Source organism: Novosphingobium sp. PC22D (assembly GCF_002556635.1).
In the GTDB taxonomy this organism is placed as follows: domain Bacteria; phylum Pseudomonadota; class Alphaproteobacteria; order Sphingomonadales; family Sphingomonadaceae; genus Novosphingobium.
In genome coordinates this window covers 1-114,529 of record NZ_MWMO01000006.1, presented here as the reverse complement: position 1 = coordinate 114,529, position 114,529 = coordinate 1, and the positions used below count along the sequence as shown (strand labels likewise).

The following is a 114,529-nucleotide window of genomic DNA, read 5'->3' as shown; positions in this document are numbered from 1 at the left end:
GCGCGCAACGCTTCCTGGCGTTTGGCACTCAGCGCATCGGCCGCCGTTCTCGCCTCATCGAGAAGCCGCCGACGCTCCGCCTTCACCTCTTCCATCGCTTCGTTCATGAGCGCCGCACGCTGCTCGTCGAACTGTTCGTTCTTGTGAAGGAACAGGTCGCGTTCCTCTTGCGCCTCGGACTTCTTCGCGTCAGCGTCAGCGAGCTCTGCGGCAATTCGCCTTTCCCGGGCATCGAGTGCGTCGAGGATCGGCTTGTAGAGGTAGCGCTTCAGCAACCACACCAGAATGAGAAAGTTGAGCGCTTGCGCGCCGACAGTGAACCAATCGATGAGCATCGATCACTTTCCCGCGGCTTGTGCGATGACGTGGTTCCAGAATGGGTTTGCGAAAACGAGGATCATCGAGAGCACGAAGCAATAGATCGCGACCGACTCGATCATCGCCAAGCCGACAAACAAGGTGCGCGTGATGGTGCTTGCGGCATCGGGCTGTTGTGCCAGCGAACTCAATGCTGTCGAGACCGCACGGCCCTCACCGAGCGCGGGTCCGATGCTCCCGAGCGCAATCGTCAGCCCGGCGGTGACTATTGAAGCGATGCCAATGAGCGTCATACTGTCCATAATGCCTCCTCTTGTTGCCGCGTTTCATGTTCTGGGTTCTGGGGTTGATACGGACCTGGCCGTGCGGCCGCGTGTGGCGGCCGCGATATAGACCGTAGCCAAAATGCTGAAGATATAGGCCTGCACCATGCCGGTGAGCAGACCAAGCGCGCTCATGACGACCGGGAAGATAAACGGCGTGACGGTCAGCAGGATCGCGAGTATCATCGTTCCACTCATCATGTTGCCGAACAGACGAACGGCCAGCGCCAATGTGCGCGACAGTTCGCTGATGATGTTGAACGGCAGCATGATGGCTGTCGGCTCGAGATATGACTTGAGGTAGCTACCCGGCCCCTGCTCCTTGATTCCGGAAAACGGCACCACCACCAGAACGCAGAGCGCGAGAGCGGCCGTGGTCGATAGCGATCCCGTGGGCGGTTCATAGCCGGGGAGGATGGTGAAAAGGCTGGCCAAAGCCAGGAACAGAAAGAGCGTGCCCAGAAAACCGATGTATTTTCTTGGGTGTCGGAGACCGACATCTTCGATTTGCTTTTCGATGCCCGTGACAATGATTTCCAGCAGATTCTGCCATCGGGATCGGTGCAGACCGGTCGAGAGCTTCCGAGTGATGAGCCTGGAGCCGACGGCAAGCACGAACATGAGGCCCCATGTGAACGCAATTGTGGCGTTGAACTTGATGAACCCGTATTGCCAGAAGATCATATCGTCGGGGCTAAGGCGCATAGCGGATCTCCGCTGGCAAATCGGGTGGGTTGGGTCTTGACGAACGGGTCAGCGAGTTCACGAAAAACCGTGCCAGGATGAAGCCCAGGAGGCACAGCAGCCACCGCGCCCAGGCATTGCCGCCGACAAGATAGAAGCCCGCCATGGCGATGCTCGTTCGCACCAGCAAACTGGCCGAAAACCAAAGTGCCGGGCGTTGCGACGGGATTGCCCTCTTCACCGTCCACCAAAGGCCGCCAAAGAAGAATACGCCGAGCAGAAAGCCGAGGAACACAGGCGCTGCCAGTATCATTGTTTCATTCATGATCGTCCTCCCGTTCGCTCTGCATCTCCTTTTGTTCCCTGGCCATCCAATGCCAGGCGTTGAGACAGCCGATGGCGAGGCCAGCCACCAGCAGCGCCAGGGTCCAGGGATGCCTACCCGGATAGCGTTGATCCAGCCAGAACCCGAGGGCAGCGCCCAGCAGCGTCGGAATCGCCACCGACCAGCCGATAAGGCCCATCATTCCCAAACCGAACCAGACGCCTTGTCCTGGATTGCGCCGTGCCTTGAGCTTTCGCGCCGCCTTCAAGCCGACCTGTCGGCTGAGCGACTGGCGCGGCTTCACGCGCCTCTTGCGGGACGGGTCAGTCATTGCGAATACTCGCCATGCGGTGGATGAGGTCACTTTCCATTTTCGCCAATATCGAGCGCAGGCTCTGTTCCTGGCGGTCAAGTGTCAGAAATTCCTGCTCGACTGCTTCACGCAACTGACCAAGGTCTGTTCCGCCCAGCGCGCGACGCACCGATACAAGAACGTCAGCACCAGCCTTGACGAGCACCCCTTCGTCCACAGCGAGAAATACTTCCCCCTCTGACGGAGTCTCGTAAGTCAGTATTCCGGCCGTCAGTGCCGCCACGCAATCAAGACGGCGAGGGAGAATACCAAACGAACCATGATGCGTCTCGGCGACAATCCGCGACACGCCGGTTTTCTCGGTGAAGATATCGAAGGGCAAGAGGATTTTGAGGTTCATGATCAGATGGCATGCTCAGATTGCGAACTTGTCTTTGCCTCGTCGATCGCCCCGATCATGTAGAGTGCGCTTTCGGGATAATCCTTGAATTCGTCGCGCAATATCCGCTCGCAGCCGTTCAGCGCGTCCTCGAGGCTGACCAGTTTACCCGTAAGTCCGGTGAACTGCTCTGTCGTGAAAAAGGGTTGCGTGAGAAACCGCTCCAGCCGGCGGGCGCGTGCGACGACGTTGCGGTCTTCCGGCGAAAGCTGCTCCAGCCCAAGCATGGCGATAATGTCCTTGAGCTCATCATATTGTGCGAGCGTGCGCCGGATTTCCCGCGCCAGGCGGTAATGCCGCTCGCCGACCACGCCTGGTGTGGCCATCTTGGAACTGGATTGCAGGGGGTCGACAGCCGGGAACAGGCCTTCGCTGGCCCGTTTGCGTGAGAGCACGATCGACGCGGAAAGGTGCGAGAAGGTGTGCACAGCCGCCGGATCGGTAAAATCGTCGGCCGGCACGTAGACCGCCTGGATCGAGGTGATGGCGCCAGTATCGGTATTGGCGATCCGCTCTTGCAGCCCCGACAGCTCGGTGCCCATGGTGGGTTGATAGCCGAGCCGCGACGGCATCTGGCCCATCAGGCCCGACACTTCCATTCCTGCCTGGATGAAGCGAAAGATGTTATCGACTAGCAGCAACACGTCGCGGTGCTCTTCATCTCGGAAATATTCGGCCATCGTCAGCGCGGCGTGCCCGACGCGAAATCGGGCGCCAGGCGGCTCGTTCATCTGGCCGAAGAGCATCACCATATTCGGCAACACCCCCGCTTGCTTCATGGCATCGTAAAGCTCTTCACCCTCCCGACAACGCTCACCAATGCCGCAGAAAATGCTTACGCCGGCATTTTGACCGACCATGTTGTTGATCATTTCGGTCAGCAGCACCGTCTTGCCGACGCCGGCTCCGCCAAAAAGGCCCGCCTTGCCGCCGCGCTCCAGCGGTGCGAGGATATCGATGACCTTGATGCCTGTCTCAAAGACTTCGGATCTTGTGGAACGTCGCATAAGCGGCGGCGGTGCATTATGCACCGAACGCCATTTGACGCCCGACACTGCAGGTTCGCGATCTATGGCATTGCCAAACACATCAAACATTCGCGAGAGCACTGCCTTGCCCACCGGTGCTTTCAAGGGTCCGCCCGTGTCCTCGACGATCATTCCGCGAGCGAGGCCCTGTGTGGGCGTCAAGGCAATTCCTCGCACATGATGTGCATCTTGCTGAGCCAGAACTTCAATCACGATCTGTTTGTCCGGACCAGCTCGCAGCACCGAATATATCTGCGGCAAACGGCTGGCGAAACGAACGTCAACGACACTGCCGCGCACTGAAACGACCACGCCACAATTTGAAGAACTGGCTTCAGTGTTCATAAATGCTCACCTCGATCCGCTCGAGTGGAACCAGTCGGCGTACTTCCGCCCCTGCTGTTCCGGTCAGCGATAGGAGGTTTGTGTTCGGCCTGGTGCTGGCACCACACGCAATCGCAATCGATGTGATCGCAACTCGGATCGCGAGAGGTTCCGAGATGGTGTAGCTGCGCTATCGGAAAAAGGATTCGGCTCGCTATCGAGGGCCTGTACATTCGCTGGAGCGCAATGCGCGCGTCGCCGTGCGTGAGCAGCTTCTCCACGGCTGGCCAGCCCCGCTCACCGATGAGATTGACGATGAAGCGGTTGACCATACCGGCACGAAGCAGCGGCCGTAGTTCTTCGCGCCATAGGCTGGAATAGTCTCTGGCTTCAAGGATGCTGCGTGCCGCGAGCAGGCCCGATCGAATGGCGTAGCGCATGCCGAATCCCGCCAGCGCATCCTGGAACCCGGCCTGTTCGCCAATCACGGGGTGACCGCCTTGGATGGCCGAGCGTGGAATCCGGAAATTGCCGAAGCCGCCAAACGGCTTTGCGGCGCGCATTGTCAGCCCCAGTTGACTGCGGAAGAAGGCAACGGTTCGCTCCAGATAGACCGCCTGCTGCTTGAAGCCCTTCAACATACAGCTGGCGAGCGTGCCGCGGCCAGCGTGGATCAGCAGATAAGCGTAACCGCGCGGGGCGAGGCGCTCATCCAGGACGAGCCAGCTCCCGTCTGCCATGTGGGTCTCAAACACATACCCGACGGCGATGATGTCTGCCCGTCTCGGGCCGATCGCGAGGACAGCATTTCCTTCGGCGTCACTCGCCCGGTCTTCGAACCTGACCTCTACCCCAGCCGCAATCGCGTGGCGCAACAACGCATGATCGAGGCAACCTTCGTCGCTTCCCCGTCGAACAAGATAGAATAGGGCGCGCGCACTCTGTACCTGATAATGACTGCCACGGGAATCATAGACCGTGCCCCGGGTCACACCATGATGGTCAAAGGTCGGCTCGATGCCGGCAGCGCGCAGGTCATCCAACACATCCGTTTCGCCGCTCCAGTTCTCGAGGCCCTGGAAGTCCCCGTGAAACCGCATGCCGACATTGCGATGCCACTCGCGCACGAGAACGCGACGCCCAGCACGCGCGAGAGCAATCGCGCAAACGAGGCCCGCCGGACCCGCGCCGATAACCGTCACCTGGTTGCTTACATCTTCACGGGCGAAAGCCGGGTGCGTGTGTGGTGCGCGGATAGGGGACTGGGGGGCTGGCCGATCGTTTCCGGTCCCGGTCCGCGTGAGGGATGGCTGAGCGTGGGACATGATCATTTCGCAAGCGGACAGCAGGCACGCTCGGGCTGCGGCGCGCAGTGAAGACTTGCCTCGAACGGGTGCAGCGCCGTCGGAGTTATTGGTCTGCGGTGGTGCATCAGCGCTGCCACAGCGAGCGAGGCCAGCCGTGCCGGCACCGGATCCGCGCGCGACGTCAGCGCCACCGGCACCGCCAAACCGACCGCGATCCCGGCCGCAGTGGCTCCCGCCAGATATTCAAGGTTTTTCGCGAGGATGTTTCCCGAGACTAGATCCGGCACGAGCAGAATGTCTGCGTCACCGGCCACGGCTGAAACAATCCCTTTGTCCGCGGCTGCCTGGCTCGAGATGGCATTGTCGAAGGCGAGCGGGCCGTCGACCAGCGCGCCGGTGATTTGTCCGCGCTGCGCCATGAGCGTCAGACATGCCGCATCGAGTGTCGAGACGATTTCGGGATTGACCGTCTCTATCGCCGAGAGGACGGCGGCCTTTGGCGTCTCGACCCCGAGGAGTTGGAACAGGTTGATCGCATTTTGCAGGATCTGGGCCTTGGCGCTGAGGTCGGGCGCGATGTTGATCGCCGCGTCGGTAATCCCCAGGAGTCTTGACCGGGTTGCGACGTCGACCAGGAAGACATGACTGACCCGCTCGCTTGGCACACGCAGCCCAAGTTCCTTGTCGAGCAAAGCGTGCATCAGGCTGTCGGTGTGGATATGTCCTTTCATCACTGCATCGGCCTTGCCCTCGCGGGCGAGTTCCACAGCTTTTGCTGCTGCGGCAATTCCCGAACCGGCGGGGACCATCCAATCAGGCGCCGGCGTCCATTCGATATCGCTGCAGATCGCGGCGATCGCCTCCGGATCGCCAACGAGACGCGGCTCGACCAAGCCGAGTCCCTGCGCTTCGCGCATAGTTTCCAGAACTTCCGATTGCGCGGCATCAGCTACAGCAACGCGTATGGGTCCAAGGCCGGTTGCCTGTTCGACGAGGCGCTGCAGATGTGGGGCAGGGGGGGTCAAGTTCACGCCACCTGCCTTGCGGGCTGCGCGGCCAGCAGCCGGCGCATGTGCTGCGCTATCATTTGTTCTTCGTCGGTTGCGAATGCTTCAACAACGACACGGCCCGCAGCCGACGAGATGACGCGTGCACCAGCTGTGTTGCGCGTGGGATCCAGGGCGACGCCCAGATAGCCGAGATCCGCGCAAATGTCGGCGCGAACCATGGGGGCATTGGCGCCGATTCCGCCGGTGAATACGAGGCGATCGAGGCCGCCCAAGACGGCGGTCAGTGCTGCCAGGTGTGAGCGCGCCTGGTAGCAGAAGTACGCTACGGCCTCGAGAGCGGAATGGTCTGTGGGCCGCGCCAGCAATTCCTGCATGTTGCGGCTGAAACCGGACAGTCCCAGCAGTCCCGATTCCTCGTAAAGGAGATGCCGGAGCCGATCTGCGGACAAGTCCATCTCTGTCAGCAAGTAAAGGATGATGCCCGGGTCGAGGTCGCCGCAGCGCGTCCCCATGGGCAGACCGCTCAATGTGCTGAAACCCATCGTCGTCTCGACGCTTCTGCCGCCCTTCAGCGCGCACATCGAAGCCCCGTTCCCGAGATGGGCAACGATGACGCGCTCGCCATCGACGTCGACCTCCTCGCTGCGCAGCCGTTCAATGACATATTCGTAGGAGAGGCCATGAAAGCCGTAACGGCGGATGCCTTGGTCACGCAACTCGCGCGGCAAACCCGTCAGGGTTGCGAGGTGCGGCATGCCATGATGAAAGGCGGTATCGAAGCAGGCGATTTGGGACAGGTCTGGGCGAGCGTTGCGGACTGCGGTGATTCCGGCCAGATTGTGCGGTTGATGCAGCGGAGCAAGCGGCACGAACTCGCGCAACCGCGCCTCCAGCGTCTCGGTTACGAATGTGGCGCAATCACATTCCGCGCCGCCATGGACAATGCGGTGCCCGACTGCCGCCAAACCGTCTCCGGCGGTGTGCCGGTCGATCGCATCCAAAAGCAGATGCAGAGCCATGTCGTGGTCAGCGACTTCTGCCGTTTCATCGAACGCCGTCGTCCCTGCTGCGTCAACGGCGTGAAAACGGCCATGTGCAAGGCCGATGCGGTCGATGGCCCCTGACCAGAGGCGCGCTGGGGGATCCTTGGTCGAAAAGAGCGCGAACTTCACGCTCGACGAGCCGCTGTTGATAACCAGAATGGCATCGCCTGCAGCTGCTCGCAGTTGGGGCTGCGGGGGGCGACCATTGCTAGGCATGGCTGCTGCCCGCAAAGCCGTACAGCCAGCCAAAGATCTGCTCGCCGGTTTTGTCCCTGGCTCGCCGCGCGTCCTCGAGCGCTTGGGTGATCGCGCCGATTACGTCTCTTTCCCGCTGAACCAACGACTGGTCAGGTGACAGCGGCTTGCGCCTTGGCGAGATCGCACCCGCCAACATTGCGGCACCGCGCATCCAGGGATTGAGTACCTCGGAAAGGAGATAGCGGCTCGTCCGCATCGGGTGGAGCCATTTGAGAATATCCGGAATGGGCCCGAAGCCGGATAGAATTCGTTTTCGCGCTTCGCCCAGTGATTGGGGAGGACGGTTTCCTGATTGCCGCGACGGCGCCGCCGAAGTTGGTAATGTTCCGCTGGTTTGAGTGGATGAAGAAGCCATTGTTTCGCCGTTTCGCAAGAGATCGAAGAGGTAGCCGAAAATCGGATCACATCGCGGTCGCCGGAACTGGCGAGTCCTGTGCTGCGCTCCCGGCCGGCATCCTGCCGCGGCCAACACCCGTCAGCCTGGTCCGCTTGAGCATCAGCGCGTTGATGGCAACAAGCGCGGAACTGCCCGACATGGCGAGCGCAGCAATCTCCGGGCTCAGCAGCACGGGATAGAGCACGCCGGCGGCGAGCGGGAAGGCGATGATGTTGTAACCCACCGCCCACCAGAGATTCTGGTGCATCTTGCGCAATGTCGCACGCGACAGGGTGATCGCACCGACAATGTCGAAGGGATCGCTCTTCATCAGGACGACGTCCGCGCTTTCCATGGCGACGTCGGTTCCCGCGCCGATGGCGAATCCGACATCGGCCTGCGTCAGGGCGGGCGCATCGTTGACGCCATCTCCGACCATGCCGACCCGCTGGCCTTGCGCCTGCAGTTCCTTGACCTTATCGGCCTTCTGCCCCGGCAGGACATCGGCGAGCACGATGTCGATGCCGAGTTCCGCGGCGATCCGTTTGGCCGTGCCCGCATTGTCGCCGGTGAGCATCGCGACCTTGACCTTGCGTTCGCGCAGTGCGGCGACGGTCGCCTTGGCGGTGGGGCGAGGTGCATCGGCAATCGCGATCAGGCCCAGTATCTCGCCGCCGCGGGCGACATGGACAACCGTGCGGCCGGCGCCCTTCAACCGCTCGGCGGGTTCCGCAAGCGCGCCCAATGGAACGTTTTCATCCTCCATTACCTGACGGTTCCCGACCACCACGGATGCACCTTCGACTTCGGCACCTGCGCCCTTGCCCTCGCGGTTGGCGAAATTGCGGGCTTCCGGCAAAGTGATGCCCGATGCGCGCTCCAGGATCGCGATGGCAAGCGGATGCTCCGAATTGCGTTCAACCGCTCCGGCCATGCGGAGCACCTCGTCCTGCGTATATTCCGCAGCCGCGACCACATCGACGACCTTGGGCTGCCCCATGGTGAGCGTTCCGGTCTTGTCGAAGATGATCACATCAAGCTTGGTCGCGTCCTCGAGCGCGCCGGCATTCTTGAACAAGATGCCGTTCATCGCACCAAGACCGGTTCCGACCATCACCGCCATCGGGGTGGCAAGACCGAGTGCATCGGGACAGGCGATCACGAACACGGTGATCGTCAGTGTCAATGCGAACAGCAAGGTCGAACCCAGCGCCCAGTACCAGCCGGCAAATGTGGCAAGGCCGATAACGATCGCGGCGAGCACCAGCCATTGCGATGCGCGATCCGCGAGCAATTGCGCCGGTGCCTTGGAGTTTTGCGCTTCCTGGACGAGCTTGACGATCTGGGCGAGGGCGGTATCCGCTCCCACTTTGGTCGCGCGGTAGCGGAAACTGCCGCTGCGGTTGATCGTGGCGCCAATGACCGCATCGCCAGGGGCTTTGGAGACCGGCATGGATTCTCCTGTCAGCATCGATTCATCGACGTCCGACTTGCCATCGAGAATCTCGCCGTCGACGGGGATCTTGTTGCCGGGGCGGATCAGAACGACATCGCCGACCAGCACCTCGGCGGTCGGCACTTCGATCTCCTTCCCGTCGCGCAGGACTGTCGCCATCGGCGGCGCCAGGTCCATCAATGCGCGGATAGCCTGCGAAGCGCCGGCCCTTGCCCGCATTTCGAGCCAGTGGCCAAGAAGAATGAAAACGAGCAGAACCGCCGAGGCTTCGTAGAATTGCTGGCCCTCGAAAAAGAAGGTGGTGCCGACGCTGAACAGATAGCCGGTGCCGACGCTCAGCAACACGAGCACGGCCATGTTGAGAATACCATTGCGCAGCGCTCGGATCGCGGCGACCACGAAGGGCCAGACGGGATAAAGGATCGCCGCGCTTGCAAGCAGGAACAAGGCGATGTTGAGCTCCAGGCCGAAAGGTGGGGTAAGCAAGGGGCGGTCCATCCCCATCGGAGACAGGCCGAAGATCGGAAGACTAAAGATCAGGCTGATGAAGAACCGGTTGCGCATGTCGCGCGCCATCGCGGCCATGTCCATCCCCGCGCCGTGCCCCATTTCATGAGCCATGGCGTCGTGCGCCGGCCCCCCTTTGGCGGCAGCAGCGACGGGTCCCGGCCGGTGATGATGGACGTGACCGGACGCGGGGCCCGCGCGGTTCTGGCTGTCGCCGTCTGGGGTCACCACGGCATCGCGGGCGCAGACATGCCGGGGGACGAGACGGCCGCCGCAGTGAAAGCCGCAGTCATTGATGATGCCGCGCAACTCGGCGACATTTATCAGCGTCTCGTCAAAGACGACCGTTACGCTCTCGGAAGCGGGATTGGCTTCGGCGCTGAGCACTCCAGCGCATTTTGAAAGCTGCTTTTCGACGCCGAGATGATCAAGGCATTGGAACAGCCCGCGGGCTTCAAGTGTCACGGTTGGCAAGGCAAGGCTCCGTTGTTGGTCTGGCTCGCCGATGGTGTTCAGCATGGCCACAGGTGTTCGAGGGGCCAAAGGAGGGGGGGCGTGCGGCCCCTCGAACAGAGTGGTGCGGCGCCCAAAGGGCTGTGCCGCACGTGTTCAGCCTACAGCATCAGCCGGTCGATTTGCACCCTTGGGAGTGCTTCGTCGCCGCGTCTTTGGTGGCGCTCGGGTCTTGTCCGCCGGTCTCCGCGGGACTTGCGGCCCGCTTGTTGCCGCAACAGCATCCCGACGACTCCGTCTTCTTGTCAGGCGCCTCGTTCTGTTTGGCTCGGATCGTCATGAATACCTCCATTGGTGGCTCCCCCCTGAGGGGATATGGTTCAAGACGCACTGGCGGCATGAAACTTACAGTCCGGAACCGGAACCTGGGAAACCTGTCGAACCAGCCCTGACCGGCGGGGCCAGACTGGAGGATGCCGAAGAATTCCATCTTGATGGCATCGTATAGCGCCTGCGGCAGGGAATCCTCTCGGCGCGCTGATAATCGTTGCTCGGGATGGCCTCGACCAGCTTTCATTGTTGGCGCTGGCGAACGCGGCGCCGGCATTCACACGATTCTTCTCTTCCTTCGACTTCGTCAGTGGCGCACGGCCGCTTCTGCAAGCGCGGCACCGATCATCGCCTTTGCTTCGCTCTCGATCTGATCGAGATGGTCGAGGCTCCGGAAGCTTTCCGCGTAGATCTTGTAGATATCCTCCGTTCCCGAAGGCCGCGCCGCGAACCAGCCGTTCGCGCTTCGTACGCGCACGCCGCCCAAGGGAGCGCCGCTCGATGGCGCGGCGCTTTCGATGGCGATCACGGCTTCGCCAGCCAATTGTCCAGCCTCGAAACTGTGCGGCGTCAGCTGCCTGAGCTGCTCTTTCTCGCGTCTCGTCGCCGGAGCGTCGGTACGCCGGTAGAACGGCTTTCCAATCGTGGCGGTCACCTCGGCGTAGAGCGCAGTGGGATCGCGGCCCGTCTTCGCCATGATCTCCGCAGCAAGCAGGCCGAGCGCGATTCCATCCTTGTCGGTAGTCCATACCGAGCCGTTCTTGCGCAGCAGGGTCGCTCCGGCGCTTTCCTCACCCGCAAAGCCGAGCTTGCCTTCGAGCATGGCGTCGACGAACCATCTGAACCCGACCGGCGTTTCGACCAGGGGGCGATCGAGATGCGCGGCAAGCCGATCGATAAGCGCGCTCGTTACCATCGTTTTTCCGATCCCGGCGTCGCGCGGCCACTGAGGCCGGTTCATGAACAGATAGGCAACGCAAGCGGCGAGATAGTCGTTCGGAGGCATCAACCCTTGCGAGGCTGTAACAATACCGTGCCGATCGGCATCCGGATCGTTGCCCACGGATATGTCGAATCGGTCCTTGAGATCGAGTAGCTGCGCCATCGCATAGGGCGAAGAGCAATCCATTCTGATGCGGCCATCGCGATCGGCGGGCATGAACCCGAAGCTCGGATCGACGGTGTCGCTGACCAGGCAAGCGTCGAGCCGATAAAGCTCGATGATGGCAGGCCAGTAGTCGACCGAACTGCCGCCGAGGGGGTCGATGCCAATTCGCAGGCTCGAGGCGCTGATCGCCTCGAAGTCGAGGACGTTGGCAAGATCGTCGACATAGGCCGAACGGAAATCCTGCCGTGACAATGCGGATGAACGATAGGCCCGGTCGTAGGGCATGCGGCGCACGCCGCCTAGCTTGGCGTCGAGTAGCGCGTTAGCGAGGCGCTCGATACTGCCGGCCACTTCCGGCTCCGAGGGTCCGCCATGCGGCGGATTGTACTTGAAGCCGCCATCCTCCGGCGGATTGTGTGAAGGAGTGATCACGACGCCATCGGCAAGGCCGCTCGTGCGCCCGCGATTGTAAGAGAGAATCGCGTGAGAGATGACTGGCGTCGGCGTAAAGCCGTCGCGCGCGTCGGTCACGACGGCCACCTCATTCGCTGCGAATACCTCGATTGCTGTCCTTGCCGCCGGTCCCGACAAGGCGTGCGTGTCGACCCCCAGGAACAAAGGACCGTCTATGCCGGTCCTTGCACGGTGAAGGCAGACCGCTTGGGCAATCGCCAGAATATGCGCCTCGTTGAACCTGCATTCGAGCGCCGAGCCGCGGTGGCCGGAAGTGCCGAACGTGACACGCTGGCCGGCGTTGCCAGGATCAGGGGCTAAGTCATGATAAGCACGGATCAGTCCCTCGACATCGACGAGCTGCGATGGATCGAGCCGTTTGCCCGCGTCGGGATGCGCGTCAGTCATGCTCCATCATCCTCCGGAATCGATGCTTCGCCCGGATTTTGGTTCAACCGGCCGGATTTGGCTATCCAGTTGGCGAGGCCTGGCCTTGTCTGCATGCGCGCGTCGTTTCGGGATCAAGGGAATTGACATCCGCAAGGACGTGGTGTTGCACGAGTTCTTACTGCGAAGCCTCACGTTCTTTCGGCAAAAACCATGATGCGCCACCCTGCGGCTATATATTCGGCCATTAGCACTCATGGCGGACGTCAGCCAATCGTCAGAAAAAGGGCCCCCCCGGCTGTGATGAGCGCCACCGCGCTTCCTGCGCCCACGATGAGTCCATGCTTCGGCGAACCCGTCAGTGCGCCCAATAGGGATTTGGTCAATGTATTCGCCGTGACCGCCAAGCCGATGCCGATCGCGGCAATCTGCGGATCGAGCGCTCCTTTGGACAATTGGGACAAGGACAGACTGATCGCATCGACATCGGCCAATCCGGAAATCGCCGACAGCCCGAATACGCCGGCGGGACCGGAGAACTGCGCCGCAAGTTTCGAGACCAGCATGACCCCGGCAATGAGTCCGGCAAGCTTCAAGGCCGTGCCCAGTTCCAGCGGGCTGGTCATGGCGATTTGCGGTCGCTCCATGTTGCGCTTGCCGGCGCGCAAAATAAAGATGGCGCCCATGATTAGGATGACAGAGCCCGAAATCGCCAGCGGCAGCATGATGAGGCCGAGCAGCGACGGATTGGCGATTCCGACGACGACGATCACACGCGCCATCATGACGGCACAGCTCATCAGCGTAGCGCCCGAAAGGAGCCAGCAGGCGTCCGGATGGGCCCTTGCCATCTTCGCGAAAGTCAAAGCGGCAGCGGTCGATGACGCCAGGCCGCCGGCGAGCGCGGATACGATCAGGCCGGCTCGCTCGCCGAAGATGCGGATCGCGAAATAGCCAAGAAAGGAAACGGCGGCGAGGAGGATCGTGAAACGCCAAATCTCGGTCGGATTGATCGCGTTCCATGGATCGATCGCCTTGTCGGGCAAAATGGGCGCAATGAGAGCGGTCATCACGACGAGAATGACGAATGCACGAATCTCCGGCCAGGTGAGCATTTTCAGCCACGCATGAAGGGGCTGCTTGAATGCGAGCATGGCCGTCGCCGCCGCTGCCGATGCAATTGCCACCGACATCTCGCCCAGAACTGCATAGGCTCCGAGCAGGAACGCCAGGAGTCCGGCAACAGTGCCGGTAACACTGAAGCCTTGTTCGGTTCGCGCTTCTAGATATTGGAAAGCGGCCGTGATCAGTCCGAACGTCAGGAATGCAAAGCTGAGAAAAATCGCTCCTGCGGTAGACGCGACAAGAGCACTGATACCTCCGAGCAAGCCGGAAAGACCATAGGTTCTGAGACCGGCCGCGCGCTTTCCTTCAGGTACTTCGCGAAGGCTCCAGCCGCGTTCGAGACCAAAGAGCAGGCCGATTGCCAGCGCGATGGCAAGGCGTTCAAACTGGCTATCGATGGGCATACCGCGAACCCTTGTCTCAACAACATTGCCGTCAACCGATCAGCCTCCGCTGGTCAGACAAAGAGCAATCTCAAGTTGCAGGACGTAGGCGAAGCGGCGGCCTTACAGAAGGTTCGGCCACGTTCCGCACATCAGCGGTATCGGCGGAGCTGCGGGATCGAGGGCTCGCAGCGGGCGAAGACTTGTTTCTCGGAATGTCGGCGTGTTTGTGCTCCGGATCACCAACAGGCAAATCGATGTACGAAGTCGGTTGAACGAGCTTTTGATCGTTCGTGACTTTGTCGACTCGCTGGAGGTTAATTCGTTGGGGGACTGGGCACCGCACTGTTCAGCTGCTCCCGCCTGGTAGATGCCGCAGCGAACATTGCAGCGTCGAATCGCAAGGCTCCCATGCCGATTTCATCGATCCACGTGATCTGACGCCCCCTCGCGAACTGTAAGCCGCGTGCGACCCGCGCGTCATGATTATGTTCGCGAGGCGTGCTCGCTCAGCCTGGATGGGAGCAGACATTATGCCGAGACTGACTGATTCCGGAGTTTGCGTTGGGATTGCCCTGCTCATGGCAAGCCTTGCTCATGTCCCCGAGGCGCGGTCACATGCCATCGCAGATGCCGGTTGGAGCACGGCCATGGTAAGTAGTAATCTTGCTGATAGCTCCGCCGCACAGGCCCAGCCCGATCTCGAGATCGCCTATTCGGACTTCATCGATCGCATCGACAGGAACGATGTTCGCGAGGTCGTGATCTCCGACAGCATGGTCAAGGGTGTGCTGGCTGACGGAAAGCGTTTCCAAACGACCGCCCCGCAGGACGCCGGCCTCATACCGCGGCTGCTCGATCACCGCGTAAGAATAACTGCCGCGCAGAGCAAGACCGGACCGACCTCAGCGGGCTGGTTGTGGTTGTTCATTCTGCTTCTTCTTCCGCTCGTGGCGATTGCGGGTTTCGTGATCTGGTCCCAGAAGCGTCAGGCCAAGAGCGGAGGCGGGGCGTTCGGCATCCGACAATCCCAAGCGAAGCAGGTCGAAACCGATGCGCCGCCCGTAACTTTCAAGGACGTTGCCGGCATCGATGAGGCGGAGTTCGAGTTGAGCGAAGTCGTCGAGTTTCTGAAGCGACCGGAGAGATTCCAGCGGCTTGGTGGAAAGATACCCAAAGGTTGCTTGCTTAGCGGGCCACCTGGGACTGGAAAGACCCTGCTCGCACGGGCTATGGCCGGAGAGGCGGGCGTGCCCTTCTTCTCGATGTCCGGCTCTGCGTTCGTTGAAATGTTCGTGGGCGTTGGGGCGCGCCGCGTGCGGGATTTGTTCGCCCAGGCGAAAAAGAACGCACCTTGCGTCGTCTTTATCGACGAGATCGATGCTGTCGGACGACACCGAAGCGCAGGCGTGGGGGGCGGTAACGACGAGCGCGATCAGACGCTCAATCAGCTGCTTGTCGAAATGGACGGATTTGCCGGCGACCAGGGCGTCATTGTCGTCGCCGCCACAAACCGCCCGGACGTCCTGGATCCGGCATTGCTGCGGCCCGGGCGCTTCGATCGCCAGGTGGTGGTGCCCGCTCCTGACGTTGGGGGCCGCGAAAAAATTCTGCGTGTGCACTTGCGGCACGTTCCTCTGGCGCCGGATGTGGACGCGCGAGTCATGGCGCGGGCGACCCCGGGCTTTTCCGGAGCGGACCTTGCAAACCTGGTCAACGAAGCCGCGCTGCTCGCGGCCCGATCCGGCGCTGAACGCGTCTCTACAGCCGAACTGGAGGCGGCGCGGGACAAGGTCCTGCTTGGCGCCGAGCGACGCTCCCTGGCGATGACCGCCGATGAAATACTCACGACAGCCTATCACGAGGCAGGACACGCCTTGGTCGCTCTGCTTGTCCCCGGCCATGATCCGCTGTACAAGGTGACGATCATTCCGCGCGGTCGTGCCCTTGGCGTCACGATGTCGTTGCCGGAGCGCGACCGTTACGGCCTTGCTCGCGTGGAACTGGAGGCGAAGATTGCCATGATGTTCGGCGGGCGCGTCGCGGAAGAACTCACCTTTGGGAAGGACAGGATTACCACGGGCGCCAGTGACGACATCCGCCAGGCCACCGTCCTTGCGCGGCGCATGGTCACCGAGTTCGGTTTCAGCGACCGGCTCGGCCCGCTGCGCTACGGCGACGGCGACCAGGACACCTTCCTCGGCCACGGCGGCAGTGCTCGGCTCAATGTTTCGGAAACCACCGCCAATATCATCGATGAGGAAATTCGGCGCATCATCGAAGAGGGCGAATCGAGGGCGCGCAAACTGCTCACCGAACGCCAGGACGAGCTTCAATGCCTGGCAGAAGCTCTCATGGAGCATGAAACTCTGTCGGGCGAGGAAATCCGCGCGCTTCTGGCAATTCCGGTAGCCGGCGGCAGATCCGAAAACGTCGGAATTCTTGAAGCGCGCGAAAGCGCCGTTCCCGAGATGTCATCGGTGCACTAGCGTCAGGTCTGCGATTTCGATACCGCTCAAGTGGCCCGCCCAGGATTGCTTCAACCCGCCGTTCGATCTCGCACAGTCCTCGTTTCGAAATCCTTCGGTACTGGCTCGAGTTCACGCTGGCCAATGCGTCGAATATTGCACGCGTGAGCGTGAAATTGTGTGCTGATTTCAGCTCGAGGTCCGGGTGGAGGATGTGGCCTGGGGCCAGCTCGCGCGTATGTCCTCGGGCAGGCAGCTTCGTATGTCCTCGATCTCGCCACTTGAAACATGGCGCCCGACGACTGCGAGTGCAGCCTCGACGGCACGTCTCGGATGACGCAGCTTCGTCGGTGCGATGGCGGCCATTACCGCCTCCACAAACTCGATCATCGAGTGGAGACGCGTTGGATGAGACTGAAAGCTCCACCCTTCATAATAGATCCCGCGGATCAGGTTTGGCAGCTGCCCGCCGAATTGGATGGCCTCGGCAGGAGGCAGGCGGTCGCGTAAGACGTGAAGGACGGCGCGCAGCAACGCATAAGTATGTGCCTGATCCACGTCGCCAAGCTCCGCGTCCAGATCCCCTAGCCAGAGGCGAGCCTGGTGAACCGCATGATCAATATGCCGTGATCCTGTGGTCATTCCTCAAATCCTTCAAATGAGTAGTTCGCGGCAATCGAGCGGAAACTCGCGTGATTGCCGGATCAATTTTATCCATGACAACCCTTATGCCGTACAGCCGACGTGGCTCTATTCGATGGAGGCCGCCACCCAGCGCTTCGCCCTGAGCATCGGACACAGATCAACTCGCCGACACGGCATTGAGCGCGGGCTCAGTTTGCTGGCCTGCCATCGGGGTCACCATCAGCTCCTTCTTGAGATGTTCGAGTTCTGCGGACCCGAGCGTCTCATGGGCGAGCAGATCTTTCGCGCTCCTTTCCAGCAAGGCCTGGTTGTGCGCGAGGACGCCGCGGGCGGTTGTGAAGGCATCGTCGATCAGCTTTCTGACGGCCTCGTCGATGGCCTCCGCGGTGCCGTCGCCATAGGTTTTCGGCCGCCAGAGCGGCGTCTGGCCGACAAGGAAGCTTCCGGTCTCCGGCTCATAGGCGACCTGGCCCAGTTCAGGCGTCATACCGAAACGCACCACCATGCTGCGGGCGATGTCGGTCGCACGTTGCAAGTCATCGGCGGCCCCTGTGGACACGTCCTGATAGATGAGATCCTCTGCCGCTCTTCCGCCAAGTAAAGCCGCCATGCGGTTCATGAGTTCACTGCGGCTGGCGAGGAACCGATCCTCCATGGGCCGCTGCAGCGTATAGCCGAGCGCGGCGATACCGCGTGGAATGATCGAGACCTTCTGGACGGGGTCGGTGCCCGGCAGGCTCATTGCGACAAGCGCGTGCCCCATCTCATGATGTGCGACAGTCTCACGCTCGCGTGGACTGAGCACCCGGCTCTTCTTTTCAATGCCGGCGACCAAACGTTCAAAGGCTTGCGTGAAATCCTCAAGGGTCGTCGCTTCCGCGCCGCGTCTGGTGGCGATGACCGCCGCCTCGTTGACGAGATTGGCAAGATCGGCGCCAGTAAAGCCCGGTGTGAGGCCCGCAACGGTGTCGATGTCGAGATCGGATTCAACGCGAATCCGCATCATGTGCACGCGAAGAATTTCAACGCGTCCCTTGCGGTCCGGACGATCGACCAGCACCTGACGGTCGAACCGGCCCGCACGAAGCAGTGCCGGATCGAGAACTTCAGGGCGGTTGGTTGCCGCAAGAACAATGATTCCGGCGCTCGGGTCGAAGCCGTCCATCTCGGCGAGAAGCTGATTGAGTGTCTGTTCCTTCTCTTCATGCCCCCCACCAGGCAGGTCGATCCCCCGTGCCCGGCCAAGCGCGTCGAGCTCGTCGATGAACAGGATCGCCGGGGCCTGCTTGCGTGCTTGCTCGAAAAGGTCGCGCACGCGCGCCGCGCCCACGCCCACGAACATTTCAACGAATTCCGAGCCTGTGATCGAGAAGAAGGGGACATGCGCTTCGCCGGCGACGGCACGCGCGAGCAGGGTCTTGCCGGTGCCCGGCGGTCCGACGAGCAGAACGCCCTTGGGAATGCGGGCACCGAGGCGGCCATACTTCTCGGGATCGCGCAGGAATCCGATGATTTCGGACAACTCCTGCTTGGCTTCGTCGACGCCGGCCACATCGGCGAACGTGGCTTTGACATTCTCTTCCGAATAAACCTTGGCACGGCTGCGGCCAATTCCCATCAAGCCGCCATGGCCTCCCGACGCCATTGGACGCAGCAGGAACATCCACGCCAGGATCAACAGCGCCGTGGGCAGAATCCACGAAAGCAGGTTCGACAGAAATCCAGGCGGCTCTTCGCCTCGATAGGTGATACCGCGCTTCTGGAGCTCGTCGGCGATCGCAGGATCGACTCGGATCGTGGAGAAATGCTGTGTCTCGGCTGCGCCCTTGCCTTTGCCGTTGGCCTCTTGACCAGCGGCCTTGTACGCGCCGGTTATCGTCGTCGGGCCCACAACGACGTCGGTGATCGCGTTTTTCTCGACGAGCGCTTGGAATTCGCTGAACGGGATTGTCTTCAGGTGGCCAGAACTCGTCCAGTAATTCTGCAGGATCACGAGCAGCAAAAATGCTACGATGATGTACACGATATCGAGCTGCGACAAGCCTTTCCGTTTTCTGTCCCCCTGTTCCATGTTCCGGTCCTTTTCCAAGAGAAGTTACCTGCGCCAGGAGGCCAGAAAGTTGTACAGTGGTCCGAAAACAAGAGCGACATACCAGTCCCAGGCGAAGCTTTCGCCGAAACCCAGGAAGAAGGTGCGCCAGCTCAGGAGCTCGAATCCGGGCAAAAAGATCGCGAGCGCCGAATGATTGATCAAGCATCCGGGGAATAACAGATGGCCGATTACGCACAGGACGTAGGAGAAGACGAGGAACAGGCTGAGGGCGAAGCCGAAGGCGAAAACCGGGATCAAGGCCGGACCGGGCCGTCGAGCATCATGCGCCATGGTGATGCGCTCCTTGAACTGTCCTTGCGGGCGCTTCGCCAGCAAATTCCTGCGGTGCGGCTTCGAACTTGTCCCGGCAGTCCGCCGAGCAGAAATAATAGGCCTTGCCCCGATAAATGCTGCTCTTTGCTCCAGGCGTAGCGACCGTCATCCCGCACACCGGATCAATCGCCGTTCCCGGCTCCTGCAGTCTGTCGCCCGATCCTTCATGAGAGCCATGATGGCCATGACCTCCGTGCCCCATGATATGGGCGCCACACCCGAACCGCATCATCACGAAGAACAGGGCTGCCCAGAAGAGCAGATAGAGGGTTGTGGTCATCGCTATCTCCGCATTTTTTCGCTCATTGGCATCTGCTGCATGGACTCACCCATGGGCATCTGCTGCATCATGCCTTGCGGGCTAAGCAGGGTGTCGGCCTTTTGTTTCTGCTCAGTGGACAACCCCGCATAGAGTCTTTCGAGCGCGGGACGCAGCGTGCGAATGTTGTCGCGCATGGCTTCGAGCATATGCTCGTGACGGTCTAGCCGCGCGATCGGCGACATGGTTGCGTTCCCTTGATGTCCCGCCATCATTGAGGCGCGCATATTCTCCATATTGGCGGCGACACCGCGCAGCGCGCTGGCATAGGCGTCCCACGCTTGCGACTGGGCGGACGTGATGTTGAGCTCGCTCCGGATCGCACCCAGACGCTGCTCGAAATGGGCAGTCATGTTCATGCCTTCACCCATCATCCTGCACATTGGCATGCCATCCATCATTTCGCCCTTCATCGGCATTTCCTTGCCGCCCATGCCAGCCATGCCCTTCATGGTGTCTGGCTGGGCGGGCGGTTGAGTGGAAGGCTGTGGCGTGGCCGCCGGCGCGTCGGTCGGATGGTGCCCGGAATGTGTATCCTGCGCTTGCACCACGGCAGGCGACGCGGCCAACATAGCCAACGCCATGGCACCAATGCTCACTCGTCCGAATCCGTTCATAGATGATCTCCTTGCAATCGACTTGCGTCATTCATCCGACGTTTCATGGGGTCGGAGATTACAGTCGAACTTTCGATCGAACGCAAAATCAGGGCGCGTCCCTGAATCAGTTGTCCCGGCGCAGGGGCCAGTCGCCTATGCGCAGCCTTCCTGAGACAAGATCGGCACTTGCCGTCGAGAGACCGAACAGTTCATTCTCGACGATCGCCGCGATAGCGTCCCGATAGTCCTCGCAGTTGGCGCCATGCGTCGGTCGGAGGCGTACGGTTGCCATTTGAGGGTCGCTCAGGGCCCCTCCAATGCTGCTGACAAGCAGGCAATGCGCTTCGCCAACTCCGTCCAGTCTCGCGACCCGCTCGGCAATGATGCCGGCGGCGATATTGTACAGCTTGCCGACATGCGAGATGGCGTTCTTGCCGGGAACCGATTCCATTGTCATCGGCCGGAAGGGCGTGATCAGTCCATTCACGCGATTGCCGCGCCCGGCCTGTCCGTCGTCACCGCTTTCCGCCGATGTGCCGAGAACCGTGAGGTAAAGGCTCATGGCGTCCGGGTCGTCGGCGGTGTTGACCGCGACAACGGCGGGCAGCTGATGATCTTCGGCGATCTGGCCGACGGTGGCGGCGACCAACTTCTTTGCGCGCAAATAGGTGGGCAGGCCGTCAATGTAGCGATCGACGAAGGCGCAGGCGACGGTGAGGCGGACCTGTTCCCCGTGCCGCAATGCCATAATCTTGATGTCCCGGCCGATTTCCAGATGGCCTTGTGTGGCCATACGCCCGAGTTCATGCTCGGCGGCGAGCACGACCTTCTCGAGCCTGCTGAGTGGCGCATAGCCGACGCCGATCGATGTGTCGTTGGCAAGAGGCGAGGCATTGGTTGCACTGCGGTCGAAGAGCGCGCTCAAATCGCTCGAACCCAGACGGACGAGGCAGTGCGTCCGCAAGTGCGAAGCCGGTTCAAACAGTGGAATATGGTCACTAAACCATGCCTCCGCGACCTCACGAACGATATCCTCAAGCGGGAGACCTTTCTCACCGCACTGGCTGATCGCACGTCCCGCCAGAAATATTTCCATCGGCTGCGTGATCCGCCCGCCGCCGAATGCGGGTTCGGAGCAGCCGCCCCAGAGCAGTGCCTTGTCGACGTTGTAGTGCAGAATGCGACCGAATGTGTCGAGGTAGCGGTGCGTGAGCTCCCGGCTCAGCGCTTCGGTCAGATGGTCGCAGATCGAATCGGGATGACCGGCGCCTTTGCGTTCGACGATCTCGACGGGGAGCAAGTCACCGCTGGGTTCGGTCAATGGCGTGAGATCGATCCGCATGATGTCACCTCGATGCGAGCTTTGTGGCCTCGAAAAACGCGCTCCGGATCCTGGTTGATCTGCCCCAGCCACAGATCCTTACGGGCTTGAGCGAGCCTGGCGCAACATGTCCTGTGCATGTCCATGCCCAATTGCGTACCGCGCCAGCGGGATCGTGTACCAGCGACCTGTAATCGTTCGACGCCCCATGCGTCCATCTCAACAGCGAATGCCGCGACTGGGTCGCCTCCTTCCAGCAATGGCGATCACGATTGGGGGACACAATGACGCGCACCGGATGTTTCGGACGAGGCGACATTCTTTTCAGTGAAGGTGACGCCGTTGAAGGCGTTCTGCACGTCCGCAGCGGAAGCGTCGAAATTCTGCGTCGGCGGGACGGTGTGGAAATCGTTCTTGGAACTATCCATAGCGGCCAGGTCCTCGGCGAGATGAGCGTTGTTGAAAAACGAGCTCGGCGCAGCGCGACAGCGCGTGCCGTCACGGACGGCGAAGTCGAGTTCATCGGCTCGGTCGAATTCCTCGATCGTATCAGCCGCTCCCCCGAAAACGCGCGAACCTTGATTGAACGACTTTGCCATCGACTTCACGATCTGGAAGATTGCTTCGTCGAAGATGAGCAGAGGCTGCAGCTGCCAGCAGGCAGGAATAGGCTTGGCGAATCCCTTGTGGTGCAGAACGTCATGCTGGCGGCCGACTCCCGGGGTTTACGCCGGCAGTTGCCCGATCCGCTGCGTGTTGACGCGGTTCCTTTCCTGGTCGGGAGGGCGGCTTTGCCGGGAGAACAGGCGCCGCCACGGGCATTGAACCTCGAGCTTGAGGACGAGGTTCCGTTGAGATTGTCTCGCAACCATTTCGCGATCATCCACCATGACGGGCGCTACCACGTCCGCGACCTTCGCAGCACGTTGGGAACGCTGGTCAATGGCCGGCCTATCGGCGAGCATTTCGGCTCGGATTTGGCGCCGCTCGTCGCAGGCGAAAATGAGGTGGTCGCGGGCGGAAAGGGTTCGCCCTTTGTGTTTTTCATCACCATTGTCGATGAGGGAAACGCGCGCCGATAAAGATCAGCGTCCGCCGACCGCTTTTGAAGAATTAGAAAGTGGTTTGGACTTCGAACCGGGGATCGCCAGATATAGGAACCAAATATTGAAATGGCCTCCTGCGATCAGGCAGACGCCGCTCAAGTACTGCGGAGACGCCACCGCATTCGCGGGAACGAAGGCCCGGCGTTCAGCGGCTCTGGAGTTTTGCACCGCTGGACATGACGCCGAAGGAACGGAGTAGACGACCATGCCTGTATCAAGGCCGCTCGCCACGCCTGATGTGCATGAGGTGTTCAATCAGACACCTGCTCTGGATGTCGGCAACTGGTTTACCAGTGATCGGGCTTTGACTGAAGCGGTGAGAAGGGCGGGCGGAGCACAGCACGAAAGGCGGCTGTCGCGCCTGGGCCGCCGGGCGGCTTCGGCCGAGGTGGTTGAGTGGGGCATATTAGCCAATCGCCATGTCCCGACCCTCGAAAATTACGATTCCCAGGGCCGCCGCATCGACGAAGTCGCATTCCATCCGGCCTATCACCAGCTCATGGGCTTGGGACTTGGCAATGGCATCGCCGCGGCAGCTTGGGATGGCACGCCGCACGGCCATGTGCTTCACGCCGCCATGAGCTATCTTCTTGGTCAGGTGGATGCCGGCACGATCTGCCCGATGACGATGACCTACGCCGCAGTGCCGGTTCTGAGGAGGGAATCTGCAGTCTCCGAGGAATGGTTGCCGCGTATCTTCGCCGCCCGTTACGATCCGGCTTCACGGCCCGCCTCCGACAAGGCGAGCGTGACGATCGGCATGACGATGACCGAAAAACAGGGCGGTTCCGACCTGCGCGCCAATACCACTCGCGCCGAGCCGGTTGATCGCGCACGCCGGACGTTCTCGCTTACGGGACACAAATGGTTCTGCTCGGCACCGATGAGCGATGCCTTCCTGACCCTTGCCCAGACAGAACGGGGATTGAGCTGTTTCCTCGTCCCGCAGTGGCTACCCGATGGCCGGCGCAACGCAGGTTTCCGGATCGTGCGGCTGAAGGACAAGCTGGGCGACAGGTCCAATGCGACAGCGGAGATCGAATATGATAGGGCTTTCTCCTGGCGCATCGGAGAGGAAGGTCGCGGCATTCCCACGATACTCGAGGCGGTGCAGCACACGCGCCTCGACTGTGTCGTCGGATCGGCCTCTGGCATGCGAGGTGCGCTTGTGCAGGCACTCTGGCACACGCAGCATCGCCAATGTTTTGGGCGCCGTCTTGCCGATCATCCGGCCATGGCGGCGGTGCTCGCTGATCTCGCGGTAGAAAGCGAGGCCGCGACCGCGCTCGCCGTTCGGATCGCCGCGGCGCTCGACGCCGGTGATCCGCTGACACGGCTGCTCACGCCCGTCGCCAAATACTGGATCTGCAAGCGTCTGCCAGGCTTTGCCGCGGAGGCGATGGAGTGCCTGGGGGGCAATGGCTATGTCGAATCCAGCCCCATGCCTCGCCATTTTCGCCAATCCCCCGTCAATGCGATCTGGGAAGGCTCGGGCAACATTGTCGCGCTCGATGTGCTCCGAGTTCTGCAGCGTGAACCCGAGGCGGTAGAAGCGCTTCGAGCCTTTCTTGCAGAGCCCATCGGGCAAGAGGCGAATTATGACCAATGGCTGAGCTACATCGATCTCGACTGTTGCGAGGAAGCCCGCGCGAGAGAACTTGTGGAACGGCTTGCGCTCGCCGCGCAGGCGGCGATCCTTCTCCTGGCGCAAAGCCCCCTGGCACCGGTCTTCTGCAGGTCGAGGCTTGGTGCCATGGGATTCACCTACGGTGCTGCCCCTGGTTTGACCGACGCGCGGGCTGTCATAGAGCGTGCGATGCCCAAGGGCTCCGCACCGGGGCAGGGAGATGCATGAACGCCGCTCTCCACATCAGCGCCGGTCCCCCATGAAGCGAAGCAGGAACAGGAACAGGTTGATGAAATCGAGATAGAGCGTCAGCGCGCCCATGACGACAGCCTTGCCGCGAAATTCGCTGCCACCCACTTCGAAATAGAGGCTCTTGAGCTTCTGGGTGTCGTAAGCCGTGAGACCCGCGAACAGCAGGACGCCGATGGCGCTCACGATCAGGTCCATCATGGATGAACGCAGGAACATGTTGACGAGCATGGCTATCAACAGGCCTACCAACCCCATGATCAGGAAAGTGCCGAAGCCCGACAAATCCTTCTTCGTGGTATAGCCCCATAGGCTGAGACCAGCGAAAGCTGCCGCGGACACAAAGAACGTGCGCGCGACACTTACGCCCGTATAAGCGAAAAGCACCGTCGACAGAGATACACCCATAAGGGCGGCGTAGACCCAGAACAGCGACTTTGCGGTCGACTCCGAAAGCCGGTTGATGCCAAATCCGAGCACGAAGACGAGAATCAACGGAGCGAAAACCGCGATCCAACCAAGCAATGTGGGTGCTCCGCTGGCGGCGAAGAACACCGACCTCACGGCGACGTTGCTCGCGACCAGCAGCGCAACCACGCCGGAGAGCAGCACGCCACTGGTCATGTAATTGTAGATCGCCAGCATATAAGACCGCAGGCCGGCGTCGAAGACGGCTGTTGGCGCTCCCATTCCAGCACGAGCGGTCGGAGGTGGGGCTGGTCTGAACCGATCTGCCATTTCTCAATCTCCTTTATTCCTTGAGGACCCGCCGCCGGCATTGGCGAAACTAACCGAAAAGACGTTCGGATATGCCCCAAATTACAGTTCGGCGGCGTTTGGCCTGCCCGATGCGACGTCGCGTTGACAGCGTGTTCCCAAATCGATCAGCGTGGCTTCGAACAGGCGGCGAAGCCAGGCTTGGACCGCCTTGGCATCGCGCAATTGCTCGAAGTGCTCCAAGGCCTTGAGCGCGAATGCCTGCATTACGTCGTCGGCCACAATCTCGTCGCGCAATCGTTGCGTCGCCACTGTCCGGTAGCGTTGGTAGCAATAGGCCAGTTCGGTGCGCACGAGGCGGCGCTTCGTTTCACCTGCATCGTCCCCGCAGGAGGAGGGCCTATTCTCGGCGTCAATTGCGCTATCAGAACATGTGTCAGACATGGTTATCGCTTCCATCACGCATTTTGGGACAAGAGACGCGCTCCAGTAAGGGAAATGGTCAACCGGTAGCGTGGCTCAGGGCCACGGCCGCTTCGATCTCGTTGAGAAGGAATGGTCCGTCGAACGGCGTGTCCTTGGGGATGCGCTGGAGCAAGCGGCCCGGATCCGCGGTGATCATCAGGATGGGTATGCTGCGTTGCTTCGCAATGTGCCGGGCAGCGCTCAAGGCTGAACCCGTCTCAACCGAATCACCGACGACCACGAGGTCGGGCTCGCGTCGCGCCGCTGCCGCAACTGCCAGCTCTTCGGTCCATGTCTGATCGAATGAATGGAAGCCGAGAGACGAGAGTCGATCCTGGATCGCGCGGCTGACGATCATGTTGTCATCGATGATGAGCGCATGAGACATGAGTCTTTCTCTCGATTGCCAGAATGTTCTTTTGGCTGTGACCGGAGCGGCGGGCATTAGGGGCGGTTACGTAATTGTGTCCTTCACCAAGCCGTGGGCAATGCCCGGGTTCGCTGCCCATGCAGTGTGCCGGCGCTTCGAAGACCTTGGGCGGGCGCAACCTCCCAGCCCATGCGCAAAGTCGCGAGCCAAATAAACTTAGCCAAAGAGCTTCACCCCGATGTGGATTGCATAGCCAAGAGCGGCTATAAATAATATCGTTATCAGTATAGTCTTGATGTTATCTTTGAATCTCCCACTCATAATTTTTACCCTTTCCTATTGTCATGAATATTTTCAGAGCAAGAATTGCTTCGTGGGCTCCAGGTCCGTAAATCTTCTGCACGATCAGGGCGATGGAGCCCAAGGACGGCCACGCATTGGACATCTTCCTATGGCCCTCATCACTTCTGGGGTCGTTGAGAGTAGCCGTGTCGCAACTGTCTTCTCCTCCAGACTCAAGCCTCAACGGATGAAACTCATTAAAGCATCGCAGGACCATCCGCACGGTAAGCTCGAACTTCGATGGAACGCGCCTGCGTGCTTCAACTTCTTCAGAATGCGCGATACTCGCTCTTGCAACTTGGGAGCATGTTACGCACTCAGATTTTCGCGCTTCTCAGGCGCAGCGCGTTCGTGACGACCGAGATCGATGAAGCGCTCATGGCAAAGGCGGCGAATATCGGGCTGATCAGGATGCCGAAGAAGGGGTACAGCAAGCCCGCCGCCACCGGCACGCCGGCGGCGTTGTAGATCAGGGCGAAGAACAGGTTCTGGCGGATATTGCGCATGGTGGCGCGGGCCAGCCTACGCGCGCGGACAATCCCGTCGAGATTGCCCTTCACCAGCGTGATGCCTGCACTTTCGATGGCGACGTCCGCTCCCGTTCCCATGGCGATGCCGACATCGGCCTGGGCAAGGGCTGGTGCATCGTTCACGCCATCGCCGGCCATCGCGACCTTGCGCCCTTCGGCTTGAAGCTCCTGGATGATGCGCGCCTTGTCCTCGGGCAGCACGTCGGCGCGGATTTCGTCGATGCCGAGCCGAGCGGCCACCGCCCTGGCGGTGCGTTCGTTGTCGCCCGTCGCCATGATGATGCGAAAGCCCAGTTCATGGAGCGCCTTCAAGGCATCCGGCGTGGTTTCCTTTACCGGGTCGGCGACGCTGACGAGGCCGGCAACGGTGCCGTCCAGCATCACGAACATCACAGTTTCGCCCTGGTCGCGGTGGGCATTGGCCTTCTCTGTCAGTTCAGCCGCTTCGAGACCCAGATCGGTGACGAGCTTGAGGTTGCCGAGCGCGACATGCTTGCCGTCGACCACGCCTTTCACGCCCTTGCCTGTGACCGCCTCGAAGTCGCTTGCTTCGCCCAGTGCCACTCCGCGCTCCTCCGCGCCCGCGACGATCGCTTCGGCCAGAGGATGTTCGGAGCCCCTTTCAAGCGTTGCCGCCAGGCGCAGGACTTCGGCTTCGTCGTGACCCGGCTCGGGCAGGACGGAAACCAGCTTCGGCTTACCCAAGGTCAAGGTTCCGGTCTTGTCGACCATCAGCGTATCGATCTTCTCGAACCGTTCGAGTGCCTCGGCGTTCTTGATCAGAACGCCTGCCTGCGCGCCGCGTCCCGTCGCCGTCATGATCGACATCGGCGTGGCAAGCCCGAGCGCACAGGGGCAGGCGATGATGAGGACGGCAACGGCGGCGATTAGCGCGTAGGAGAGCGCCGGAGCAGGACCCCAAAAGGCCCAGCCGATGAAGGAGAGGATAGCGATGCCGATGACCACCGGCACGAACCATCCCGAAACCTTGTCGGCATATTTCTGGATCGGCGCACGCGAGCGCTGCGCGTTGGCGACCATCTCGACGATCTGGGAAAGCATCGTATCGGCACCCACACGGGTTGCTTCGATGACCAGACTGCCGGTGCCATTGATGGTGGCGCCGGTCACAGGGTCGCCCGCGACCTTCTCCACCGGAACGGGTTCGCCCGTGATCATGCTCTCATCGACCGACGAGCGCCCGTCCGTCACGACGCCATCGACTGGCACCTTGTCGCCCGGCCGCACGCGCACCCGGTCCCCGACCAACACGTCTTCAAGCGGGATTTCCTCTTCGCTGCCATCCTCGCGGATCACTCGGGCGGTCTTGGCCGCAAGATCGAGCAGGGCACGGATCGCCTTGCCGGTTCCCTCGCGTGCGCGAAGCTCCATAACCTGGCCCAGCAGCACCAGCGTGACGATGACCGCCGCCGCCTCGAAATAGACCCCGACATGGCCTTCGGCATCGCGGAAGCCGTCGGGGAATATGCCCGGCGCCAGGACCGCGACGACGCTGAAGGCCCAGGCGGCGAAGACGCCCATGCCGATCAGCGAGAACATGTTGAGGTTCATCGTGCGGAAGGAATTCCAGCCGCGCACGAGGAATGGCCAGCCGCACCACAGGACGACGGGTGTGCCGAGCACCAGTTCGATCCAGAGTGTGTTGCGTTCCCCGAAGATATCCCTGACGCCGCCAAGGCCGAGGTACGGCCCCATGGTGAAGACCAGCAGCGGAAGCGTCAGCGCCGTGCCGATCCAGAATCGGCGCGTGAAGTCGACCAGTTCGGGATTGGGTCCCTCTTCGGCCATCGTAGCAGATTGGAGCTCCAGCCCCATGCCGCAGATCGGGCAGGAACCGGGCTTCGTTTGCCGAACCTGCGGATGCATCGGGCAGGTGTAGACCGTTCCGGAATATCCGGCCGGCACCTTGTCGTACCGCTTGTCGTCGGCTCCATCCCCGGCATCTGCGGAATGGGCATGGTGGCCATGACAGCATGCGTGGCCGTCCTTCGCCTGCTCGCTGCCTTCAGGCACGAGATGCATCCCGCACTTTGGGCAATCTCCCGGCCCCTCCTGCCGCACTTCGGGGTGCATTGGGCAAGTGTAGATCGTGTGATCGCTTGCCTCGTGGTGCTCGTGATGGGTGTGGTCGTTCATGGCGTCACCGTGTCGTTCTTGCTGTGGCTCGACTGATCGATTGATTCCTGGGCTTGCAGGTCGCGGCATGCGTCGGCCAGCGCCTGCGCGAGCGAGATTGCATTGCTGACATGCGGTATGGAGTCCGTCGTCACGACCCGTGATGCGCCCGCCGCAAGAATATCGTCATGGGCATCGCCGGCAAACACCGCATGGATCACGACGCAGATCGGTGGCCTAGTTCCTGCTACGAGCAGTCGCTCGATTGCCTGGATCAGCGTCCGTCCCGATGAGGCAATGTCATCGACGATCACGGGCGTTCCGTCGAGAAGCGCTTCGCTATGCGGCACGCTGACTTCGACACTGCGATCGCCGCTACGGTGCTTTTCGAGCACTTCATAGGGCCGGTCCGCCAGTCGGGCGACTTCAGCGACCCATTGCCGGCTCTCGCTGTCGGGACCGAGTAGCACCGCATCGGGTGCGTTTGCGGCGATCCATTCGCCCAGCAGGGGTGCGGTTTCGATCCGGCGGACCGGAATGTCGAACAGGTCTTCGAGTGCATGGATCCGGTGCAGATGCGGATCTGCGGTCACCAACCAGTCGAAGCTCTCCTCCAGGAAGCGGGCAAACAAGGGAGCGCTGACCGCCTGGCCTTCGGCAAATCGCCTGTCCTGCCGCATGTAGGCGAGATAGGGCGCGATCAGTCCGACGCGGCGAGCACCCATTTCTCTGGCTGTCTCTGCTGCAAAGCGCAGGGACAACGCAAGCGGATCGGGCTCCCGCAGTGTAGCGAGAACGGCGACATCCTTACCTGCAAGGTCGGCAGGCAAGGTCACGAGGCTCTCGCCATCCGGGAAGCGGTGGACATCGACCTCGCTCGTCTGTGCCCCGGATTGTTTGGCGATGGCTTCGCCGAGGGGCATCATGCCGGGGAAGGCCAGGATATGGGTCATGGCGCCTCTCCGATCCGGAAGGGAGAGGCCCCCGACCGGGCAAAGTCATGCGCCCAGCCAAGCTCACCCGGCGTTTCCGCGTGAATCTCGTAGAGCGGCTGGCCTGCATCGATCACATCGCCCGGCCTTGCGAGTAAACGTACACCGGCGTGCTTGCGGCCCGGAGCCCCGGCCAGTTTCGCGATCTTGGCGATGCGGCGGTTGTCGATCTCCCGGACCGCGCCGCCAACATCAGCTGTTTCGATGGAGTGGTAAGGCGCGCTGCCCGGTTGGCGAAACCCGCCCTGCGCTTCGCAGATGGACAGGAATTTTGCTTCGGCAGCGCCGCTGTCGAGCAAGTTCCTCGCCGTCTCGCGGCCCTGTCCGCCGTTCGCTTCCGCCAGGTCAAGCAGGGCGCCCGCCAGGTCCAGCGCTCTTTCGCGAAGGTCCATCGGGGCATTGGGGGCACGCCTCAGAACCGCAAGCAGGTCGTGTGCCTCGAGCGCCGGGCCGATACCGCGTCCCACCGGGGCCGATCCGTCACTGACATGGATCCGCAGCGTTAGGCCGATCGCCTGGCCAACGGTATGCAGACGCTCGGACAGGGTTCGCGCAGCCGCCTCCGTTCGGACCTTGGCCGTGGGTCCGACCGGCATGTCGATAAGCACATGGGTTGAACCCGCTGCCGCTTTCTTGGAGAGCACGCTGGCGACGAGCTGGCCGTCGCTGTCGAAATCGAGCGGCCGCTCGATCCGGATCAGCAAATCGTCGGCGGGGCTGAGATCGAGGCCACCGCCCCAGACGACGCAACCACCCTCACTTTCGACCACGCGGCGCATGGCGGCGATGTCGAGCGCGACCGGCGCCAGAACTTCCATCGTGTCGGCGGTGCCCGCTGGCGAGGTAATCGCGCGGCTCGAGGTTTTGGGTATGCGAAATCCCGCGGCAGCAAGGATGGCCACGACAATGGGAGTGGTCCGGTTGCCCGGCAGTCCGCCTACGCAATGCTTGTCGAGGACCAGCCCCGCACCCCAGTCAAGCGTCTTGCCCGCGCCGTGCATCGCCCGCGTAAGGGCGATCGTTTCGGCAATATCGAGCCGATCACCGGCGCATGCCGTGATGAAGGCGGCAAGATCGAGATCGGACAGGCGGTGCGCCACCGTATCGTTGATGATGGCCTGACAACCAGCCGCATCGAGGCGCTGGCCGTAGACCTTGGAACGGATCGCGGAAGCCGAGGCCGGCGGCTCCGGATGCGAGAAGGTGACGAACTCGCCGTCGTCGGCCTTGAGCGCGGTCCAGGCGGCTTCACTGAGGGCAGCTGTATCGGGCGGCAGCCAGTCAGCATCAGTAACCACATTGAGCGCGGCAACGATTGACCGCTGATCGAGCGTTATCTCGACCTGCGTCAGAACCGAGAAGCCCTCCGCCCGGCACAGGTGGCAATCCTCGCGCATGTAGACGACCGGCTGACGATAGGTGTCGATACCGGCCCGGATCAGGGGAATCGTGTGCACATCCAGGGTCATCTCGGCTTCCGGATGCTGACCCGCTCGAGATGTTCAGGTACACGCACATTCCATCCGAGCTCGTGGTCAATGCGGAAGCGTAGGGCATCGGCGCTGTCGGGTTCGCCATGGGTGACATAGGTCATTTCCGGCGGCTTGGCCTGTCCCATCCAGCCCAGCAACTCGTTGGCGTCGGCATGACCCGAGATGCCTTCAAGTTGAATCACTTCGGCGCGGATTTCGATCTCGCGCCCGAAGAGCCGCAAATGCCGCTCGCCTCTGGCGAGCACAGCGCCCCTCGTACCACCAGCCTGGAACCCGCTCAGTACGATCGCGTTCTTCGGATCGGACCCGAAACTGACCAGATGGTGGAGGACCCGGCCGCCCGCGAGCATGCCGCTTGCGGAAATGATGATCATCGGCCCGTTGCGGCGGTTGAGTTCCTTCGATTCCTCGACCGTGCGCACGCGTTCGGCGAGATCGAACATGGCCTTGCAGTCGTCCCAGCTGACGTGATGCTCATCGTGGTGGTTGTGGTAGATTGCGGTCGCGTCCACGCCCATCGGGCTGTTGAGATAGACCGGCACGTAGGGAATGGCGCCCCGCTCCCGCAGTTGCGCGATCTGCAGCATTACGCCCTGGATACGGCCCACGGCGAAAGCGGGGATCACGATCGCCCCGCCGCGCCGTGCGACCCGATTGATAACCTCCGCCAGTTCGGCTTCGGGATCATTCTGCGGGTGAACGCGGTTGCCGTATGTGGATTCGGTCACGAGAATGTCGGCGCCTGGATATGGCCGCGGCCCGTGCATCAACGGGTCGGTTTCGCGTCCGACATCGCCGCTGAAGTGCACCGTGCGCCCGTCGACGGTCACCTGGATCTGCGCCGCGCCGAGCAGGTGCCCGGCGGGGATGAAGCGGGCCGAGATGCCGTCTCCGAGGTCAAGAACCTTGTCGAACGCGGTTTCCCGGAAATGGTCCAGCGCCGCGCGGGCATCCTCGAGTGTATAGAGTGGCTTCGGGTTCGCGTGCCTGGAATAGCCCTTGCGCTTTGCATAGCGGGCCTCTTCCTCCTGTAGGTGCCCGCTGTCGGGAAGCAGGAGGCCGCAGAGTTCGGCGGTGGCCGGCGTGCAATGGATATGGCCCTGGAAGCCGTTTCGGACCAGCGCGGGCAGATAGCCGGAATGGTCGAGATGGGCGTGTGTGAGAAGGACACTGTCTATTGACTTTGGCGGAACGGGGAACGGATTCCAGTTGCGCAGCCTTAATTGCTTGTATCCTTGGAAGAGCCCGCAATCTACAAGAACGCGCCGACCGTTGGCCTCGATCAGATAGCGTGAGCCGGTGACCGTGCCTGTCGCGCCAAGGAAACTGAGCGAGGGTTCTTGAGCGGTATTCATATCAATCCTCTAGGTCAATAATCGTTCAGTGCGCTCGGCCTGGTCTGAACTCCGGGGCAAAACCAGGTTAGACCAAGGAAGCCGACAGCAGTCCAGTGAGCCGCTGTCGACGGATCCAGTAGCGAAGCCTGGCAAGGTCATCCGGCCCAAGCTTGTCTGTCAGAGGCTCTTGGCAGCCCGCACGCGAAATCTCACCCGCGCAAAACGAGCAGATCCCCGTAAAGATCAATGAGGCGATAAATCGCAACACGCTGTGCGCTCAGCCTCAAGACCGAAGGCTACTGCCGTGAGCCGGCTTGATCATCCCACTCTCCACTTGTCATATACACATAGGGGGTATAGTATCAAGGCAGATGGTTTTCAACAACCAGCTTTTGCCGGAATCCTTGGCTCCTCACAAAAAAGTTGGCGCGAGAGCAACAATGACCAACAAGTTCGCCCGAGAAATTGCCCGGATGCGCCGGATCGAAGGTCAGGCGCGCGGTATCATCCGGATGATGCAAGATGAGAGGTACTGTATCGACATCCTCCAGCAGCTTGCAGCAATGGAAGCAGCCTTGCGAGCGGCCAGGATGAAAGTTCTCAACATCCATGCGAAGACCTGCGTGGAAGAGGTCATAACCTCGCAAGACAAGGCGGAACAGTCCGAGAAACTGTCTGAGTTAATCGCCTTGTTCGAGAAGATGGGGCGCTGAGGCCGGCAACCCCAATTTGGCGGAGCTGCCGGCACATAGTTCGTTCACTTGGGTTGATGGCCTTGATGTTGCTGCTGCCCGCCCTCTCCTTGGTTCATCATCGAATGATTCATCTGGGAGTGGTCCATTGGTCCGGCGCCCTGCTGTTGCCCATTCATCATTTGGCAAGTCATCTTACCGTCCTTGCCCTTCATCATCATCCCCTGCATCTTCTGACCGTTGTGCATCATTTCGCACATTTTCGGCGTCTCGGGCGCCTTGTCATGAGCAAGAGCCGGCGTGACCGCGAGGCCGAACAGACCGATTGCAGCAACTATTGTCTTCATCGTCATTCTCCTTGGTATTGGGACAATTGCGGGTCCCCTCAGGGATAGCTGGCAAAGACCCGCTTTCCGGAAGGGCCGAAGGCGATGACCTGGTAAGGCTGGGTGCGCCCGCCCATTTCCATGCCCGGCGATCCGAGCGGCATTCCGGCGACCGCCAGCCCCTCGACGCCTGCGGGGCGTTCACGTAGAAGGCGTGCAATATCGGCGGCTGGCACATGGCCTTCGATGACATAGCCATCGACGATCATCGTGTGGCACGAACGAAGCTCGTCGGGGACGCCTTCGCGGTCCTTGATCGCGCCCATGTCGGCGCTGTCCTGCACCGCCACGCCAGCATGCAATCCCTCGCGGATATGTGCGGCCCAGGCCTCGCAGCAACCGCAGCTCGGATCGCGGAACATGGTATAGCTCGCAGCCTGCGCCGCACCGCTGCATGCGGCAAGGAACATGGTTCCAAGCAACGCAATCAGATCCTTACGGGACGTTCCCGGACCAAATCCCTTCATTTGTGTTCCCTTCCTTCCATCGCGTGATTGGACATGGTCGACATATCGTGGCCTGCGTGCGGATCGACTGGCTGTGGCTCGTGCGGCGCAGGTGGCTGGGTTGCTTTTGGTACTGAGCCTGCATCGTCTTCCGGCGCACCGCTGTTTCGGCCAGGTCTGGCCTCGACCTGCGTTCGCAAAGGGACGTCAGTCGCCGCCTTCTCGGACAGTTCAGGTCCGCTGGGCTGCGCACTCTGTGCGACCGCCTCATTCTCGGGCGATGCAGATTCCGAGAGCGCTGGAGCGGGCATGTCCTGCGATGCTTCCTCCGGCTTCTTATCACATCCCGCGAGCGAAAGGGCCGCTGCCGGCATCAGCCCGAAGAAAGCCGCGCGGGTCACAGTGAATTTTCGCATCGAGTTTACTCCAGACCAAGATGGTTGGGGCCGAAGACCATCTCACCGCCGAGATAACCCTGGATGACGAGGGCGACTGCAAGGATCGCAAGCGTGACGCGAAGGCCCGATCGCCGGTCCGTGCGGAATGCGAACCAGGCAGCAAGGATTGCCACCCCCACGATCGCCGAGCCGTTCCAGCGATGTAGCTCAAGCGTTTGCGACTTGTCCGAAAGCCGCCAGCCCGCAGCAAACCAGCCAAGCAATGCGGCGACCAAGGCACCTATCGCGCCACCGGCAACAAGGAACCGCACGGTCGTCTCGAGACCAAGCGCAGGCCGCAGCGCCAGAAGGATCTCGGCAAGGGTGGCCATGAGCAGCAGAGCGACAGGGAAGTGCGCCGCGATTGGATGAAGCCGTCCAAGAAAGTCCCCTGCCGACGTCAGCCGGTTCTCCGCAATCGCCGCCTCCAGCGCCTGTTCTGGCGTCTGGCGTTCGACAACACCGCTTGCGGTTGGGTGCGCCTGCGCCATGCTCTCGGGATCGTGCATCGTGTCTGCCGCCTCTTCATGCATCGCATCTGCCTCGTGCATCTCCATCTGCACCATCTCGGCATCGCTCATATCGTCCTTGTGCCCTTCGTGCGCCTGAGCGGTCGTAACCGTCGCTAATGCGAGAAAGGTGGCCAACATCGTCAATATTGCTTTCATGCACGGTCTCGTTGACTGGCTTTGTTCATTGCCATTACGCCTGCCAGAGCATCATCCCTCAAAAATATTTCGAGGGCTGCAAGGCCGCGCTGCGTATAGGAAGCGAAAGCAAAGACAACGGAGAGCCAAAGATGGATGACAATGCACTTGACAGGCTGCTGCGAAGGCTTGCGACCGAAGCGCCCATGATGGATGCGGGGCCGGAATTCCATGACAGTCTCTGGCAACGCATCGGGCAAATGACCGAGGCGCGTGAGCATCGCCGCAGGACCATCTTGGGCCTTGCGATATTTGCGATCGGCCTTGGTGCCGGCATGGGAACGCAATATCCTGTTCCCGCGCAACCTGTCAGCTACACGCTGGCGGACGGGGCTGACCTCGCGCCCTCCACACTTCTTCACGTCGCGCCATGAAGATCACGCCCTTCTACGCGGTCCTGCTGCTGCTTCTGGCGGTTGCCGCCGGTAGCCTTGGCGCTATCGCAACCAACCGTTGGCTCGCCCAAGAGGATGCGTCCCGCGGCATGCACGACTTCGTGCACAAGGAGTTGCGCCTTACATCCGCGCAGGAAGTCCGCCTCGACGCGTTGGAACGGGATTTTGCCGTCGAGCGACGTAAACTCGATCTGGCACTGCGGTCCGCTAATGCGGGACTTGCCCAGGCGATGAGCGAAGAGCATCGTTACGGTCCCAAGGTGGGTGCGGCGATTGATCAGGTCCACACAAGGATGGGAGATCTCCAGAAGGCGACCATCCGCCACGTCTTCGATATGCGAGGACTGCTCGAAGCGAACCAGCAGGCAGCATTCGACCGCGAGGTAAACAAGGCGCTAACCAGCGATCCGAAGAGTTAGACGGTCGTGTCTCCGGACGGCGACAACGAGGCTGGGCAGCTGATCGTTGCGGCGCGGGCTGGCGATCGCGGCGCCTTCGACAAGCTTGTGGCGAACCACCTTCCAAGACTGCTCGGTGTCGCCCTGCAAATCCTTGGCGAAAAATCCGATGCCGAGGACGCCGTGCAGAACGCATTAGCGTCCGCATGGCTCGCGTTGTATCGCTTCGACCTCGACAAGCCTGCCGGTCCATGGCTTGCAACGATCACGATCAACAAATGTCGCGATGCGATGCGCCGTCGGCGTTTTTCCCGCTTGCTGAGGCTGGACACGGAGGATGGTGTCGATTCCATCGCCCATCCCGAGCCCGACCAGGAACACCAGCTTGCCGTCCGGCAAGAGCTTGAAATCTTACAGCAGGAAATTGCGCGTCTGCCACTGAAGCTCAAGGAGCCATTCATCCTGGCCGTGTTCGATGGCCGCAGTCAGGACGAAGTCGCGCAGATTCTCGGCATCAGCAGAAAGGCGGTGGAAACGCGCATCTACCGCGCCCGAAACTTTCTGCGCGAAAAAATCTGAAATTTGTTGAGGGATAGCGCGTCCTGTCTCGTAACAGCCAATGACATCCAACAGCAGGTCTCGATCATGCCAACACTCAATCGACGTAAGTTTCTGTCCCATGGCACCGCTGCCGCCGGTGCTCTGGGTCTTGCTCATACGATGCCCGCCTGGGCGCGCGGCGCCACTGGTGGTACGCTGGCCCGCCGCGGAAGCGATGTGCTTTCCGGCGAACACCTTACGATGACAGTGGCGGATGCCGCATTTCAGACCGGCAGGCGGCACGGGGCGGCGGTCACCGTCAACGGGACGCTTCCGGGGCCTCTGGTGCGGCTCAAGGAAGGCCAGGACCTCGTCGTTGATCTCGTCAACAACAGCTCCGAAGGCACCTCGATCCACTGGCACGGCATGCTGGTGCCCTTCCTGATGGACGGGGTGCCGGGCGTGACCATGGCGGCGGTAAAGCCCGGCGAGACCTTCCGCTATAAATTCCCGATTCGCCAGGCTGGCACCTATTGGTGGCATGCCCATACGCTCCAGGAACCGATGGGGCATTATGGCCCGATCGTGATCGATCCGCTCGAGCCCGATCCTTTTACCTGGGACCGGGAATATGTGCTGATGCTGTCCGACTGGTCGCCGATGCGGCCCATGACGATCATGAAGAAGCTGCGGACGCAGGCGGACTATTTCAACTATCATCAGACCACCGCCACCGACGACTATCCGCTGAGCGGGGCTGAGCGGCGGATGTGGGCGAAGATGCGCATGAGCCCGACTGACATCGCCGATGTCACCGGCTCGACCTATACCTACCTGATCAACGGCCATGGGCCACAGGACGGGCTGGAACTGCCGTTCACGCCGGGTGAGCGTATTCGCCTGCGCATCATCAACGGCAGCGCGATGACGTTCTTCAACATCCGAATGCCGGGACTGCCGATGACCGTTGTCCAGGCAGACGGGCAGAATGTGCAGCCGGTCGAGACCGACGAATTCCAGATCGGCGTTGCCGAGACCTATGATGTCCTGATCACGCCGCAGGATGCACAGGCCTTCGCCTTCGTCGCCGAGTCGATCGATCGTTCCGGGATGGGCGTGGCGATGCTGACCTCGCGCCCCGGTGCCCGCGCACCCGTGCCGGCGCTGCGCAAGCCGCCGGTCCTGACCATGGCCGACATGGGCATGACGATGGGAAGCGGCGCCATGGCCGGCATGGACCACGGCGCGATGGAAGGCATGGACATGGGGAGCGACGAGTCCGGCATGAAAATGTCAGGCATGAAGATGCGCGATACTTCTCTCCTGCCTCCCGATGTGAAGGCCGGCCCTGGCCTCGACATGGTGGCGATGAACCCGGTTGACCGGATGGATTTCCCCGGACTCGGCCTCGACAATGTCGATCACCGGGTCCTGACTTATAAGCAGCTTGTCGCCGCGAAGCCCAATCCCGATCCGCGCAAGCCCACCCGGCTCAAGGAAATCCACCTGACCGCGAACATGGAACGCTACATGTGGTCGTTCGACGGCCAGAAGTTCGATGCGGTAACCGACAAGCCGATCCGCTTCGCCTTCAACGAACGGGTGCGGGTGAGGTTGGTCAACGACACCATGATGGTCCATCCCATCCATCTGCATGGCCACTTCTTCGAGCTTGTGAACGGCCATGATGGCTTTCAGCCGCTAAAGCATACGGTCAATGTGCAGCCGGGAGGCAGTGCGACCTTCGACCTTACGGCAAACGAGCCGGGAGACTGGGCATTCCATTGCCATCTCTTCTACCACATGCACCAGGGCATGTTCCAGATCGTGACGGTGCGCCCGCTTCAGGAAGGAGCCGAGCTGTGAGATATCTCCTCGCTCTCCCGCTGCTCGTCGCCAGTCCGGCCTTCGCGCAGGATCAGACGGATCACGCCGGCCATCACCCGGAAGCATCGACTCAAAAGCCCACCGATCAATCAGGCGGTGCGGCGAGCACTCCGGATGGCGCCACGTCAGACGAGACGATGAAAGGCATGGGGTCCATGGATCATTCGATGATGGATGGCTCGATGGATCACGGGACGATGGACCACATGCAGATGGGGCACGACATGGGCATGAGCCATGGCGATTCCGCCCAGACGTCCTCCGATGACATCCCCCAGTCACCACCGCCGCCCGAGGCATTTTCCGGTCCGGCCTTCGCGGCGGACCAATATGTCGGCGCGGATATCATGGCGGAGTCGCGCGCACATGTCGTGCGCGAGGTCAGCGGGCTGCCGGTCTTCTGGTCCATGGCGGACCGCGCCGAATATCGAGCGCGCCAGGGCAGGGACGGCTATCTCTGGGATGTCCAGGGCGCCTATGGCGGTCATACCGACAAATTCTGGTTCAAGAGCGAGGGCGAAGGCAATTTCGGCGAGAAGCCGGAGTCGGCTGAAATTCAAGCGCTGTGGAGCCACGCTATCGGACCGTGGTTCGATGTGCAGGCCGGTGTCCGCCAGGATCTCGTGGGGCCATCGCGAACGCATGCAGTGTTGGGGATACAGGGGCTGGTACCCTACAAATTCGAAGTGGACGCTGCGGCATTCATTTCAAACAAGGGCGATGTCACCGCGCGCATCGAAGGGGAACTGGATCAGCGGATCACCCAGCGGTTGATTCTTCAACCCAGGGCGGAAATCAGTCTGGCAGCCCAGGATATTCCTGAATTGGGCGTCGGTAGCGGCATCGATCGGGTTGAGGCCGGCCTGCGCCTGCGCTATGAATTCGCCCGCGAATTCGCACCATACATCGGCGTCGCGCAGGAATGGAAAGTCGGCCGCAGCGCCGACTATGCCCGCGCTGCCGGAGAGGACCCGAGCGTCACCAACTTCGTCGTTGGCGTGCGGTTCTGGTTCTGACCCGCACGTCGGGGACTGAACTGGTCCTGAAGCATGATGTGCTCCGGGACTGCCACAGTCTATCTTGCGCGGCCTGGTCCGGATCGTATTCCAGATCACGCGCCAGGCCGCGTCATCAGGCGAGATGTTTGTCTCGACAGACACCCTGAGAAGGAGCGAACAATTGCAGGATGCCCATTCCCAGACGCGCGAAAGGGATGGCACATACACTGACAAGAACAGGATCACCCTGAGCGGCGCGGTCGCGATGGGCACCGGCGTCATGATCGGCGCGGGCATTTTCGCATTGACCGGGCAGATCGCACAACTTGCCGGGCCGCTCTTCCCGCTCTCGTTTATCGTGGGTGCCGCCGCAACGGCGCTCGCTGCCTACAGCTACGTCAAGATGTCTAATGCCTGGCCCTCGTCGGGCGGGATCGCCATGATTCTGAACAAGGCATATGGTCCCGGGACTATCGCCGCTTCCGCCTCTCTGCTGATGGCCCTGTCGATGGTGATCAACGAAAGCCTGGTAGCCCGGACCTTCGCGACATATGCGCTGCGCCCATTCGGCCTGGAAGGTAGTGGGCCGCTGCTTTCCCTTCTGGCGCTCGGCCTGATCGTCCTGGCCTACGCCATCAACGCATCGGGCAATCGCTCCGTCAGTGCGTTCTCCCTGGTCATGTCGATCATTAAAATTGGCGGGATCGTCATTTTTGCCGTGGCAGCGATCTGGGCCAGCGGTCTCGATGCCGGCGCCTTTTCAGGTGCGGCGATTTCCGGCAGTCCCATGGATTTCGTGGCATCGGTTGCGTTTTCGATCCTTGCTTTCAAGGGTTTCACCACGATTACCAACAGCGGTGGAGAAATCGTCGATCCCCATCGCAACGTCGGTCGTACGATCATGATCGCGATCGGTATTTGCGTGGTAACCTACCTGCTTGTCGCAATCGCCGTCGGATCGAGCCTGAGCATCGATGCCATCATCGATGCCCGTGACTACTCGCTTGCTGCGGCTGCGGAGCCCGCGCTAGGCCGTATCGGTTTTTATTTTACCATTGCCATCGCCCTGGCCGCGACAACCTCCGGTGTCATCGCCAGCGTCTTTGCCGTGTCGCGGATGCTGACGATGCTGACTGAAATGAAAATGATCCCGCACAGCCACTTCGGTATGAGTGGGGGCCTGCGCAGCCACCTCCTGATCTACACAGTCGTGGTGGCCGGTGCGCTTGCGGTGCTGTTTGATCTCTCACGTATCGCCGCGCTCGGCGCATTCTTTTACCTGGTGATGGACATGTTGGTTCATTGGGGCGTTTTCCGCCACCTGCGGCGAGAGGTCGGTGCAAGGGCGACGATCCTGCTTGCCGCCCTGGTCGCCGATTTCGTCGTGCTGATCGCGTTCACGATTGCCAAGCTGCAGACCGATCCAGCCATCGTTGGATATGCGGTCGCGGGCATTGGGGCGGCATTCGCGGGAGAATTCATGTTTCTTGCACGCCGCAAGCATTCCTCGACCCATGACCATGATTCGGGTTCGGATCGCACATCGCAAAAAGGAATCTGACATATTTTAACGGCGATCATCATAGGCGTGTTCCTGTTCCTTGGGGCTCTCTGGCTGCACATTGGAATGCTGGCTCTTGCGCGCAAAACTTACACCGGCAACTCCATGCGGATGCTTAGGTCCAGTGCCGCCTACCTCATCGTCTTGATGAGTCACTTGCTTATTGCTCTCGAATTCGCGGCTGGCTTCAAGTGGAGCCATAGCCTCGGGCTCGGTGGATTTGTCCACGTACCGGGAGAGGACTGGATGGATCTCTTCTATTTTTCGCTGGTGAACATCACCACGCTTGGGCTTGGCGATATCTATCCGACCGGGCATCTGCGAGCCCTTGCAGGCATTGAATCTCTTACCGGTTTTCTGTTGATCAGTTGCACTGCACAATTCATTTTTGAAACACTTCACAATCCTTTACGTTTACGCACTGATGGCGCGCCACTGTGAAACTGGGCATGCTGATGGTCAACGTAGCCAATGTCGTGCCGTCCCCGTGAATCATTGCATCTCACAATAGGCGGCAATGTGGAATTTCCCGGCCGTGGATGCCAGCGGCGAATCGTCACCCTCATTCTTTCAGTTGTCATCTGCGGCGGACATGATGATGGGTGGGCCGTCAACACCCGGCCTTTGCCGATCTTGATACTCTCGCTCGAGGGCTAACGCCGCCTCCGACATCGAAACCACCGATGAACTTGTGCGCGGATCGTCGTGGCTTTGAACGAAGCTGCTTCGCGATGGTCCGGAAATTCCCGGCGCGATGTAACCTTGCCACGGGTTTGGCGTCCTATCGACAAGGGCAAACATCATAGGAGGACGCCATGGATTCGAGAACACGCGGCCGCACGCGCAGGGTGATTGCATTGGCAGGTCTTGCCGCACTTCTGTTTGCTCCGGCCACCAGCAACGCCGGTGTGGTCAATGGTGTCCAGAAGGCAGACGGGCTCACGATCAATCTCGGCGTGGTCCCCGCGTCTGCGGTGAAGCGGGCACATCCCCAGATGCATGGCGGCACTGCGGACAGGAGCATACACAACATGCATCTGGTCGCTGCGATTTTCGACGCCAGTGGCACGCGTGTGACCAACGCCACTGTCGTCGCTCACATTTACGAACAGGGCGGAAGGGAATGGAATGTGCCGCTTCGACCGATGACAGTGAACGGCGCTCTGACTTACGGCGGTTACACGACGTTCCCGCGCGACAGCGATTACCGTATTGGCATAATTGTACAGCGCGCTGTGCCGAAACGGCGGCATCCGGTGACGGTGCATTTCACATGGGCGCACGACTGAATCCAACTGCACGCTAGCAAAAAGCTGCGTCGTTGCGGCCAACGTCAACGATCGCCATCGCGTAACGCGAACGACATCGCCGGCAAGCTCCATGCGCCGGTCGTCTGGCAGTTAGTACCAGTGGCGCTCGAGGAATCGAAACCTGCAGCCTTAAATGTAACATCGAGCCAGACAGGGCGTCCAATCGATCGGGCCATGAATTGGAGGATGCCATGCGTTCGAAAACATGCCAATTCTCGCGGAAGTTGCTGGCAATGGCTGGCCTTGCCGGAATTCTATTTGTTCCGGGCATGAGCAATGCCGGCGTGGTCGATGGCGTCCAGACGGCAGATGGTCTCACGATCTATCTCGGCGTGGTGCCCGCAGCTGTTGTGCGCGGACATCCCGCAGATCATCCCGAGGCGCAGATGCATGGCGGCACAAGGCGCGGCCAACACATCATGCACGTTGTTGCGGCGGTGTTCGACAAGTCATCCGGAGCACGGATAACAAAGGCCAATGTCGTGGCGCACATAACCGAACCCGGCGGGATACAGCGATCAGTTCGTCTTCAGCCGATGACAGTCGACGGCGCGCTCACATTCGGCGGATACGTTACCTTCGCCCGCGGCATCGATTACCGGATTGGTATCCGCGTAGAGCGTCCTTCTCACATGCAACCATCGCAGCCGATGCAAAAACCGCATCAGATGCATCGAATTGCGCCAGTGACCGTACATTTTACGTACACGCATGACTGATCCCAACCGCCTGGAAACTCGGTAGAGGCGACAATACCGACAGCGAATGGGATCAAAATGGGATGCCTCGAGTACCGCGGCATCGGTTTTGTTCCATCCCGACAAGCCTCTGGCAAGTGTCGCCGACATTCCGGCAGACTGGCGCGTGGAGCAGGTTGCGCGCCGCGGGACGCCGCTGTTCGCGGCAAACGGTAAGGGTAGGGAAGCAATGGAGACAGCCGGTCTTGCCGTTGCAGGTTCACTTGCCGATCTCTTCAGGACGGCTGATGCAATTGTGGATTGCATATCAGGGCGGCGATGAGCCGCGAATGCCGAATTTGATCGACGCTTGGGCGAGCTTTTCGCCGTCCAGGATGCTGAGAGGCATGAGGTTGCCGGCCACGCCCGTGTCGCCGATGCTATCAATGCAGGGGAGCTCGGCCAAGGACGCTTGCGAAAGCGAGTGTGAGCTAAGTTCATTGACTCCTTCCAGGCAAATGACACAATTATGCTTAGCTTCATCCCCCCGAACCTCTCGCGGGGCGGAGGAGGAGATCGGCGCGATCATTTGGGGAACAGCGGCACAGCGCATCTTCGGACGTTCGACGTTCTCAAACGATCGGGCCAAGGCGGCATCGGTTGAACTTGTGATCATGGTTTTACTGCGCGCAGTTCCTCAAACCATCCCAACCGGTGCATGAAACGCTTCTCGCCTTCCAACAACAGCAGCATCATCGCGGCAGAAAAAAGGATCAGCGCAAATTCCGATATCGAAAGCGGCCGGCTGGCAAAGATACGGTTCATCAACGGCAGGTAGGTGAAGATCAACTGTGCCGAAACCACCGCGCCCACCGCCAACAACACCGGCTTCGTGCCGAGCGCTCCTTCCAAGGTGGCCGGACCGGCACGGAGATGGCGGACGCTAAAGAGGTAGAAGATCCCGGCCCCCACGAGCATATTGACCACTATCGTGCGCGCGGTCTCAACGCTGCGCCCTGTATCCAGCGCCGCGAAAAAGATGCCAAGCGACATAGCCGCAAAGAGAATCGAAACCAGAAGCACTCGCCACAGCATGAAGGCGGACAGAAGAGCCGCTTTCGCGTTTCGCGGCGGTCGCTCCATCACCCCGCGTTCAGACGGCTCGAAGGCCAGCGCGAGGCCTAGCGCGCTGTCGGTGACGAGATTGATCCACAAAATCTGCGTCGCTGTCATCGGCAGGGTGAAGCCCATCAGAATCGCAAGGAGCACTATAACGGCCTCACCGCCGTTGGTCGGCAAAGTCCAGGCGATCACCTTGCGGATGTTATCATATACCGTGCGCCCCTCGTGAACCGCAGAGACGATGGAGGCAAAATTGTCATCTAGCAGCACCATTTTCGCGGCTTCCCTGGAAGCTTCGCTGCCCTTTTGGCCCATGGCTGTGCCAACATCAGCCTGCTTGAGCGAAGGGGCATCGTTGACCCCGTCGCCGGTCATGGCGACGATGTGGCCTCGCGCCTGCAATGCCTTGACGATGCGCAGCTTGTGCTCAGGGCTGGCCCTGGCGAATACCGATGTCTCCTCGACAGCGTTGAGCAAATCCTCCTCGTCGAGCTGATCGATTTCGGTGCCGGTCATCGCTCTGGGTTGATCGGCGAGCCGAATCAGTCTGGCGATCGCCAACGCCGTCGCGGCATGGTCGCCGGTGATCATCTTGATCCCTATCCCCGCCCGCCTGCACTGGGCTACCGCGTCGTAGGCTTCCGGGCGAGGCGGGTCGATGAAGCCAGCCAGGCCAAGCGGTTCGATGCCGGTCTTCAGTAAATCGGGGTCGAGCGCCTTCACCGAATAGTCCACTCGCTTCGTCGCGAAACCGAGAAGCCGCTCGCCAGCCGCCGCCGCAGCAGAAATAAGCTCTGCCCATTGTTTGCTCACTGCCGGATTGCCGATCATGTGCAGCACGACTTCGGGAGCGCCCTTGATAAACACGACATGCCCTCCCTCTGGTGACCGGTGTAAGGTCGCCATGTATCGGTGCGTCGCATCGAAAGGGATCTCGTCGAGGCGCGGCCATTCGCGGCGCTCGTGCGATGGGTCGAGGCCGGCTTTCATTGCGAAGGCGATAAGCGCACCCTCCATCGGGTCCCCCTCGACTGACCAGCCATTTTCACCTTGTTCGAGCCGTGCATCGCCGCACAACAGACCACACAAGGCAAGCTCGCGGATCGCAATACGGGTTCCATCGGGACCGCCCTGCGCGCCGGTGAGATCTCCTTCTGGCGCATAGCCGGAGCCACCGACCAGCACTTGTGCGTTCCCGGCAAAGACGTGGCGGACCATCATCTCGTTGCGGGTGAGTGTGCCTGTTTTGTCGGTGCAAATGACTGATACGGCGCCAAGCGTCTCCACTGCCGGTAGCTTGCGAATGAGCGCGTGACGCACTGCCATCCGGCGCACGCCGATAGCAAGGGTGATTGTGATCACCGCCGGCAAGCCTTCCGGAATCAGGCCAACGGCAAGTGCCACTACCATTATGAGTGCCTCGCTCCATTCGAACTGCCGCCCCCATACGAGGAATGCGAATAGCAGGATCGAGCCAACCAGCATCACTCGGGTGAAACGGTTGGCGAAGCGGTTGATCTGCCGAAGCAAGGGAGTGGAAAGTTCAGTCACCTCCTGGAGCATCCCGCCGATCTTTCCGATCTCAGTCGCCTGACCCGTGGCGGTTACAACCACTGTCGCTTGGCCGGTCTTGACGAGAGTTCCTGAAAAAACCATGCTGGTGCGGTCGCCTAGCGCGGACTTCGCCGCCACCGCTGTCGAACTCTTGTCCGCAGTCAGTGATTCCCCGGTCAGCAGCGCTTCGTCCACGGACATGGCGCGGGAACGCACGATCCGCGCGTCAGCCGGCACCTTCTGCCCTGCCTCCAACAGTACGATATCGCCGGGCACAAGCTCAGCCACTGGTACACTGGTCCGTTGTCCATCCCGTTTCACTATTGCCTGGTGCGAGATGAGATGTCCGATGGCGCGCAGGGCCTGCTCGGCCTTGCCTTCCTGGACAAAGCCCACGATCGCATTGACCATGACGACCGATGCGATCACTGCCCCATCGATGACGTGCCCGAGCATGAAAGAGGCCAGGGCCGCAGCTCCAAGGAAATAAATGAGGCCGCTATTGAATTGCGCCAGGAAGCGGCGCATTGGGCCGGTCCGCGCGGGCTCGGGAAGGCTGTTGGGTCCCCAATCCTCAAGGCGGCGCTGGGCTTCAGCGCTACTGATCCCGTCGATGCGGCTCTCGGCGCGGGCCAGGCTTTGATCTGGGGAAAGTGCGTGCCAGTCAGTCGCTTCGAGATCCGTTTGTGAATTACCGGCGATGTCCACTTTTGCTCCCATCAATGCCCGTACAGGTAGATCACGTAGGAACTCAGCAGATAGACGGCGAGGAGCAACAGGCTTATCCAACCGAAGAGACCGAAAAACCGGTTACCGGGCCTGTAAAGCAGACCAACGATGCACAATCCCGCCATGATCGATGCAGCAAAGGCCGTCACCGCATGGGTCGGTGAGACGACGGCGAAGAATGAACCCTGCGTGTAGGCGATGTCGTCAAGGGCGATGACCAGTATCGCAAAGAGATTGCTACCGAGCAGATTGCCTATCGCCATATCGGCCGAGCCCATCCGCAACGCGCTGAGGGTAACGATCAGCTCAGGTAGCGATGTGGCCCCCGCCACGAGCAGAGTGCCGACAAAACTGGTTTTCCAGCCCATCACTTGTGCAATCTCGAGCCCGACGAAGGGAAGCCATGCTCCCGCTCCGCCGATGACCGCGGCAGACAAGATGTAACGAACGAGTGCGCGCTTCAGCGAGCTGCCCTCTTTTTCATCATCGTCCAGCACGGATGTGACCCGCTCGGGGCGACGCTCATAAAAAAAGGCTGCACGCATCGCCACGACGTAGAGCACCACAAGAAGCGGTGAATATACGCTGACGTGGGCAATTCGGAAATTGAGGTCGCTACGGGCTATCAACACCAGCACGCCAACAAAACTGATCAGAATGATCCCGAAGCTGGCGGTTAGGATATGGCCCTGGTCGATACGCCGCCAGACTGGCGTATCGCGTGACAGGGTGTCGAGCACCGCCACCATGACCAGATTGAATATGCAGCTTCCCAAGGCGTCGCCCATGGCAATGTTCGGCGCATCGGCTACAGTGACCGCGCTGATACCGGTGAACAATTCCGGTAGCGACGTTGCTGTCGCCAGCATGATCAGCCCGACCCAGGAGGCCGACATCCCGGTAAGTCGCGCGATTGCCTGACCGCTGCGTGTCAGCACCGGTCCGGCCAATCCGATCGCGACGACGCAGAGACCGAACTGAAGCCATGGGAAAACGAGTTGCATCGGCAAGTTACGATCGCAAAGATGGCGTCTCGTCATGCTTCGCTACGAGCGCGAACAAACGATCGATATCTTCGGGAAAGGCAAGATCTGTGCCCGGGGTCAGCACGGCTGCAGAGCCGGCGGCCATGCCGTAGCGGAAAGCTTGGATTGGCTCGGAGCCGACAGTTAGCGCGTAAACCATGGCGGCAAGGAAACTGTCGCCAGCGCCAACCGCGCTTTTCGCCTCGATCGGCAACGCGGGCAAGTGCAAGACTCCCTTCTGCCACGCCAGCAAGGCGCCCCTGTGACCCATGGTAACCGCAACAAACTCGGCCTGCCCCTTGTCGACGATGGCCTTGGCCGCCTCACCGATTTCCTCGACGGATTCAAGGTCACGACCGACGAACTGGCGCAATTCACCCAGACTCGGCTTGACGAGTAAAAAACCGCCCCCTGCCAGCCCGTCTTTCAATGCATCGCCAGAGGTGTCGAGTATTGTCCGAATTCCCCGCTTTTGCATGATCCTGACCACACGGGCATAGAAATCGGAAGGTACGCCGGGCGGCAGCGACCCGCTTGCCACAAGATGACTGCAATCCGCTTCGGCAAGCCGGTTGAGGCAGTCCTGCCATTCTTCCGCTGCCACCGGTGGTCCCGGCGGCGTGAAACGGTATTCCTTGCCGCTTTCGCGTTCCAGCACTGCAGCGGCGATTCGCGTGTCATGTTCGATCGGAATGCGCGTGCGCACCAGCTGGTGCATATCGACGAGACCGTCGAGTGCCGCGCTGGTCGCGCCGCCTGACAGATAGTAGCAACGTGCGGTGCCGCCCAGACGGCAGAAGACCCGCGCCACGTTGATGCCGCCGCCGCCCGGAGCATAGCGTTCGTTGCGGGTGCGCATCTTGCGCGTGTGAAAAACGCTATCAACCTCGTAGGAGACATCGATGGTCGGGTTCATTGTCAGGGTGGCTATCGTTTTCATGGAAATGTCCGTTCCGTCGTATGTGTGCAAGGTTGAAGGCACGCGGTGATCCTTCGCCAAATCATGCGCAATCGACGTTCCGGAACAGCTTGGCCGAACCTGGCGTCGCTACCCACCCATCGCCCGGCAAATCGCCAAGCGTCCGAACAGTCCGCTGCCTCGCCCGCCAATTGGTAATCAACACCCGCGATGCCGGCGGCGAGCTCGCCCGGCACCATCTTCACCTCCAATCGGAATTCCCTGTACCTTGTTGGCGTAATTTTGCGGCGCGGCCTCGAAACGGTCGCGGTTCTCCTTCGACGCGAAATAATAGGCTCTTCCCTGATAGACCGATGTGATCGCGTCAGCTGTGCGGATCGCAGCTCCGCTCACCGGGTCCACCACGGTCTCGGGGGGCTGTTGCGGCCAGGGTACGTCCCTGCGATCCGCATCATTGGAGTGGCGATGGTGATGGTGCCCATGATTGCCTCCGAGATCGAAGCCGCCATGTCCATGTCCGCTCTGCCCAAAGCCGCCGTGCCGGTTAACTCGCCGCAAGAGGAAGAAAGCTGCAACTGCAATGGCGATGAGGATCCAGGTCCAATTCTGCGTCAGCTCTTGCATCTCGAATCCTCCACACTCGCTTTTGGACCGGACGCTCGTGGAACGCCTATCCCGTACCTGTGAGGCGCACCCCACCAGTCACGCGATCCGCTTCCAGCGTCGCAATGGCTCGATGGCCTCCAGCGAAGAGACGCTGGCGGGCTTGTCTCGTTACAGTCGTGAGGCCGGTCTGGGCGAATTTTGCTCCGCCTGCCAAACAGGCGCGTTACTGGGATGCTGGCTTCAGATCCCGAAGCCTTCCTGCGGCGCTGGAACTCATGACTGCAGAGAGGACGAGCAGAGTTGCGGCAAGCACGAACGGTGCGCCTGTCACCAAGTCGGTGTTGTACGTCAGCCCGACGATGGCTGACCCGATCCCTTGGCCGAGGCTGGCTGCCGCGACCTGTGACCCAAGATTCGTACCCTGCTGCGGTCCAGCGGCCAAGGACACCCAATAGGTGAAGACGGGAACCAGAACGCCGCCGCTCGCCGCCACCAAGCCGACCACCACCGAGAGCGCAAGTAACCCGTTCGACCAGGGCAAGATGAGCACGCCCACGCCCATGATGGCAAGGCCGGGCGCAATCGTTCGCCAGGTCGCGGTCGCCTTGAACCAAGGCGAGAATACGACTGCCTGCGCAATGAACATGACGAGGCTGCATTCTGCAAACAGCACCGCCAGTTGCGTTGCGCCCATCCCCAACACACCATCGCTGCGCAGCGCCAAGCCGACCTCGAAGACACCGACAGCGACACCCAAGACGAGTGAAAGGGCGAGAAGGAAGAGAACCGCTCTTCGCCTGGCAGCATCCTGAGCAGCGGGGCGCAGTTTCGCGGAAGGCAGGTGGAGGGGAAGCAGCAGGAGGGAGCCAATCGCGGTGATGATTGCAAGTGCCGCCGTTGCGGCAAAGGCCAATTGCGCTCCAGAGCGCGCTGCTGCAGCGGCCCCTGCGGCCGGCCCCAGAAATAAACCGGCCGTCGCTGCCATGCCGAGCCAGGCAAGCCGTCGCGCCCGCCACTCTTCGTTCGGGGCGCTGTCGCCAACCACGGCCGATGCTACAGGACTGATCGCAGCAGCGAACAGTCCTGACAGCAGCCGCTCGCCATAAAGGCCGGCAATACCTCCGAGCGAGGCGACGCCAAGCAGGCTGACACCATAGCCAAACAGTCCAGCGGCGATCACCGTCCGTCGGCCGTGCCGATCCGAAAGCCAGCCCCACATCGGTGCAAACAGGAAGAGCGCCAGAGTGTAAAGCGAGGATGCCAAACCTGTGTGTCGGGCTATAGCCTCCGCACTCAGGCTGGCATCTGCCGCCAGGATAAATGAAGGCAGAACGGGAAGCACGACACTGTAGCCGAACCAGACGACAAAGACCGCAAGCAGCAGCGAGGCGAGCGCCAGCGGGCTGAGTGCTCGCGCGGGCATCATCTGGCGGTAAACGGCTCAGGCGTCATTCCGAATCCTCCGGCGATGAACAGCGACTCTGGCGCCGGCATGCCGGTCAGCCGGTCCTCGTAGCGCTTCAAAGCTCGACGACCTTGTCAGGCAGCTCGTTGGGGTTCTCCGCACTAGGCGGAAAATGTGTTGCAAGCAGCGTCCCAACGCGTTCAACGGCTTCGACCAGGCCTGTTGCGATCTCGTTGCGCTTGATGCCGGCGACTATGGCGGCAACTGCATCGGCCCAGGCCTCTGGCGGAACTCTCGTGTAGATTCCCTCATCGGCTATCACCTCGGCCTGCCGGTCGCTGAGCGAGACGAATATGAGCACGCCGGTACGCCTGGCGGTCCGGCGCAAGCCCCTGGCTCGGAATTGCTCGAGCGCCGAGCGATGGACATGCTGGCGCCGGATGCGCCGAGGCGTGAGAAACCGAGAAACCGGCGGGACAAGCGTGAGAGCATAAGTCAGAATGAATAACGCGATAGGCAGAACGGTGTATCCAAGCCCGAAACGGTGATAGGCGATCGTTGTTGCATCCTCCCAATGACCTGGCTGCCAACCAGGGGGCATCATCATCCCGATATCGATGCCTGTTAGCCACAGAAGATAGGGTGCAAGCAGGGCAATAGCGGCAGCCCAGGCGAGCGCTACCTGCGGATAGTAGCTGTCGGCCTCGCTTAAGACGCACAGGATTTCACCGGAGGTGCTGGTTTCCGCGCGGCGAATAGCGTCCGCGACCTTCTGGTGCTCGGCATCGCTTAATATCATCTCACCAGCCTCCAGACGCGCCGCCGCCGCCAAATGAGCCGCCGCGACCGCGGAAACCTCCGCGAGAGCCGCCACGGCCGCGCCCTCCCAGACCTGGTCCCCAAAGAATCGTTGGCAGGCCCGATCCATGCCGGTGCCGGCGGCCATGGCCATGGCCGCCGAACGCCATCAGCGCCCAGATGCCGAAAATCAGCAGCGGGAAGAGGGATGCGGGTCCGACCTCAGTGTCGCTCTGCGACCGCTCCGTCGCTTGGTCAGCGGCCTTGGCCTGGGCTCGTGCGTCGCTGTCTGACAGGGTCAGCTGACGGATCAGCGCATCGGTTCCAGCCTCTATGCCCCCGCCGATATCACCTCGCTTGAATCTGGGCACGATCGTCTGGGTGATGATCAGCGAGGACATCCCGTCGGTCAGAATTCCTTCAAGACCGTAGCCGACCTCGATTCGAACCTTGCGCTGGCCCGGGGCGACGATGAGCAGCGCCCCATCGTTGCGCTGTTTGTCACCCAGACCCCAGGCGCGACCGAGTTGATAGCCGTAGTCCGATATCTCATATCCCTGGAGGTCCGGGATGGTGGCCACGACCAGCTGGCGGCCGGACTTCTTTTCGAGCGCTTCGAGCTTTTGCGTCAGCCGCGTCTCGATATCGGGCGGGACGATGTTGGCCGCATCGACTACCCGGCCGGTCAGTGGCGGAAAGTTCGGCGCGGCCAGCGCGGGCATGACGAGGACCGCCAGCACGAGGAGGAGCCCGGCAACAAAGGCTAGGACGGGGTAAACAAGCCTCATTGGACTGCGCCGCACTCAGAGCTTGCCTTCGAGGCTTGGCGCGACCTCGGAGCCGGGCGTCACCGCCTGATAAGGCACCATCGGCTTGGCACCCCGAATCGCGCCGCCAATCATCTCGGGGAAGGTGCGCACGCGCGTGTTGTAGTCCTGGACCGCGCCATTGTAGTCTCGGATAGCCACACGGATACGGTTTTCCTGGCCTTCCAACTGGCTCTGCAACATCTGGTAGTTGGCAATGCTCTTGAGTTCGGGGTAGCGCTCGACATTGACGAGCAGCCGACCGAAGCCCGCAAGCGAATTCGACAATTGGTTCTGTGCCGCCTGGAATTGTGCCATCTTGGCGGGGTCAGAGAGCTCATTGGCATTGAGCTGGATGCTGGTCGCCTTGGCGCGAGCTTCGATCACGCCGGTGAGGATGCCTTTCTCCTGCTCGGCCGCGCCCTTGGCGACGACGGCGAGATTCGGAACCAGGTTGGTTCGCTCCTGGAACGCAGCCTGGACGTCGGCCCACTTCGCCTTTGCGTTCTCTTGCGCCGTCGGTACAGAATTGATACCGCAGCCGGCAAGCGCGAACGCAGCAATGGTAGCAATTGCCCAGTTACGGGCGGATTTGGGCCAACTGATCATCTCTGCCTCTCTTTCGAGCTGGTTTGAGTTCCCATTCGCACGGTGGTCAGCATTCGACGCAGTCGAGAACGCTTTATTACAGCTCCGGCTGGTCGAGCGGTGGAACGAGACGCGGGAAGGCATCCGGTCAGTCGCCAGTCGCCACAGCGTCGAGGTCAGATTGAGCGAGTCAGAGCCGATTTCAGCCCCGGGAAAGGTCTGGCCGCAACGCATTCAGTCGGCGATGGATCGGCAGTGCCAAGCCACTTCGATGCTTGCACATATCGAAGGCCACGACCGCAAATTCACCACTGCCGCTTGAACAGGAACCAACCTCCGGCGAACATTGCCGCACTGATTGCGATAAGGGCCGCGGCGTGTGACCAGAGTTCGCCGATTCCGGCGCCTTTCAGGAACAGCCCCGACACGATGTCCACATAATGTAGCAGTGGACTGGCCTGGGAGGCTGCCTGCAGCCACCCAGGCATGGACTCGATCGGCGCGATCGTCCCCGAGAGGAACAGCAGCGGGAACAAACCGAAGAAACTGACCAGCATGGCCTGCTGCAAAGTGTTGGTGATTGTCGCCACAAACACGCCGATCGAGACCGCGCTCATCAGGAAAACGACTGTTAATGCAAGCAAGGTTCCGATGCCCCCTTGCACCGGAATGCCCAGCAACGTCAGGATGAAAAGAACCGGAAAAACCGCGCCCGAGCAGATCACGATGGTCGGCGTGATCTTGGCCAGGAACAATTCGTGAGCGCGAACAGGGGTTACCCGCAGTTGTTCTATGGTGCCGCCCTGCTTTTCGCGCACGATCGCAGCCGCCGGCAGCACCACCCCGAGCATCAGCCCTGCCTCGGCCAACATCGTCAACGCCATGAATCGGGTGTTCGTCAGGTCGGGATTATACCAGACTCGCAGAACCGGCTGCACGCCATGTGTGTGTATCTGCACGGCGGTTCGCTCTTGCGCGAAACGCGCAAGGATCTCGATGACATAGGCGCGGGCGCGGGCGGCGATGTTGCCATTCGACCCATCGACGACGACGCCAAGATCGACTCTGCGACCGGCTGCGATCCGTCGGGCGAAACCGGGAGGGATTTCCACGACCGCGTCGAGGGCTCCCCGTTGCAGGTGGTCTTCGACCTGACGCATGTCGGCAAGCTGGGCAGCCAGCACGAAATTGTCGCCTCCTGTCAGCGCCTGGATCACCGAGCGGCTGGCTTCGGTCCGGTCATGGTCGATCACACCGAGTTTCAGGTTCTGGACGTCAAATCCGAGCGCCAGCGTGCAAATCACCAGTTCGGCGCTATAGAGATATACGATGAGAAAAAGTATGATCGGGTCGCGCAGGACCTGCCTGAATTCCTTGACAGTCAACCCGGCTATACGTCCCCACATCAGGCAATCCTCTTTCGAAAGCGCCAGGCGGCAAGGAGGAACACGACTGTCGTGTAAGCGGCAATGATTGCGACATAGACCCAGATTTCCTTCAGACCCGCCCCTCGCAGGACGATGCCTCGCGAAGCCTCCAGGAAGTAGCGCGTCGGGAACGCCGATGCGTAAGTCTGGAACGCGGCAGGCATGGTGAAGATGGGATAGACGAAGCCCGAGAACAGGAATGCCGGCATCAAAGTAACGATCAGCGCAACCAGCATGGCGGCCAATTGCGTTCTGACAAGCGTGGACACCAGCAGGCCAATCGACACCGTGCACACGACGTAGAGGAGGCCAACCACGATCAGCAGCAGGAGACTGCCGCGAATTGGCACGGAGAACCATAAAAGGCCTCCGCCAACCACGATCAGGAGTTCCAGAAACGCGAGGACGGCATAGGGCAGTAGCTTGCCTGCGATGAACTCTCCTTTGGTCATGGGTGACGCGTAGATCTGCGCGATGGTGCCCAATTCCTTTTCCCGCGCTACGGCAAGCGCGGTGAGAAGCGGCGGAAATGCCATCAGGATGACCGCGAACAGGCCCGGCACGATGAAGTCGCGGCTTCTTAACTGTGGATTATACCAGACCCGGACTTCCGGCTGGATCGGCAATCGCAGCTCTCCAGGAAAGGCATAGAGTATCGCCCGTCCGTAGGCTGAAAGAATGGAAGCCGTGGTCGCATAGGTGCCATCGACGATGAGCTGAACCGGCGCCGGCTCGCCACGGCTCAAGCGTCGCGCAAAGCCGTTGGGAATGAATAGCGCGGCGCGCGTTTCTCCCCGCATCAGGGCGTGCTCGGCCACGCGTGCATCCTGGGGCGCGTCCGTGAGCATGAAATAACCCGAGTTCAGAAACCGCGCCTGCAACTCCCGGCTTGCCGCGCTCTTGTCCTGATCGACTACGACCAGCGGCGCGTTCTCGACGTCGAGCGAGATTGCGTAAGCGAACAGAAACAGCATGACGAGCGGCATGAAGATCGCCACCCATAAGGTGAAGGGATCACGCGAAATCTCCAGCACCTCCTTGCGAGAGAACGCGAACATGCGCCGCAGCTTCATGTTACCCTCTCGTTCTCGCGTTCACGAGCAATGAACCCTAGGAACACCTCCTCGACGCTGCCTTGGGATAAGCCAAGGTCCGCCTTGAGGGTCGCGAGCGCACCGATGGCGATCAGCCTCCCATCCATCATCAGACCGAGTCGGTCGCAGAAGGTGGCCTCTTCCAGATAATGGGTCGTGACAACGATGCTCACGCCGTCGGCGGCGAGGGCGGCGATCAACCGCCAGAACCGGAAGCGCGAGAGCGGGTCCACACCGGAGGTGGGCTCGTCGAGAAACAGCACCTGAGGACGGTGCACAATTGCGCAGGCGAGCGCCAGTCGCTGGCGGATCGCGCCCGACAGACCTCCGACCGGCTTTTCGTCTATCTGCTCAAGCCCCGCACGCGCCACCGCCCACCCGATCCGGCTTGCGAACTCGGCGCGCGGTACGCCGTAGGCTCGAGCAAAGAAGCCGAGGTTTTCGCGCGCCGTGAGGTCCGGGTAGAGTGAGAATTTCTGCGACATATACCCGATACGCACCCGCACCGCTTCGCTCTGACGCGCTACATCGAATCCGGCGATCTCGGCTCGACCTTCTGTAGGCGCAAGGAGCCCGCACAGGATGCGAATCAATGTGGTCTTGCCTGCGCCGTTCGGGCCCAGAAGTCCCAGCACTTCGCCCGCCCGAATAGACAGGCTCACTCTGTCGACGGCGGTAAACGCCCCGAAACGGCGCGTAACACACTCGGCAACAACGACCGACGCTCCCATTTGCTGCGCGGGCGGCGCAGCATGAGCTTCGCTAATCGGCGGCGCTGCATCCGCCGAACCGACGGTAAAGACATCCTCCATTGTCGGCTCGGTCGGTTCAATCAAAGTCACGGCGTTGCCGCTGATCCTGGGCGGCCGCGCCATTCGCAACTGCGTCCGAATCTCGTTGCCCGAAAGGCGCTGAAAGCTGATGACTGCCGCATCGGCCGCAAGCTCGCGCTCGATAGAGGCCGGTTCGGCGGTTGCGATCCGGTAAACCCGGCCCTGCGCCCCGGCCCGAAGTTCAGCAGGCGTTCCCATCGCCAGCGGACGGCCGTCCCGGAGCAGCAGCACCCGGTCGCTGGCGTCCGCCTCTTCCATATAGGAGGTCGCAAAGACGATGGATCGCCCGGCAGCCCTGGCCGTATCCAGTATCTTCCACAATTCGCGGCGCGAGAGTGGATCCACGCCAAGGCTAGGTTCATCGAGAATGAGTAGCGGCGGCTCGTGAATCAGATTTGTGCAGAGGGCCAGCTTCTTGCGCATCCCACCCGAGAGCGCACCCTCGCGCCTGTCCTGGAATCGCTCCAGTCCGGCCATTGCCAGCAACTGGGCTCGCCGTTCACCCAGTTCTGTCCTGGGGACGTCACGGATATCAGCGGCAAACGCGATGTTTTCCGCGACCGTCAACCGGTCGTAGAGCGAGAAGCCTTGCGACATATAGCCAACACGCGCCTGAACAAGGCTCGCTCTGCGGCGGACATCTTCCCCCAGCACGCGGCATCTGCCCTCGCTTGGGGTCAGAATGGCTGCCAGCATCTGCAACAGCGTCGTCTTTCCCGCGCCGTCGGGACCGACGACACCGAACACTTCTCCGGGTCCGACTTGAAAGCTCACATCCTGCAGCACTGCACGTCCGCCATATCGGCGACCGAGCCCTTCGGCCTCGACGATGGAATCCGGCACCATGGCCTATTCCGGCACCGTCAGGCGCGCGGGCCAGCCGGCTCGCTTGTCCCAGAGTATCCAGGCATCGGCAGGCATCCCGGGCTTGAGCAGACCATCGGGATTGTTGGCTTCCAGTGTCACACCGTAAACGGTCCGGCTGCGTTCATCTTCCATGTGAATATCGCGAGGAGTGAACTGGGCTTGCGCATCAATGCGCGCCACCTTCGCCGTGAAGAACCGTTCGGGAAAAGCGTCGACGCGCAAGCGCGCCACGGCACCCAAGCGCACCTTGCCGAGATCACGCTCGCTCACAAACAGCTTGAGCCTCACCCGGGACAGATTCGCCACGACCGCCACCGCCTGGCCGGCGGCCAGCACTTCGCCCGGCTCGACGAGCCGCTCGAGCACGGATCCTGAAATGGGCGCGAAAATTCGCGTCTTGTTGAGCTGCGACCGAGCCAGAGCCAGGTTTTCTGCAGCTACGTCGGCCTCGGCTCTGGCTTTGGCTTGCTGCTCCTGCAAGATTCGCACTTCGTCGATAGCGGCGCGATTGGCATTCCGCTGAAAGTCCACCTCGCGCGCCGAGACCGCGCCTTCGCCGGACAAGGCCTCGAACCGCCGAAGGTCGGTTTCGGCGGTTCGTGCGTGATGCCGGGCGAGACTGATCTGCGGAACGAGCTGTGCCGCCGCGCGCTGCGCCGCCGCCCGGTGTGCTTCGGCACGATTGGCTTCAAGCACATAATCATTGGGATCGAGCCGGGCCACAAGCTGGCCTGTCGCAATATTTTGGCCCTCGACTGCCGCATTTTCCAGCAACCTTCCCGGAAGCTCGACGGCTATCCGGACCTCGTCGGCCTCGATACGGCCGCTGCCATAGATCACCTGAGCGGGTTGAGGCTGCGGTTTCAACATCCAGTAAAGGCCTGCCGACACGACAACTATGGCGAGCAACCCGAAGGCCACCAGTCGGGTCAGATGTTTGGCTTGCAATGCCAAGGCAATCTCCGATCTGTCTTTCAGTTTGCGATCAATCCGCCGTCAGGCATTGCGCGGCGATACCTTAGACGCGGCGGCGCCATCGACATTACGGCGATGGGGCGACAAAAGTCACATGTAATAATCTTGGACGCCGTCGCGTCATGATACTGTGAAGACTGTGATTTCGGTACACGCTGGAGAATTGCCATCCTTTCGGCGCTTGTTCGGATAGAGCCGCGGGGGCCACAGTCCATTACACATGGAAGCGGATGGAGATGTCGGACGTGAGAGGTGGCAGCCAGACCAACGCGGGAAACCGCCGAGACAGGCTATGCCGGCGCATTGCTCGCATGGCTTGGCTTTCACCGGCGCTATTTGCCACAACTGCCTTGAGCGGCTGTGTTGTCGGACCCGACTTCCAGCGTCCGAAACCCGATGTGCCTGCGGCATGGTCCTCACCCGGGGCCGGGCCGCAAAGCCGCGCAACCACCCAAGGCTTTCAGCAGCCGAAGTGGTGGACGACCTTCAACGATCCGATGCTCACCTCACTGATAGAGAGAGCCGCATCCGCAAATGCCGACTTGCGGCTCGCTGCTTTGCGCATCCAGGAAGCGCGGGCCCAACGCGCCGTCGTCGGCGCGGCAGCAGGGCCATCGCTCGACACCGCCGGATCCTGGCAAGGGCAACGCATCAGCGAGAACACGCCCAGCGGCAAGCTTTTTGGACTGGCGGGCGATATTCCTGGATTGGCGAACTCGCCCGGCGCCTCGATCGCGAACCCCTACGGACAATTTCAACTCGGCTTTGATGCGGTCTGGGAACTGGATCTCTTCGGCGGAATCCGGCGAAGCATAGAAGCAGCCGACGCGGATGCAGCAACGGCCCTGGAGGACTGGCGCGGCGTCGAGGTGGCGCTGTTCGGTGAAGTAGCGCGTGCCTACATCGACCTGCGCGGCGCCCAGCTCAAGCGCGCGGTTGCCCTGGACAACCTGGTCACCGCGCGCGATCTGCTGCGCATCGCAAGGCGTAGGCGCATTCTGGGACTGTCGAGCGAGATCGACGTTTCGCGCGCGGCAGCACAGGCCAGCCTGATCGAGGCGCAGCTCCCGTTGCTCGAGCGGCAGATTGTTGCCGACATCAACGAGCTCAGCCGGCTCATCGATCGCGAGCCTGGCGCGCTCAGGAGCGAGCTCGAATCCGCCAAACCGGTCCCAGTGATTCCGCCGCAGGTTGCGGTCGGTCTTCCCGCTGAACTCCTGTGCAGGCGTCCCGACATTCGAGGCGCTGAAAAGCGCCTCCATGCGGCGACCGCGCGCCAGGGCGTTGCCATTGCCGATCGCTTTCCGCGCCTGACCCTAACCGTCGGCGGAGGATATCAGGCGCAAGACCTCGCCAACCTGTTTGATTGGGCGAGCCGGTTTGGCTTGGTTGGTCCCCAGCTCGCGGCGCCACTATTTGATGGCGGACGCCGCCGCGCCAAGGTCGCGGCGGCAGGCTATCGCACCGAAGCGGCAGCGGTCGACTATGGGCGCACCGTGCTCAATGCACTGCATGAGGTGGATAGTGCTCTTACCGCCTACGCCGAGGAGCAGAAGCGGCGCGCTCTTGTCGTCGAGGCGGTGAGCCAGAACAGGGCCGCGGTCCGCCTGGCCCGGTTGCGCTATGAGAATGGCCTCGACAGCATTCTCGAAGTGCTCGATGCGGAAAGGACGTTGCACGAAAGCGAAGCGCTGCAAGCGGACAGCACGACGGCCATCTCAATACGCCTTGTCGCGCTTTATAAGGCCCTTGGCGGCGGATGGGAGGGATCGGCGGACGCAGTCAATTCCTGCGCGGACCAAGCTGACCAATGGGATCGGTGACCGATGTTACGGCAATCGAGATGGAAGCATCTCGTCTGGTTTCACCAGTCCGTCCGTTGTGGCGAACCGCGGATCATTAAATCGGCCGCAGCAGCGAGCTAGTTCTCGAACCGAAGCTGGAACCCCACACCCTCAGCCGATGGCTGAGGCATGGTGACCGCGGCGGCCAATGTTGGGAGCGCTATGCGCTCGCCAGCGCAAATGCCGGTGAGCAAACCGCGCCTCCCGAAGTGGGCAGCGAAGCGCCGAACGAAACCGGCACTGTATCGATCGCGTCGCGAAGTGCACGGCGCGCCCTGTGGGCCCGGACCGTCAGATTGTTCACGCTTATGCCCAGCTCTCGCGCCGCGTCGTCCTTGGGCTGGTTTTGCAGGTCAAGCCGGTAGATGACATCCGCATATTCCTGCCTGATGTTCGACATCAGGCCCAAGATCGTGCCCTCCGGATCTGGCAAGCTGTCCGTCAGGGCCTCGTGCGGACGATCGTGATGCTCGATCTCGAATGTCACCTCGCGTTGGCGGCGGGTTCCCCGGCGTCGGCAGAAATCGATCAACGTGGTTTCGAACAAGCGGCGAAGCCAGCCATGGACAGCTCGCGCGTCACGTAATTGTTCGAAACGCTCCAGCGCCTTGAGCGCGAACGCCTGCACCACGTCATCGGCCGCAACCTCGTCGCGCAACCGGCGAGCGGCCATGGCCCGGTAGCGCTGGTAACAACACGCAAGTTCCTTGCGCACGAGGCGGCGCTTCGTTTCATCTGCCGCGTCCCCACCGAAGGAGTCGCTTTCCTCGGCGTGTGTTTCGTTGTCAGGGCATATGTCGAACATGGCTGTACTCCCTATTTCGACGGCAGTCTCATCCCGGCGCGGCAAGAATGGTGCCGGATCGCAATGGACAGCGCATTAGGCTTCACCGCATGTCTCTTGTGACGAGTGCATCGACGGCTGGATCCCGAGGGAGGGCTTAAACCAAACCGGCGAACAGCATTTTGGCAGGTTCCCGACCGGGGGGCTCCAGGCATCCGCACGCCGCCATTCAGCGCCGTCAATGAATTGCGAAAATCATGAAAAACGTTCGGAACGATGCTGTACGTGGCACTGGGAGAATGTTGCATCCTATTGAAAATAGACGCGCTATTCTTGTAAGATATTACGGTGCTTTCTATTCCACATCCAACAGAACCAGACTGCGCCAGCATGGTGCCCTCCACTCATCTGATGGGAACGGGCTATCACGCGTTTCTGCCAGAAGGACTACGGGCGGTTACCTAATGCGACGCGACATCATATCGTTTGCGCTGTAATCGAAGCGCCATGACCGCCGGGAAGTTGCACGAAGTGCGAGCCCGGATGGCCGCGATCATGGCGCTCGGCTGGCAGATATGACAGAAGATGGAAGTCCGGCATCAAGGTTTCCGGCGCGGCAATTCGACGGACGCTTCTGCTCTGATTAGGACGCAGGTCGGGATCTGTCCGGCAGTGGCGGCCTATCGAGGCACTGCGCGATCAAGCCGACCAATTTCTTGTCAGTCAAAGGCTTTTCAACCAATGCGGAGAACCCTGCTTCCAGCGCGCGTTTCTCCAGATCGTGCTGGTAGCGACCGGTAATAAGAATGGCGGTCCCCGGCCATCCGCTCTGGCGAAGCCGTGCAAGCAGCGTGATCCCGTCCATCGATGGCATCGAATAATCCGTGATCAGGCACTGACAACCACCGCAGGTGTCACTTTCCAGCAATTCGGTGGCCGAACCGAAATCGCAGACGCAGAAGCCGTGCGCGCGAAGTAGCAGACTGATCGAGCGACGCACCGCCTCGTCGTCGTCGACGAGCTGCACGCAATGGCTGGCATCGTCCTTCCCGTCAGTCCTGATCACACGGAACGTCCCACACTATTTGTCGCGACACCTCAAGGGTTGCCGCTTCTGCCCTACGCTGGCCTCCGGCCGCGCAGTATAGGTGCGTTCCCTTAATAAGTAGGCAGGCTAGAGGTCGGCGCCGAGGCCCGCGATCAGCGCGATGCGCAAAGCCTCGGGCAATGTATGCACACCGAGTTTTTCCATCATGTTGGCCCGGTGGATCTCCACGGTCCGCGGGCTGATGCCGTGGGCGCGTGCGATCATCTTGTTGGTCTGCCCGGCGGCCAGGCCCTCGAGCACATCCCGTTCACGAGGCGTCAGCGTTTCGATGCGCGACATTGCCGCAGCCGCGGTCAACCGTTGTGCATCCGCCTGCTCGGCGATAGCAAAGACTTCCTCCAGAGCTTGAAGTATCGTGTCCTGCTCGAAGGGCTTTTCGATGAAATTGTGAGCACCCTTGCGCATCGCTGTGACCGCAGTGCCGATGTCGCCATGCGCGGTCATCACGACCACCGGCAAATCCGATCCCCCGGCGCGCAACCGTTCAAGCACTGTGACCCCGTCAATTTCGGGCATTCGTACATCAAGCAATACGCAGCCAGGCCGCAACGTTTGAGCTGCCTCGAGAAACAACACGCCTGAATTGTAACTTTCGACCGCATAGCCCTGGGTGCGGAGGAAAAGGCTGGTCGAACGGCGAATGGCGCCGTCGTCGTCGACGATATAGACGAGCTTCTCAACGGACATCCTGCTGCTCCGCTCGATCCATTCGCGTCAACGTGAAACGAAACACCGTACCTCCTTCTGGTCCTGGCTCGGCCCAGAGGCGCCCCCCGTGAGCCTCGACAATGGTGCGGCATATGGAAAGGCCCACCCCAAGGCCTAGCTCCTTGGTGCTGTTGAAGGGTTCGAACAACCGTTCGGCAATCTCGTCCGAAAGCCCGACGCCGCTATCGGTGACCGCCAGTTCGACCTCCTCGTCGCTGACGGCCGCTGTCGAAATCAAGAGATCCCGGCGTTCGCAGCCTTCCATCGCCTCGACCGCGTTGCGGATCAGGTTAAGCAGGACCTGTTGGATCTGGACGCGATCGACGAGGACACGCGTCACGGCCGGGTCGAGGTTCGTCTCCACACTGACCCCACGCAGACTCGCGCCGGCAAGCGCAAGCGCCGCGGCCTCTTCGATCAATTTCGTCAAACCAACAATTTCCCGCTCGGTTTCACCCCGCGAAACGAAATCCCGAAGGCGACGCACGATCTGACCGGCGCGGACCGCTTCGGCGATGCCATCAGCAAGCGCCTGACGGGCTTCCGCTGCGGCACCTGGTCGATCGGCGTCCAAAAGCGCTTGTGCCGCCATTGCGTAACTGGCTACTGCCGTCAGCGGCTGATTCAGCTCATGGGCAAGCGTCGATGCCATGCTTCCCACGGCAGACACGCGAGAAATATGGATCAGCTCGTCCTGGAGATCCTGCAAGCGCCGCTCGACATCCTGCTTGGTCGTCAGATCCCGGATGAACCCGGTGAACAGCCGGTGGCCATCTGCTTTCATGGCCTCACCTATTGCAAGCTCCATCGGGAAAATGCTGCCATCGCGTTTGCGGCCAGACACCACGCGACCGATGCCGATTATGCGCCGTTCCCCTGTCGCGAGATATCGCGCGAGATAGCCATCGTGTGCTTCGTGATGGGGGGAGGGGGCCAGCAGGCTGACGTTGCGCCCCACAACGTCATCCTCCCGGTACCCGAAGAGCCTTTCCGCCGTCGCGCTGAATGATTGAATAATTCCTCTTTCGTCGATCACCACCATTGCATCCGGCACGGTATTAAGGATGGATCGCAGATGGTCTTCCTGGGTCTGCAAGGCGGATTGCGCACGCTGCCATTCAGTGATGTCGCGAACAACCTTGCCATAGCCGACGATATTTCCGTCCAAGTCGCGCAGGGTATGAATGGCTACTTGTGCGAGAAACTCGGCCCCATCCTTGCGGACACGAAGCTCCTCTCCGAAATAGTGCCCTTCTGTTCGGGCAATCTCCAAGACATGATCCGGCCTGCCTTGGGCAATCGCCTCCGCCGGATACAGGATCGACCAGTGCCGGCCCAGCACTTCGTCCGCGCTCCATCCTTTGATTTGCTGAGCACCCTTGCTCCAGAGCGTGATGCATCCTGCCTCATCGAGCATGAGAATGGCTTCATTTTCAAGGCAGTCGATAAAGCGCAGTAGCTGGTCGACGCTTGGCTCGCCAACCCTTCCTGCCATGGGTCTGTGATTTTCGGGTCCTTCCATCGCCTCATCTTCTGCCTTGAAAACCATCGGTTGACGGCAAGGCAAAATCCCCATTGCGCTGCTCGCCAAACCTCGCTGTCCGGCTCTGCCGTTGTTTGTCATACGCACCCGCCGCCCGTATCCCTCATGCTAATGAGAAAAATTTTTAGGGTGACCGTAATTACCGGTATCTGGGAACGTCTAAATGTCGGCGTCAGACCTGTTGTGGCGATCGCTCAAAGAGAAGGTGCGCGTGAAGAACATCCTACTGCATGTCCAGGACGATCCTGGGATGGAAGCCCGTTTCCAGACGGCCTTGTCGCTGGCCCGCGATCAAGGTGGCCATCTTACCTGCCTCCAGGTGACGCCAACCCCCTATTTTCCGGCCGACGGTCCGGTATCACCCGAAACTTTCAATCTCTTCGTTGACAGCGTCGAGGTGCCCGCGCGCGAGCTGCGCGCTGCTCTGGAAGCGCGGCTGAACAGCGATATGGTGTCCTGGGACTGGCGCACCAGAAACGGGAACAGCGCCATCGAGATACTCAGAGAGGCGCTGCTGGCCGATGTGATCGTGGCCGCTACAGGAGATGAGGCACCGGACATTTCCGCGGTTGGAGCGCTTGTCGTACATGGCCATGTGCCGATTCTAGCCGTGCCGGTCACTGCATCGCAATTCGACCCCGGCGATCCAATCATGATCGCCTGGAACGGAACGGCGGAATCCGCCAATTCGGTCCGCCACAGCCTCGCAATGATGAGAGCGGCCGCAAGCGTGCATATTGTGACGATCGCGGAAGAGCGCCTGGACTTTCCACCGACCGATGTCGCGGCCTACCTCTCACGGCACGGGATTCATGCGGAAATACACGAGCGGCCAGCCGAGCCATCGGTGGCAGAAGCGCTTACTGCCTCGGCGCGCGAATTGGGGGTCTCGTGCATTGTCATGGGCGGCTACGGCCATTCGCGCTATCGTGAAAGGATGTTCGGGGGCGTCACGCGCACGTTGCTTCTTGATTGTCCAATCCCGTTGCTTCTCTCACATTGACGGTCCCAGAGCTTCAAACGCTCACCGCGCGAGCCTGCGCCGAGTCCATCGCCACAAGGTTGATCGGATTGCCTGCGGCAAAGGCACGAATGTTCTCGATCGTCATGTCGATGAGCCGGCGAAGAGCATCCTCAGTGTTATAGGCAACATGCGGCGTGATGAGGACATTGGAAGCGCTCGCCAAGACATGATGGGCAAGCAGTTCCTTGAGTGCGTCCGCCCCAATCTCGCGTCCACGAAAGACTTCGGCTTCGTCCCGGATAAGCGGCTCCTGCGGAAGAACATCAAGACCCGCTGCCCGTATCCTCCCGCTGGTGATCGCCCGAACGAGAGCCTCGGTCTCAATGATGTTGCCGCGGGCCGTGTTGATCAGGACGGCTCCCTCCTTCATCAGTTCGAATTCGGCATCCCCGATCATCCCCTCCGTGCCCGAGGTCGCGGGCAGGTGCAGCGAAACGATATCGGCTTCGCCAAGCAAGGCAGGGAGATCGACATATCGAAAATCAAGAGCCTGGGCGATCTCATTGCGAGGCGAGATGTCATGGGCGACCACGCTCATTCCGAAACCGCGGGCGATCCGGATGACACATTGGCCGATCCGGCCGGTGCCGATCACTCCGATGGTCTTGCCGAACAGATCGAACCCTCGCAGATCGGCCGGGTCGAATTCGCCATGCCGAGCCCTTTCGCTATAGGCAGGCAGATGGCGCGCCAAGCCCAGCAGGAGTGCAAACACATGCTCGGCGACAGTCACATCGCCATAACCGGGCACATTCGCGACAGCGATGCCCGCCTTTGCGCAAAAGTTCAGGTCGATATGATCATAACCAGTCGACCGCGTCGCGATAAGCCTGAGATGTGGCATCTGGGCCAGAACCGGTATCGTCAATCTCGAATGGACGAAAACGGTTATGATTTCCGCGTCGTGGTAGGCGGCGACATTGGTTTCGTCGAGCGCGCCCTCGGTGCAGGTGAACTCGATCTCCGGCGGAAGGGTGTGGCACGCCTCGGCCTCCCAAGCTTCGGTTTCGAATGCGATCAGCTTCATATGGCCCTCTTGCCCGTTTAGGGAGCGAAAGACAGCCAAAAGCGATGCTCGGCCGTCTCCATCTATTGGGACGCGCGACAAACCCCGTGGTTACAGGCCGGTCGGAATTCGCCGAATCCCGGCTTCGACAGTCGCGCTCAAGCTGGCGTGAGAACATCGGCAACCTCCAGCGCAGCAATCTATCAGCTTCATTCGAGGGATAGGGCTTCATACTGCGTATTGTGTTCAGGGCGCGCGAAAAACAGCGCCTCGCACATGGACGCCCGACCTGTGGGCGCTGTTACGGGAGACAACCAATGGCTGGATTGCGAAATTTCGATTTCCGGCGCCATTTGCCAAGCACGACCTTCGTCGGGCTCACGCTTCTGATATTCGCCGGGCTGGCCGCGATCGCGATCTACCTCGGCGTATATAACATCGCGGCCGATGCCCCCCACTACAGACCTACCTATTGGCTCATCGAAAACCTCCGTGACCAGTCAATCGCAGTCCGCGCGAAATCGATCGCCGTGCCCAAAGATCTGGCCGATCCAAAGCGCGCCTCCGCAGGCGCGGGCCTCTACACCGAGATGTGCAGCGGTTGCCATCTGGCGCCGGGGATGGAGAAGACCGAAATCAGTCAGGGCCTCTACCCACAGGCGCCGGAGCTCGCCCGAGTATCGGACCATACGCCGGCGCAGCAATTCTGGATTATCAAGCATGGTGTCAAGCTGACCGCCATGCCGGCATGGGGTAAAACCCATGACGACAAGCTGATCTGGGACATGGTCGCCTTCATCCAGCAATTGCCCAAACTATCGCCGGCGCAGTATCAGGAAATGACAAGTGACGCCCCGATGGATCACGACGCAATAATGAAGGAAACGGGGGACATGCAGAATACGCCGCACGAAGAGGCCCAGCCCCACTCACATCGCGAGGGAGCGCATTGACCCCGCAAGTCGTTTGGCCCGATGAAGCGCCCGATTTGAACTCGCTATTTGCCGTTCCAATTTCTGATCGCGATCCGTTTGCCTTGAAATATGATGGTTTGCGAACATCGAGTCGATGGGAGGGATGGTCTGTATGAACACCGGGCGCGACCTGGTCCGCGAACTGATCGGTCGCTGGCGCGAGGATCCGGGAGCAACCTACCGGAGCTGGTTCCTCTGGGACGAGCGCTTGAAGAACTTTCGCTCGATCCGGCGGGGAATCACGCAAGTCGTTGCAGAGATCGAAGCGGGCCGCTTTGGTGTCGCCTATCGCGGTTCTTCGCTCGAGACGGTCGTGCACTCAGTGGCCGAGCAGCGCCAGATCTTCAAGGGCGCTGATCACGCTTTCCTCTGGAAGCCCAAGCTCCGTATTCCCGACATTTACGAAAATCCAGATAACCAGCGCGCCTTCGGGCGGCTGCTTCATCATTGCTCGTGCTGCGACAGCGCGGAGGAGATCATCTCAGGCATCCACGCGATCGACCGGTTGAAGATCAAGGGGTTGGGGCCGGCGGTGGCCAATCTGCTCTATTTTCTGCACCCGACGCTGGTTCCCCCGTTCAACACGGCCATTGTCAAAGGGTACAATGCGCTCACCGGTGCCACTGTGAAGCTTGGAAGCTGGGAGCATTTTCTTGCCATGCGCTCCGGTATCCTCGATCTCAACGACCGCTACCGCGATCTGCTTTCGAACGATCTGGGCGCGATCGGCGGGCTGTTGTTTGATGTGGGTTCCGGCCGCTATCCGCCGCCGCCTCTCGACAATGCCCAGAGCGTGGCGGGGGACTGGCTGGCCCGGCTCGACGAGGCGCGAGCGCAGGCGGAAAAGCTCGACAAGGTGACGATCGCCCAGAACGAAAGCGATCGCAGCCATACCGAGATCCAGGCCTGGCTGCGCGATCTTGGACACGCATTGGGTTATGATGTCTGGATCGCCGCAAACGACCGGGGGCGGCTTCACGACGGCGTGCCGCTGGGCACGCGCTGTCTCGATCATTTGCCCAATGCAGTCGCAACCGCCGCCGGCGGGGATTCCATCCGCCTGATCGATGTCCTCTGGCTGGAGCGGAGCAACGCCAATGTCGCCGCCGCCTTCGAGGTGGAGCACTCGACGTCGATCTATTCAGGAATTGTCCGCATGCTCGATCTCGCACTGAGCGGCGATGATCTTCATGCCTCCGCCGGGCTGTTTCTTGTCGCGCCAGACGCGCGCGAGGCCGATGTCCGCGCCCAGCTGCGCCGTCCGGCGTTTAGCCGGGTCGCCGATCTCGATATTTCCTATCTTCCCTATGGCGAGCTCGAACGGCACCGCGAGGCGATCGCGCGCTTCGGTTCCGGCCTCAAGGCAATCAAGGCGATCGCCCATCGGTTGCCCTGAGGCGAGCGGCTACATCCCCGATATCGGAGGCTCGAGCGCGGGAGTCATGTAGAAGCGGTTGGCGGTTGCCAGTCCAAGCATGACGGATAGGCAGTTTCACCCGTATCGAAAGGAGACGGCGGGAGGATTGCCGTTCGAGAACACGTTCAGCGCAATCTCAGGCTATCTCCTTCCGATAGAGCCAGGGCTGAGACCAATGGGATCGGTAGCAACCGTCATCGCTGCTGCGGGTCGGGGGAGGGCGGAGGCGGAGGCGGAGGCAGTTCGGGTTTACCTTGGTTCCACATCGGCCTGCGCCCATGATGGCCGTAACCATAGTCGCCCACGTCGAGTTGCAGAAGACAGTTGGAATATTGCTCGGTGCCCGGAGTGTAGCCATAGGTAATGCACGCTGCCCGATGACGGGCGAGCATCTCCTGGCGGCCAATGCAGGCCGAAAGCAGGAGACTGCCCAGGGAAACTGCCAAGAAAACTGCGATAGATTGCCGGCGCATCGCAAAATCCTCTCTATATGCACAATAGGAACGTTTAACGCTGATCGGAGACTGCGGAATCACGGATCGAGGCAGCGGGCGTCCAACTCGAACAGCGAAGCGGACCTCGCTCCGTGAAACATCAGTCTTCTTGAATACGCACTGGACTGACCTTTCCCTCACCGGTGAGCGTTAGAGGTGAATTTTTCCGACGTTACGGGGTGTCGAAGGACGGTGTTTCGTGTCCGTCTGGTAAATTGAATGTCCACGACCACGACGCGCTCAGCGAATTGGAGCCAACGGGGCACGCATCCATTTGAACGGTCGTGCAACGTGGTGTCTTGAACGCCAGCGCACTCCGAGCAAACTTTGACCAGCCGCGTTAAGGTGGAACGGCGGCAAGAAGCGATACCTTTCGAACTTGGTTGCAATCGAAATTTCGAAGGATCGATCCTCTTCCTGCGTAAAACGTGAGCGGGACTCTTGAATGTTGGGAATTGCCAGAAAACTCTTGGCGGCCCCGGCCTGAAACTGGAGTGACAAAATGCCATCCGCCTCGTTGCTTGCTGCTTTGTTTGCCCTCGCGACGCTGTCGCTCGCCCAGGCGGCATCAGCAGTCATTGTGCGCCGGTATCCGGGTTGCGGATACTGCAAGCACTGGGTGCCACAGGTGCTCGCGCAGTTCGCGAGGCGCGTCCCGGCGATCGATGCTCAACGCCACACTGCTTTCCAGCGCGCTCACGGTGTGCCGGTACATCTGGCATCATGCCATACAGCGATCATGGATGGGATGGTATCCGGGGATAATGTACCCATAGCGGAATGAAACGCGCCTTTGAGTTCCGCGAGCATGACATTAGAGGTCTTGCTGAGGCTGGAATGTCGATCGGGCCACTCGGCGTGGAAATGCACCAACACCCGACTTCACCGCCTTCGGCTTTTCTGGCGAGCGAATTTTTGCATATCATCGCCGACGGCAAACCGTTGGCGAAGTGGCTAATGTCATTGTCACGGCAACAGGAAACGGCTAGCTAAGATCATAGTGAGACGCGCACTCCGCCTTCTGCTTCTCTTCGGAGCGCTTCTTGGCATCTTCGGCCAGCAAGCCGCTTTTGCGGCGAGCGAGCGCGTGGTCACGGTCCCAGCGGCTGTTTTTCAGATGAGCCCTGATTGCATGGAAATGATGCAGGATGAGCAGCCGCAGCCGGCGCAGAAGCCCTGCAAGGGCCTGACATTCGACTGCATCGCCGCGATGGGCTGCGTCGTTCCGATCATCCTGAAGGAACCAGCGGTGCCGATGACTGCGCCGCTCTTTGTTTCGTCCCTGGCATTCTGGCCCACGACGTCGATCTTTGCCGGAAACGAGATTCCACCAGAGCAACATCCTCCCCAAATCCTTGGCTGATCCCTGTCAGCCGTAGCGGCGGTCGGTTCGGTGCACTTGATGCCCGTCCGGATGTCCTGCTTGCCGCGCGGTTATCGCCATGATCTAGCCAAAGGATATTCGTGATGAAGGTTCGAGTTCTTTTCGTCGCCGCCGGCATGGCGCTTGCCCTGCCCCTTCCCGCCCTTGCAGGCGATCGCCAGCAACAGAATGGCCTGGGCCATTACGAGTGGCGGTCGGCTCCTCAATTCGGTCCACGCGCGACCGGTCCCGCGCGCAAGCGGGTCTGGGTGGCACATAATCCGAAGATGCCGAATTGCGACTGCGACATGATGAAGATGAGCGCCAATGAGTGCATGAAGAGCATGCATGATCACAAAGCCGCTCCATCGGCGGGCTAAGATTATTGCCTGGTCGATAGCAATAAACATGTGAGCCAGGCGCGTGGCGCCGGCGGAGATCCCTCATCTTCGCCGGCGTCCGTTTGCCGAGCCACCTTTGTTTACGCATCGGTCTGATTGCTGCGAATCAGGAGACTTCCATGCGCCTATTGTATTGCGCGCCATTGCTCGTGGTGTTCTCGAGCCCGGCACTGGCCGGTCCGCTCGGTTTCGAGGAAGCGTTGAACCGCGCGGCAAACGACGCCCCGTTGCTTGAAGCGCGGGCGCAACAGGTTCGCGCACGTCAGTCGGCCGCGATTGCCGCGGGGCAACTGCCCGACCCGAAGCTCGGGATCGGCGTCGACAATTTTCCCGTATCCGGCCCGCCAGCTTTTAGCTTCACCCGAGAGAACATGACGATGGAACGGCTCGGCATCGAGCAGGAAGTGCCGAATCTCGCCAAGCGGCACGCCCGACAGGACAGGGCGGAGGCTGATATCGTAGCGGCGCAGGCCAAAAGCAGTTCGGATCTTCGCAGGATCAGAGTTGCCACCGCGATTGCTTGGATCGACGCTTTCTATGCGCAAAAACGCCTTGAGGCGATGGACATCATATTGGAACGGCTGCGGCGTCTGCCCGGTGCCGCCGTTTCGGCCGTGACGGCAGGAACGGGACGGCCGGCGCAAAGTCTCAACATCCGCCAGTCGATTGCCGAACTGTTCGAAGACCGCCGCAGCGTGCTTGTCGCGGAGGCGGGCAAGGCTCGCGCGGAACTGGCGCGCTGGACCGGCGAGCCCGATCCGGTCCCCACCGGGACGATCCCGCAGTTCGACGTTTCGCGATCCGGGCTCAGCGCGGCTATCGCTCGCCATCCGGATCTCGAGATGGCCTCTGCAAATGTCGGCCAGGCGCTCGCCGATATCGACGCCGCACGGGCGGAAAAGCGGCCCGACTGGGGGTTCAATGTCGCTTTCCAGCGACGCGATCCACAATTCGGCAATATGGTGTCGGTCGGGGTGACCATGTCGCTGCCGATCTTTCCCGGTCGCCGGCAGAACCCACGGATCGCGGCGGCGGCCTCGGACGCGGCGGCCGCGCGCGCCGAGCAGGAAGACGTGCGCCGGACTTTGCAGGCGCAGCTCGATGCCGGACTCGCGGAGCACGCCATGCATCACGAACAATGGATTCGGGCGAAGGATACGCTCCTGCCGCTTGCGCGGCGGGAAGCAGAGCTTGAGACCGCCAGCTACGCCGCTGGACGCGCCGGGCTGCTCGACGTGATCGAGGCGGAGGCCAGTCTTGCCCGGACCGAGCTCGACACACTGGACCGGGAAGCCGCGGTTGCCCGCCATGAGGCGTGGTTGGCTCTGAACTTCGGAGACGATCGATGAATCTGGAACTATCTTCGAAAGCGCGGCTTGGCCTTGCGGCCGCCGCTATTGCGCTTGCTGGCGTCGCCGCCGGCTATGGCGTCGCGTCCCTGGGGGGCAGTGATACGGCAAAGGAAGCGACCTCCGGAGATCGCAAGGTGCTCTACTGGTACGATCCGATGGTCCCCAATCAGCATTTCGACAAGCCAGGCAAGTCGCCGTTCATGGATATGGAGCTTGTTCCCAAATATGCCGACGCGGCCGGGGAGGAAGGCGGGGTACGCATCGATCCCACGCTGGTTCAGAGCCTGGGCCTGCGCACTGCCGAAGCGCGGCGCGGAACGCTGGACGGTGGGCTCACCGCAATCGGTACGATCGGCTATAACGAGCGTGAGGTCGCAATCATCCAGCCGCGGGCGAGCGGCTTTGTCCAGCGCACCTATAACCGCGCGCCCGATGATGTGGTCGGCGCGGGCGCACCGCTCGTCGATTTGCTGATCCCGGACTGGGGCGGCGCGCAGGAAGAATATCTTGCCGTCCTGCGCACCGGCGACAGAGCGTTGGCAGGCGCCGCGCGGCAAAGGCTGATTCTGCTGGGAATGCCGCAATCCACCATCGCCGCAGCCGAGCGGAGCGGCAGACCGCACACCGTCATCACCATCACTTCGCCAATCGGGGGCACGATCAAGTCTCTCGGGGTGCGATCCGGTATGAGCGTGATGGCGGGCCAGACCCTCGCCGAGGTCAACGGCCTCGGCACCGTCTGGCTCGATGCCGCGGTGCCCGAGGCGATGGCCGGGCAAGCGCAGCCGGGAAGACCCGTTACAGCAACCCTGACCGCCTTTCCGGGCGAGACCTTCCAGGGGCGCGTGCGCGCGATCCTCCCGCAGGCGGAGACCGAGAGCCGGACAGTGACCGCGCGCGTCGAACTGGCCAATCGCGGCGGGCGCCTGCGCCCCGGCATGTTCGCAACGGTGACCTTTGCAGGCGTGCCGCGCAGCGCACTGCTCGTCCCGTCCGAGGCCGTCATCCGCACTGGCAAACGCACGCTTGTCATGCTGGCGCTGGACAAGGGCCGCTATCAGCCGGCCGAGGTAAAGACCGGCATGGAAACGGGCGGCCGGACCGAAATCCTCGCCGGGCTCTCCGAGGGCGAGAAGGTCATCACTTCAGGTCAGTTCCTGATCGATTCCGAGGCAAGTCTGTCGGGTTTGGAGGTGCGGCCGCTAGATGGCGGCACCGCGCCGGCTCCCGCCAAGGCCACAAGCCATCAAGCGACCGGCCGGATTGAGAAGATCGCACCCGACAGCGTGACGCTCAGCCACGGCCCCGTGCCGACGATGAACTGGCCCGCGATGACGATGACCTTCCGGCTTGGCAGCCAGTCGCTTGGGAAGGGATTCAAGCCCGGTGACCGCGTGCGCTTCACTTTCGAACAGGCGGCACGAGGGCCAACGGTTCGATCGATGGTTCGGGAGACGGGCCAATGATCGCTCGGCTCATCCACTGGTCGGTCCAGAACCGCTTCTTTGTCGTATTGGGCGCGCTGGCGCTGCTCTTCGCCGGGCTCTGGGCTGTGCGGACGACTCCGATCGATGCGCTGCCCGATCTTTCCGACACGCAGGTGATCATCCGCACCAGCTATCCCGGACAAGCGCCGCAGATTGTGGAGGATCAGGTCACCTATCCGCTCGCCACCACCATGCTTTCGGTGCCCGGCGCAAGAACGGTGAGAGGATACAGCTTCTTTGGCGACAGCTACGTCTATGTGATCTTCGAGGACGGCACCGACCTTTATTGGGCACGCTCGCGCGTGCTCGAATATCTGAACCAGGTACAGGGCGACCTGCCCGAGACAGCGAAGAGCGCCATCGGACCCGATGCAACCGGCGTCGGCTGGATCTACGAATATGCGCTCGTCGATCGCACGGGACGCAATGACCTCTCGCAGCTCCGATCCCTGCAGGACTGGTTCCTGCGCTATGAACTCAAGACCATTCCGGGGATCGCCGAGGTTGCAAGCCTTGGCGGGATGGTGAAGCAGTATCAGGTCGTGCTCGATCCGGTGAAGCTCGCCGGTTACGGCGTAACCCACAGCCAGGCAGTTGAAGCGATCCGGCGTGCGAACCAGGAAACCGGCGGCTCGGTGCTCGAATTGGCCGAGGCCGAGTACATGGTCCGCGCTTCCGGCTATCTTCAGTCGCTCGACGATTTCCGGGCGATCCCGCTGCGCACCGCGGCCGGCGGTGTACCTGTGACGCTGGGCGATGTTGCGACAATTCAGCTTGGCCCCGAAATCCGGCGCGGCATTGCCGAACTCGATGGCGAGGGCGAAGTGGCGGGCGGCGTCATCGTCTTGCGCCAAGGCGCCGACGCGCGGAGCGCGATTTCGGCGGTAGAGGCAAAACTTGACGATTTGAAGAAGAGCCTGCCGCTGGGTGTCGAGATCCTCACCACTTATAACCGCGCGCAGCTCATCGATGCCGCCATCGAGAATCTGACGCACAAGCTGGGCGAGGAATTCGTCGTCGTCGCCATCGTCTGCGCGCTGTTCCTCTGGCACGTCCGCTCGGCGCTGGTCGCGATCGTCACGCTGCCGCTGGGCGTGCTCGCCGCGTTCATCGTGATGCGCCTCCAAGGGGTCAACGCGAATATCATGTCGCTGGGCGGCATCGCGATCGCGATCGGCGCGATGGTCGATGCCGCAATCGTCATGATCGAGAATGCCCACAAGAAGATCGAGCGCTGGGAAGCTGACCATCCGGGCGAGCACCTTCACGGACCAAAGCGATGGATCGCCGTCACTGAAGCCGCGATGGAAGTCGGGCCGGCACTGTTTTTCTCCCTTCTCATCATCACCCTGTCCTTTGTGCCGGTATTCACGCTGGAGGCGCAGGAGGGGCGGTTGTTCGCACCGCTGGCCTTCACCAAAACCTATGCGATGGCGGCAGCCGCAATCCTGTCGGTAACGCTGGTGCCGGTGCTGATGGGCTGGCTGATCAGGGGGCGCATCCCATCCGAACAGGCCAATCCGGTCAACCGGGCACTTACCAGAGCCTATAAGCCCGCAATCGACTGGGCACTGAGGCGGCCCAAGACAACGCTGGTCATCGCCGCGCTTGTCTTCGCAACCACCGCCTGGCCCTTGTCGCGGCTCGGCGGCGAGTTCCTGCCGGCTATGAACGAGGGTGATCTGCTTTATATGCCTTCGGCTCTGCCCGGCCTATCCGCCGCGAAGGCCTCCGCGTTGCTCCAGCAGACCGACCGGATGATCAAGCAGGTACCCGAGGTCGAAAGCGTGTTCGGCAAGGCCGGGCGCGCCGAAACCGCGACCGACCCTGCACCGCTCGAAATGTTCGAAACGACGATTCGCTTCAAGCCGCGCGACCAGTGGCGGCCCGGCATGACGCCCGATAAGCTGGTGGAGGAGCTGGACCGCGTCGTGAAAGTGCCGGGCCTCGCCAATATCTGGGTGCCGCCGATCCGCAACCGCATCGACATGCTCGCGACGGGCATCAAGAGCCCGATCGGCGTCAAGGTTTCAGGATCCGATCTGGCCGAGCTCGATCGCATAGCCCACGACGTCGAGACGACGGCGAAGGGGGTGGACGGCGTCAGTTCGGCACTGGCCGAGAGATTGACCGGCGGGCGCTACGTCGATGTCGCGATCGACCGTGTGGCTGCGTCCCGCTTCGGGCTCAACATCGCCGACGTGCAGGAAATCATCGCCGGTGCCGTCGGCGGCGAGAATGTGGGCCAGACGGTCGAGGGGCTGGCGCGCTATCCGATCAATGTTCGCTATCCACGCGAGATCAGGGACAGCCTGGAGGAACTGCGGACGCTGCCCATCCTCACACCGCAAGGTGAGCAGATCACGCTTGGCACCGTGGCGCGCCTGGCCGTGATCGACGGACCGCCGATGCTCAAAACCGAGAATGGCAGGCTTTCGACCTGGGTCTATGTCGATGTGCGCGGGCGCGACCTGGCCTCGGTCGTCGATGACTTGCAACGGGCGGCGGCGAAAGGTGTCAGGCTGTCCCCCGGCGTCTCGATCGCCTATTCGGGGCAGTTCGAATATCTCGAGCGCGCAATCGATCGGTTGACGATCGTGGTGCCGGCGACGCTCGCGATCATCTTCGTGCTGCTGTTCCTGATCTTCGGCCGGCTCGACGAGGCGTTGCTGATCATGGGTACGCTACCCTTCGCGCTCACCGGCGGGTTCTGGCTGCTCTACCTCCTCGGCTACAATCAGTCGGTCGCGACCGGCGTCGGGTTCATCGCGCTGGCTGGTGTCGCCGCGGAATTCGGTGTCGTCATGCTCATCTATCTCAAGGACGCGCTCGAGGAGCGCGGGGAAACCCCGTCTGAGACAGAGGTCGGCGAAGCTGTCCGGGAAGGCGCGCTGCTCCGAGTGCGGCCGAAGGCAATGACCGTGGCAGTGATCATCGCCGGCCTGCTGCCGATCTTCATCGGCTCCGGCGCAGGATCCGAAGTCATGAGCCGCATCGCAGCCCCCATGGTTGGCGGCATGGTGACCGCGCCACTGCTATCCATGTTCGTGATCCCCGCCGCCTATCTGCTGATGCGGCGAAGGCATACGAAACCTGATACTCGACTTGTTCAACAGTGAAGGAGACGTTGGAATGAGACTACATGAGCTTGCGGGACCTGGCCTGGCCATATTGCTGGCCGCTTGTGGCCAGAGCGGCGAAACCACAGGCGAGGCGGCCAATAGCCAGATGGCGCCGGGCATGTCCGATAGCATGGACAAAATGGAGATGTCTGGAGACACAGCTGCCATGATGGCGAAAGGCACCGGCACCGTGACCGCGATCGACATGACCGAAGGGAAGATCACCCTCGACCATGCGCCCATCCCGGAAGCCAACTGGCCGGCCATGACCATGGCGTTCAAGGCCAAACCCGAACTGATCGAGAACCTGCAGGCAGGCGACAAGGTCGCCTTCGATCTTGCGCTCGAAGGCGGTGCGGGCGAGGTGACGGCGATTCAGAAACAGTAAACTTCATCCGCTTGAGGGACGATGGAGCGGCAGGGCTGTTTCGCCCTGCCGCTTGTGCTCGATTGGCAGCACTTGACCCAGAGGCGGGCCGCTACCGCCCCTAGCGCGCAGTGGCGGGCGCGGGGAGGGTTGTGACTGGACTTGCCACTCGCTTCGGTTCGCGGATGGCCTCGGACCGGCGGTTGCAGTTCTCGAAGCGTTCGGACGGGTCGTTGTCTTCAATGCGCTTCTCCACCTTGAGCTGGCGCAGCCGCTAAGATCTTCGACGGCATCAGCCCCGCAAACTTCTTCTGCCAATTGCAGTCGGCTGCCAGCGAACCTGTAAGATTTCATCCGCTGGCGCGTCTTAGTCCGCTGAATGGACAACGATCAGTATTTCTGCAGGGCACAACGCTAGACGCATGCCATTGCACCAACATTAGGGGGATATCATGGGAACATTCGGGTGGGGCCTCGCGGCGATAATGATCGTAGTGGTATCCTGGATATTCTACCGATATTTTGCACCGCAGGCTTGGCGGGAATGGGCGGGTGCGGGTCTGGTCCAGGCCTTTATCATCGCACTTTATGCAGAAATGTATGGTTTCCCGTTGACAATCTACTTGCTGGTGCGTTCGTTTGGCCTCGACAGGGAATATGTCAGCGCAAGCCTTTGGTCGACACTTGCCGGTGTCGGCGAAACGGGCATGTTGATTTCGATGATTCTGGGCTACGGCCTCGCATTTATCGGCATAGGTATCTTCATCCAGGGCTGGCGAGAGGTCCATCGCGCTCGTCAAGAGGACCAGCTCGTGACGGACGGGCTGTACAGGTTCGTTAGGCATCCGCAGTATTTGGGCTTGTTCCTGGCGCTCTTTGGCGAAGGGGTCGTTCACTGGCCGACGCTCTTCTCGGTTGGCCTGTTCCCTTTGATTGTGATCGCCTATTTCCTTCTTGCGCGCAGCGAGGAACGTCGCATGGTAACCCTGTTCGGAAACACCTACCGAACCTACCAGTCCCGGGTACCGATGTTCATTCCCCGTTGGGGAAAGTGGAGAAACCTGGTGGATGAGGCGCAGGGATCAGAGAAAACACAATAGATGTCTGATCCCAAGACTCATACAATTGGTGTTTCTCCGCCCCAAGTTTGGATAACTGGCCTGCTACCGGACATCTTGCCCCTTCGGCAACCAGAATATCGCGGTTCCCCGACCCATGGCCATTGGGGTCGCAGATCGGTGTCCCTCCTTTGGATGTTCCGACCGGTCTCGCCCTAGCTTACCGGAACATGTTCTGAAGGAAAGGTCGCCTTGAAAGTGAACGTAGGGCACTGGAGAACTTACGGATATCCATGCCTTAATCCAACTGTGTTGCGTCGGGAATGAAGCGGTTGACGTGCCAGAGATTGCATATCGCGAACGATTCGCAAAAATGCTTGCTTTTAGAGTGGCTGGAGCTTGTAGATTGTTGCCATGGTGGATTCGAATCAATCAGGCGACTGCGGCTGCACCGGAGAGAGCAAGCGCGCTGAACGAAACCCAGCATATCGGCGGGCGTTATGGATCGTCGTGCTGCTCAATCTGGGCTTTGGCGCATGCGAGATCGTCGGCGGGTTCGTCGCCGACAGCCAGGCGCTCAAGGCCGATGCGCTCGACTTCGTCGGAGATGGGACGATCACGCTGGTCGGATTGATCGCACTCGGCCGGGCTGTGGTGGCGCGGGCACGCATAGCGCTCGTGCAGGGTATATTCCTTAGGACCCTCGGTCTTGGCGTGATCGGGGTCGCAATCTGGCGCGCACTGACCGCCGTCGCTCCCGATGCCGAGCTGCATGAACTGGGACTGGCGTCCTGATTTTCGGAGCTTCTTGCGTGTCTATCCCATTCCGCCTTCGCTTTTTTGTCAGCCTTCTGGCCGTATTTGCGGGTCTCATGCTCAACCACACCGCCGCGCGGGCGGAAGCCGTTGAGGCTCAGACCGTTTGGAGGCTGCTCGATTATGTGGCCGTTGACTATGCCGGCGCAGTGTCGAACGGTCGCGTCACCAGCTCGGCTGAATATGCCGAGATGACCGAGTTCTCCGCGACGATCCGCAGCGGTATCGCGGCGCTTCCCGCGAAGGCCGAGCGCGGGCGGCTCATTGTCGAAGCGGAAGGGCTCCAGACCGCAATAGCGTCCAAGGCAGCCCCTGATATTGTCGCGCAAAAGGCACGTTCTCTGGCGAGCGACCTGCTCGCCGCCTATCCGGTGCCACTCGCGCCAGCAAAGGCTCCTGATCTGGCTCGTGGCGCGGCGCTCTACGCAGAGAATTGTGCAAGTTGCCACGGCGCAAACGGCGATGGCCACGGTCCGCAGGCCGCAGGGCTCGACCCGCCGCCGATCGCCTTCACTGATACTGAGCGCGCGCGCAAGCGCAGCCTGTTCGCGCTTTACCAGGTGATCGATCAGGGACTCGACGGCACTGCCATGCAGAGCTTCGCGGACATGCCCTCCCAAGATAGGTGGGCGCTGGCAACCTATGTAGGAAGCCTGGCTTTCAAGGATGCGGCTGCCGGTGAGCGCTTCTGGAAAAGCGACCTGGCCCTGCGCCAGCGCATCCCCGACCTCCAGACCTTGGCCACCATGACGCCCGAGACCCTTGGCCGCACCATCGACCAGGACAAGGCCGACGCCGCCATGGGCTATCTGCGTGCGAACCCGCAGGCACTCAACATGGCGACGCCAGCTTCGCTCACTGTCGCGCGCGAAAAGCTCAGGCAGAGCCTCGCTGCCTATCGCGGGGGCGACAGGCAAGCAGCCAAGCGGTTGGCTCTCTCCGCCTATCTCGACGGGTTCGAGCCGGTGGAGCCAATCCTGGCGGCGCGAGACGCGACGCTCATGGCGCGCATCGAGGGTGCGATGGGCGAATACCGGGCCGCAATTAGACGCGGTGTCACCGCTGAGGAGCTTGCCGGAAAAGAAGCCGTGCTTGAAAGCCTTTTTGCGGATGTTGAGGCTGTTCTTTCACCCGATGCGGCGAGCGACGCTTCGACCTTTATCGGTGCGCTCACCATCCTCTTGCGTGAAGGACTAGAGGCGCTGCTGATCGTCGTTGCGATGATCGCCTTTCTTCGCAAGGCCGACCGACCCGAAGTGCTGCCCTATGTTCATGGCGGTTGGATTGCGGCGCTCGTTGCGGGCGGAGCGACCTGGGCGGTCGCCACTTATGCGATCGGGATCAGCGGCGCGAGCCGGGAACTCACGGAAGGCTTCGGCTCGCTCTTTGCGGCGGTAGTGCTCGTCTCTGTCGGAATCTGGATGCATGGCAAGTCGCAAGCCGAGAGCTGGCAGCGCTACATAGATAAGGTGCTGGGCAAGGCTCTGTCACGCAGTTCGGCGTGGTTCCTATTCGGTCTCGCTTTCCTTGTCGTCTATCGCGAAGCCTTCGAGACGATCCTCTTCTTCGCGGCGTTGGCGGCACAGGGACGCGGCAGCGTCATCGCGGCAGGTACTGCCGCTGCGATTGCGTTCCTCGCGGCAATCGCCTGGGCCATGCTGCGCTACAGCCGTTCGCTGCCCATCGGGAAATTCTTCACTTACAGTTCGGCACTCATCGCCGTCCTCGCGGTGGTTCTCGCTGGCAAGGGGACGGCTGCACTTCAAGAAGCAGGCCTGATCGACATCACGCCGGTCGCATATGTGCCCAGACTATCGATGCTCGGCATTTTTCCAGCATTGCAGCCGCTGCTTCTCCAGCTTCTGACGGTTGTGAGCCTTTGGATCGGGTTCTGGTACAACGGACGCAAAAATGTCGTTCGTAGCGCTGTTGAATAGAGATGCTGCGGCGCGCCGCTCCCCGCGCAACGTCGTGCAAGCAGACGCAACGCCGGGAGAATTCGCCATGATGGTGTTTGCCATTTTGTTGGGCAACCCTTCCGCACTTGAAAGCGCCCATGCTGAAGGCCTTCCACGTCGACGCCGGCGGTCAGAATGATCGGAAATTTCAGCCAGTCCTGACAGGTCATCCCCAAGAAATCACCGACTCTTCAAAGGTTGTTCAACGCCTGTCAGCTGAAATATCTTCTATCTCCGATCAGACATCGTAGTCACCAAGGTATTCTCATGCATCACAACGACGTGAGCGACTTTGCTCATAGCCACAATTTCCTGAGCGCCTATCACGACGCCAACGAGCGCCGAACGCGGTATGTCGTAATGCTGACCGCAGCGATGATGGTCGTCGAGATCGTCGCTGGCCTGTTGACCGGATCTATGGCTCTCCTTGCCGATGGCATTCACATGGCGACGCATGCCGGCGCGCTTGGAGTTGCAGCTTTCGCGTACTGGTTTGCCCGGCGACACGCTGACAATCCCAGGTTCACCCTTGGAACCGGTAAAATTGGCGACCTCGCAGGATTTGCCAGTGCGGTGGTATTGGCGATCTTCGCCATCGGGATCGCTGTAGAGTCATTCCAACGCCTCATTAGCCCTCAGGCAATTGCTTACAGCGAGGCCATCTGGATTGCGGTCCTCGGGCTTCTCGTCAATCTACTGAGCGCTTGGCTATTAGGTGCCGCTCATCACCATGTGCACGGACACGAGCACGGTCACGACCACACGCATACCGACAACAACCTGCGATCCGCTTATTTTCATGTTCTGGCCGATGCACTGACCTCCGTATTGGCGATCATTGCACTATTTGCCGGTCGATATCTCGACTGGGCTTGGATGGATGCTGCGATGGGTCTTGTCGGAGCGCTGGTTATCGGGCGATGGTCATGGTCCTTGCTGCGGGATACCGCGGCTGTGCTGGTCGATGCCGATGCCGATAGCGCCCAATTCGCCGAGGTCCGTGAGACGATCGAAGATGGAGACGCGTCGGTCACCGACCTGCACATCTGGCGAGTAGGACCAGGGAAATATGCTGCGGTTGTTTCGCTCGTTGCCGCTGAACCCTTGGAACCGACGGAGTATGCCGCCCGGCTCTTGATTCACGAGGAATATGTCCACGTCACCGTCGAAATTCATAAATGCCGGGGCGAACACCCTGAACTCAGGGCGGCTTAATCAGTTCGGTTCCCCGCGAGTGTAGAGCCACCAGCCAGCACTCTCGGGGCCTTTTTTACCTACGCGACTTGCTGGCGAACGAAGGCGTTGAAGATGAGCCACGCCGCGCATTCCTCGTCTATCGCTTCGGCCACAATCGCCCGATGTACCAAATTCTTGCTGCGACTTGAAAGCCGCTTGCCGAGGAATTCGTGCGTGGGTTAGTCGGGATAACGCAGGAGCCAGTCTCATTTGCCGATCTGCACCGGCAATTCCTGATTGCTTCAAGCAAGGCAACCCGGGTCGGGACTGCGGCACAGCTCCTGTTGTCCGCAACTGCAGGAAATCCTCATAACATTATTGCAACCCATTCTCATTAGCACTAATCGGCTGCGGATCAATCACGCACCAACAGGGGGATTCCTTGAGAAACTTGCTAATGATTTCGGCCGCGACGCTGGCCTTGCCCGGGACCGCACTCGCTAGTGAGGCGGGCGACGAAAGCGGCAATACAATCCTCGTCATTGGCAAGTCCGATGGCTATCTCACCATTGACTCGGCTACGGCAACCAAGACCGATACGCCGCTTATCGACGTACCCCAAACGATCAGCGCCGTAACTCGCGAACAGATCGAGGACCAGGCACATCGAAGTCTTGCGGATGTCCTTCGCTACGTCCCGGGCGTCACCATCGGCCAGGGCGAAGGCAATCGTGATCAGATCACGTTGCGCGGGCAGAACACCACCGCCGACTTCTTCCTCGATGGTGTGCGCGACGACATCCAGTATTTTCGGAACCTCTATAACATCGAACGCGTCGAGGTCCTGAAAGGCCCTTATGCCCTCATCTTCGGTCGGGGCGGCGGCGGCGGCATTGTCAATCGTGTCCAGAAGACACCCTCCACCGACCGCTTCTTCATGGGCGGCGAGGTCAGCATCAACACGTTTGGCGCATGGGAAGTCGCTGCCGACGTGAACGCGCCCATTGCCGAAGGCGCGGCATTCCGCCTGAACGCCTTCTACGAGAAACTGAACAACCACCGCGATTTCTTCGACGGCGAGCGCTACGCGGTGAACCCCTACATCGCGTTCGAATTGGCCCCGGGCTGGAAGGCGGGGATTTCCTATGAGTACGTTCACGATGATCGCGTTACCGATCGCGGCATCCCGTCTTTGAACGGCGAGCCTCTGCCCGGTCATCGCGACACTTTCTTTGGTGTGCCCGACGTGAACCGCACGGGTCTCGAGGCCCACATCGTTAAGGCCCGTCTGGACGGTGAACTGGCCGAAGGCCTCAACTGGTCAACAACGCTGCTCTACGGCGACTACGACAAGTACTATACCAACGTTTACGCCAATGGCGCGGCGACCGGAATAAACGGCACCGTAGCACTCTCAGGGTATACCGATCCGACCACACGGCAGAATTTTCTTGCGCAAAGCAATCTGGTCGCGGCCGTTGACTTCGGCGGGCTTGCCAACAAGATATTGCTTGGCGTTGAATACGGCGACCAGGGTTCGACCAACCAGCGTCGCGATGCGGCACTCTCCAACGGCACGCTCGACCTTTCCAACATCGTCTACCCGACGGTGACGTTCCCGGCCATCAGCCGCAACCGCACTTCGGACGTCGAGTTCTTCTCCGCCTACGCACAGGACCAGATCAGCTTTGGGGCGCACGTCGATCTTGTAGTTGGACTTCGTTACGACCGGTTTCAGATCAAGGGTATCGACATTCAGGACGGCAACCGTCCTTTCGGCCGAAAAGACGAGAAATGGTCGCCGCGCATCGGCCTGATCCTGAAGCCGCAGGAGAATGTCTCGATCTACGGCAGCTACAGCCAGTCGTTCCTTCCACGCTCGGGCGACCAGTTCCTGACGCTCTCGACGAGCGACGAGGATCTCGCCCCCGAGAAGTTTACCAATTACGAGGTCGGCGCCAAGTGGGACATTCGGCCCGATCTCAACGTCACTCTCGCTCTGTTCCAACTCGACCGGACCAATGCCACGACGCCGAATCCGGCCAACCCTGCAACCAGCATCGTTGCTGGCAAGACCCGGACGCACGGTGCGGAACTCGCCGTCACCGGGCAGGTGTTTCCCGGTTGGCAAATAAGCGGCGGCTATACCTATCAGGACGCCAAGCTACGCGGCAACGAGTTCGTGCGCCTTGGTCAAGTGCCAAAGCACCAGTTTGCCTTGTGGAATCGGTATGACTTTAATCCATCAGTCGGATTCGGGCTCGGCGTCATTCACCAGTCCAGCCAGTTCGCGGCCAACCGCACTTCCGCGACAACCACACGGCTGCCTGGGTTCACGCGGGTCGACGCGGCATTCTTCTACACGATGAACGATACGGTGGAGTTCCAGGTCAATGTCGAGAACGTATTCGACGAAACCTATTACGCGGACGCGCACAACAACAATAACATCACGCCTGGCGCGCCGATCAATGGGCGCTTCACCGCCCGCATGCGTTTCTAGGCTGCGCGCTCGCCCTCGACGGGGGATGGCGTCCAACGTCGTCCCCTATGGGGGGCCTTCGCTTTGTTATCGGCTTGTACCAGTGACACCGGCTTCATGCCTACAATGGAGCGGTATCTTCTCTGCTGCCAATCCCGATGAGCCGAAGACAATTCGAGTCGTTGCTCAGCCATGCGAATGTCCGGACAACCAGAGCCAGATACGCAGCCTTGAATGTTCGGTTGCTTTTGCGCCGAAGCAATAACATCAGGGTTTGCTCGCCATCTGGCCCGCGCGGCATAGCTGCAACGGCGAGGAGCGCATGAAAGTGACTTTCCCGCGCCGTTGACACGAACGACTCGATTTGGTTGATGGCGTACGCGCAATCCCTCGGGAAAGCACGCGCCACATGGTGCGTGAAATGAAATTCTTGAAGCTGGTGACAATCGCAATCCTGCTTGCTGGCGGGGCGATGCCATCCGCAGCGCGTGAAGTCGATCTGCTGCAATTTGGCCATAATCTCTCGATCGAAGAGACATCCGCATCACCAACCAGTGATACCAAAGCCCTTGAAGCCATTTCTGGCAGGTTGCGGGAATACTTCGAAGGCCGCCCGGAAGGACATGCCAATGCCCCTCCCGCGCCATTGCGGTCAGCCTACGACATTTCGGCATCGCAGATCGCTGGATCAGGCCGGGCCCGCTGGGGTCTTCAAACAATCGGTCCTGCCTGCAAAGACGCGTCATATTCCCCAACCTGGTGGCTCCCACGCTCAGTCGAGGCCCGCCGCGCCGCGTACTTCAGCGCGATTGTCAATATCGCCTGCGAGAATGGCGTCCCGGCACGGTTGCTCGATGCGGTGATCGCCCGGGAATCCGGCTACAATTCACTAGCGATCAGCAGTGCTGGCGCTATGGGTATCATGCAGATCATGCCGGGGACTGCGCGAGCACTCGGCCTGTCACGCCCTTACGACCCTATCGCCAACATGCGGGCCGGGGCGCGATATCTGCGCCAGCAACTTGAACGCTTTGGCCGGGTTGATCTGGCGCTCGCTGCCTACAACGCCGGACCAGAACGGCGAACGCTTCAACAGGGTACTGTTCCCCGCATTCCGGAAACCCTTAACTACGTGCGCGCGATCATGACGGACTTGGCCCGTCTTGCAGAGCTTGACCGTCCAGGCTCAATTTCAGTTGATCGCGCACAGGCGGCAATGTCTGCCGTCAACGCTTCCACCTATCGTACCGTAGAGTTTATGGGCTACACCGGATCAAGGTAAAGCCCACCGATGAGGCTGCGAACTCGTTTTTCCTTCAGTCCTGCAGCGAGCGATCGGCCTCGAGTACGCGTTCCTGATGCGCAAGCAGCATCTCGTATGCGCGGCCGAGAGCCTCGTGTATGAGCTGCGGGCGGATCGCAACATGGAGTTCGCCGCGCCGGCAAGAGACGACCTCGCAATAGAACCCCTTCATGGCTTCGCAAACAAGAAGGATGGCCGGATCGTCATAGGCCGTAAAATCATGGAGAAGCGCGACACAAAACTTGGCCCGGACGTAATCGATGCCAAGCGCCTCAAACAGACGGTCTCGCAGGTCGTCGACTAGGGCTGCACCCTGGCGCAAGACTTTGTGAAGCCGTGAGCGGCCAACACCGAGTCGATCGGCAAGATGGGCGAGCGGCAGCGCCTGTTTCGCGGCTTGATCCGTGATCAGCAGCCTGTATTGATCCTGCTCGGTCAACCGCGGCACTGGTGGCGCAAACGAGAAGGCGGAATCGTCAGCCGTCTGGGCCTTCGGCTTGAAGGCCGTTTCCGGCGTCAAGGTTCGGTGCGGCATTGAGAGACCCTCCCGCACCAATCGCTCTATGGGATACCATAAGATGTCAAGAGCGTGAAACGCTGAATTTTGCGAACTATTGGGTCCAATTCAGAATTGATTATTGGTGCGTGCAAGCCAGACTACGAATGCAATCACGACCCTGTCGTGCATGACCTTGCCACAGGTATCCGCGATTTTATGGCGGATCCAATCATAATCTTCGATCCAGTCGGGTTTGACTTCGAGCCAGATCGAGATCTGTCCATCGAGTGGATAACGAGAGAGGAACCTCTCGACATCCTCGCGCGCAAACGTAAGGCTTTTCGCGCGTTCACAGGCGTGCTGGACTGTCGAACGCAAGCTCCGGAACCGGCTTGTGGTCTTGGAAAATTCGCACATGGCTTCGGCCAGGAGCGCGAAGCACTCCCGGCTCACGGTTATGCGTATGTTGCGCGTCCCGCCGGCCACCGACTGCATTCGCGTGCGCCTCCATGCAGACGCAATTATGAGCCAGAATCGTTAATTTCCCGAGTCGCAGCACTCTGATGGCGAATCGCGGGCCGCAATTTCCAACCTGGAAACCGCTATTTCCTTGACGGGAATACCTATTTCCCATTTCTGGAGACGGCGACCCCCGACCCGGCACAGGTAATTCCGATCCCGGAAATCCCAACCTTTCAACCTTTCCCGATTCGGCAATTCTATCGCGGTGCACACGCGATGCGCTGCAACTGCCGATTGCCGCGCGAGTTCCAGCGCTGTCCTTTTGACCCGGCCGGCAACAACGCGGCTGACGCAGCAGGAAGGACGAGACGATGCAATTGATGATCAAGGGGAAGGGAAGGGCGCTCGCGCAAGGCGCAGCAGCTGTCGCGATCGCGGCGCTGTTGGGAAGCAGCGCGGCCTTTGCCGGCGCGGACGCCACGTTCAACACGGCGCTCACCGCGTTCACCGGTTTCCTCGAAGGCTCGGGCGGCAAGATCATCACCGTGCTCAGCCTCGCCGGCGGCATCGTCGGGCTCGCCTCGGGCCGCTTCAGCCTCGGCCAGGTCGCGATCCCCGTCGGCGTAGGCGTCGGCGCGGGCACGGGCGTGCCGATCGTCACCGCCGCGGTCACCGCGACGATCTGAACCATTCACCGTTTCCGGCCAGGGGTTCTCGCATGGTCCCGCGCCGGAACAGCCAAGAGGGTGGCGGCGGCAATGAACCGGTACACGGTCCCAGCACATCTCGATGACCCGGAGCTGATCGGCTTCTGGACGCTCGACGAGTTCATCGCGATGATCGTGCCCTTCGCCTGGGGCGTCCTGTCTCAACATATTCTGATTGGGCTCTTTGCAAGCGTGCTGGCCTGGTGGGGATTGCGCAAGTTGAAGGCAGGCCGCGCGGTCTCGTGGATCATCCATACCGCCTACTGGTACCTGCCGGGCTCCTTCATGGGCCTCAAGGCGACGCCACCCTCGCACCTTCGCGTGATGGCAGGCTGATATGGACCTCTCGATCTCGCACAACCAGGCACAGCGCCTGCTCCGTCAGCGCAATCACCTCGCGATCGGCTGCGCGCTGCTGTTCGGCATCTGCGTACTGCTGACGCTGACCGCGGCAAGCCGCGATAAGGAAGTGGTGCTGCAGCCGGTGCTCGCCAAACCGCTAACCCTGTCCTCGAGCCATGTCGACAAGGATTATCTCGAGCTCGTCACCCGCGATGCGGCGCTGTTGACGCTCAACCGCTCGCCGTCGAACCTGCAATACTGGATGGATTCGATCCTCGAGATCACCGATCCCAGAACTCACGGCCGCATGAAGGCCGAGCTGATGAAGATCATGAGCGAGCAGAACGGCTCGAACGTCTCGCAGTATTTCACGATCGAAAAGCTGAGCGTCGACCCCCAGGAACTGACCAGCGAAGTCAACGGCATCCTGCACACCGTCGTCGGCTCGAAGGAAGTGACAGCCGAGGCGCGCACCTTTCGCTTCGTCTGGTCCTACTCGGGGGTGAGCCTGAAACTCGCCGGGTTCGGACAAGTAACGGATAAGGACAAGAACGGAGGCGAGGCATGATCGCCCCGATCTCGTGGAACCTCGCCTGGGGCCTGGTGGGTGCCGGAACGGCCCTTGCCAGCAGGCCGCTCGCCTTCGTTGGACGACCTCTGGGCAGCGTGCTCATCGCGATTGGCCTGGCCGGGCTCGCGAGCCCCGCGCTTGCCGACCAGAACGTGTTCACCGCTGACAACGGCACGGTGCAGTGCGTGGCCTCGGCGAAGGACCTTACCCGCATCAGTCTGGCCGGCGACCAGTTCGCCTCGGTCTCGAAGATCTCGACCGGTAATCCGGCCGAAGACTTCAAGATCGTCAACGAGCCGGTGCGCGGCGACATCTACATCTCGGTGCCCGACGGTTTCCCTCGCGCCGCCATCTCGTTCTTCGGCACGACCCGCAAGGGCTATGTCTACAAATTCGTCTGCCAGGTGCGTGGGCAGGAAGCCGAGCAGGTGTTCGTCGCCAACGAGGCGATCGCCAGCGATCGCGCCCGCGACTGGGAACTGAGCACCTCGCCCGAGGATGCAGCGGTACGGCTTGCGCAGGCGATGTACCGGGGCGAGCCTATCGAAGGCTATGACATGCGCGCCTCGGTGCTCGAGCCGGTGCGGATTGGCCCGCTCGAAGTGCAGCAGGTCGGCGAATGGCGCGGTGCGGAATTGAAGGGCCTCGTCCTCAAGGTGCGCAACACCGGGCGCGCGACCCAGAACCTCGATGAGACCGTGCTCGCCGCGCGCGGCAGCCTCGCCTTCATGACCCCGGTGAGCGCCATCGGCCCCGGCGAGGAAGCCGCCGTCTACCTCATCCAGTCGAGCGGAGGACGCTGATGGACCTGCGAAGCCTCTTCCAGAAAAAGCCCAAGGCGCTCGACGTCCCCGATGACGACGATACCGCCCCGCCGGGCGATGCCATGGCGGCAAATGATGCCGCGCGGCGCAAGCAAATGCTGCTGCTCGGCGGGGCGGGGGCAGCGGCGCTCATCGTCGGCTCGCTCTACATCTTCGATGACGGTCCGGGCAAGGGCGAGGCCGAACTTACCGAAGCGGTCGCAGGCATCTCGGTCGACGAGATGGTCAACAAGAATATGGCCGAGAAGGAATGGCGCGCGCAGTCCGAAGCGCAGATGATGTCGATGGATACCAACATGCGCGCGCTGGCAGCGCGCGCCGAACGCGCCGACCAACTCGAAGCCCAACTGGCGCGCGAGCAGGGCGCAAGCGTTTCGCCCGAGACCGAACGCGTCCTCTCAGCCTACCAGGCGGAGAACGAGCAGCTGCGCGCAGCGCTCGCCGCCGCGCGCCAGTCGCCGGTCATGCCTGCTGGCGGACCCAACGCGCTCTACGGGCGCACCAGTCCACCGGGATATCAGGTGGCGGGCTCGCCCCGCAGCGGTGCCAATGGCACGACACCTGCGGGAGAAGCGGCCGCAGCAGCGGCGGGCCTGCCGGGACGCGGCAGCGAAGTGAGCATGATCTCGTTCGGCGAGGGAAGCCCGAGCGGCAACGGATCGCCGGTACCCAAGGGCAACACGATCTATACCGACAGCGCCAATTACCTGCCGCCCAATTCGATCGCTCTGGCGCGGGTGATCGTCGGCGTCGACGCCAATGCCGGCGTCCAGAGCCAGACCGATCCGTTGCCGGTGGTGCTGCGCATCACGGGGCCTGCGCGCTCGGTCTATGACAACGGGCGCCTGCTCACGACCAATATCTCGGGCTGTCTCGTCAACGGGGCTGCGCGCGGCGACCTTTCTTCCGAGAAAGTCTACGTCAAGCTCCAGCGCATGACCTGCCCGCAGCCGAACGGACGCTACGCGGTATCCGAGGTCAAGGGGTTCATCGCTTTTGGCGGCAAGACCGGAGTCCGTGGCCGGGTGGTAAGCCGCGAAGGCGCGCTGGTCGGCCAGGCGTTCCTCGCAGGGCTGGCCGGGGGGTTCGGGCGCGGATTTTCGGCGAACACAAGTTCGATCCTCACCGGCACCAATGTGACGGTCGACGGCAAGCGCCAGCGGCTCGGCACTGGCGAGATACTCGAAGGGGGCTTGGGAGAAGGCGTCGCCACTTCCGCCGATATGGTCTCCAAATATTTGATCGAGCGAGCCGAACAATACCAGCCCGTAATCGAAATGCCGACCGGAATCGATGTCGAGATCGTCTTCCTCGAAGGCGTGTTCATCAACGGATGAGGAGGGATACGATGCAATGGAAACGCCTTGGCTGGGCCCTGTCGGCAATCGCGCTCGGGAGCGGCGCCTCGCTGGTCTGGGCCAATGCCGGCGAGGGCAGGGGAGCGCAGTCTTCCGATCCCGATGCGACGGTTGCCGACTTGCTCAAGGCGCGTTTGCCGCGAACGCAGGTCTCGAAGATTGATTGCCAGGTGGTCGATGGAATTTGCGAAGTGACCGCTGGCTCGCAGCTCTTCTACGTCGACAGGAGCGCACGCTACCTCCTGATCGGGCGGGTCTACGACATGGAGACGCGCCAGGACCTGACTGCGGTGCGCCTGCTCGAAGTCAATCCTGACCTCCTGGTCGGCGGCGCGGCAGGAAGCCGGCGCGAAGCCGAGGAAGTCGAAGCGCCAAGGCGTGGGGTCAGCACGGCTGCCGCAGCCAGATCGGCTGCGACCGGCAGCCCCCGGACGATGTCGCTTGCCGCACTGCCCGAGGCCGGCGGCATCGTCTGGGGCAATCCTTCGGGCAAGACAGTCACGGTCTTCAGCGATTTTCGCTGTGGCTACTGCCGCGCGCTGGCGAGCGAACTCGAGGCGATGAATGTGCGCGTCATCGAGCGGCCGATCTCGCTGCTTGGCAGCCGCGATCTTGCCAACCAGGTGTTCTGCGCGCGCGACCGGCGCAAGGCGATCAAAGCCGCCTATGCCGGTGCACCGATTACCGACACCCGCGCTTGTGACACCTCGCCGCTCGATGCCAACGAGCGCTTCGCGCGCGAGCAGGGGATTGCCGGGACGCCAGTCATCGTGCGCTCGGACGGCGCGGTCATCGAAGGCTACCGCCCGCGCGCCTTCCTCGAGACCTGGCTCAAGGGAGCGGTCTCGTGAACTTGCTGACGAATAGGGAGCTAGCGAGCCTGCGCCAGGCGGTTTGGCGGCGCTCAAACGGGCAGGTGCGGATACTCGCGCGCAATCCCGGGCGCGAGGAGGCCATCGCCTTGTGGCGCGATGTGGCGGCCGCATTTTCGAAGGGCAAGGGCAGGGTACTCACCGCGCGGGAATGCGCGCATCTGCGCCGACGCGCGTGGCGGCGCTCGCATGGACATATTATCCTGTCCGAATTGCAGTTCACGCTCGACCAGGGGCTCGCCTTGTGGAGTCTCGCTTGCCGCCTCGGCGAACTTGCCACTTGCGAACCACGCTCGAGGCTTGCCCGCGCGGCGCGCATCGCTGCTGTCGGACTGGCCGCGACGCAGCTGGCCGCCTGTACGGCCTTTCTCGGTAGCAATGTGAAGGGCAGCTTCTCGTGCAGCGCGCCGGGCGGTACTTGCGCGCCATCGACGGTGATCGACGACCAGGCGCTCAGCCTCATTCAGAACGCGCGGCCGCTTTCACCCGAAACACGGTTTCCGGCAGGGCCGACTTTCGAGCGGCGACCCCGACATTCCAGCGTCAGGTCCTCTGCCGCCACGCACGAGGGCCGGGGAAGGCTGGCGGCGGTGCGGCCTGACCTGGTCCATCGCGAGCGGCGCGTCCTGAAGGTCGTGTTTCCCTCTTATGTCGATGGCGCGGGCAATTTCCACGAGCCGCGCGTCGTGCACACGGTCGCCGACGAAGGCGGGTGGATGCAGCTTTCAGGGGCTGCACCAACATCGGCGCTCGCGGCACCGGGTTCCGGCCCGTCCATTCCCGAAATGCCGGCGGCAATGTCAGCCGGGCCTCACGACCCGGCGCCAGCAGTGAGCGCGCTTGCTCCTGCCGGTCCGCCCGATGCGCGCGTGGTTGCTGCTGCCCGGGCAAGAAGCAATGCCGGGCGTACAGCCAACCCGATCGATGCGATCAAGACCGAAGTCGACGCGCGCCTTGGCCAGACCGCCAAAGCGCCCGGCGGACTTCCGGTGGCGCGCGAACCCGCCGTATCGCCTATGGGCGCGCAGCCGACTAGCAGCAGCGCACCCCAGACGGAATCGGGCCCTGCAAGTCCTGCGCAGCCTTCGGTGCCTGGCGAGCAGACGGCGACCAACCCGCCCGCATCATTTCCCGCCGTCGAGGAGGATTAAGAGCCATGGCGCGGCGCGGATTCTGGGAAAGCTTTCTCGACCTCGTCTTCGGCGAAAGCGCCCGGCCCGAGGCCGAGCGCCCGCTGCTCGGCGCGCCAATGCTGTCGAACTGGCTTCCCTACCGCAGCTACGATGCCAAGGCGCGGATGTTCATCAACACGGAATCGATCGGGTTCATCCTCGAACTCGCGCCGATGATGGGCGCCGACGAGCGCAGCGGCGAGATCCTGACGCAATTCCTGTCCGACGCCGTACCCTCAGGCTGCGAAATCCAACTGATCCACTGGCAAAGCCCCTCGGTAGGCGAGCGTATCGCCGACTGGGTCATGCCGCGTATTGTCGCCAAGGGCGTCTATGGCCGCGCCGCCGAGCACCGCGCGCGCTGGCTGCGGCGCGGCGCCTGGATGTCGATCTCGCGTGACGCGCCTTTCTACCTGCGTTCGCACCGCGTGATCCTTTCGGTCGGTGCCTCGCTCAGATCGTCGACCGGCGCCGACGTACTTTCGACCGTGCGCGAAAGCCTCATGGGTACCTTGCAGGCGCTCTCGATACCCGCGCGCGAAATGGGTCCGGTCGAGCTTATCGCCTTTCTTGACGATTTCCTCTGCCCATCGGTCGATAATGCCGACCGGCCCGAACACTATTCCGAGCTCGATCCGATTAACGTCCAGTGCATCCGCCGCGACATGGAGACCCAGGTCAGCCCTGAGCGGATCGTGCTGCGCACCGAACGCTTCCGTCCGACCGGCGAAAAGCTCGATGGCGTGCCCGTCATCGGCGAGGTCGTGCCCGACGCCTTCGACTGGCGCTTCTTTGGGGTGCGACACCTGCCAAAACAATGGGCGCCCTGGGACGTGCAGAAGATCATCGGCGACATGGTCAACGACAAGCTGCGCTTTGGCTGCAACGTCATGACCGTGCTCGCGCTGGCCTTCCAGGACGAGGAAGCCGTCGCCTCGCGCACAGGCCTCAAGGTCATGCGCACGACCAGCCTTGCCGACAGTCGTTCAGCGCGCTTCCTGCCCCAGCTTTCCGACCAGCGCGACGAATGGCAATATGTGCAATCCGAGATCCGCCAGGGGCGCAAGCTGGCGCAGGTCTACTACGGCGTCGGCGCGCTGTCGCCACTCGGCAAAGGCGACGTCAACGAGCGGCTTGTGAAGTCGGTCTACAAGGCTGCCGGTTGGGACCTCATCGACGAGCGCTACCTCCAGGTCATGGGGCTGCTCGCCGCCATGCCGCTGTCGCTGCCCAACGGGCTTTCCGCCGATCTCAAACGCATGAAGCGCTTTCGCACGATGCTGACGACAACGGCTGCGGCCATCGCACCGGTCCAGGGCGAGCCGCTCGGCGGGACGATCCCGCATGTCCTCTTGGTCGGACGGCGCGGGCAACCCTTCTTCTGGTCGCCGTTCCAGAACCAGGCGGGCAATCACAATGTCGCGGTCTTCGGCAAGTCGGGTTCGGGCAAATCGGTGTTCCTCCAGGATGTCTGCGCCGCGATGTCGGGAGCCGGCGCGAAGGTCATCGTCATCGATGACGGCCGCTCGTTCGAACACATGGCCAAGGCCTTCGACGGCGCTTTCGTCGAGTTCCGTTTGTCTGCCGGCTTCTCGCTCAATCCCTTCGACATGATCGACGCCGCGGCGCTCACCGACGATGCGGACGGCGAGGATTACGAGGTCGAATGCCTTGCCATGCTCAAGGCCATCGTCGGGCAGATGGCGCGCCAGCAGGACAGGCTCTCGGACACCGAACGCGGGCTCATCGATTCGGCGGTCAGCGCAGTCTGGCGCGAACACCAGCGCGATGGGACCATCGACCACGTCGCTGCCGCGCTGCGCGCCTTGCCATCGCCATTTGCCGGTGATCTCGCCGATGCCATGGCGCCGTTCCTTACAGGGGGCACTTACGGGGGCTTCTTTGCCGGCGCCTGTTCGATCGATCTTTCCGCCGGGCTCACCGTGTTCGAGCTCTCGGACCTTTCCTCCAAGCCCGAACTGCGTTCGGTGGCGCTCACCGCGCTCATGTTCCTGACGCTCCGGGTCATGCGCGATCTCGACCGCTCGGTGCCCAAGCTCACCATGATCGACGAGGCCTGGCAGCTGCTGGGCGGCGGCCAGATGGGCCAGGCAATCGAGACCTATGCGCGCACCTGCCGCAAATATGGCGGCGCGCTTGTCACTGCGACGCAATCGCTCAATGATTTCTACAAGTCCGAAGGCTCGCTTGCAGCGCTCGAAAATTCCGACTGGTCGGTGGTGCTCCAGCAGAAGGAAGAGACGATCAACGATCTCGCGCGCCACCAGCGCTTCGAGATGGACCGCTATACCGAAACGCTGCTGCGGTCCCTGAAGCGCAACGGCACCGAATATTCCGACGTGCTCATCAAGGGACCCGAGACGCTGTGCGTCGGCCGCCTCGTGCTCGATCCCTATTCGGCCACGCTCTATTCCTCGAGCCCGCGCGTGTTCTCCGCAATCGAAGAACTGGTCAATGGCGGCATGGCGCTGCCCGACGCGATCGAGCGCATTGCCTTTCCCGATTTTGTGCCGCTCGAACCCGGCGCGCCTGATCTTCATGAAAGCGAAGTTGCAGGCGGCTTCCAGCAGGAGGCTGCAGAGTGAGCGTGCCTGCAACCTCCGCGCGGAACAGTGCGTCAGATCGCTGGTGGGCGAGGGCCTGCTATGTGACGCTCAGGCTTTGCGGGTGGCTGGCGGTGTGCATGGCATTCGTCGCCGCATGCTGGGCGCTGCTCTTTGCCGCGCTTGGCGATTTCACCTTCGCGGGGCTGGTGCTCCATCTCCACAACTTCGCGAGCCGTTACCTGGCTGCCGATCCGCTGCGCCAGGCCGCGTTCCGCGCGCAGTTCTGGCTCGCTTCGGGCGCGGTGTTCCTCGTTGTCGCCGTGCTGCGCCTGCCCGTGCTCATCTCGTTCATTGCACCCAGCAAGGAGAGGCCCGATGGCCAGGAACATGCCGCCGGCCGGTAACGGGCCGCTGTTCGATGATAGGTCCGAAGAGGAGACCGATCCATTGGCGCGCAAGCCCAGGCGCCATACGCCCCGCAAGCTTGACCTTGTCCCGGTCGCGCTTGTGAGCGCGCTGGTCGCGGCGGGCCTGTGGGGCGCGTGGGTAACCAGGGAACTTCTCGCCGATGCCGGTCTGCCGCCGATCGCCAAGGTGCAGCTCTCCAGTATCGTCGGCGAATATGTCCAGGCCCAGGCGCGCTCGGCAACCCTGCCCGACCAGGTAACCGCGGAGACTCGCGCGTTCATGGCCGAGATCGAGCGCAGCCTGAAGGCGCGGGACCGCTCAGGCCAGATCGTGCTGGTGGGCGAAGCCGTGCTCGCCGGCGAAGTTCCCGACATCACTGCCGATCTGCGCCGCGAGATCTATACCAAGGTCCGCATGCCGCAGCCTGCTGCGGCCGATGGAAGCGATGTCATGGGCGCCATGCGCGCCGCCATGGCCGGACCCGCCGGGGAGGCAGACAGTGGCCCCGCCCAGTGAACCCTCGCGCCAGGCCCGGCGCTGGCTGGCGGTCGGCGGGTTGGGCCTGTGCCTTGCGGGCAGTTCAGCGCTCGCCGCCTGGCGCGACGATCATGCGCTGCTCATCAATACGACCCAGTCGCTCCCCAACTGGGCGTTCTGGATCGACCGGCAGCGTGATCCCCGGCGCGGCGACTTCGTGGTGTTCAATCCGCCGCGCACGCCGCTGATCGTTGCGCATTTCGGGAAGGTGCCAACACCCTTCGCCAAGCGCGTGCTTGGCATGCCGGGCGATGTGGTGACACGCGACGGACCCGTCGTGCTGATCGATGGGCGCGAGGTCGCAAGGATCAAGGCCTTCAGCAAACGCGGCGAAAAGCTGGAGCCCGGACCGGTGGGCCGCATCCCCGAGCATTGCTATTACCTGGGCACCGCGCATGCCGACGGCTTCGACAGCCGCTATGCCGATGTGGGATTTGTCTGCCGGGACAGGATCGTCGGCACCGGGGAATCGGTGCTATGAACCCGCGCCATCGCATTGTGTTGGGGCTTGGACTCGCCCTTTCGGCAGGCTGGCCCGTGATCTCGATGGTGCAGGCCGCCGACCATGGCCAGATGGGCCAGACCTTCCCGATCATCGAGGAGGACCTGCTCACCACCATCGAAGCAAGGCTGAGGACACTCGAAGCCTCGGGCCAGATCGCCGATCTGCAACGCCGGATGCAGGAACAGGCGACGATGAGCGTGCGGCGTCCCAAACCGGTCGCCGGGCTTTCGGCCGCGAGCGAGCGGCGGCAATGGCTGTTCGACCCCTCGATCGTGCTCGAAGCCGACATTCGCGACGACAAGGGCAATTTGATCGCTGCTCGCGGCACGCGGGTTAATCCGCTCGACCATGTCGCGCTCGGACAGGACCTGATCTTCGTTGACGGAACGGACCAGACGCAGGTCGACTGGGCCGTGCGCAGCCACAGCGCCGAAGGGGCCAAAATCATCTTCGTCGCTGGCTCGCCCTTTGATGCGATGAAGCCGCACCAGCGCCGGTTCTGGTTCGACCAAGGTGGCCGGCTGACCGCGCGCTTCGGCATTCGCCACACGCCTGCCGTCGTCACATCGGCAGGCAAGGCGCTCCGGGTCACCGAGGTCCAGCTTGGCACAAAAGGCGGGACCTCATGACCCATCCGCTGCTCGCTTTCCTGGCCACGCCGATGGCCGCCCCGGAGACCTCGAGGTTGAGGCGCCTGCGTCATGCATGGGTCTTGCTGTGCGTTGCTCTCCTGCTCGCAGTTGTCCTCAACCCAGCAATCGTCGGCTTCGTCGGCCCGTTAGGCGCATTGCCGGCGCTTCTGCTCCTTATCGCCATGCCCGTCATGGGATTCATCTACTGGCGCGCCAAAACGAATGCCGATGCCGCCTGGAACCGGGCCAAGAACCAGGAATGTGAGGCGTGATGCGGCTGCCGCGCCTGATATTGGCGGCGCTTGCCACGCTCGCGCTGATGGGTCTCGACGCCGCACCAGCCCGCGCCTCAGTCACCTGCCATGGCAAGTTCGTCAATCCGATCACCGACGTGTGCTGGTCGTGCCTTTTTCCGCTCTCGATCGGCGGGCTTGCCATCTGGAAAGGTTCGCGGCCCGATCCCAAGAATCCCTCGTTCCCCTTGTGCGCCTGCGGTTCGCCGATCCCGCGCATCGGCATCTCGGTGGGATTCTGGGAGCCGGTGCGGCTTGTCGATGTCACCAACAAGTCCTGGTGCTTTCCCAACCTTGGCGGGATCCGGCTCAACCCCGGCTTCGATATCGGCAACGGCCATGTCCAGGGTCGCAGCCAGGTCGGCGGCAAGACGCAGAACTCCTCGCAGTGGCAGGCCCACTACTACGTCTATCCGCTGCTTTACTGGATGGAGATCCTGACGGACTTCCTCTGCTTCGAGCAGACGACGTTCGATGTGGCCTATGTGACCGAGCTCGATCCGCTCTGGCAGGATTCCGCGCTTACCTCGATCATCAATCCCGAAGTCGCGCTGTTCGCCAATCCCATCGCCACCGCTGCTTGCGCCGCGGACTGTGTCGCCGCGACCGCCAAGCTCCCGATTGACCAGATGTTCTGGTGCGCGGGTTGCAACGGGGGAATGTACCCCTTGAACGGCCATGTCGCGGCCCATGTCACGCCGGTCCAGGCCTCGCGGCTCGTGGCGGAACGCATGCTCTACAAGATGCACCGCGAAGCGCTTGCCTGGGGGACGATGGGCTCGAAGGCCCTGTGTCATAAGTACCTGATGCCGGTGATGAGGAAGCAGCAGTACCGGCTGCAAATGACCAACCCGATCCCGACCGTCAAAGGCCGCTACGCCTGCGCGCCGATCGGGGCGACCACGATCATTCCCCACACGGGCAAGTCCTTCCCGGTCAAGGGCGAGGATTTTGGCTACCTCGTGTGGAGGAAGCGAAATTGCTGCGCTTTATGAACAGGTTACGTCTCTCTATCGGCCTATTCCGATCGCCGCGGATTATCGCTGCCGCCACATTTCTGGCGCTCGCCGGGATCTCGGCGGGGCTGACCCAGACCGCCGCACAAAGCGTCACCCAGACTGTCGATGGCCTCGATCTCGACGCGATCAAGGCACGCGCCGGGGGGCAGGCCAGCGAGGCGCAGGACTTCGTCGATGCCCTTGCAGGACGCGAATTGCCACATGCGCGCGAAGCCGAAGAGTTGCGCGATGAGGCCATGGCCGCGATGCGGGGCATCGATCCGGCCAGCCTGCCCAGGGGACCCGACGGTCCGGTCGATTTCGACGCGATCCTCGAGGGCGCTGCCGCCAATGCTTCAGCACCGATGGGGGAGGGACCGCTGTTCGTGGCCTTTGCCAGCCTCTCGATGCCCGAAGCCTCGCTCTCGCGCCTGATTGCGGACACCAGCGCGGCCGGCGGCGTGGTGGTCTTTCGCGGATTTCCGAAAGGCAGCACGCGGGCGTTCGCCGAGGGGCTTAAGCGCGTCGTCACCGACGAGCGCCAGGAAGCCCATATCGCCATCGACCCGCGCCTGTTTCGGGCATTTTCCGTCCACGCCGCACCGACCTTCGTCGTGGCAAGCCGCGCCTATGAGCTGTGCGACGGGTTCGATTGCGCCTCTGCCGTTCCCGATCACGATCGCATGAGCGGCAATGTCAGCGTCGAATACGCGCTCGAGCGTTTTGCCGAAGCGCGAGGCCCCGGCGCCGGAGTAGCGCATGTCGCGCTCGCCAACCTGCGCAAGGCCAGGTGACATGGCGCGCCTCGCACGAGCATCTGGTCGATCAAGGCCGCTGATCGCGAGCCTGATGCTGTCCTGCCTGCTCTTCGCCGCCACAGCCGCGCAAGCCCAGGTCTATATCCCGCCACCCGACGATCTGATCGAGGAGCTGCCGGTGCTTCCCGCCGCCGGCGAGACGCCGCTACCGCAATCCTTGTCACCACCTCCTCCCGCACCGGATTCGATGACGCCGGAACAAGCGAAAGCCGAAGCCCGCGCTGCGGGGAGCGCGCTGCGCGAGACCTATCAGAACCTGACGCAGGCAGCAGATGCGGCAGCGCAAGTGCCGGGCTACGAGGCCACCTATCCCGGGCTCACCCAGTACTACGACAATCCCGGCGAGATGTATGCCGCAGGCGCCGCGGAAGGCTATAGCAGCGAGGCCTACCGCACGGCAAATTCGACATCGCGCCCAACGGTCAATGTCACCCGCGACGACATGGCGCGTGCGACTGCGATCGAAGCAAGTCCCGACGCCTATCTCGATGGAGTGGGCGCCGATGGCTCGACCGGTGATTGCACGCCGCTGCCGCCCGGGCCGGGCACGCCCAACAGCGCCGAATGGACCTGCCATGTCGGCTCGCAGGTCATCAAGGAGACCAAAAGCTGCACCAGCAATCTTGTCGTTACCGAGTGGAGCGCGCTCACCTACCAGTATCTTTGCGCGATTTCGGCAGGCTTCGATGGCTGCTCCGCGCTTGCCGGCAATGGCCAGTGCCGGCGCACCGCAAGCTATCCCATCCCCGATTACGGCATCACCATTGACTATTACGATTGCAGCAGCGCGGTTGCCGATCCCAATACCTACGTGCTGGGCACTGTTCCGGCGCCGCCGCCGCCCGGCGCCTTCGAAGTCGTGAGCAATATCTACCGCTGCAACAGTGACGGGCTGAGCGCCGCACTCACCTATGATCCGGTCACCGGCTTTCCGCTCGACTATGTAACCGGGCTCCAGCAATGCGGGTCGATTGGCTCGGAGCCTGCCTGCACCCGCACCACGCCAAGCAGTGCAGGGCTTACCGAGCGGAGTCTCTGCAAGACCTGGGATTTTGTCGGCGATCCGCTGAGCGGCGGATATCTGACCTGCATCGAGCCCGCCGCGCCCGAGGAAGTCTGGTCGTGCAGCACAACGCTCGCTGGGTTTACGCCGGAAGTCTCGGTCTCGAAGTGGTTCACCGAAAGCTGGAGCACTTCGGGCTGTCCCGACGATCCGGTCGCCTGCACGCTCCAGAACGAAATCTGCACCGCGCCCAACGAGACCCGCACGGTAGCAGGCGTGCCCGTCACGCGCCCCTGCTGGCAGAAGAGCCGCCCATATCTGTGCCAACGAATTGTCGGGGGCGGCAACGACTGCGCCAGTCTCGAGGCCAATGCCTCGTGCTCGCTCACGCGCGAAACCTGCCTCGACGATTCGCCCGCTGCGAACGGATCGTGCGGCGTGACCGAGCGGATCTATTCCTGCCCGATTCCCGGAAGCACTCCCGAGCCCGCGCAGTACATCTGCGGCGGCGATGTCTATTGCATCAATGGCGAGTGCGAGACGATCGAGCGCGAGGCCTCTGACGAGTTCAAGGACGCGGTTGTGGCCTTGAATGCGCTCGGCCAGGCCAATGCCGAATTCGACGAGGCGACGCTGACGCTGTTTCGCGGCACGCGCGAGACCTGTTCGCACAAGCTCTTCGGGCTTTCGAACTGCTGCTCGGGACGCGGCGTACCGCTCCTCACGCCGCTCCTGTGCAGCCCGTCCGAAGTCCTGCTTGACCAGAAGGACGATGCAGGCCTGTGCCACAAGGTCGGGACCTATTGCTCCTCGAGTTTCCTCGGCATCTGCAAGACCAGGAAAGAGGTCTACTGCTGCTTTGAATCGAAGATCAGCCGCATCCTCCAGGAACAGGGCCGCCCCCAGCTTGGTAAGTCCTGGGGCAAACCCAAGACCGAGACTTGCGAAGGCTTTACTGTGTTCGAGTTCCAGCGGCTCGACCTCTCGGTCATGGATTTTTCCGAAGTCTATGCCGAATTCGTCGAGGCCGCGAAGCTTCCCGATGAGGCCGCCACGCTCGTCGAAATCCAGCGCCGGATCGAAGCCTATTACGAAAGCCACCAGCCATGAGCCCCCAGAAGGTCAGGAACCGATCGTGATCCACGCCAAGGCCATCCCCATCGCCGCCGGCTTTGCCGCGAGCCTCGCTCTCAATCTCCTCGCACCAGGTGGCGCACGCGCGGCCAGCGGCGACGGCATCGAGGTCGAGCAGGCCGAGGACAGCTTCTACTGCAAGGAGCGCAAGCTTGGCACATGGTTCTATTGCGAAGACCCACGGCCCGAGCCCGGTAGCCCCGAGGCTGCCGCGCAGGTCCCGGCACGCGAGCGCCTGGCGGCAATCTCCACTGCGCTTGAGGAACTGAAGGCGCGCGCGATTCTCGAGCCCACCCCGGAAAATGTGACCGCTTACGTGCGCTTCCAGCGCGAACAACTCGACCGATCCTCGCTATTCGCCGATGTCTGGCAGCGCGCGCTCTGGCAGGATCCGGGCCTCGACTACACGCTCCAGCGCCCGGTCTCGACCCTGGGTAAGCGGGCATGGATCGATCAGCGCAAGACCGACCGCGATCTTGCCATGTCCCGGCTCTCGCAGCGCTACGGCGTGTTCTATTTCTATGCCTCGAGCTGCGGGGCCTGCGAGATCTTCGGACCGATCCTCAAATCGGTGAGCGACAAGTTCGGGCTGGCCGTGCTCGCGGTCTCGATGGACGGCGGACCCTCGGCGAGCTTTCCAGAATATGTCGTCGATGCGGGGCAATACGAGCGGCTCGGTCTCGGCGCCGACCGCCAGGTGCCGGCGCTGGTGCTCTTCGACAGCGTGACAAAGCAGCCCATGCCGATCGGCTACGGCATCCTCAGCCAAGACGAGATCATGGACCGGGTGTTCCAGCTCACCCAGGTCCAGCCCGGGAGCGACTACTGATGCGCGCGCGGCTGTTTCATGCCTCGCGCCGCGCCATAGCGGTCGTGCTCTCCGCATCAATCGTGCTGACAGCCCCCGTTCCCGCATCCGCCGGGGTCGAAAGCGAGATGCAAAGCTTCATGACCGAAATGGGCGCGCAGGCCAATGTGACCGGCCCTTCGGCCTACCAGGGCCAGTCGGCGGGTTATTATTCGGGAGGCGCGATGTGGGCGCGCTTTCCGCAGAAGACCATCCAGCCCTTCAATATCCAGCTGCCCCATGCACGCGCCGGGTGCGGGGGCATCGATCTCTTCGCCGGCTCGTTTTCGTTCATCAACACCGCCGAACTCGTCGCGATGCTCAAGGCCACCGCCAACAATGCGCTGGGCTTCGCCTTCAAGCTCGCGATCGACACGATCTCGCCCGAGATTGGCAAGGTCATGGATGAGCTCGCGCAGAAAGTGCAGCAGATGAACCAGATGAACATTTCGTCCTGCGAAACCGCGCAGGCGCTGGTCGGCGGGCTCTGGCCCAAGACCGACACCGCATCCTCGGTGATCTGCGAGGCAATCGCGAACAGCCAGGGCGCGGTCGCCGACTGGGCGAGAGCGCGCCAACAGTGCAACAATGGCGGCCAGCGCGAGGCCTTGAAGGCCGGCAATTCCGATCCCGACATGCAGGAACAGGCCGGCATGCCCAACAACTACACCTGGGAGGCCCTGGGCAAGAAATACGGCGGATTCGACACCCAGTTCCGCGAATTCCTGATGACGCTGGTCGGCACCGTGATCTACGATCCGGCAGGCAGCGGCGGCAAGCCGCGCGTCCAGTTTATCGGCCCGGCGGATTCGGCGCTCATCAGCGCCATGCTCGATGGCACCTCGGCCGCGCCGCACAAGGTCTGGTCGTGCGGGTCGGACACCACCAAATGCATGAATCCGGCCGAGACCGCGTTGGTGATCGGACCCAATGCGGCGCTGAAAGCCAGGGTCCGTACGCTGATCGAATCGATGGCCTTGAAGGTGCGCGATCCGGGCGCATCGCTGACCCCTGCCGAAGTCCAGCTGCTCGGCATGGCAAGCGTGCCAGTCTACAAGATCGTCACCGTCAGCGCGGCAGCCGAGTTCGGCATCTCCGCGCAGGAGATCAACGATCTCTCCGAAATCGTCGCGATCGACCTCGTCACGACCATGACCATGCGCTTCATCGACATGGCGGTGAACGCGCGCTCGGACTTCAACGGGGCGGATGCCGACAGCTTGCGCGAGTGGCGCGAGGGGCTTTACGAGACCCGCCGGAATTTCCTCGGACTCTCGGCGCGCACATCGCAACGGTTCGACCAGACCTTCGCCCTCATCCAGCGCACGCAGATGATGGAAAAGACCCTGCGCTCGCAGCTCTCACCGCAGATGTCAGCGGCGCTCAGATTCTCGCGCACGCTCAACCAGCAGGTCCAGTAGGGGCGGGCGAGGGCGATGCTCGAGGTCTTCACCGTCGGGGGCGGCGAGTATCTCGTCAACACCTTCAACGCGATCGCTGCCTGGACCGGCTCGGGCGGATTCAAGGCGCTGATCCGCGTCTGCATGGTCATGGGGCTGATCTACGCCCTGCTGATCACCGCGATGGATCTCGACTGGCGCGCGTGGTTTCGCTGGTTCGTCCAGTCGACGCTGATCTACCTCGTGCTCATGGTGCCGACCGTCACGGTCAAGGTCACCGACCGCATCAATCCCGGCCTTGCGCCCGCGACGGTCGCCAACGTGCCGATTGGCCTGGGGGTCATGGCCTCGTTCACCAGCCAGGTAAGCGATTACCTCACGCGCACCGCCGAGACGGTCTTTGTCATGCCCGCCGCGCTCAACTATTCGACAGGCGGGTTCGTCTATGGCGCGCGGCTGTGGGACAAGGTGCGCGGCTTCGAGATCCGCGATCCCATCTTCAAGGCGAACCTTGACGGCTATCTCAAGCAATGCGCCTACTACGACATCCTTCTCGGCACCAAGAGCCTTCGGCTCCTTTCCGAATCCACTGACCTGTGGGCCGACCTCGGGGTCAATGCCGCCACCAACCGCGGTATGAAATTCCTCACCGATACCGGGGGCGGGGCGGTCGATATCGAGGGGAGGACCTGCGCCGAGGCCTGGGTGCTGCTCGACGCGCAGTGGGATGGGGCGATCAACGCCTATGCGCTGCCGTTCGCCCATTCGATGTATCCCAAGCTCACCCAGGCGGCAGCCGGCGCACGGCTTGCCGCCGACGTGCCCGTGGTCGCACAATTGCTCACGGGTACCGCCATGACCCGGAACCAGTTCTTCAAGCAAAAGAGCATGGTCGATGCCTTCGAGGCGGCCCAGCTTGATTTCGGCAATGCCGATGCCGACGCCTTCGCCCTGCAGCGCGCCGATGCGCAGACCCGCAATGCGATGACGACAGCCGCCGAGCAGGGGCTGATCTGGATACCGGTGCTCGGCGTGGTGCTGACGCTCGTCTTCTACGCGCTGTTCCCGGTGGTGTTTCCGCTGTTGCTGTTCCCGCGCACCGGCATCGCGACGCTCAAGGGCTATTTCGCGGGGTTCTTCTACCTCGCCGCCTGGGGCCCGCTCTACGTCCTCATTCACATGTTCATCATGGACCGGCTCGCCAGCCAGACCGTTGCCAGCACCGCTGGCGGGGTGAGCCTTGTCACCTGGGCCGGGATCGACGCTGTCAACCAGGACGTGGCGACGATGGCGGGGTTCCTGATGATGTCGGTGCCGGTCCTTGCGCTGATGGTCATGCGCGGCACGCTCTCGGTCGCGCACAATATGGGGGCACTTCTGTCTCCAGCCCAGGGCGCGGCCGATGCCGCCGCGCTCGAACGAACCACCGGCAATTATGCGTTCGGCGATGTCAGCTACGGCAACCTCAACGCCGAGAACCGGCAGATGGCGCAGTGGAACCTTGCTCCCAATCTCATGGCGGGGGCGCCGCAGGCGAGCCTGCGCGGCGAGGACGGACGCATGTACCGCACCTATGGCGATGCCCATTCGGTGATCGATGCGAGCGGCGCGATCTCGCAGCTGCCGTTCAAGGCGACGATGACGCGCGGCTATGCCAGTGATCTCAGGAACCAGGGCCAGTGGTATCTCAACGAGGCCGACCGGATCGAGAACGGCACGTCGACTACCTGGTCCAGTTCGCGCGGGCGGTTCGGCAGCGAAGTCGCCGCATCGAGCCAGGTCACCGGCTCGCGCAGCGAAAGTGGTTCACGCGCATCCGACACGCACAATGTCGGCGGCAATGTCCTCATCGAAGGCTCGTCGGGCAAGTCAACCCGCGAGGTCACGAACGATGACCTGATCCTGCGGCAGGGGAATAGTCGTACCTACTCCGACTTCGAAAATCGGACGTTTGGCTATTCACTCGGGTTAGGGGGGCGCTTGTCTGGCGGTTCTCCGGGTGGTGCAGGGAAGGGAAAGCCCGACGCAAATTCGGGCAGCAGCGGAGGCAATGTAGAAGCGGGCAAGGGAGCCGGACTGTCTGGCTCGTTGAGCGTCAATGGTTATGGCAGAAAGGAATGGGGCGAAGATTCCCGAGCAAGCAGCGAGCGGTCGTCAACAAACCAGGTCACCCGTGGCACTGACAAGTCGGAGGACGTTGGCAGCCGCGTCGTGATCAGCGGCAATGCGGGCGATGTGCAATCGAGCGGGACCTACAGCCAGGACTCCGATTATTCCGATTCGAGCCAGTCGCGCACCAGCAATGGCGGAACCGACTGGCGCGTCGCCGCAGCCGAGGAACGCCGGGCCGCCGCTGCACGCTACCGCGAGATCGGCGGTCGCATGATGTCGGAAGCCAGCTATGCGGAGAGCCATGGCTTCCAGGTCTCGAGCGACATGTCGAACCTTATCCAGGAGCGCTACGAGACGCTGCAACGCGAACATCCCGAATGGCACCTGCCCGATATCTCCAACCCGCGGCTCGACTACCGCGATATCGCCCGGCGCGACCAGGCGATCAGCTTCATCATGGACGACTTGATGAGTGACTTGCGCAGCCGCCGGATCGACGAACTGGCCGATGTCGCGAAGATTGCGGGGCAGGGCACTCTGGGTTCGGCCGCCGATCTCGATATCCCCGCAGGCGTGCCGCTACCAACCGGAAGTCTGAGCGAGAGCAGGTTGATCACGCAGGACTTTGCTGGGCCGGTCGATGGGGCCGCCATGGCACGCGAGCTCGGACTTGGCATCAAGCGTGGTGTGCGACCCGACCGGATGGATGGATCGCTGGTCCCGGCGATGGGCGCGGTCGCGGAAGAGGCGAGGGCGCTTGGCCTGCCAAAGCCGGTGGTCACCTCTGGAAATGACAGCAGCCAGCATGTCTCCGGGTCTGCGCATTATGCCAATCGCGCGCTCGACTTCAGGGGAAACAATATCTCCGACCAGCAGGGTGAGCAATGGGCTGCCCGTGTGCGCGAACGCCTCGGGCCATCCTATTCTGTCGACTTCGAGCGGTTCCCCGACAACCCGGCGCGCGACCACCTGCATGTGGCCAAGCGCAAGAATTGAATAATCTAATTGATCAGGCCTGCCTCGAACGCCATCAGGATGAGGAAGCCTATCGAGAGAATGACGAGAGCAATTGTGTATGGCTCGAATGCAAAGCTGCCAGTCGGCTCATTCGACAGGATTTCACCAGTCACAGGGTCGCAGTCAACGCCTTTGGCATTGATTGGCAAGCCATCGAGTCCGTAGCGATCATGGTCCATGGCAGGCTCTTCCTTATCCCTGCATGGATAGCCTGATCGGGCTCGATTTTCAATCGCATAGCAGGGCAAATCAGCGCCCCACGCCCTTAGAGCTCCATCCTCCTCCCGCAGCGCGCATGCGCTGGATTGCAGCGTTTGGACGCCAACGGGAAAATTCGACATTCCGCTTGCTGTTGCTTGCGCAGACACTCTCCATGTCAATTTAACCTTGCAATCGTGGAGTTAAACTCCATAAATGCAAGGATGATTGACCGGCGAATTCAGGAAGAACTGCTCGAACGCCTTGGCGAAAGCCCGGTAGTAGCATTACTTGGACCGCGCCAGGTCGGCAAGACAACGCTCGCACATGAAATTGGCGAGCGCATGCCCTCAATCTACCTTGACCTGGAATCCGATGCTGATCGTGCACGTCTTGCGGAGCCTGAACTCTACCTTGAAGGACACGCAGACAAACTCGTTATCCTCGACGAAGTTCACCGGCTACCAGGCCTGTTCCAGAACCTGCGCGGTCTCGTCGATCGAGGCCGCAAGCGAGGACAACGCGCCGGCAGATTCCTGCTGCTGGGCTCAGCCTCACTCGATCTGATGCGTCAGTCAGGAGAAAGTCTGGCTGGCCGGATTTCCTATCTGGAGATGACACCGCTCGATATCCTCGAAAGCGGTGCTGACATGCTAGACGAACTCTGGGTGAAGGGCGGCTTTCCGGACAGCTTTCTGGCATCAAGCGACAGGGCCAGCGGACGCTGGCGCAAGGATTTCATCAAGACCTATCTGGAGCGCGACATTCCGCAATTGGGGCCACGCATCGCCGCTGAAACGCTGCGCCGGTTCTGGACCATGCTCGCACATCATCAGTCAGGCCTGCTGAATGCAGCAGATTTTGCACGATCGCTGGGCGTCGATGGCAAGACGGTCGCGACATATCTGGACCTGATGGTCGACCTGCTGCTGGTGCGCCGACTGCCCCCCTGGCACGCCAATGTCGGAAAACGCCTCGTCAAATCGCCTCGGATCTACGTGCGCGACAGCGGTCTCGTGCACAGTCTGCTGGATATCGCCAACCTCGAAGCCTTGCTTGCTCACCCCGTGGCAGGGGCAAGTTGGGAAGGATTCGTGATTGAAAACCTCATTGGCGCTGCACCGGAAGGGACACTTGCAAACTTCTATCGAACATCGGCCGGCGCTGAAGTCGATTTGCTGCTCACTTTGCCGTCAGGCAAGGTCTGGGCCGTTGAAATCAAGCGCAGCCTGACACCGAAAGTGTGCAGAGGCTTTCACAACGCCTGCGAGGACATCGGGCCGGCACGGAAACTCATCGTCTATCCCGGAACGGAAAAGTTCCCATATGCGGACGATATCGACATAATCCCGCTTCACGACCTCGCAAGCGAACTGATCTCATCCTGAGACGCAGATTGTATACTCTGCTCGGCGAATGAGTTGAGTTGGCCTTGTCGTTTCTTGATGCAGGTGGCTCTGAAATCGCCATCAACCACCGCCATCCAATCGCTCCCAGTACTCGACCTCGATCCGGTCGAGATCGACGACCTTCCCGCGAATACTTACCCTGCCTTCGAGATCCTCGGGCACCTGATCATCGACGAACCCGAGGCGCCAGACGACACCTTCGTCATCGCGCAAGAGCGGCCCGCGCGGTGAAGCTTCGATTGTTCCGACATGGACATTGGCGGCGCGCGAGTTCGGTTGGTGCATGGTCTTGTTCATAACGATTGGAGAATGACACGCGCCCGGAAACGGCGAGTCACGGCTCTTCTAGGGCTGAAGCACCATCGACGCCACCCTTTGAATGAGAAGGGCGAAGCACACCCTACGCGATCCGAAGCGATCATTACGCGATTCTCTCCACCGCCCGGTCGGCGCGGCCCGGTGGGAGGCGACCCGGACCGCGCCGTTCCGGTCAGGCGCGGCGCAAGGCCTGCCCGGCGGAAAGGGAAGGGGAGAAATGCGCGCATCAGAAGAACCCGGTGCGCCGCCCATAGGAGAGGTCGCTCGGCGCCGTATCGCCAAGCGCTGAACGGCGCACACTGAGCGTCACGCTGCGCTCACCGCGGGTGCGCAAATGCAGGTCGCGTAGTTCGAGTCCGTTTCGTTCGGCCCAGTCGCGCGCATCGGCTTCGCTGGCAAAATCGCCGATTTCCTGATGGTCGTAGGACATGGCTTGAGGTCTCCTTGGTAGGTAGGGGGATTTGGGGGCAGGGGCGAATTTCACAGGTCGAGCCCCAGCGATTTTTCGGGAACGGGAAGCTGGCGCACTTGCGGTTCGGGCCGGGGACCGAGCACCGCATCGAGCTTGGCTTTGAGCTCCGGGCTCATCTTCAGGTCTGGCAGCTGCCGGGCATCGGTCGGGTTCGCGGGCGGCTTGTCGACGTCGATCAGGCCAGTTGCCTCGAGCGCCGAAGTCTTGTTGCCCGGCGTGCGGTCGAGCTGGAATTTGAGCGCAGCCAGGTCATTGGTGACGACATGCATATCGTCGGTGGCGCGCGTGTTGAGGACGTTCTGCGTGCGCTGGGTGGCGAGGTTGCGCTGGCTTGAGGATATGACTTCGATCGCCCGCGCCATGGTCACGCCCTGCGCCATATGGGCATTCAGGGCATAGCCAAGGTCAAGGCGGCGCAGCATCGGATCGCCGGCGGGCAGGGTGACCTGCCGTCTGTCGCCAAGCTCCAGCGTGACCGCATCCTTCGTTGCTGCCAGCACCGTGGCATAAGTCGACTTGGCAATGTCACGGCTCGCATCCTTGTCGCGCCAGAACACGGTATCGCCGTCGTGCAGCCTCAGGTCTTTCTGCTCGTAGAGCCCGAGCCGGTCGAAGCGGTGCTGCGGATCGAGCCGATCGGGATCGATGAGCTTTCTTGCGTTTCCGCGCTCGAGCAGGACCTTGCCGTCGCGGCGCACTTCGCGGACGGTGTATTCGCCTTTGCCCAGCCCGAGCTCGCGCACCTCCATGCGCGCTTCGAGCACCTGCCCCGCGCGGTAGGTCGAGGCAAAGCGCATTTCTTCGCGGGTGGTGTTGGCGCTTTGCAGCACCTTGAGCGCCACGCCTTCGCCCTTGAGCGCGCCTTCGCGCAGCAGGCCCGCCTGGACCAGCGCATTGATCTGCGCCCGATCGTCGCGCCCGGCTGTAAAGATCGCGGTCTGCCCGCGCTGATCGGGCGGCAAGGAGAGCCAGAGATCGGCCGCCGCCGCGATATGGTCCTTGCCCGCTTCGGTGACCTTGCCATGCGATGCCAACAGATCGAGCGCGAGGCTGGCATGACCCTCGTTCGAAAGCCCGGCGACCGCGAGCAACAAGGGAGAGTTCTTCTGGCGGATGTTCTCGTCCATGCGCACCGTCGCCTGGCCCGCGCTTTGCGAGACCGCGAACATCTTGCCCTGCTCGATCGCCGACAATTGCTGGCGATCGCCCATGAACGGGGCCTTGGCGAGATCGAGCCGCTCGGCGATCGCGATCACCGAAAGCATATCGCGCGAGGAGACCATCGAGCTCTCGTCGGTAACAACGACGGTGTCTTTCAGCGCAACCTTCGCCGCCTCGAAACGCTCGCCTTCCCCGCGCGCGGCGGCCGAACCATAAGTGCTGACGAAACGCGCGATCGTATAGGCCTCGATGCCGGCCGCCTGCATCTCGTCGACCGACATGGCCTGCGAGCCACCCCCGCGCAGGTCGGCAACCATCTTGTTCTGGAAGGCCAGGCCGACAAACCGCACCCCGTCTTCAGTCAATACCTTCGCCACTGCGCCAAGCAGGGTCGACTTGCCCGCGCCGGCCACGCCCTGCATGTTGAGAAAACGGTCTTCGCCGGACAGGACCGCGACGCCCGCCGCCAACTGCCCGGCATTGAGTTGCCAGTCCTCGGAACCCGCGCGTTCGCGTCCCAGTTCGCGCGCGGCCTGCTGCAACCGCTCGACCGCCACGTCGGGCGCCATGAACGCGCGGCCCTGTCCGGCACCGGCATCGATGCGGTCGAGGATCTGCTGCTCGCGCGCCAGCGCCTCGGGCGTCGTCACCAGGTCGAAATGCCCGTCGAGCCGGCCGGACTTGCCGGAAATGAGATGCCCACTATCGATCAGCTGCCCGATACGCTCGATCACTGCCTCGCCTTCAAGCCCCTTGATCTGGAAGCCCAGCGCTGCGGAGAGAATCGCATGCGGACTGAATGCCGCCTCGCGTTCGGAGAGGTGCCGGATCGCCGAGGCGGTCGCATGCTGGGCCTTGATCGTACCTGCCGAAAGGAACAGCGCGGCGGGGCCGGATACGGCGAGATCGCTCGGCGCTCGCAGCGCCGCATTGATACGGGTGGCGACTTCGGCAAAGGCAGCACTGGCGGTCTCGCGCATCGTGGGGCGAGCCAGCGCGGCAGCGCGTTCCTGCGCCTCGGCAACCAGCGGCTTGCCATCAAACCCAAGTTCCGCCGCGCGCGCCTGCCAGCCCTCGACCAGAGCTTGCCGGTCGGCGACATCGAGCTTGGGATCGCGGGTGTAGAGCGTGATCTGCTTCTTGGTGGCCAGCCTCGTGGCACCGGTCTCCGCGATCTTTGCCTCGATCTCAGCGGTGCGGGTCGAGAAAGCCTTGATGACGGCAGCAGGCACGCCCTTGATCTCGAAGGCCCCATGCTTGCCTGTGCTCTCCGTCTCGTAACCGATCGCCTGCAGCCGGGCGCGAAAGGCGGCATGGTAGAACTGGCCGATGGTGGTGTTGTTCTTCCAGATCTCGCCGTTCCACAGCGCCTTCCAGTTGCCCTTGAGGTCGCGTGTCAGGTTGGCGACCACGGCATGGACATGGCCCTGTGGGTCGAGCGCGCGGCTCGTGTCGTGAGCGAACAAGGCATAGACGAGGTTGCCGGTCTTTTCCGGCTCACCATTGCGATTGCGCTCGTAATTGCGCGCTTCGGCAAGGCGCTTCTCGACAAGCTCGCTCATCGTCGATTTAACGGCTGAAAGATGTGCATCGAGGATACGCTTGTCGCCGGTTACGAGCGCCAGGATCGAGGCGGACTTGGGCATCGAGAAGGTGAGATCAAGTCCCAGCCTGCGCCCCTCGACCTGCCCCACCATTTGGCCGCTGGGCAGCCGGCCACCGAGGATTGCCTCGAACGCATCTCGCCCGACTTCGCCCACAAGCCCGAGCAGGCGCGCGCCTTCGCCGCCCCAGACCCCGCTTTCCGCGTTCTCTTCAGCCGTGTAGTAATTGTCGTTCGCGAAATAGTCGGCAGCGCCGCCCGCCGAGCGAACCGGTGCGATCGAATGCATGGCCCTTAGAACCCAAGGTCGTCAGCGGCGTCGAGGCCGGGCAATTGGGCTTCGCCCGGACCGCCTGCGGAACGTTCAACGCCGTGCTCGGGTTCGAGTGCCTCGGTGAGTTCGCGCGCAGTCTGCGAGACCTGCTTGGCGTTTCCGGCCAGCTTCACATTCGTGGACGAGCGGGGGGCGCCTTCAACACCGCGCTGCGCTGCGGACATTTCGGTATCCGGCGCGCCCGGACGATAGCTCATCGCCCGCGACAGGCTGCTGGCAACGGGAACATTTTCACCGATGTCCTGGCTCCCGAATTGGGCCGGTTCGTCCTCGTCCGCGGGGGCCTCAAGAGCAGACTCCCGGTCGTCGTCCCGCTCCATCTCCGGCTCGGGTTCGGGCGCATCGCGGGTCTCGCGCCCGCCCGCTTCCGGATCGCCCTGATCCTCTTCGTCGGTCTCTTCGGCAAATTCGATCGGCTCGACATTTTCGCGCAGCACATAGCCTTCGGCGACGGTCGGGTAATCCTTCCAGGCAAGCCTGATCCGTGCCGCATCGAAGCCTTCGGGGAAGACCAGGAAACCGCGCAACGACGGCAGCTTCATGATGTCGTCAGGTAGCACCAGAGGCTGGACTTCGCTGCGCGGGGTGATCGTCGCGGCATCGCGAATGTTCGAATATCCGTAGCTGTATGCCTCATCCATCATGCGCACTTCGCGGTGGCCGATGAAATCCGAACAATGCTCGGCTGTGTCGCGATCGGCGGCGGCAAGGATGAGCTTGGTGCGCGCGAGCGATGCAAGGTTCTGTGCGCCTTCCTTGCCATAGGTTTCGGCAAGCTTGGCGAAGCTGTGGATGCCAAGCACGAAGGCCCCGCCGAACCCGCGCGCTGTCTGCAGGCCGTCCTCGATCGCAGGCAGGCGGTGGAGCGCATGGACCTCGTCGAAGAAGAACCAGGTGCGCAAATCGCGCGTGCGCGGCAAGCGCATCAGCGTGTGCACGGCAAGGTTCATCCAGAGCGAGAGGAGCGCGCGATTGAGGACCAGTTCGTTGTGCGAGGAAGTGATGAACAGGATCGATCCGGGCTGGTCGCAATCGCGGATCCAGTCGCAAATCGAGAAAGGTTCCTTGCCTTCAGGAAGGAACCGCAAAGCCTGCGCATTGGTGTTGAACACCGCGCGGATCGATTCCGCCATCTTCGCCGCTTCGGGCGCGGTCAGCGGATCGGCGACGGTATTCTCGAGCAGCTTGTGGACCGCCTTGAGGTCGGCCATCATCAGTCGGCTCGCGAGCGCCTGGTTGGTCGCCTTACCCAGCTTGATAAGGCGCATGCAGGTCTCGACGAAAAGCGTTCGGGCCGCCAGCATCCAGAAGGGTTCCGCGCCGCCGCCATCGGCAGGCAGGAGGGCGGCGGCTATGCCGGTAAAGTCGGCATGGTTTTTCGCCTCAGCAAAGACCGACCAGGACGGGCAGCGCTCGTCCATGGGGTTCAAGATCGTGTCGGTCTCGGGATTGTAGAAGGCCTCGACATAGGCGCCGGTGAGATCGAAGACGACGGCCCGGTCGCGGCGCTTGCGCATCTGCGCGATCAGCGCGCGCATCTGCGTTGTCTTGCCGGTTCCGGTCGAGCCGATCATCATCGTGTGCGCCTGTTCGGTGCGCCAGGGGAAGGGCACACCGGCAAGCGAATAGGCATGGTGGATGCCTGCTGCCTTGCGCTCGACAAGCGGCATAGCGAGCACCTCGTCCATGGTCCTTCCCGGCAAGCGTTCGGCGACTTCCTGGGCGAGCGCGGCGCGGTTGTGATCGTTGATGACGGATGCGAGATCGGCGGCATCGACGAGCATCGCGCCGCGCTGATGGCGCTCCTCGAGGATCGACTTTCCGCGCCGCCGGGAGAAGTCGACGAACCACACCGCAATCGGCACGGCGACGAAAAGTGAGATAAACAGCGAGCCC

At 61.8% G+C, this 114,529-nt stretch carries 105 protein-coding genes and 1 pseudogene (1 of these 106 cut by a window edge); 49 read left to right on the top strand and 57 right to left on the bottom strand.

The genetic code is table 11. The features are described from left to right. From B2G71_RS11555 to B2G71_RS11485, 14 genes are all read right to left on the bottom strand, one after another. On the bottom strand, positions 1–335 hold the 5' portion of the coding sequence (locus B2G71_RS11555) for a F0F1 ATP synthase subunit delta (protein ID WP_098105924.1). 511 nt of this gene lie to the left of the window's left edge; only the first 335 of its 846 coding nucleotides appear in the window; the start codon lies at positions 333–335; its stop codon lies beyond the left edge, outside the window. Between the two features lie 3 nt (positions 336–338). After that, on the bottom strand, positions 339–620 hold the full coding sequence (locus tag B2G71_RS11550) for a F0F1 ATP synthase subunit C (protein ID WP_098105923.1): 282 nt from the start codon (positions 618–620) through the stop codon (positions 339–341). A 24-nt stretch (positions 621–644) separates the two neighbouring features. Continuing rightward, positions 645–1,346, bottom strand: coding sequence for a F0F1 ATP synthase subunit A (locus B2G71_RS11545; protein WP_098105922.1), 702 nt, complete (start codon positions 1,344–1,346; stop codon positions 645–647). After that, positions 1,336–1,650, bottom strand: coding sequence for an ATP synthase subunit I (locus tag B2G71_RS11540; protein ID WP_098105921.1), 315 nt, complete (start codon positions 1,648–1,650; stop codon positions 1,336–1,338). The genes B2G71_RS11545 and B2G71_RS11540 overlap by 11 nt, the downstream gene beginning before the upstream one ends. Next, entirely contained in the window at positions 1,643–1,981 is a 339-nt protein-coding gene (locus tag B2G71_RS11535; protein ID WP_098105920.1) for an AtpZ/AtpI family protein, read from the bottom strand. The genes B2G71_RS11540 and B2G71_RS11535 overlap by 8 nt, the downstream gene beginning before the upstream one ends. Next, positions 1,974–2,363, bottom strand: a complete 390-nt coding sequence (locus B2G71_RS11530; RefSeq protein WP_098105919.1) for a F0F1 ATP synthase subunit epsilon — start codon at positions 2,361–2,363, stop codon at positions 1,974–1,976. Before B2G71_RS11530 ends, B2G71_RS11535 begins: the two co-directional genes overlap by 8 nt. A gap of 2 nt (positions 2,364–2,365) precedes the next feature. Next, the gene (gene atpD, locus B2G71_RS11525; RefSeq protein ID WP_098105918.1) at positions 2,366–3,775 is read right to left on the bottom strand and encodes a F0F1 ATP synthase subunit beta; all 1,410 of its coding nucleotides are present in this window, start codon (positions 3,773–3,775) and stop codon (positions 2,366–2,368) included. Beyond that, entirely contained in the window at positions 3,772–4,956 is a 1,185-nt protein-coding gene (locus B2G71_RS11520) for an NAD(P)/FAD-dependent oxidoreductase (protein ID WP_168176343.1), read from the bottom strand. Before B2G71_RS11520 ends, atpD begins: the two co-directional genes overlap by 4 nt. A 125-nt stretch (positions 4,957–5,081) precedes the next feature. Continuing rightward, positions 5,082–6,092: a bifunctional enoyl-CoA hydratase/phosphate acetyltransferase gene (locus B2G71_RS11515; RefSeq protein ID WP_098105916.1), complete on the bottom strand. Its 1,011-nt coding sequence runs from the start codon at positions 6,090–6,092 to the stop codon at positions 5,082–5,084. After that, on the bottom strand, positions 6,089–7,330 hold the full coding sequence (locus B2G71_RS11510; RefSeq protein ID WP_098105915.1) for an acetate/propionate family kinase: 1,242 nt from the start codon (positions 7,328–7,330) through the stop codon (positions 6,089–6,091). The genes B2G71_RS11515 and B2G71_RS11510 overlap by 4 nt, the downstream gene beginning before the upstream one ends. Next, positions 7,323–7,727, bottom strand: a complete 405-nt coding sequence (locus B2G71_RS11505; RefSeq protein ID WP_229710109.1) for a DUF3141 domain-containing protein — start codon at positions 7,725–7,727, stop codon at positions 7,323–7,325. Before B2G71_RS11505 ends, B2G71_RS11510 begins: the two co-directional genes overlap by 8 nt. Before the next feature lie 46 nt (positions 7,728–7,773). Next, positions 7,774–10,176, bottom strand: a complete 2,403-nt coding sequence (locus tag B2G71_RS11500) for a heavy metal translocating P-type ATPase (protein WP_229710134.1) — start codon at positions 10,174–10,176, stop codon at positions 7,774–7,776. A 625-nt stretch (positions 10,177–10,801) separates the two neighbouring features. Continuing rightward, on the bottom strand, positions 10,802–12,463 hold the full coding sequence (gene pgm / locus B2G71_RS11490; protein ID WP_098105913.1) for a phosphoglucomutase (alpha-D-glucose-1,6-bisphosphate-dependent): 1,662 nt from the start codon (positions 12,461–12,463) through the stop codon (positions 10,802–10,804). Between the two features lie 245 nt (positions 12,464–12,708). After that, on the bottom strand, positions 12,709–13,971 hold the full coding sequence (locus B2G71_RS11485) for an MgtC/SapB family protein (protein WP_098105912.1): 1,263 nt from the start codon (positions 13,969–13,971) through the stop codon (positions 12,709–12,711). Between the two features lie 629 nt (positions 13,972–14,600). Between B2G71_RS11485 and ftsH (B2G71_RS11480) the strand changes: the two genes are divergently transcribed. Continuing rightward, positions 14,601–16,439: an ATP-dependent zinc metalloprotease FtsH gene (gene ftsH, locus B2G71_RS11480; RefSeq protein WP_240530121.1), complete on the top strand. Its 1,839-nt coding sequence runs from the start codon at positions 14,601–14,603 to the stop codon at positions 16,437–16,439. Positions 16,440–16,607: 168 nt separating this feature from the next. On the opposite strand, the gene B2G71_RS11475 is transcribed toward ftsH (B2G71_RS11480), so the two are convergent. The 6 genes from B2G71_RS11475 to B2G71_RS11450 form a co-directional block, all read right to left on the bottom strand. Next, entirely contained in the window at positions 16,608–17,060 is a 453-nt protein-coding gene (locus B2G71_RS11475; RefSeq protein WP_098105911.1) for a DUF2267 domain-containing protein, read from the bottom strand. Between the two features lie 160 nt (positions 17,061–17,220). Beyond that, positions 17,221–19,134: an ATP-dependent zinc metalloprotease FtsH gene (gene ftsH / locus B2G71_RS11470; RefSeq protein WP_098106002.1), complete on the bottom strand. Its 1,914-nt coding sequence runs from the start codon at positions 19,132–19,134 to the stop codon at positions 17,221–17,223. Positions 19,135–19,158: 24 nt separating this feature from the next. Continuing rightward, a complete protein-coding gene (locus B2G71_RS11465; RefSeq protein ID WP_098105910.1) occupies positions 19,159–19,446 on the bottom strand; it encodes a hypothetical protein in 288 nt (95 codons plus the stop codon). Further along, the gene (locus B2G71_RS11460) at positions 19,436–19,768 is read right to left on the bottom strand and encodes a YHS domain-containing protein (protein ID WP_098105909.1); all 333 of its coding nucleotides are present in this window, start codon (positions 19,766–19,768) and stop codon (positions 19,436–19,438) included. Before B2G71_RS11460 ends, B2G71_RS11465 begins: the two co-directional genes overlap by 11 nt. Before the next feature lie 2 nt (positions 19,769–19,770). Then, positions 19,771–20,424 carry a Spy/CpxP family protein refolding chaperone gene (locus B2G71_RS11455; RefSeq protein WP_098105908.1) on the bottom strand — a complete coding sequence of 218 codons (654 nt, stop codon included), beginning with the start codon at positions 20,422–20,424 and terminating at the stop codon, positions 19,771–19,773. Positions 20,425–20,530: 106 nt separating this feature from the next. Beyond that, positions 20,531–21,748, bottom strand: coding sequence for a methionine adenosyltransferase (locus tag B2G71_RS11450; RefSeq protein WP_098105907.1), 1,218 nt, complete (start codon positions 21,746–21,748; stop codon positions 20,531–20,533). A gap of 263 nt (positions 21,749–22,011) precedes the next feature. On the opposite strand from B2G71_RS11450, the gene B2G71_RS11445 reads away from it, so the two are divergent. Both B2G71_RS11445 and B2G71_RS11440 read left to right on the top strand, forming a co-directional pair. Next, positions 22,012–22,809, top strand: a complete 798-nt coding sequence (locus tag B2G71_RS11445; RefSeq protein ID WP_098105906.1) for a cyclic nucleotide-binding domain-containing protein — start codon at positions 22,012–22,014, stop codon at positions 22,807–22,809. 229 nt (positions 22,810–23,038) lie between these two features. Then, the gene (locus B2G71_RS11440) at positions 23,039–24,688 is read left to right on the top strand and encodes an acyl-CoA dehydrogenase family protein (protein ID WP_098105905.1); all 1,650 of its coding nucleotides are present in this window, start codon (positions 23,039–23,041) and stop codon (positions 24,686–24,688) included. A gap of 15 nt (positions 24,689–24,703) precedes the next feature. Here the strand turns inward: B2G71_RS11440 and B2G71_RS11435 are convergent, their stop codons facing one another. From B2G71_RS11435 to B2G71_RS11405, 7 genes are all read right to left on the bottom strand, one after another. Then, positions 24,704–25,399 carry a Bax inhibitor-1/YccA family protein gene (locus B2G71_RS11435; RefSeq protein ID WP_013833476.1) on the bottom strand — a complete coding sequence of 232 codons (696 nt, stop codon included), beginning with the start codon at positions 25,397–25,399 and terminating at the stop codon, positions 24,704–24,706. Between the two features lie 129 nt (positions 25,400–25,528). Then, the gene (locus B2G71_RS23755) at positions 25,529–25,780 is read right to left on the bottom strand and encodes a sigma factor (RefSeq protein WP_168176342.1); all 252 of its coding nucleotides are present in this window, start codon (positions 25,778–25,780) and stop codon (positions 25,529–25,531) included. 148 nt (positions 25,781–25,928) lie between these two features. Beyond that, a complete protein-coding gene (locus B2G71_RS11425) occupies positions 25,929–26,279 on the bottom strand; it encodes a response regulator (RefSeq protein WP_098105903.1) in 351 nt (116 codons plus the stop codon). 641 nt (positions 26,280–26,920) lie between these two features. Continuing rightward, positions 26,921–29,290, bottom strand: a complete 2,370-nt coding sequence (locus tag B2G71_RS11420; RefSeq protein ID WP_206049377.1) for a copper-translocating P-type ATPase — start codon at positions 29,288–29,290, stop codon at positions 26,921–26,923. Continuing rightward, entirely contained in the window at positions 29,287–30,222 is a 936-nt protein-coding gene (locus tag B2G71_RS11415; RefSeq protein WP_098105901.1) for a ribose-phosphate diphosphokinase, read from the bottom strand. Before B2G71_RS11415 ends, B2G71_RS11420 begins: the two co-directional genes overlap by 4 nt. Further along, complete coding sequence (locus B2G71_RS11410) at positions 30,219–31,730, bottom strand: thymidine phosphorylase family protein (RefSeq protein WP_098105900.1); 1,512 nt, start codon at positions 31,728–31,730, stop codon at positions 30,219–30,221. Before B2G71_RS11410 ends, B2G71_RS11415 begins: the two co-directional genes overlap by 4 nt. After that, a complete protein-coding gene (locus B2G71_RS11405) occupies positions 31,727–33,109 on the bottom strand; it encodes an MBL fold metallo-hydrolase (protein WP_098105899.1) in 1,383 nt (460 codons plus the stop codon). Before B2G71_RS11405 ends, B2G71_RS11410 begins: the two co-directional genes overlap by 4 nt. A 353-nt stretch (positions 33,110–33,462) precedes the next feature. Between B2G71_RS11405 and B2G71_RS11400 the strand changes: the two genes are divergently transcribed. After that, entirely contained in the window at positions 33,463–33,804 is a 342-nt protein-coding gene (locus B2G71_RS11400; RefSeq protein WP_240530120.1) for a metal-sensitive transcriptional regulator, read from the top strand. Between the two features lie 44 nt (positions 33,805–33,848). On the opposite strand, the gene B2G71_RS11395 is transcribed toward B2G71_RS11400, so the two are convergent. Genes B2G71_RS11395 through B2G71_RS11385 form a run of 4 tightly spaced genes read right to left on the bottom strand, consistent with a single transcriptional unit; the run spans position 33,849 to position 35,720 of the window. Then, positions 33,849–34,130, bottom strand: a complete 282-nt coding sequence (locus B2G71_RS11395; protein ID WP_141521557.1) for a hypothetical protein — start codon at positions 34,128–34,130, stop codon at positions 33,849–33,851. A gap of 38 nt (positions 34,131–34,168) precedes the next feature. Further along, a complete protein-coding gene (locus B2G71_RS11390) occupies positions 34,169–34,579 on the bottom strand; it encodes a DUF411 domain-containing protein (protein ID WP_240530131.1) in 411 nt (136 codons plus the stop codon). 53 nt (positions 34,580–34,632) lie between these two features. After that, positions 34,633–35,031, bottom strand: coding sequence for a hypothetical protein (locus tag B2G71_RS23750; protein WP_141521556.1), 399 nt, complete (start codon positions 35,029–35,031; stop codon positions 34,633–34,635). A 5-nt stretch (positions 35,032–35,036) separates the two neighbouring features. After that, positions 35,037–35,720: a DUF2231 domain-containing protein gene (locus B2G71_RS11385; protein ID WP_141521555.1), complete on the bottom strand. Its 684-nt coding sequence runs from the start codon at positions 35,718–35,720 to the stop codon at positions 35,037–35,039. 11 nt (positions 35,721–35,731) lie between these two features. Between B2G71_RS11385 and B2G71_RS11380 the strand changes: the two genes are divergently transcribed. The 9 genes from B2G71_RS11380 to B2G71_RS23745 all read left to right on the top strand — a co-directional run bounded on the left by B2G71_RS11380 (position 35,732) and on the right by B2G71_RS23745 (position 43,567). Beyond that, positions 35,732–36,133, top strand: a complete 402-nt coding sequence (locus B2G71_RS11380; RefSeq protein WP_098105895.1) for a hypothetical protein — start codon at positions 35,732–35,734, stop codon at positions 36,131–36,133. Further along, a complete protein-coding gene (locus tag B2G71_RS11375; protein WP_098105894.1) occupies positions 36,130–36,573 on the top strand; it encodes a periplasmic heavy metal sensor in 444 nt (147 codons plus the stop codon). The genes B2G71_RS11380 and B2G71_RS11375 overlap by 4 nt, the downstream gene beginning before the upstream one ends. A 6-nt stretch (positions 36,574–36,579) precedes the next feature. Continuing rightward, positions 36,580–37,131 (top strand): RNA polymerase sigma factor, encoded by a 552-nt coding sequence (locus B2G71_RS11370; RefSeq protein WP_098105893.1) that lies wholly within the window; start codon positions 36,580–36,582, stop codon positions 37,129–37,131. 66 nt (positions 37,132–37,197) lie between these two features. Continuing rightward, positions 37,198–38,958 (top strand): copper resistance system multicopper oxidase, encoded by a 1,761-nt coding sequence (locus tag B2G71_RS11365; RefSeq protein ID WP_098105892.1) that lies wholly within the window; start codon positions 37,198–37,200, stop codon positions 38,956–38,958. Then, positions 38,955–39,995, top strand: coding sequence for a copper resistance protein B (locus B2G71_RS11360; protein ID WP_168176341.1), 1,041 nt, complete (start codon positions 38,955–38,957; stop codon positions 39,993–39,995). The genes B2G71_RS11365 and B2G71_RS11360 overlap by 4 nt, the downstream gene beginning before the upstream one ends. 163 nt (positions 39,996–40,158) lie before the next feature. Next, positions 40,159–41,538 carry an APC family permease gene (locus tag B2G71_RS11355; protein WP_276306916.1) on the top strand — a complete coding sequence of 460 codons (1,380 nt, stop codon included), beginning with the start codon at positions 40,159–40,161 and terminating at the stop codon, positions 41,536–41,538. Positions 41,539–41,565: 27 nt separating this feature from the next. Further along, positions 41,566–41,979 (top strand): potassium channel family protein, encoded by a 414-nt coding sequence (locus B2G71_RS11350; protein WP_240530119.1) that lies wholly within the window; start codon positions 41,566–41,568, stop codon positions 41,977–41,979. A 374-nt stretch (positions 41,980–42,353) separates the two neighbouring features. Continuing rightward, the gene (locus tag B2G71_RS11345) at positions 42,354–42,827 is read left to right on the top strand and encodes a hypothetical protein (protein WP_141521554.1); all 474 of its coding nucleotides are present in this window, start codon (positions 42,354–42,356) and stop codon (positions 42,825–42,827) included. Between the two features lie 254 nt (positions 42,828–43,081). Then, positions 43,082–43,567, top strand: coding sequence for a hypothetical protein (locus tag B2G71_RS23745; protein ID WP_141521553.1), 486 nt, complete (start codon positions 43,082–43,084; stop codon positions 43,565–43,567). A gap of 286 nt (positions 43,568–43,853) precedes the next feature. On the opposite strand, the gene B2G71_RS24100 is transcribed toward B2G71_RS23745, so the two are convergent. The 13 genes from B2G71_RS24100 to B2G71_RS11275 form a co-directional block, all read right to left on the bottom strand. Next, entirely contained in the window at positions 43,854–43,991 is a 138-nt protein-coding gene (locus tag B2G71_RS24100) for a hypothetical protein (RefSeq protein WP_168176340.1), read from the bottom strand. Between the two features lie 206 nt (positions 43,992–44,197). Continuing rightward, positions 44,198–46,909 (bottom strand): HAD-IC family P-type ATPase, encoded by a 2,712-nt coding sequence (locus B2G71_RS11335; RefSeq protein WP_240530118.1) that lies wholly within the window; start codon positions 46,907–46,909, stop codon positions 44,198–44,200. An 11-nt stretch (positions 46,910–46,920) separates the two neighbouring features. Next, on the bottom strand, positions 46,921–47,934 hold the full coding sequence (locus B2G71_RS11330; RefSeq protein WP_098105887.1) for a cation transporter: 1,014 nt from the start codon (positions 47,932–47,934) through the stop codon (positions 46,921–46,923). Positions 47,935–47,941: 7 nt separating this feature from the next. Further along, positions 47,942–48,895, bottom strand: a complete 954-nt coding sequence (locus tag B2G71_RS11325) for a 1-phosphofructokinase family hexose kinase (RefSeq protein WP_098105886.1) — start codon at positions 48,893–48,895, stop codon at positions 47,942–47,944. Positions 48,896–49,072: 177 nt separating this feature from the next. After that, on the bottom strand, positions 49,073–49,498 hold the full coding sequence (locus tag B2G71_RS11320) for a YHS domain-containing protein (RefSeq protein ID WP_098105885.1): 426 nt from the start codon (positions 49,496–49,498) through the stop codon (positions 49,073–49,075). 205 nt (positions 49,499–49,703) lie between these two features. Beyond that, complete coding sequence (locus B2G71_RS11315) at positions 49,704–50,906, bottom strand: MFS transporter (RefSeq protein WP_098105884.1); 1,203 nt, start codon at positions 50,904–50,906, stop codon at positions 49,704–49,706. A 94-nt stretch (positions 50,907–51,000) separates the two neighbouring features. Further along, a complete protein-coding gene (locus B2G71_RS11310; protein ID WP_141521552.1) occupies positions 51,001–51,684 on the bottom strand; it encodes a TPM domain-containing protein in 684 nt (227 codons plus the stop codon). 1 nt (position 51,685) lies between these two features. Continuing rightward, the gene (locus B2G71_RS11305) at positions 51,686–52,471 is read right to left on the bottom strand and encodes a TPM domain-containing protein (protein ID WP_098105882.1); all 786 of its coding nucleotides are present in this window, start codon (positions 52,469–52,471) and stop codon (positions 51,686–51,688) included. Positions 52,472–52,486: 15 nt separating this feature from the next. Next, positions 52,487–53,098, bottom strand: coding sequence for a LemA family protein (locus B2G71_RS11300; protein WP_098105881.1), 612 nt, complete (start codon positions 53,096–53,098; stop codon positions 52,487–52,489). A 284-nt stretch (positions 53,099–53,382) separates the two neighbouring features. Further along, positions 53,383–54,483 carry an ABC transporter permease gene (locus B2G71_RS11290; RefSeq protein ID WP_098105879.1) on the bottom strand — a complete coding sequence of 367 codons (1,101 nt, stop codon included), beginning with the start codon at positions 54,481–54,483 and terminating at the stop codon, positions 53,383–53,385. Continuing rightward, complete coding sequence (locus B2G71_RS11285) at positions 54,483–55,577, bottom strand: ABC transporter permease (RefSeq protein ID WP_098105878.1); 1,095 nt, start codon at positions 55,575–55,577, stop codon at positions 54,483–54,485. Before B2G71_RS11285 ends, B2G71_RS11290 begins: the two co-directional genes overlap by 1 nt. Beyond that, positions 55,574–57,277: an ATP-binding cassette domain-containing protein gene (locus tag B2G71_RS11280; protein WP_098105877.1), complete on the bottom strand. Its 1,704-nt coding sequence runs from the start codon at positions 57,275–57,277 to the stop codon at positions 55,574–55,576. Before B2G71_RS11280 ends, B2G71_RS11285 begins: the two co-directional genes overlap by 4 nt. 3 nt (positions 57,278–57,280) lie before the next feature. Further along, positions 57,281–58,252, bottom strand: coding sequence for an efflux RND transporter periplasmic adaptor subunit (locus B2G71_RS11275; RefSeq protein WP_206049375.1), 972 nt, complete (start codon positions 58,250–58,252; stop codon positions 57,281–57,283). A 332-nt stretch (positions 58,253–58,584) separates the two neighbouring features. On the opposite strand from B2G71_RS11275, the gene B2G71_RS11270 reads away from it, so the two are divergent. After that, positions 58,585–60,096, top strand: coding sequence for an efflux transporter outer membrane subunit (locus B2G71_RS11270; protein WP_098105875.1), 1,512 nt, complete (start codon positions 58,585–58,587; stop codon positions 60,094–60,096). 181 nt (positions 60,097–60,277) lie between these two features. Here B2G71_RS11270 and B2G71_RS11265 read toward each other — a convergent pair whose 3' ends face one another. From B2G71_RS11265 to B2G71_RS11250, 4 genes are all read right to left on the bottom strand, one after another. Beyond that, positions 60,278–60,922: a sigma factor gene (locus B2G71_RS11265; protein ID WP_098105874.1), complete on the bottom strand. Its 645-nt coding sequence runs from the start codon at positions 60,920–60,922 to the stop codon at positions 60,278–60,280. A gap of 622 nt (positions 60,923–61,544) precedes the next feature. Then, positions 61,545–61,967, bottom strand: coding sequence for a response regulator (locus B2G71_RS11260; RefSeq protein WP_098105873.1), 423 nt, complete (start codon positions 61,965–61,967; stop codon positions 61,545–61,547). 108 nt (positions 61,968–62,075) lie between these two features. Continuing rightward, the gene (locus B2G71_RS11255; protein ID WP_098105872.1) at positions 62,076–62,696 is read right to left on the bottom strand and encodes a response regulator; all 621 of its coding nucleotides are present in this window, start codon (positions 62,694–62,696) and stop codon (positions 62,076–62,078) included. Next, positions 62,686–64,266: a PAS domain S-box protein gene (locus B2G71_RS11250; RefSeq protein ID WP_240530117.1), complete on the bottom strand. Its 1,581-nt coding sequence runs from the start codon at positions 64,264–64,266 to the stop codon at positions 62,686–62,688. The genes B2G71_RS11255 and B2G71_RS11250 overlap by 11 nt, the downstream gene beginning before the upstream one ends. Positions 64,267–64,423: 157 nt before the next feature. On the opposite strand from B2G71_RS11250, the gene B2G71_RS11245 reads away from it, so the two are divergent. Beyond that, a complete protein-coding gene (locus tag B2G71_RS11245; RefSeq protein WP_098105871.1) occupies positions 64,424–65,263 on the top strand; it encodes a universal stress protein in 840 nt (279 codons plus the stop codon). 13 nt (positions 65,264–65,276) lie between these two features. Here the strand turns inward: B2G71_RS11245 and B2G71_RS11240 are convergent, their stop codons facing one another. After that, positions 65,277–66,311, bottom strand: coding sequence for a hydroxyacid dehydrogenase (locus B2G71_RS11240; RefSeq protein WP_098105870.1), 1,035 nt, complete (start codon positions 66,309–66,311; stop codon positions 65,277–65,279). A gap of 296 nt (positions 66,312–66,607) precedes the next feature. On the opposite strand from B2G71_RS11240, the gene B2G71_RS11235 reads away from it, so the two are divergent. Continuing rightward, complete coding sequence (locus B2G71_RS11235; RefSeq protein ID WP_098105869.1) at positions 66,608–67,243, top strand: cytochrome c; 636 nt, start codon at positions 66,608–66,610, stop codon at positions 67,241–67,243. A 133-nt stretch (positions 67,244–67,376) separates the two neighbouring features. After that, entirely contained in the window at positions 67,377–68,660 is a 1,284-nt protein-coding gene (locus tag B2G71_RS11230) for a type II restriction endonuclease (RefSeq protein ID WP_098105868.1), read from the top strand. A gap of 755 nt (positions 68,661–69,415) precedes the next feature. On the opposite strand, the gene B2G71_RS24095 is transcribed toward B2G71_RS11230, so the two are convergent. After that, complete coding sequence (locus B2G71_RS24095; protein WP_168176339.1) at positions 69,416–69,754, bottom strand: hypothetical protein; 339 nt, start codon at positions 69,752–69,754, stop codon at positions 69,416–69,418. A 421-nt stretch (positions 69,755–70,175) separates the two neighbouring features. On the opposite strand from B2G71_RS24095, the gene B2G71_RS11220 reads away from it, so the two are divergent. The 12 genes and pseudogenes from B2G71_RS11220 (at position 70,176) to B2G71_RS11165 (ending at position 86,039) form a co-directional block, all read left to right on the top strand. Beyond that, positions 70,176–70,538, top strand: coding sequence for a hypothetical protein (locus B2G71_RS11220; protein WP_098105867.1), 363 nt, complete (start codon positions 70,176–70,178; stop codon positions 70,536–70,538). A 104-nt stretch (positions 70,539–70,642) separates the two neighbouring features. Beyond that, on the top strand, positions 70,643–70,918 hold the full coding sequence (locus B2G71_RS11215; RefSeq protein ID WP_098105866.1) for a hypothetical protein: 276 nt from the start codon (positions 70,643–70,645) through the stop codon (positions 70,916–70,918). Positions 70,919–71,088: 170 nt separating this feature from the next. Then, positions 71,089–72,288: a TolC family protein gene (locus B2G71_RS11210; RefSeq protein ID WP_346426937.1), complete on the top strand. Its 1,200-nt coding sequence runs from the start codon at positions 71,089–71,091 to the stop codon at positions 72,286–72,288. Continuing rightward, the gene (locus tag B2G71_RS11205) at positions 72,285–73,757 is read left to right on the top strand and encodes an efflux RND transporter periplasmic adaptor subunit (RefSeq protein WP_098105864.1); all 1,473 of its coding nucleotides are present in this window, start codon (positions 72,285–72,287) and stop codon (positions 73,755–73,757) included. Before B2G71_RS11210 ends, B2G71_RS11205 begins: the two co-directional genes overlap by 4 nt. Beyond that, entirely contained in the window at positions 73,754–76,897 is a 3,144-nt protein-coding gene (locus tag B2G71_RS11200; protein WP_098105863.1) for an efflux RND transporter permease subunit, read from the top strand. The genes B2G71_RS11205 and B2G71_RS11200 overlap by 4 nt, the downstream gene beginning before the upstream one ends. Before the next feature lie 13 nt (positions 76,898–76,910). Further along, positions 76,911–77,288 (top strand): copper-binding protein, encoded by a 378-nt coding sequence (locus B2G71_RS11195; RefSeq protein WP_098105862.1) that lies wholly within the window; start codon positions 76,911–76,913, stop codon positions 77,286–77,288. Between the two features lie 431 nt (positions 77,289–77,719). Then, complete coding sequence (locus tag B2G71_RS11190; protein WP_141521550.1) at positions 77,720–78,367, top strand: isoprenylcysteine carboxylmethyltransferase family protein; 648 nt, start codon at positions 77,720–77,722, stop codon at positions 78,365–78,367. A gap of 372 nt (positions 78,368–78,739) precedes the next feature. Next, positions 78,740–79,117 (top strand): annotated as a pseudogene (locus B2G71_RS11185) (cation transporter); the annotation flags it as partial. 80 nt (positions 79,118–79,197) lie between these two features. After that, the gene (locus B2G71_RS11180; protein ID WP_098105861.1) at positions 79,198–81,078 is read left to right on the top strand and encodes an FTR1 family protein; all 1,881 of its coding nucleotides are present in this window, start codon (positions 79,198–79,200) and stop codon (positions 81,076–81,078) included. Between the two features lie 288 nt (positions 81,079–81,366). Next, positions 81,367–82,314 (top strand): CDF family Co(II)/Ni(II) efflux transporter DmeF, encoded by a 948-nt coding sequence (gene dmeF, locus B2G71_RS11175; protein ID WP_098105860.1) that lies wholly within the window; start codon positions 81,367–81,369, stop codon positions 82,312–82,314. 418 nt (positions 82,315–82,732) lie between these two features. Continuing rightward, positions 82,733–84,778, top strand: a complete 2,046-nt coding sequence (locus B2G71_RS11170) for a TonB-dependent siderophore receptor (protein ID WP_098105859.1) — start codon at positions 82,733–82,735, stop codon at positions 84,776–84,778. Between the two features lie 400 nt (positions 84,779–85,178). Next, positions 85,179–86,039 carry a lytic transglycosylase domain-containing protein gene (locus tag B2G71_RS11165; protein ID WP_098105996.1) on the top strand — a complete coding sequence of 287 codons (861 nt, stop codon included), beginning with the start codon at positions 85,179–85,181 and terminating at the stop codon, positions 86,037–86,039. Between the two features lie 34 nt (positions 86,040–86,073). Here B2G71_RS11165 and B2G71_RS11160 read toward each other — a convergent pair whose 3' ends face one another. Together B2G71_RS11160 and B2G71_RS11155 are read right to left on the bottom strand one after the other, a co-directional pair. Next, complete coding sequence (locus B2G71_RS11160; RefSeq protein WP_098105858.1) at positions 86,074–86,595, bottom strand: hypothetical protein; 522 nt, start codon at positions 86,593–86,595, stop codon at positions 86,074–86,076. A 90-nt stretch (positions 86,596–86,685) separates the two neighbouring features. Further along, on the bottom strand, positions 86,686–87,054 hold the full coding sequence (locus B2G71_RS11155; protein WP_098105857.1) for a hypothetical protein: 369 nt from the start codon (positions 87,052–87,054) through the stop codon (positions 86,686–86,688). A 338-nt stretch (positions 87,055–87,392) separates the two neighbouring features. On the opposite strand from B2G71_RS11155, the gene B2G71_RS11150 reads away from it, so the two are divergent. The 19 genes from B2G71_RS11150 to B2G71_RS11060 all read left to right on the top strand — a co-directional run bounded on the left by B2G71_RS11150 (position 87,393) and on the right by B2G71_RS11060 (position 107,117). Continuing rightward, the gene (locus B2G71_RS11150) at positions 87,393–87,707 is read left to right on the top strand and encodes a hypothetical protein (protein ID WP_098105856.1); all 315 of its coding nucleotides are present in this window, start codon (positions 87,393–87,395) and stop codon (positions 87,705–87,707) included. Between the two features lie 72 nt (positions 87,708–87,779). Further along, positions 87,780–88,064 carry a type IV conjugative transfer system protein TraL gene (traL, locus tag B2G71_RS11145; protein ID WP_007016042.1) on the top strand — a complete coding sequence of 95 codons (285 nt, stop codon included), beginning with the start codon at positions 87,780–87,782 and terminating at the stop codon, positions 88,062–88,064. Between the two features lies 1 nt (position 88,065). After that, positions 88,066–88,638 (top strand): type IV conjugative transfer system protein TraE, encoded by a 573-nt coding sequence (locus B2G71_RS11140; RefSeq protein WP_098105855.1) that lies wholly within the window; start codon positions 88,066–88,068, stop codon positions 88,636–88,638. Beyond that, positions 88,635–89,444 carry a type-F conjugative transfer system secretin TraK gene (locus tag B2G71_RS11135; protein WP_098105854.1) on the top strand — a complete coding sequence of 270 codons (810 nt, stop codon included), beginning with the start codon at positions 88,635–88,637 and terminating at the stop codon, positions 89,442–89,444. The genes B2G71_RS11140 and B2G71_RS11135 overlap by 4 nt, the downstream gene beginning before the upstream one ends. Then, positions 89,444–90,802, top strand: a complete 1,359-nt coding sequence (locus B2G71_RS11130; protein WP_098105853.1) for a TraB/VirB10 family protein — start codon at positions 89,444–89,446, stop codon at positions 90,800–90,802. Before B2G71_RS11135 ends, B2G71_RS11130 begins: the two co-directional genes overlap by 1 nt. Before the next feature lie 11 nt (positions 90,803–90,813). Then, positions 90,814–91,674, top strand: a complete 861-nt coding sequence (locus tag B2G71_RS11125) for a DsbC family protein (protein WP_240530116.1) — start codon at positions 90,814–90,816, stop codon at positions 91,672–91,674. Further along, positions 91,671–92,846, top strand: a complete 1,176-nt coding sequence (locus B2G71_RS11120; RefSeq protein WP_098105851.1) for a hypothetical protein — start codon at positions 91,671–91,673, stop codon at positions 92,844–92,846. The genes B2G71_RS11125 and B2G71_RS11120 overlap by 4 nt, the downstream gene beginning before the upstream one ends. A gap of 5 nt (positions 92,847–92,851) precedes the next feature. Further along, positions 92,852–95,473, top strand: coding sequence for a type IV secretion system protein TraC (traC, locus tag B2G71_RS11115; protein WP_098105850.1), 2,622 nt, complete (start codon positions 92,852–92,854; stop codon positions 95,471–95,473). Further along, positions 95,470–95,838 (top strand): hypothetical protein, encoded by a 369-nt coding sequence (locus B2G71_RS11110; protein WP_240530115.1) that lies wholly within the window; start codon positions 95,470–95,472, stop codon positions 95,836–95,838. Before traC ends, B2G71_RS11110 begins: the two co-directional genes overlap by 4 nt. After that, positions 95,810–96,358, top strand: coding sequence for a type-F conjugative transfer system protein TrbI (locus B2G71_RS11105; protein WP_098105848.1), 549 nt, complete (start codon positions 95,810–95,812; stop codon positions 96,356–96,358). Before B2G71_RS11110 ends, B2G71_RS11105 begins: the two co-directional genes overlap by 29 nt. Continuing rightward, the gene (locus tag B2G71_RS11100) at positions 96,342–96,860 is read left to right on the top strand and encodes a S26 family signal peptidase (RefSeq protein WP_240530114.1); all 519 of its coding nucleotides are present in this window, start codon (positions 96,342–96,344) and stop codon (positions 96,858–96,860) included. Before B2G71_RS11105 ends, B2G71_RS11100 begins: the two co-directional genes overlap by 17 nt. Beyond that, on the top strand, positions 96,857–97,513 hold the full coding sequence (gene traW / locus B2G71_RS11095; protein WP_098105846.1) for a type-F conjugative transfer system protein TraW: 657 nt from the start codon (positions 96,857–96,859) through the stop codon (positions 97,511–97,513). Before B2G71_RS11100 ends, traW begins: the two co-directional genes overlap by 4 nt. After that, positions 97,510–97,788, top strand: a complete 279-nt coding sequence (locus B2G71_RS11090; protein WP_098105845.1) for a hypothetical protein — start codon at positions 97,510–97,512, stop codon at positions 97,786–97,788. Before traW ends, B2G71_RS11090 begins: the two co-directional genes overlap by 4 nt. Next, positions 97,788–98,804 carry a conjugal transfer pilus assembly protein TraU gene (traU, locus tag B2G71_RS11085; protein WP_206049387.1) on the top strand — a complete coding sequence of 339 codons (1,017 nt, stop codon included), beginning with the start codon at positions 97,788–97,790 and terminating at the stop codon, positions 98,802–98,804. The genes B2G71_RS11090 and traU overlap by 1 nt, the downstream gene beginning before the upstream one ends. Next, positions 98,801–99,601 (top strand): type-F conjugative transfer system pilin assembly protein TrbC, encoded by an 801-nt coding sequence (gene trbC, locus B2G71_RS11080; RefSeq protein WP_098105844.1) that lies wholly within the window; start codon positions 98,801–98,803, stop codon positions 99,599–99,601. The genes traU and trbC overlap by 4 nt, the downstream gene beginning before the upstream one ends. A gap of 1 nt (position 99,602) precedes the next feature. Beyond that, positions 99,603–101,738 (top strand): conjugal transfer protein TraN, encoded by a 2,136-nt coding sequence (locus tag B2G71_RS11075; protein WP_098105843.1) that lies wholly within the window; start codon positions 99,603–99,605, stop codon positions 101,736–101,738. 25 nt (positions 101,739–101,763) lie between these two features. Next, complete coding sequence (gene traF, locus B2G71_RS11070) at positions 101,764–102,591, top strand: conjugal transfer protein TraF (protein WP_098105842.1); 828 nt, start codon at positions 101,764–101,766, stop codon at positions 102,589–102,591. Next, positions 102,591–104,030, top strand: a complete 1,440-nt coding sequence (locus tag B2G71_RS11065; RefSeq protein WP_098105841.1) for a conjugal transfer protein TraH — start codon at positions 102,591–102,593, stop codon at positions 104,028–104,030. The genes traF and B2G71_RS11065 overlap by 1 nt, the downstream gene beginning before the upstream one ends. 15 nt (positions 104,031–104,045) lie before the next feature. Beyond that, positions 104,046–107,117 carry a conjugal transfer protein TraG N-terminal domain-containing protein gene (locus B2G71_RS11060; RefSeq protein WP_098105840.1) on the top strand — a complete coding sequence of 1,024 codons (3,072 nt, stop codon included), beginning with the start codon at positions 104,046–104,048 and terminating at the stop codon, positions 107,115–107,117. Positions 107,118–107,122: 5 nt separating this feature from the next. Here B2G71_RS11060 and B2G71_RS11055 read toward each other — a convergent pair whose 3' ends face one another. Further along, positions 107,123–107,317 carry a hypothetical protein gene (locus B2G71_RS11055; protein ID WP_098105839.1) on the bottom strand — a complete coding sequence of 65 codons (195 nt, stop codon included), beginning with the start codon at positions 107,315–107,317 and terminating at the stop codon, positions 107,123–107,125. A 243-nt stretch (positions 107,318–107,560) separates the two neighbouring features. Here B2G71_RS11055 and B2G71_RS11050 point away from each other — a divergent pair, with 243 nt between their 5' ends. Then, positions 107,561–108,724 carry an ATP-binding protein gene (locus B2G71_RS11050; protein ID WP_098105838.1) on the top strand — a complete coding sequence of 388 codons (1,164 nt, stop codon included), beginning with the start codon at positions 107,561–107,563 and terminating at the stop codon, positions 108,722–108,724. A gap of 81 nt (positions 108,725–108,805) precedes the next feature. Here the strand turns inward: B2G71_RS11050 and B2G71_RS11045 are convergent, their stop codons facing one another. The 4 genes from B2G71_RS11045 to B2G71_RS11030 all read right to left on the bottom strand — a co-directional run. Then, positions 108,806–109,030 carry a DUF5818 domain-containing protein gene (locus B2G71_RS11045; RefSeq protein WP_098105994.1) on the bottom strand — a complete coding sequence of 75 codons (225 nt, stop codon included), beginning with the start codon at positions 109,028–109,030 and terminating at the stop codon, positions 108,806–108,808. A 259-nt stretch (positions 109,031–109,289) separates the two neighbouring features. Next, the gene (locus B2G71_RS11040) at positions 109,290–109,493 is read right to left on the bottom strand and encodes a hypothetical protein (RefSeq protein ID WP_098105837.1); all 204 of its coding nucleotides are present in this window, start codon (positions 109,491–109,493) and stop codon (positions 109,290–109,292) included. Between the two features lie 50 nt (positions 109,494–109,543). Continuing rightward, positions 109,544–112,588: a MobF family relaxase gene (gene mobF / locus B2G71_RS11035; RefSeq protein WP_098105836.1), complete on the bottom strand. Its 3,045-nt coding sequence runs from the start codon at positions 112,586–112,588 to the stop codon at positions 109,544–109,546. Between the two features lie 5 nt (positions 112,589–112,593). Then, on the bottom strand, positions 112,594–114,529 hold a 1,936-nt coding region (locus tag B2G71_RS11030; RefSeq protein WP_098105835.1), incomplete at its 5' end, for a type IV secretion system DNA-binding domain-containing protein.

What these genes read in the sequence shown, in the direction of transcription:
- B2G71_RS11550 (WP_098105923.1), bottom strand. Translation starts at nt 620, where the DNA reads ATGGACAGTATGACGCTCATTGGCATCGCTTCAATAGTCACCGCCGGG.
- B2G71_RS11545 (WP_098105922.1), bottom strand. Translation starts at nt 1,346, where the DNA reads ATGCGCCTTAGCCCCGACGATATGATCTTCTGGCAATACGGGTTCATC.
- B2G71_RS11540 (WP_098105921.1), bottom strand. Translation starts at nt 1,650, where the DNA reads ATGAATGAAACAATGATACTGGCAGCGCCTGTGTTCCTCGGCTTTCTG.
- B2G71_RS11535 (WP_098105920.1), bottom strand. Translation starts at nt 1,981, where the DNA reads ATGACTGACCCGTCCCGCAAGAGGCGCGTGAAGCCGCGCCAGTCGCTC.
- B2G71_RS11530 (WP_098105919.1), bottom strand. Translation starts at nt 2,363, where the DNA reads ATGAACCTCAAAATCCTCTTGCCCTTCGATATCTTCACCGAGAAAACC.
- atpD (WP_098105918.1), bottom strand. Translation starts at nt 3,775, where the DNA reads ATGAACACTGAAGCCAGTTCTTCAAATTGTGGCGTGGTCGTTTCAGTG.
- B2G71_RS11510 (WP_098105915.1), bottom strand. Translation starts at nt 7,330, where the DNA reads ATGCCTAGCAATGGTCGCCCCCCGCAGCCCCAACTGCGAGCAGCTGCA.
- B2G71_RS11505 (WP_229710109.1), bottom strand. Translation starts at nt 7,727, where the DNA reads ATGGCTTCTTCATCCACTCAAACCAGCGGAACATTACCAACTTCGGCG.
- pgm (WP_098105913.1), bottom strand. Translation starts at nt 12,463, where the DNA reads ATGACTGACGCGCATCCCGACGCGGGCAAACGGCTCGATCCATCGCAG.
- B2G71_RS11485 (WP_098105912.1), bottom strand. Translation starts at nt 13,971, where the DNA reads ATGCCCATCGATAGCCAGTTTGAACGCCTTGCCATCGCGCTGGCAATC.
- ftsH (WP_240530121.1), top strand. Translation starts at nt 14,601, where the DNA reads ATGGTAAGTAGTAATCTTGCTGATAGCTCCGCCGCACAGGCCCAGCCC.
- B2G71_RS11475 (WP_098105911.1), bottom strand. Translation starts at nt 17,060, where the DNA reads ATGACCACAGGATCACGGCATATTGATCATGCGGTTCACCAGGCTCGC.
- ftsH (WP_098106002.1), bottom strand. Translation starts at nt 19,134, where the DNA reads ATGGAACAGGGGGACAGAAAACGGAAAGGCTTGTCGCAGCTCGATATC.
- B2G71_RS11465 (WP_098105910.1), bottom strand. Translation starts at nt 19,446, where the DNA reads ATGGCGCATGATGCTCGACGGCCCGGTCCGGCCTTGATCCCGGTTTTC.
- B2G71_RS11460 (WP_098105909.1), bottom strand. Translation starts at nt 19,768, where the DNA reads ATGACCACAACCCTCTATCTGCTCTTCTGGGCAGCCCTGTTCTTCGTG.
- B2G71_RS11455 (WP_098105908.1), bottom strand. Translation starts at nt 20,424, where the DNA reads ATGAACGGATTCGGACGAGTGAGCATTGGTGCCATGGCGTTGGCTATG.
- B2G71_RS11450 (WP_098105907.1), bottom strand. Translation starts at nt 21,748, where the DNA reads ATGCGGATCGATCTCACGCCATTGACCGAACCCAGCGGTGACTTGCTC.
- B2G71_RS11445 (WP_098105906.1), top strand. Translation starts at nt 22,012, where the DNA reads ATGACGCGCACCGGATGTTTCGGACGAGGCGACATTCTTTTCAGTGAA.
- B2G71_RS11440 (WP_098105905.1), top strand. Translation starts at nt 23,039, where the DNA reads ATGCCTGTATCAAGGCCGCTCGCCACGCCTGATGTGCATGAGGTGTTC.
- B2G71_RS11435 (WP_013833476.1), bottom strand. Translation starts at nt 25,399, where the DNA reads ATGGGAGCGCCAACAGCCGTCTTCGACGCCGGCCTGCGGTCTTATATG.
- B2G71_RS11425 (WP_098105903.1), bottom strand. Translation starts at nt 26,279, where the DNA reads ATGTCTCATGCGCTCATCATCGATGACAACATGATCGTCAGCCGCGCG.
- B2G71_RS11420 (WP_206049377.1), bottom strand. Translation starts at nt 29,290, where the DNA reads ATGAACGACCACACCCATCACGAGCACCACGAGGCAAGCGATCACACG.
- B2G71_RS11415 (WP_098105901.1), bottom strand. Translation starts at nt 30,222, where the DNA reads ATGACCCATATCCTGGCCTTCCCCGGCATGATGCCCCTCGGCGAAGCC.
- B2G71_RS11410 (WP_098105900.1), bottom strand. Translation starts at nt 31,730, where the DNA reads ATGACCCTGGATGTGCACACGATTCCCCTGATCCGGGCCGGTATCGAC.
- B2G71_RS11405 (WP_098105899.1), bottom strand. Translation starts at nt 33,109, where the DNA reads ATGAATACCGCTCAAGAACCCTCGCTCAGTTTCCTTGGCGCGACAGGC.
- B2G71_RS11400 (WP_240530120.1), top strand. Translation starts at nt 33,463, where the DNA reads ATGGTTTTCAACAACCAGCTTTTGCCGGAATCCTTGGCTCCTCACAAA.
- B2G71_RS11395 (WP_141521557.1), bottom strand. Translation starts at nt 34,130, where the DNA reads ATGAAGACAATAGTTGCTGCAATCGGTCTGTTCGGCCTCGCGGTCACG.
- B2G71_RS11390 (WP_240530131.1), bottom strand. Translation starts at nt 34,579, where the DNA reads ATGTTCCTTGCCGCATGCAGCGGTGCGGCGCAGGCTGCGAGCTATACC.
- B2G71_RS23750 (WP_141521556.1), bottom strand. Translation starts at nt 35,031, where the DNA reads ATGCGAAAATTCACTGTGACCCGCGCGGCTTTCTTCGGGCTGATGCCG.
- B2G71_RS11385 (WP_141521555.1), bottom strand. Translation starts at nt 35,720, where the DNA reads ATGAAAGCAATATTGACGATGTTGGCCACCTTTCTCGCATTAGCGACG.
- B2G71_RS11375 (WP_098105894.1), top strand. Translation starts at nt 36,130, where the DNA reads ATGAAGATCACGCCCTTCTACGCGGTCCTGCTGCTGCTTCTGGCGGTT.
- B2G71_RS11365 (WP_098105892.1), top strand. Translation starts at nt 37,198, where the DNA reads ATGCCAACACTCAATCGACGTAAGTTTCTGTCCCATGGCACCGCTGCC.
- B2G71_RS11345 (WP_141521554.1), top strand. Translation starts at nt 42,354, where the DNA reads ATGGATTCGAGAACACGCGGCCGCACGCGCAGGGTGATTGCATTGGCA.
- B2G71_RS23745 (WP_141521553.1), top strand. Translation starts at nt 43,082, where the DNA reads ATGGCTGGCCTTGCCGGAATTCTATTTGTTCCGGGCATGAGCAATGCC.
- B2G71_RS11330 (WP_098105887.1), bottom strand. Translation starts at nt 47,934, where the DNA reads ATGCAACTCGTTTTCCCATGGCTTCAGTTCGGTCTCTGCGTCGTCGCG.
- B2G71_RS11325 (WP_098105886.1), bottom strand. Translation starts at nt 48,895, where the DNA reads ATGAAAACGATAGCCACCCTGACAATGAACCCGACCATCGATGTCTCC.
- B2G71_RS11320 (WP_098105885.1), bottom strand. Translation starts at nt 49,498, where the DNA reads ATGCAAGAGCTGACGCAGAATTGGACCTGGATCCTCATCGCCATTGCA.
- B2G71_RS11315 (WP_098105884.1), bottom strand. Translation starts at nt 50,906, where the DNA reads ATGATGCCCGCGCGAGCACTCAGCCCGCTGGCGCTCGCCTCGCTGCTG.
- B2G71_RS11310 (WP_141521552.1), bottom strand. Translation starts at nt 51,684, where the DNA reads ATGATATTAAGCGATGCCGAGCACCAGAAGGTCGCGGACGCTATTCGC.
- B2G71_RS11305 (WP_098105882.1), bottom strand. Translation starts at nt 52,471, where the DNA reads ATGAGGCTTGTTTACCCCGTCCTAGCCTTTGTTGCCGGGCTCCTCCTC.
- B2G71_RS11300 (WP_098105881.1), bottom strand. Translation starts at nt 53,098, where the DNA reads ATGATCAGTTGGCCCAAATCCGCCCGTAACTGGGCAATTGCTACCATT.
- B2G71_RS11290 (WP_098105879.1), bottom strand. Translation starts at nt 54,483, where the DNA reads ATGTGGGGACGTATAGCCGGGTTGACTGTCAAGGAATTCAGGCAGGTC.
- B2G71_RS11285 (WP_098105878.1), bottom strand. Translation starts at nt 55,577, where the DNA reads ATGAAGCTGCGGCGCATGTTCGCGTTCTCTCGCAAGGAGGTGCTGGAG.
- B2G71_RS11280 (WP_098105877.1), bottom strand. Translation starts at nt 57,277, where the DNA reads ATGGTGCCGGATTCCATCGTCGAGGCCGAAGGGCTCGGTCGCCGATAT.
- B2G71_RS11270 (WP_098105875.1), top strand. Translation starts at nt 58,585, where the DNA reads ATGGCTTGGCTTTCACCGGCGCTATTTGCCACAACTGCCTTGAGCGGC.
- B2G71_RS11265 (WP_098105874.1), bottom strand. Translation starts at nt 60,922, where the DNA reads ATGTTCGACATATGCCCTGACAACGAAACACACGCCGAGGAAAGCGAC.
- B2G71_RS11255 (WP_098105872.1), bottom strand. Translation starts at nt 62,696, where the DNA reads ATGTCCGTTGAGAAGCTCGTCTATATCGTCGACGACGACGGCGCCATT.
- B2G71_RS11250 (WP_240530117.1), bottom strand. Translation starts at nt 64,266, where the DNA reads ATGGTTTTCAAGGCAGAAGATGAGGCGATGGAAGGACCCGAAAATCAC.
- B2G71_RS11245 (WP_098105871.1), top strand. Translation starts at nt 64,424, where the DNA reads ATGTCGGCGTCAGACCTGTTGTGGCGATCGCTCAAAGAGAAGGTGCGC.
- B2G71_RS11240 (WP_098105870.1), bottom strand. Translation starts at nt 66,311, where the DNA reads ATGAAGCTGATCGCATTCGAAACCGAAGCTTGGGAGGCCGAGGCGTGC.
- B2G71_RS11235 (WP_098105869.1), top strand. Translation starts at nt 66,608, where the DNA reads ATGGCTGGATTGCGAAATTTCGATTTCCGGCGCCATTTGCCAAGCACG.
- B2G71_RS11230 (WP_098105868.1), top strand. Translation starts at nt 67,377, where the DNA reads ATGAACACCGGGCGCGACCTGGTCCGCGAACTGATCGGTCGCTGGCGC.
- B2G71_RS24095 (WP_168176339.1), bottom strand. Translation starts at nt 69,754, where the DNA reads ATGACTGCTGATGCCGCCTGGGCGAGCGACAGCGTCGCGAGGGCAAAC.
- B2G71_RS11215 (WP_098105866.1), top strand. Translation starts at nt 70,643, where the DNA reads ATGAAGGTTCGAGTTCTTTTCGTCGCCGCCGGCATGGCGCTTGCCCTG.
- B2G71_RS11205 (WP_098105864.1), top strand. Translation starts at nt 72,285, where the DNA reads ATGAATCTGGAACTATCTTCGAAAGCGCGGCTTGGCCTTGCGGCCGCC.
- B2G71_RS11200 (WP_098105863.1), top strand. Translation starts at nt 73,754, where the DNA reads ATGATCGCTCGGCTCATCCACTGGTCGGTCCAGAACCGCTTCTTTGTC.
- B2G71_RS11195 (WP_098105862.1), top strand. Translation starts at nt 76,911, where the DNA reads ATGAGACTACATGAGCTTGCGGGACCTGGCCTGGCCATATTGCTGGCC.
- B2G71_RS11190 (WP_141521550.1), top strand. Translation starts at nt 77,720, where the DNA reads ATGGGAACATTCGGGTGGGGCCTCGCGGCGATAATGATCGTAGTGGTA.
- B2G71_RS11180 (WP_098105861.1), top strand. Translation starts at nt 79,198, where the DNA reads ATGCTCAACCACACCGCCGCGCGGGCGGAAGCCGTTGAGGCTCAGACC.
- dmeF (WP_098105860.1), top strand. Translation starts at nt 81,367, where the DNA reads ATGCATCACAACGACGTGAGCGACTTTGCTCATAGCCACAATTTCCTG.
- B2G71_RS11170 (WP_098105859.1), top strand. Translation starts at nt 82,733, where the DNA reads ATGATTTCGGCCGCGACGCTGGCCTTGCCCGGGACCGCACTCGCTAGT.
- B2G71_RS11165 (WP_098105996.1), top strand. Translation starts at nt 85,179, where the DNA reads ATGAAATTCTTGAAGCTGGTGACAATCGCAATCCTGCTTGCTGGCGGG.
- B2G71_RS11160 (WP_098105858.1), bottom strand. Translation starts at nt 86,595, where the DNA reads ATGCCGCACCGAACCTTGACGCCGGAAACGGCCTTCAAGCCGAAGGCC.
- B2G71_RS11155 (WP_098105857.1), bottom strand. Translation starts at nt 87,054, where the DNA reads ATGCAGTCGGTGGCCGGCGGGACGCGCAACATACGCATAACCGTGAGC.
- B2G71_RS11150 (WP_098105856.1), top strand. Translation starts at nt 87,393, where the DNA reads ATGCAATTGATGATCAAGGGGAAGGGAAGGGCGCTCGCGCAAGGCGCA.
- traL (WP_007016042.1), top strand. Translation starts at nt 87,780, where the DNA reads ATGAACCGGTACACGGTCCCAGCACATCTCGATGACCCGGAGCTGATC.
- B2G71_RS11140 (WP_098105855.1), top strand. Translation starts at nt 88,066, where the DNA reads ATGGACCTCTCGATCTCGCACAACCAGGCACAGCGCCTGCTCCGTCAG.
- B2G71_RS11135 (WP_098105854.1), top strand. Translation starts at nt 88,635, where the DNA reads ATGATCGCCCCGATCTCGTGGAACCTCGCCTGGGGCCTGGTGGGTGCC.
- B2G71_RS11130 (WP_098105853.1), top strand. Translation starts at nt 89,444, where the DNA reads ATGGACCTGCGAAGCCTCTTCCAGAAAAAGCCCAAGGCGCTCGACGTC.
- B2G71_RS11125 (WP_240530116.1), top strand. Translation starts at nt 90,814, where the DNA reads ATGCAATGGAAACGCCTTGGCTGGGCCCTGTCGGCAATCGCGCTCGGG.
- traC (WP_098105850.1), top strand. Translation starts at nt 92,852, where the DNA reads ATGGCGCGGCGCGGATTCTGGGAAAGCTTTCTCGACCTCGTCTTCGGC.
- B2G71_RS11105 (WP_098105848.1), top strand. Translation starts at nt 95,810, where the DNA reads ATGGCCAGGAACATGCCGCCGGCCGGTAACGGGCCGCTGTTCGATGAT.
- traW (WP_098105846.1), top strand. Translation starts at nt 96,857, where the DNA reads ATGAACCCGCGCCATCGCATTGTGTTGGGGCTTGGACTCGCCCTTTCG.
- B2G71_RS11090 (WP_098105845.1), top strand. Translation starts at nt 97,510, where the DNA reads ATGACCCATCCGCTGCTCGCTTTCCTGGCCACGCCGATGGCCGCCCCG.
- traU (WP_206049387.1), top strand. Translation starts at nt 97,788, where the DNA reads ATGCGGCTGCCGCGCCTGATATTGGCGGCGCTTGCCACGCTCGCGCTG.
- trbC (WP_098105844.1), top strand. Translation starts at nt 98,801, where the DNA reads ATGAACAGGTTACGTCTCTCTATCGGCCTATTCCGATCGCCGCGGATT.
- B2G71_RS11075 (WP_098105843.1), top strand. Translation starts at nt 99,603, where the DNA reads ATGGCGCGCCTCGCACGAGCATCTGGTCGATCAAGGCCGCTGATCGCG.
- B2G71_RS11065 (WP_098105841.1), top strand. Translation starts at nt 102,591, where the DNA reads ATGCGCGCGCGGCTGTTTCATGCCTCGCGCCGCGCCATAGCGGTCGTG.
- B2G71_RS11060 (WP_098105840.1), top strand. Translation starts at nt 104,046, where the DNA reads ATGCTCGAGGTCTTCACCGTCGGGGGCGGCGAGTATCTCGTCAACACC.
- B2G71_RS11055 (WP_098105839.1), bottom strand. Translation starts at nt 107,317, where the DNA reads ATGGACCATGATCGCTACGGACTCGATGGCTTGCCAATCAATGCCAAA.
- B2G71_RS11050 (WP_098105838.1), top strand. Translation starts at nt 107,561, where the DNA reads ATGATTGACCGGCGAATTCAGGAAGAACTGCTCGAACGCCTTGGCGAA.
- B2G71_RS11045 (WP_098105994.1), bottom strand. Translation starts at nt 109,030, where the DNA reads ATGCACCAACCGAACTCGCGCGCCGCCAATGTCCATGTCGGAACAATC.
- B2G71_RS11040 (WP_098105837.1), bottom strand. Translation starts at nt 109,493, where the DNA reads ATGTCCTACGACCATCAGGAAATCGGCGATTTTGCCAGCGAAGCCGAT.
- mobF (WP_098105836.1), bottom strand. Translation starts at nt 112,588, where the DNA reads ATGCATTCGATCGCACCGGTTCGCTCGGCGGGCGGCGCTGCCGACTAT.